The following is a 110,721-nucleotide window of genomic DNA, read 5'->3' as shown; positions in this document are numbered from 1 at the left end:
AAGCGATGCTTCTCGACTGGCTCGGCGTCCACTGATGTCCGGTGCGGCGGCGCCGGCCGCGCTGCGCGAACTCTTCGTCGAGATGAACGACCTCAAGCGCGTCCGCTCCGCGGGCCGCGAGGGGTCGATCGCGGAGCGGTTGTTCGCACAGGGGTGGGGCCTTCTCACGGGTGGGGCCTCGCCCGACGATGTCGCCCTCGACATCGCCGCGACGACGCTCGCCGCGACTCGGCTCTGCGACCTCGACGCCGCCTTCCTGTCGGCGGCGGGTCTCTCCGATGCCGCGGCCTCCGCGGTGTTGGTCGCGGGCTTCGACGCCGTGACCGGCGACCTCGATCCCGACCTGCGGGATCGGCTGCGCGGCCGGCTCGCGCCGCGCCCGCCGGGCCGGCCTGGGCCTTTGCCGTCCTTCGTGGCGGCCTTGGCCCGCCAGCCGCGGGCGGGCGTGACCTGCCCCGGCCGCGCCCGGATCCTGCTGGAACCGCCGGAGAACCACGCCGAGCATTGCCTGATCGTGGCCGTCTACGGCGTCTGCCTCAGCCCGTTCTACCGGGCCGATCCTGGTACCGTGTTCCTCGCCGCGATGGCGCACCACTTCCACAACGCCGCGATGCCGGATGCCGGCTTCACCGGCGAGGTGCTGCTCGGCGACCATCTCGGCCCGATCATGGCCGTGACCACCGGTTGGGCGATGTCCGAGCTCGACGGGCCCCTGCGGGGGCATGTCGAGCGGGCGCGCGCGGTCCTGCCGGACGACGCCACCGCGGAGGGCCGTGCCTTCCATGCGGCCGACTGCGTCGACCGGGTGCTCCAGATCGCCCAGCATCTGCGGGGTGCCTCGACCACGATGGCGGCGGTGCTCGATGAGTGGGAGCTCGTCCATGCCGGGCCGGTGAAGGGGTTCCACGATCGTGTCCTGCGCGACATGCGCATCCCATAGGACCGATCTCGCGTTGTCCGTCAGACCCGGTCGCCCATCTGACGGGGCGGTCTCGAGAGCCCATGATCCCGTTCGAACTCCGATCGCCGCAGACCGGCAACCCCCTGAAGTCCGATGCGCCGCACGCCTTGCGCGACGCCGGCACCGGCGCGCGCTGGCCCGTCATCGACGGCATCCCGTACCTGCGGGTCGGCCGCGAGGCGCTGGTCGAGCGTGTCCTGGCCCATCTCGACGCGGGCGAGTCCGACGAAGCCCTAGCCGCCCTGCTGGTCGATCAGGACGATTGGTGGAACGGCCCTCCAGCCGACCCGGCCGGGATCATCCGGCTGATCAAGGGCCGGCGCGACGCGACCCTCCGGGACGCGGTCGACTGGCTCGGCTGGGGCCGGGTCGGCGACTATTTCTTGCATCGCTGGACCGACCCGACCTTCCTGGCCGGCCTGACGCTGCTCGAAGCCCATTGGAACGAGCCGCGCTGCGTCTTCGAATTCGCCTGCGGCATCGGCCATTACCTGCGGGAACTCGAGCGCCGCGGCTGCAAGACCGCCGGCGCCGACGTGGTCTTCGCCAAGCTCTGGGTCGCACGCCACTGGGTCGTGGGGCCGAAGGCGCAACTCGTCTGCTTCGACGCCGGCTCGCCGCACTGGCCGATTCCCGGCGCGCCGGTCGATCTCGTGGCCTGCAACGACGCCTTCTACTTCCTCGACGATAAGGCGGCCTTGCTCGAGAACCTGCGGCTGAATGCCGGGGACGACGGCTGGCTCGCGCTCAGTCACATCCACAACAGCGACTGCCCGGGCTTCTCCGCCGGCCGGGCCGTCACCGCCGAAGAGATCGCCGAGCTGTTCCCGGACGCCCTCGTGTACGACGATGCCGAGTTGACCCGCGCCCTGGTCGAGGCCCGGGCGCCGGTTCCCCAGGAGCCCGCGGCATTGCGGAGCTGCGAGGCGTTCTCGGTGGTGGCCGGCTCCGGTATGCGTCCGGCTCCGCGCGCGGTGGTGGACGGTCTGACGCTGCCGAAGGCCGGCACCGTCGTGTGGCTCAACCCGCTATATCGGCCGGACGGGGACGGCTACGCGATCCGCTGGCCCTCCGAGCGCTACGAGGCGGAATACGCCCCCCGCGCCACCTACCCGATGCGATCGCCGGGCCCCGCGCAGATCACCTTCGACGGCCGCATCGACGGGCCCGAGACGCAGCGCGTCCGCGCCCGCGAATTCGTCGATCTGCCGGAGCGCTGGTGATGGACGCGGTTGGCTGGGGCATCGTCGGCTACGGCTGGGTCGCCCGCGACTACATGGCCCCGGGCATCCGAGCCGCCGGGCACCGACTCGTGGCCGTGTGCGATCCCGATCCGCTGAGTCGTGCAGCGGCCGAGCGCGCGGGTGCCCGCTCCCATTCCGATCTGGCTGGCCTCCTGGCCGAGCCTGAGGTCGAGGCGGTCTACGTGGCGACACCGAACCACCTGCATCGCGGTGCCGTCGAGGCACTGGCCGCCGCCGGCAAGGCGATTCTGTGCGAGAAGCCCATGGCGGCGACGCTCGACGACGCGGACGCCATCGTGCGGGCTGTCGGGGACCGAAAAATCTTTTACGGGACGGCGTTCGACCAGCGGCACCATCCGGCCCACCGGGCGATTCGTGCTCAGGTCGAGGCCGGGCGACTCGGCACCGTCACGACGGTGCGGATCGTCTACGCCTGCTGGCTCGGGCGCGACTGGTCGGAGGCCGGCCAGCCGAACTGGCGGATCGACGCCGCCCAGGCCGGCGGCGGCGCCCTCATGGACCTCGCGCCCCACGGGCTTGACCTCGTGGATTTCCTGCTCGGCGAGCCGATCGCGGATCTCGCGGCCCTGACCCAGACCCGCGCCCAGGACTATTCGGTCGATGACGGCGCCCTGCTGATCGGCCGCACCGCCGGCGGCGCGCTGGCGAGCCTGCACGTGGCCTACAATTGCCCCGACGCGCTCCCGCGCCGGCGCCTGGAGATCGTCGGCACCAAGGGCATGCTCGTCGCCGAGAACACGATGGGCCAGACGGCAGGCGGCACGCTGCTGTTCATCGACGGCGTGACCGGGCGTTCCGAACCGCAGGCCTTCGATGCCGACACCTCGCCCTTCGCCGAACAGGTCCGCGCCTTCGGCTCGGCGCTGCGCCGGCCCGAGGAGCGGACTGCATGGTCGGCTCCGCGCGATCTCCACACGATGCGGCTCGTCGCCCGCGCCTATGGGCAGGGGTAGGCGCGCACCTTGAGAATGAGCAACCGCTGAGCCGAAGCCCGGATGTCCCACCCGGCCCCTTATCCTTCGAGGCCGCCTCGCGCCACGTCGGGATGAGGGGAGGGGGCACGCGGTACGAGGCGATCCGAGACGACCAGACGGGAACACGACTTGACCAACCCAGACGCCATCCACGACCAGGACGACCGCGCCCGCCACGACCGGATCAAGGCGCCGCGGCCCTACCGTTTCGGGGCCAAGAGGCCGATCGAGGGGCTGCCCGCGGCCCTGCCCGACCCGGTCAAGGCCTATCTGGACGTCCTGCCTGAGGGCCGCGTGGTCGGCTTCCCCCTGGCGCCGCTGGATCGCACCGGCGTCCCGGTCTGGTTCGTCGCCCTGTTCCTTGACGACCCGTTCTTCGTCGGCGCGATGCCGTCCGGCATCGGCTACGGCGCCACCGACGAGGAAGCGCTGATCGGGGCCGTCGCCGAGATTGCCGAGAACCTGATGCCGTCGCTGGCGGTGCTGCCGCGGGCCAAGGAGCGGGCGAGCTACACCGACCTCGCCCGCGTCTACGGCGCCGCCTCGGTGGCCGACCCGCTGACCCTCTGCCTGCCCGCGGGCTCCCCGGTCGGCCGCGACACGGTGCTCGAATGGACGCCGACGGTCCGGCACGCCACCGGCGAGATCGTGCTGATGCCGCTCGATGTGGCCGCCACCGATTATTTCGAGCTGTCCGAGGGCTACAAGCCTTTCACCAATCTGATCACCAACGGCCTCGGCGCCGGACCCGACGTGCCCTTCGCGCTGGGTCACGGCGTCCTGGAGCTGCTCCAGCGCGACGGCAACGGCCTGTTGTTCCGGGCGCTCGACCAGGGCGTGATGCTCGACCTCGACGGGATCGGGCCGGAGAACGCCGCGATGCTGGCCCGCCTCAAGGAGCTGGGCATCCGGGCGCTGCCGAAATTCGCCACGGACCAGTTCGGCCTCACCAACCTCTACGTCGTCGGCTACGACGAGGATCCGGCCCGCACCCCGGCGCCGATCGCGCTCTCGGCCTGCGGCGAGGCCTGCGATCCGGACCGGGAGCGGGCGCTGCGCAAGGCCCTGCTGGAGTTCCAAGCGGCGCGGGTGCGCAAGACCTTCGGGCATGGCCCCCTCGACATGGCCGCCACCGTGACCCCGCCCGGCTACGTCGATGCGTTCATCCAGAAGGCGCTGCCGAGCCTCGATCTCGAGGAGAGCCGCGCCCTTCAGGCGATGCTCGAATGGATCGAGATGCCGGCCGCCGGCCTCCGGGACGTGCTGTCCGACACCGTCTACAGCCAGCGGGGCACCAAGCGGTTCGCGGATCTGCCTTCCACCCCGGCCCCGGACGGCCATGCCCGGGGCAAGATCGCCTGCGACCGGCTGCTGGAGGCGGGGTTCGACGTGCTCTACGTCGATTGCTCGCCGCTCGGCGGCAGCGTCGGCGTGGTCAAGGCGATCGTGCCGGGGCTCGAAGTCGAGACCATGAGCTACTACCGCATCGGCGAGCGCAACACGCGCAAGCTGATCGAGCGCGACCACCCGCTGATCCGGTTCGGCACCGAGAGCGAGACCCTGCGCCCGGTGCGCCTGACCCCGGAGGCGTTGGAGCGGTTCGGCGGCCAGCCGCTGTTCGATACCGCCCTCGCCGAGCAGATCGTCGGCCGGCACTATCCGCTTTACCGCGAACCGGAATCGCACCACGCGCCGTTCCGGCTCGCCCAGAAGACCGGGAGAGCGGCGTGACCCTGCGCTTCGCCTACAACACCAACGGCGCCGCCAACCATCGCCTCGACGACGCGCTGCACCTGATTAAGGCCGCGGGCTACGACGGCGTGGCCCTGACGCTGGACATCCACCACCTCGATCCGTTCGCCGAGACCTGGGCCGCGGAGGCCGGCCGGGTCGCGAGCCTGCTGGAACGGCTGGAGCTGGCCTGCGTCATCGAGACCGGCGCCCGCTTTCTGCTCGACCCCAATGCCAAGCACGAGCCGACCCTGGTGACCGCCGACGCCGCCGGGCGCGCCCGGCGGGTCGGCTTCCTCAAGCGCGCGGTGGAGATCGGTGCGATCCTGTCCGCCGAGGCGGTCTCGTTCTGGGCGGGCGTGCCCAAGCCCGGCGTGGAGCACGGCGAAGCCCGGCGCTGGCTGGCGGAGGGGCTGCACGAGGTCGCGGCCTTCGCCACCGAGGCCGGGATCGTGCCGTGCCTGGAGCCCGAGCCCGGCATGTTGATCGAGACGCTGGACGATTACGCGGCCCTCGACGTCCCCGGGCTTAAGCTCGCCCTGGACACCGGCCACTGCCTCGTCACCGGCGAGCGCGAGCCGGCAGCGGCCGTCCGCGAGTTCGCCGACCGCACCGGCACCGTGGCGATCGAGGACATGAAGCGCGGCAGCCATATCCACCTGCCCTTCGGCGAGGGCGATATGGACGTGCCCAGCGTGCTGGAGGCGCTGGAGGCGGTCGGCTTCGGCAAGCTGGTCTGCGTCGAGCTCTCTCGGGAGAGCCACCGGGCCGACGTGATGATCCCGCAAGCGCTGGACTACCTCCGCGCCTGCCGGCGGCTTGGCCCGGTCCTCGCCAGCGAACAAGAGACCCGCCGGCAATGGCCGTGACCGGACGAGCGCACCTCTCCTCCCCTATGCGGGGAGGAGCTGGAGGCGGGGGTCGCGCAGGATGGAGCGCCACGGTGCCGACTGCGCCACTCCCACCCCTACCCCTCCCCGCACGGGGAAGGGGACCCTCGCCCTTCGGTGTCGCCCGATGAAAATCCTCTTCCTCAGCCGCCGCTACTTCCCGGCGATTTCGGGCATGAGCGTCTACGCGCAGAACCTGCTGCGCGAGCTGGTCGGCGCCGGCCACGACGTGACGATGATCTCGCAATACCGGGGCGATGCCTTCGGGACCCGCGTCTATGGCGGCGGCCCGCCGCCACCCGTGCCGGGGGTGCGGGTGATCGGCCTGGAGCAGCTCGGCGAGCAGCAGGCGGGCGATTTCGAGCGCGACATCGCCACCATGGTCGAGGCGATCGAGCGGGAGCATGCGCGTACGCCCTTCGATGTGCTGCACGCGCAGTACGGCTATCCCACCGGCTGGGCGGTCCTGCTCGCCGCCCGAAAGCTCGGGGTGCCGAGCGTGGTCTCGATCCAGGGCGGCGACGGCCACTGGGTCGGCTCCTGCTGCGAGACCCACCGGGTGGCGATGTGCGAGGTCCTGGCCCACGCCAACGCCCTGCTGATCGGCGGCGCGTCCTTCGTGGACGAGGTCTGCGAGCGCCTCGGCTCCGATCCGGCCCGGTTCACGATCGTGCCCGGCGCGGTCGACACCGACCGCTTCGCGCAAGGGACACCCGACGGCCTGCCGGCGCCGCATGCCGGTCCGATCCGGCTGTTCTACCACGGCCGGGTCGACCGCCGGAAAGGCGTGCTCGACTTCATCAACGCCCTGGCGATCCTGCGCGCGCAGGGCACGCCGTTCGCCGCCACGATCTCGGGTATCGGGCCGGACGTGGATCCCGCCCAGGCGCTGGCCACGGACCTCGCCTTCGCGCCGCGGGACATCGCCTTCACCGGCTATGCCGAGTACGGCCACGTGCCGGACCTCTACCGCCGGGCCGACGTGTTCGTCTCGCCGACCTACGCCGAGGGGTTCTCCAACACGATCCTGGAGGCGATGGCGGCGGGGCTCGCGGTGGTCTCCTGCCACGCGGTCGGGGTCTCGGACTGCCTGCGCGACGGCGAGAACGGCCTGATGGTCGATCCGGGCGACGTTCAGGCGCTCGCCGCCGCACTGACCCGGGTCGTCACCGACGCCGAGCTGCGCCGCGGCCTGGCCACGGCCGGCCTCGAGGAATGCCGCCGGGTCTATTCCTGGAGCGCCGTCGGCCGGCAGATCATGGAGGTGTACGGACGCGTTCAGCATGAGCGCCCGGCCACGGATTTCTCCATCGACCTGCCCGACGATCCCACCTGCCGCTTCCGCGCCGAGCCGCACCTCCTCTGACGCAGGAAGCCCCGCCGCGTGCCGATAGCCCTCGCCCTCTCGCCCCATCTCGACGATGCGGCCTTCTCCTGCGGCGGACTGCTCGCGAGCCTCGGCCGAGAGGGCTGGCACGTGGTGATGGCGACGCTGTTCACCGGCAGCGTCGCCGACCCGACGGGGTTCGCGCTGGCCTGCCAGCTCGACAAGGGCCTGTCGGCCGCCGTCGACTACATGGCCCTGCGCCGGGCCGAGGACATCCAGGCCGCGGCCGCGCTCGGGATCGCGCCGCCCCGGCACCTGCCGTTCCGCGAGGCGCCGCACCGGGGCTACGGCTCCGCGCCGGAACTGTTTTCCCAGACGCGCGGGGATGACGCCATCACGGCCGACCTGGCGCCGGCCCTGGCGGCTCTGATCGCCGCGGAGCGGCCCGATCTCGTCCTCGCCCCGCAGGCCATCGGCGGCCATGTCGACCACGTCCAGGCCGTCCGTGCCCTGCGCGGCCTCGACGGGCTGCCCCCGATCCTGTGGTGGCGCGACTTCCCCTACACGGTCCGCGAGGCCGCACCCCGGGAGCCCCTGGCCGCGCTGTTCGCCGGGTTGCCAGCGCACCGGATGACGCTCGATCCAGAGGCCCAGGCGCGCAAGCGCGCCGCCTGCGCGGCCTATGGCAGCCAGATCGGGTTCCAATTCGGCGGACCGGCCGGCCTCGACGCGCGGCTCGCCCGGGAGGAGGGGATCGAGCGCTTCCGCCTCACCGGCCGCCTCGCCGCGCCGATCCCCGGTCTCGATGCCGCCTGAGCCGCAGGCGCCGAAATCCCTCGCCGACCCGGCTGCGCTCGCGGCCCGCCGGGCCCTGATCGACGCGCCCCACATCGCCCCGATCCGCGCGCTGGCCGACCGGATCGTCGCCGAGCGGGGCGCGCCGGTCCCGGTGCCCGATCCGCTGGATGGCGGCGTCGCGGCCAGGATGTTGCTGCTCCTGGAAACGCCGGGGCCGGCCGTGCTGCGCACCGGCTTCGTCACCCGCGACAGCGCGAACGGCACCGCCGCCAACCTGTTCCGCTTCCTGCGGGAGGCCGGCATCGCGCGGGCGGACACCCTGATCTGGAACGCGGTGCCCTGGCTGATCCACGAGGCGGGCGCCCTCAACCGGGTTCCGCGCCGGGCGGAGGTCGCGGCGGCCGCGCCCTATCTGGCGCCGCTGTTGGACCTGCTGCCCGGGCTCGCCGTGGCGGTGCTGGCCGGGCGCACCGCCGGCGGGACGGCGCCGGCGATCGCGGCCCTGCGTCCGGGCCTGCCGCTGATCGCGGTCCCCCACCCGAGCCCGACCTATGTCTGCACCGCCCCGGAGGTGCCCGCGCGGATCCGGCGGGGCCTCTCCGAGGCCGCGGCGATCCTGTGCCGCGCCGCGCGGTGAGGATCGGATCCTCATCGGATCCCGGCCTTCCCTGGCCTTGGGCGCCGGTTCGGCCTACATGGCGAGGCAACGGGCCGCGGTCCGGGATCATCCGGTACGGGCGCAGGCCTTCGGCCGGGCCGCGCAGCCGGAAGGGCGGACGCCGAACGGCATGAACTTTCAGGGACAGCACCGGGGACCGGCAGAGCCGGTCGAGCCGGTCAAGCACGACGCTGTCGCGGACAAGCCGCGCAAGAGCTGGAGCAGCCGGTATGCCTGGATCGGCACGGCCGCCAGCATCGTGCTGTTCGCGGTCTCGCTGGGCGTGCTGTGGAAGCTCGTCCAGAGCGTGAGCTGGGCGGAGGTGCGGGCGGCGGTGACGGCGGCGACCGGCGAGCAGCTCGGCCTCGCCTTCCTGTTCGTCGGGATCAGCTACCTGTTCCTGACGGGCTACGACGCGCTGGCCCTGCGCCAGCTCCGAATCAAGGTGCCGTACCGGATCACCGCGCTCGCCTCTTTCACCAGCTACGCGGTGAGCTTCACCCTCGGCTTCCCGCTGCTGACCGCCGGCACGATCCGCTACTGGATCTACGCCCGGCAGGGCCTGTCCACAGCCAAGATCGCCGCGCTCACGGTCATCGCGGGCTTCACCTTCTGGCTCGGCATGGGCGTGGTGCTGGGCCTGAGCCTGATCATCGAGGCCGGGCAGCTCGCCGGGCTCGCCTTCACGTCGATTCGGATCAACCAGGGCGTCGGCCTCGTGGCCCTGGGCCTGGTACTGGGCTACCTAGCCTGGGTCTCGGCCAAGAAGCGCAGCATCACGGTCAAGCAGTGGCGGCTGGAACTGCCGGGCGCCTCGGTCTCGATCGGCCAGATGATCGTCGGGATCGGCGACGTCTGCGCGGCGGCGGCGGTGCTCTACGTGCTGCTGCCGCAGGGGATGACGCTGGGCTTCACCACGTTCCTGGCGATCTACGTGCTGGCCGCGATGCTGGGCATCGCCTCCAATGCCCCCGGGGGCATCGGGGTGTTCGAGGCCACCATTCTGCTCGCCCTGTCGAGCCTGCCGCGCAACGAGGTGTTGACCTCGCTGCTGCTGTTCCGGGGCTGCTACTACGTCGTGCCGTTCGTCGTCGCCCTGGCGATGCTCGGCCTCTACGAGATCGTGAAGCGGGCCGGCGGCGCGCGCGATCCGGGGCCGCCGGAAGGCACGGCCGGCCCGTCCGGCCGCCCCTGGCCCGACGACACCGAGTCCCGGTAATTCCACCGGACCGCCGTCGACCATGACCGACCGCCCGCGCAGTTCCCAGGCCTGGACGGGCGCCGCAATCGCGGCCGGCCTGTTCGCCGTCGCCCTGGCGCTGTCTGGCCGGCTCGACCTTCCGCTGATCCTGGCCGGCCTCGGCTCGGTCTGCCTGGGCGGCTGGCTCGGGGGGCGCGGCCCGGAAGCCCCGGTGCCGCGGCCGGCGGCGACGGCCCAGCGCCACGCGATCGCCGAGGCGCTGCTGGCCCACGTGCCCGATCCGGTCATCCTGGTGGACCGCCGCACCCTGGTGGTGGAGGCCAACCCGGCGGCCCGGGCGCTGCTGCCGGCCCTGCTCCAGGCCCGGCCCCTGTCCTTCGCGCTGCGCAGCCCGGAGGTCCTCGACGGGGTCGAGGCGGTGCTGAGTTCTGGCATGCCCCGCCGGGTCCCCCTGTCGACCCGGGTGCCCCTGGAGCGGACCTTCGAGGTCCAGATCGGCGCCCTGCCGATGCCCGATGGGTCGGGGGTCAGCGCGGTTCTGTTCCTGCGCGATCTCACCTCGGCCCGGCGCCTCGAGGCGATGCGGGTCGATTTCGTGGCCAATGCCAGCCACGAGCTGCGCACGCCGCTCGCCACCCTGATCGGCTTCATCGAGACCCTGCAGGGCCCGGCCCGCGAGGACACGCAGGCCCGCGAACGATTCCTCGAGATCATGCGCGTCCAGGCGCTGCGCATGACCCGGCTGATCGACGACCTGCTGTCGCTGTCAAGGATCGAGCTGCGCGAGCACGTGGCCCCTACCACCGTGGTCGATCTCGGGGCGCTGGCCCGGCAGATGGTCGACGCGCAGGGGCCGCCCGCCGAGGCGCGGGGCGCCACGGTGCGGTTCGCGGACGGCGACGGCCCCTATCCCGTGCCCGGTGATGCCGACGAGCTGGCCCGGGTGATCGAGAACCTGATCGAGAACGCCGTGAAGTACGGCGGCGGCCATGTCGGCGTCGCCCTGAGCCGCGAGGATGATACCCGGCTCGGCCGGCGGATCGTGCTGTCCGTGACGGATGACGGCCCGGGGATCCCGCCCGAGCACATCCCGCGCCTGACCGAGCGCTTCTACCGGGTCGACGTCGCCTCCAGCCGCGCCCGGGGCGGGACGGGGCTCGGCCTCGCCATCGTGAAGCACAGCCTCAACCGCCACCGCGGTCGCCTCGCCATCGACAGCACGGTCGGCCGGGGGACGGTCGTGCGCGTCAGCCTGCCGGAATACGGCGGCGACGCGGAGGTGGCCCGCGTCGCCGATCAGGCCGGGCCGGCATAGGGGCCGATCCCGAGCCCGGCCTCGACCCGCGGGATCCAGGCGCGGATGGCCGGGTAGGCGGCCAAGTCGAAGCCGCCCTCGTGGGCCATGCGGGTGTAGGCGACCAGCGCCACGTCGGCGAGCGTCAGCGCATCGCCGGCCATGAAGGCCGCGCGTTCGAGCGTCGCCTGCATCAGCCGAAGCGCGTCAGTGCCGCGTTCCGCGAGCTTCGGATCGAGCGCGTCCGGTGCGCGCTTCAGGTAATGAAGCTGATACCGGCGGACCGCGATGTAGGGCTCGTGGCTGTACTGCTCCCAGAACATCCATTGCAGCATGCGGGCGCGGTCGCGGGCCGCCTCGGGCACGAGCGCCGAGCCTTCCGCGAGGTAGACGATGATCGCGTTGGATTCCGATAGGGTCTCGCCATCGGGAAACACGACGAGCGGGACACGGCCGGCGGGGTTCAGCGCCAGGAACGCCGGATCGCGTGTGCCGCCACCCGGGACGTCGATGGTGCGCCAGATCGACGGGATGCCGAGACGATCGGCCACCCATTTGACCTTGAGGCAGTTGCCGGAACCCGGATCCCCGTAGAGCGTCAGCGGTTCGGTCATCGGAGGCCTCGCAGGGCTGGGTCAAATCGTTCGCAGAGCGCCGCGGGATGCGGGCAACGGCTTGGACCCGAGCGCATCTCCCTCTCCCGCCGGTCGCAAACCGATGGCCGCACAGTGTCGGCCCGATCCCGATTCGGCAATGCGATCCAGGAGGCCCTTGACCTTCCCATGATGGGAAGCCCCATCTGAGGCGGCATGGATGCTTCGATCGGAACCGCCCCCGTGCCCGAACACGTCTCCCTGAGCTTCCCCGTCGATGGGATGTCCTGCGCGTCCTGCGTCGGGCGGGTCGAGCGCGCCCTGAAGGCGTTGCCCGGTGCCCGCGACGTGGCGGTCAATCTCGCCACCAACCGCGCCAGCCTCGTCCTCGGCGGCCGCGCGGTTCCGGCCGACGCCGCGGCCGCGCTGGCGGATGCCGGCTACCCGATCCCGGAGACCGAGAGCCGGATCGCCGTCGCGGGGATGTCCTGCGCGTCCTGCGTCGGACGGGTCGAGCGCGCGCTCGCCGCCCTGCCGGGGGTGAGCGGCGCCAGCGTCAACCTGGTCACCGGCCAGGCCGCGATCCGCCATCCGGAGGGCGTGGTCTCCGTCGGCGACCTCGTCGCGGCCGTGGCCACGGCGGGCTACGAAGCCCGGCCCCTCGACGACGGGCCGCGAACCGATCCCGCGACCCGGCAGCAGGCCGAGGGCCGCGCGCTCCGCCGCGCCCTCACCGTGGCGGGGCTGCTGTCCGCCCCCGTGGTCGTCCTCGACATGGGCGGCCACATGGGCGGCCACGTCCTGCCCGGCTTCCATGCCAGCCAGGCCACAGCCCTGGTCCAGGCCGCCCTGGCGACCCTGGTGCTCGCCTGGCCCGGCCGCCGCTTCTTCCTGCGGGGCGTGCCGGGCCTGCTGCGCGGCCATCCCGACATGAACGCCCTGGTCGCCCTCGGGGCGGGGGCCGCCTACCTCTACTCCCTGGTCTCGGCCCTGACCCCAGGCCTGCTGCCCGCGGGCGCGGCGCATCTCTACTTCGAGGCCAGCGTGCTGATCGTCACGCTGATCCTGCTCGGGCGGACGCTGGAGGCCGGCGCCCGGGGCCGGACCGGTCAGGCGATCACGCGGCTGATGGATCTGGCGCCCAAGACCGCCCGGGTGATCCGCGACGGGTCGGAGGTCGAGGTGCCGCTCGGGGAACTCCGCATCGGCGCCGTGGTCCGCGTCAGACCCGGCGAGCGGGTCGCGGCCGACGGCGTGGTTGTGTCCGGCACGAGCCACGTCGACGAGAGCATGGTGACGGGGGAGCCCTTGCCCGTGCGGAAGGGGCCGGGGGACCGGATGGTCGGCGGAACCCTGAACGGGCGCGGCAGCCTCGACCTCCGGGTCGACGCGGTCGGCGGCGCCACCGTGCTGGCGCAGATCGCCGCCATGGTGGAGCGGGCCCAGGGCGGCAAGCTGCCGATCCAGGCGCTGGTCGATCGCGTCACCGGGCGCTTCGTGCCGGCGGTGATCGGGATCGCGCTCGCGACGTTCCTGGGCTGGCTGATCCTGGCCCCGGCCCCCGCCCTCGGGCCGGCCCTGGTCAACGCCGTCGCAGTGCTGATCATCGCCTGCCCCTGCGCCATGGGGCTGGCCACGCCCACCGCCATCATGGTCGGGACCGGGCGGGCGGCGGGCCGGGGCATCCTGTTCCGCGACGGCGCGGCGCTGCAACGGCTGCGCGACGTGCGCGTCGTCGCCCTGGACAAGACCGGCACCCTCACCGAGGGCCGGCCGCGGGTCACCGATCTTCTCGTGACCTCGGGTTTCGCGGAGGACGAGGCACTGGCCCTCGCGGCCGGCCTGGAGAGCCGGTCCGAGCATCCTCTGGCCGGCGCCGTGGTGGCGGCCGCCCGCGCCCGGGGCCTGGACGACAGGCTCGAGCCCAAGCGCTTCGAGGCGGTGGAGGGGTTCGGCGTGTCCGGACAGGTCGCGGGCCGAAGCGTGGCTCTCGGCGCGCCGCGCTACCTCGACCGGCTCGGCATCGCCCTGGACCCGGACCTCGCCGCCCGCGCCGGACAGCTGGCCGAGGACGGCAAGAGCCCGATACACCTCGCCCTCGACGGTCGCCATGCTGGGCTGCTGGCCGTGGCCGACCCGGTGAAGCCGGGCGCCCGCGAGGCCGTGGCGGCGCTGACGGCGCAGGGGCTCGTCGTGGCGATGGTGACGGGCGACGACCCGCGCACAGCCGCCGGGGTCGCCAAAAGCCTCGGCATCGACGAGGTGGCCGCTGGGATCCTGCCCGGGGGCAAGGTCGAAACGGTCGAGAGATTGCGGGCGGCGCATGGGCCCGTAGCCTTCGTCGGCGACGGCATCAACGACGCCCCGGCGCTGGCCGAGGCCGATGTCGGCCTCGCCATCGGCACCGGTACCGACATCGCCGTCGAGAGCGCCGACGTGGTGCTGATGTCGGGGGAGCCGCAGGCGCTGGTGGAGGCGCTCGCCCTGTCCCGGGCGGTGATGGCCAATATCCGCCAGAACCTGTTCTGGGCCTTCGCCTACAACGCGGCCCTGATCCCCGTGGCCGCGGGCCTGCTGGTGCCGTTCGGCGGCCCGGCCTTGTCGCCGGTCCTGGCCGCGGGCGCGATGGCGTTCTCGAGCGTCTTCGTCCTCGGCAACGCCCTGCGGCTGCGCCGGGCCGGGGGCCGGGCCGCGCCCGCCGCCGAAGCATCCGCGCCGGTGCCGAGGCCGGCATGAGCGCGGGACCCATCACCATCGGCGAGGCGGCGCGGCGCACCGGCGTCTCGGCCAAGATGATCCGGTGGTACGAGGCGACGGGCCTGCTGCCGCCCGCGACCCGCTCCGAGGCGGGCTACCGCCACTACGACGACGCGGACCTGCACACCCTGCGGTTCGTCCGCCGCTCCCGCGACCTCGGCTTCAGCGTCGAGGCCATCGCGGACCTGCTGGCGCTCTGGCGCGACCGCGCCCGGCCGAGCGCCGGCGTGAAGGCGATCGCCGAGGAGCAGATCGCCGACCTGCGCCGCCGGATCGGCGAGCTGGAGGGCATGGCCCGGACTCTGGAGCGCCTCGCCGAGAGCTGCTGCGGCGACGCGCGGCCCGATTGCCCGATCCTCGATGACCTCGCCACGGAGGATGGGCCGCGCTTAACTCGAACATCGAGTCGCGGTCTGGGTCAGCGGAGACCTGTGCGGAGGGTGTGAGAATGACGGGTATAATACCGGAGGTGGACGCTCGGCGTAAGCTTGTCGCCAACGAGCAGGCGAAGCTGACGGCGACTTATATCAATGGCTTGTCCATCGCTGTCTTCGCTGTTGGCGGCCTCTCGCCCTTCATCACGGCCCTTGGTATCGTCACGGAGCAACATGGCTTCCTTGTCGGCGCTCTCATTCTGCTCGGCGTTTGCTCGTTGTCGAGTAGTACCCCACATCTGGTGGCACGATCCCGTCTCGGGAGTCTGGACCCATGACGACATTTCAGTTCGCAAGTTTCCTCGCTGTTCCGCTTGCGGGGCTTGCCCTTGGATTTGGCATGTTGTGGCTGACTGGCAAGGCGCATTAAGCCGTCGAACAACGTCCAAAATCATCGATCCAAGGCGGTTCGGAGTTTCGCGCGACAAGCGCGGCCGTTGACGCCGCGTCTGGCCCCGGCTTTGCTGGAACGGCCGAGTCTCTCGCCGAGACCTCAAGGCCACGAAAGTCCCGGACCCATGCCCGCCCTCGAACGGATCCGCGCCTTCGCCGACACGATGACCGCGTGGCGGCACGATCTCCACGCCCACCCGGAGCTGCTCTACGACGTGGAGCGGACGGCGGGGTTCGTGGCGGACCAGCTCCGGGCCTTCGGCTGCGACACGGTGGAGACCGGCATCGGCCGGACCGGCGTGGTCGGGGTGATCCGCGGCAACGGCCGGAGCTCGAACCGCGCCATCGGGCTGCGCGCCGACATGGACGCCCTTCCGATCCAGGAGGTCCGGGACCTGCCCTACCGCTCCACGGTGCCGGGCACGATGCACGCCTGCGGCCATGACGGGCACACCACGATGCTGCTCGGGGCGGCCAAGTACCTCTCCGAGACCCGGGACTTCGACGGCGCCGCGGTGCTGATCTTCCAGCCGGCCGAGGAGGGCGGCGGCGGCGGCGAGGCGATGGTCGAGGACGGCCTGATGGAGCGGTTCGGGATCGAATCGGTCTACGGGATGCACAACATCCCCGGCATGTCGGTCGGCACCTTCGCGATCCGGCCGGGGCCGATCATGGCGTCCACCGACCGCTTCACCCTGACCATCGAGGGGCGGGGCGGCCACGCGGCGCTGCCGCAGAACGCCGTCGACAGCGTGCTGGTGGCGAGCCACGTGATCATCGCCCTGCAGAGCATCGTCGCGCGCAACCTCGATCCGCTCGAATCCGCCGTGGTCTCGGTCTGCGCGCTCGAGGCCGGCGAGGCGTTCAACGTGCTGCCGCAGAGCGTGACCATGCGGGGCACCCTGCGCACGCTGTCCCAGGCGGTGCGCAGCCAGGTCAAGGCACGGATCGAAACCCTGGTGACCGAGGTCTCCGGGGCCTTCGGCGCCACCGGCGTGGTCGAATACGGGTCGAGCTACCCGGTCACCGAGAACCACCCAGCCGAAACGGAGTTCATGGCCGGCGTGGCCGAGGCGCTGGTCGGCGTGGAGAATGTCGACCGGACCGTCGCGCCGATGATGACGGCGGAGGACTTCTCCTACATGCTCGGCCGCCGCCCCGGCGCCTACATGTTCATCGGTAACGGCGACAGTGCCTCGCTCCACCACCCGCACTACGATTTCAACGATTCCGCGACCCCGTACGGGGCGTCGCTGTGGGCGCGCCTGATCGAGACGGCGCTGCCCCGGACGGTTTGACCGGCGGCGTGACGGACGGTGCGGGCCCGGCGGGCCCGGACCCTATCCCGCTCCCGACCCTGCGGCAGGCCGTCCCGGTCTGGATGCGGGTGGCGGCCCTGTCGTTCGGCGGCCCCGCCGGGCAGATCGCCGTGATGCACCGCATCCTGGTGGACGAGCGGCGCTGGATCTCCGAGCGGCGCTTCCTGCACGGGCTCGGCTTCTGCACGCTCCTGCCCGGCCCGGAGGCGCAGCAACTCGCGACCTATATCGGCTGGCTGATGCACGGCCCCGCCGGCGGCCTCGTCGCGGGCGGGCTGTTCGTGCTGCCGGGACTGCTCGCCCTGATGGGCCTGAGCTGGCTCTACGTCCTGTACGGCGCGGTCGACCTCGTCGCCGGACTGTTCTTCGGGCTCAAGGCGGCGGTGCTCGCCATCGTGCTGCACGCGCTCTGGCGCCTCGGCGGCCGGGCTTTGCGCGGACGGGCGGATCGGCTCATCGCGGCGGCCGCCTTCGTGGCGATCTTCGTCCTGGCGGTGCCGTTCCCTCTGGTCGTGGTCGCGGCGGGCGCCCTCGGCCTCGTGCTGGGACGCAGGCCCGCGCCGGCCTCCGCCGAAACCGAGGCGGGCGATGAGGGCGGGTTCCTGATCGGCCAGGCGATGTTGTCGCGCGAGCGTGCGGGGCCGGAGGAATCCCTGCGCGTCGCCGCCCTGTGGCTGGCGATCTGGCTCCTGCCGGTGGCCGCCCTGCTGCTCCTGCCCGGGCCGCCCCCGGTCTTCGGGCAGGTGGCCGTATTCTTTGCCAAGATGGCGGTCGTGACCTTCGGGGGGGCCTACGCGGCGCTCGCCTACGTCGCCCAGCAGGCGGTGGAGCATTACGGCTGGCTGCGGCCCGGTGAGATGCTCGACGGGCTGGGGCTCGCCGAGACCACCCCGGGGCCGCTGATCATGGTGCTTCAGTTCGTCGGCTTCCTGGCCGGCTATCGGGCGCCCGGCACCCTGCCGCCGCTGCTGGCGGGAACGCTGGCCGGGCTGCTGACGACCTGGGTCACCTTCGCGCCATGCTTCCTCTGGATCTTCGCCGGGGCGCCGCTGATCGGGCGCCTGCGCGGCAGCCGCCTGCTGGCCGGCGCCCTGTCGGCGATCACCGCCGCGGTGGCGGGCGTGATCCTCAACCTCGCCGTCTGGTTCGGGCTGCGGACGCTGTTTTCCGAGGTCCGGTCGGTGCCGCTCGGGCCGCTGCGCCTCGACCTGCCCGTGCCCGCCAGCCTCGATCCCGCCGCCCTGGTGCTGACGCTGACGGCAATCCTGGCGGTCTTCCGGTTCGGCCTCGGGGCGCTGCCGACCCTGGCGCTGTGTGCCGGGGCCGGGATGCTGCTGCGGTTGGCGGGCCTGGCCTGACCGGCGCAGTCAGGCCCCGTAGCGGGCCTTGAGCAGCGCGTAGGTCAGCCGGGCGGTCTGGACCTCGCCGCCCTCCGGCCGCCCCGGCTTGGTCGCGGGGTTCCAGCCGTAAAGGTCGAAATGGCCGTGCGCCTTGGTCTTCGGGGCGAAGCGGCGCAGGAACAAGGCCGCGGTGATCGCCCCGGCGAACGGGCCGCCCGAGACGTTGTTGAGGTCGGCGACCTTGGAGTCGAGCAGGCTCGCGTAGGGGGCGTGGAGCGGCATCCGCCAGATCGGGTCGATCGCGCGCCGCCCCGCCTCCGAGACGTAGGCCGCCAGGGCCTCGTCCTCGGTGAAGAACGCCGGCAGATCCGGCCCGAGCGCCACCCGGGCGGCGCCCGTCAGGGTCGAGAAGTCGAGGATCAGCGCGGGCTCCTCGGCGTCGGCAAGGGCCAGCGCGTCGGCCAGGATCAGCCGCCCCTCCGCGTCGGTGTTGCCGATCTCGACGCTCAAGCCCGCCCGGCTGGGCAGCACGTCGCTGGGGCGGAAGGCGTTGCCCGAGACCGCGTTCTCCACCGCCGGGATCAGCACGCGCAGGCGGACCCGCAGACCCCCGCCCATGATCATGTCGGCGGCCGCCAGCGCCACCGCGGCACCGCCCATGTCCTTCTTCATCAGCAGCATCGCGGCGGAGGGTTTTATGTCGAGCCCGCCGGTGTCGAAGGCGACGCCCTTGCCGATCAGGGTCACCCGCGGCGCGTCCGCCGGCCCCCAGGTCAGGTCGATCAGGCGTGGCGCCCGGGGCGAGGCGACCCCGACGGCGTGGATCAGGGGGAATTCCCGCGCGAGCGCCTCGCCTTGCGTCACGTCGATCGACGCCCCGTGGCGCTCGGCCAGCGACCGGGCGGCGGCCTCGATCTCGGCGGGTCCGAGATCGTTGGCGGGGGTGTTGATCAGGTCGCGGCCCATCGCCACCGCGGCGGCGACCCGCGCGACCTCGGCCCCGTCGATCCCGGCCGGCGCCGCCAGCCGCGCCTTCGTCCCCCCGGCAGTCCGGTACCGGCCGAAGCGGTAGCTGCCCATCAGCCAGGCCAACGCGGCCTCGGCCGGGTCGGGGGCGTTCTCCAGGCGAAACGTCCCGTCCGGAAGCAGGGCGGGCAGCTTGCCGGCGATCAGCCGGTCATAGGTGGCCGCCTCCGGATCGCCGAGGCCGAACAGCACCCGCGCGAGACCGCCGTCCGGGCCCGGCAGCAGCGCCAGGCTCCCGGCCTTCGGCTTGAAGCCGAGCGCCCGCGCGAAGCTGCGCTGCGTTGGGTCCAGCGCCGCCTCGGCCTCGGTCCAGGACGCCGTCGTCACCAGGGTGACCGGAACGGACGGCGTGTCGGCGGACGGCGTGTCGGCGGGCAGCAGGGCGGCGTGCGTCGCGGGGATGTCGGCCTGTGTCATGTGCCTCTCGTGCGGCGGTCGGGCCGGCAGCGGCTTAACCGGTGGTTAGGGTTAACGCTCTATCACCGGCCGGCCGGGAGGGTGAAGCGTGGGTCGGAGCCCGCCCGGCCAGTGCCGGCGGAGCGCACCATGATGACGGCCCCGATCCGGGTCACCACGACCCTGGCTTCCACCCGCGGCCTCGCCGCCGCGGCCATCGTGGCGCTGGGCCTCGCCGGCTGCAACACCCGTTCCCCCGAGACCACCGGCTCGATCGGCGATGTCACCGGTCGGTCGGTCGCGCCGCGCCAGGAGGTCGCCTCACGCCAGGATCTCGACGGGCTGGCCGAACGCTTCAACGCCAATCCGGGCGACGGACGCGCGGCCCTTGCATATGCCCGCGCCCTCCGGTCGAACGACCAGGCGGCCCAGGCCTCCGCGGTGCTACAGCAGGCGGCCCTGCGCAACCCGCGCGACACCTTCATCCTCGGCGCCTACGGCAAGTCGCTGGTGGAGGCCGGTCGCTACCGCGAGGCGATCGACGTCCTCGCCAACGCCCATTCCCCGGCCTCGCCCGACTGGCGCATCCTGTCGGCGCAGGGCTCGGCCTCCGCGCAACTCGGTGAGCAGGCCCGGGCCCAGAGCTTCTACGAGGCCGCGCTCAAGATCCGGCCGAACGAGCCGTCGCTGCTGTCGAATCTCGGCCTGTCCTACGCGCTGTCGCGCAACCTCGACCAGGCCGAGCAGACCCTGCGGCTCGCCGCCGACCAACCCGGAGCCGACGCCCGCGTCCGCGCGAACCTCGCCCTCGTGCTCGGCCTGAAAGGCCGATTCGCCGACGCCGAGACCGTCCTGCGCCGGGACATGGGGCCCGATGAGGCCGCCTCCAACGTGGCGTCCCTGCGCAAGCTCGCCGCTCAGCCGAATCGGTTCAAGGCGTTGTCGGGGGCTCCGACGCCGGAGCGGGGGTGACGGCTATCCCGCGACGGTGACCGTCCGGATCTGCCGCGCGCCTTCCGGATCCCGCTGCGGGCTATGATGTTTCCGGTTCGCCGACGCATGAGGGTATAGGCCGGGCCCAGGCAGGTTTTCCCCTCCCACAGAAGGGGAGGGGAGGTCCGTGCGGCCGCCGTCCGCTTTCCGGCACGATGCGCGCCTTCCCCCGGGATGCTGCGGCATGGAACCCGCTCCGGCGCCCGACAGGGTAGCGCGGCTGTCATCGCAACCCGGTAGCGGCCAGATTCGAAAAGTTCTATATCGGGATCTGGCTGCGCCGCGCGGCTCCACGGGCGTCCAAATCGCCCCCGCGCATCGTCCTGCCCGGGCACTCCCGGGGCGGCGCGCGCCCGTCGGGCGCTACACAGGCCGAACACAGACTTCGTAGCGCAGGTTTTGCCTGCGCGTGTTCGACAACCCGCAGCGAGGATTGAACCAGCCGTGCCATCACTCGACAGCTACAAGGCCCGCCAGACGCTCGAAGCCGGCGGCAAGACCTACACCTACTACTCGATCCCCGAGGCCGAGAAGAACGGCCTCGCCTCCGCCACCGCGCTGCCATTCTCCATGAAGGTGCTGCTGGAGAACCTGCTGCGCTTCGAGGATGACCGCTCCGTCCGCAAGGCCGACATCGCCGCGACGGTCGGCTGGCTCGCCGAGAAGGGCAAGGCCGAGGTCGAGATCGCCTTTCGGCCCGCCCGGGTGCTGATGCAGGACTTCACCGGCGTCCCGGCCGTGGTCGATCTGGCGGCCATGCGCGACGCCATGGTGGCGCTCGGCGGCGACCCGCAAAAGATCAACCCGCTGGTGCCGGTGGATCTGGTCATCGACCACTCGGTGATCGTCGACGAGTTCGGCACCCCCAAGGCGCTGGCCGACAATGTCGCGCTGGAATACTCGCGTAACGGCGAGCGCTACACCTTCCTGAAGTGGGGCCAATCGGCCTTCGACAACTTCTCCGTGGTCCCCCCGGGCACCGGCATCTGCCACCAGGTGAACCTGGAATACCTGGCCCAGACCGTCTGGACGAAGTCCGAGGACGGGGCCGAGATCGCCTATCCCGATTCGCTGGTCGGCACCGATTCGCACACCACCATGGTCAACGGCATGGCGGTGCTGGGCTGGGGCGTCGGCGGCATCGAGGCCGAAGCGGCCATGCTCGGCCAGCCGCTCTCGATGCTGATCCCCGAGGTCGTGGGCTTCAAGCTGTCGGGCAAGCTGCCCGAGGGCACCACCGCCACCGACCTGGTGCTCACCGTCACCCAGATGCTGCGCAAGAAGGGCGTGGTCGGCAAGTTCGTGGAGTTCTACGGCCCCGGCCTCGACGACATGGCGGTCGCCGACCGGGCCACGATCTCCAACATGGCCCCCGAATACGGCGCCACCTGCGGCTTCTTCCCGATCGACCAGCGCACCATCGACTTCCTGAAAGTCACCGGCCGCGCCGACGACCGGATCGCCCTGGTGGAGGCCTACGCCAAGGCGCAGGGCATGTGGCGTGACGCGAACACGCCCGACCCGGTCTTCACCGATTCGCTGCAGCTCGACATGGGCGAGGTCCGGCCTTCGCTGGCCGGCCCGAAGCGCCCGCAGGACCGGGTGCTGCTCGACGCCGCCAAGCCGGGCTTCGCGGCCTCGATGGAGACCGAGTTCAAGAAGGCCGCCGACCTCGCCAGCCGCTACGCGGTCGAGGGCACGAACTTCGACATCGGGCACGGCGACGTGGTGATCGCGGCGATCACCAGCTGCACCAACACGTCGAACCCCTCCGTGATGATCGGCGCGGGCCTGCTCGCCCGCAACGCCGTCGCCAAGGGCCTGCGCTCCAAGCCGTGGGTGAAGACCTCGCTCGCCCCCGGCTCGCAGGTCGTCGGCGAGTATCTCGAGAAGTCCGGCCTACAGGAGCCCCTCGACGCGCTGGGCTTCAACCTCGTCGGCTTCGGCTGCACCACCTGCATCGGCAATTCCGGGCCGCTGCCGGAGGCGATCTCCAAGGCGATCAACGACAACGACATCGTGGCCGCCGCGGTGCTCTCGGGCAACCGCAACTTCGAGGGCCGGGTGAACCCCGACGTGCGGGCGAACTACCTCGCCTCACCGCCGCTCGTCGTTGCCTACGCGCTCGCCGGCTCGATGCAGATCGACATCACCACCGAGCCGTTGGGCCACGGCTCCGACGGCAAGCCGGTCTACCTGCGGGACATCTGGCCGTCGTCCGCGGAGGTGCAGCAGTTCATCGAGGAGAACATCACCTCGGAGCTGTTCAAGCGCCGCTACGCCGACGTGTTCGGTGGCGACCAGAACTGGAAGGACGTCGAGGTCACCGAGGCCGAGACCTTCGCGTGGAACCCCGGCTCCACCTACGTGCAGAACCCCCCTTACTTCGTCGGCATGGAGAAGACGCCCAAGCCCGTGGAGGACATCGAGGACGCCCGCATCCTCGGGCTCTTCCTCGACTCGATCACCACCGACCACATCTCGCCCGCGGGCAACATCCGGGCGGCCTCGCCGGCCGGCGAGTACCTGCAGGCCCACCAGGTCCGGGTGCAGGACTTCAACCAGTACGGCACAAGGCGCGGCAACCACGAGGTGATGATGCGGGGCACCTTCGCCAACATCCGCATCAAGAACCAGATGGTCCGGGATCCGTCCGGCACCGTGGTCGAGGGTGGCTGGACGCTGTTCCAGCCGTCCGGCGAGAAGATGTTCATCTACGACGCGGCGCAGAGATACGCCGAGAGCGGCACGCCGCTCGTCGTCTTCGCCGGCAAGGAGTACGGCACCGGCTCGTCGCGCGATTGGGCGGCCAAGGGCACGAAGCTGCTCGGCATCCGCGCCGTGGTGGCCGAGAGCTTCGAGCGCATCCACCGCTCGAACCTCGTCGGCATGGGCATCGTCCCGCTGGTGTTCCAGGGCGAGACCTCCTGGGCGTCGCTCGGCCTGAAGGGCGACGAGACCGTCACCATCAAGGGCCTGTCGGGCGAGCTGAAGCCGCGCCAGACCCTGGTCGCGGCGATCACCGCGGCCGACGGATCGAAGATGGAGGTGCCGCTCACCTGCCGGATCGATACGCTCGACGAGCTGGAATACTTCCGCAACGGCGGCATCCTGCCCTACGTGCTGCGCTCGCTCGCGGCCTGATCCACGACGGGCGGCGTCCGCGCCGCCCACCCGGTCTTTCAGAGGCGGCGCCCCCAGGGCGCCGCCTTCTTTTTGGCTCGGACGAGGACGTTTCGTTTGCGCACAACCTTGTTCAGCGCGGCCAGCGCCCCATAACCCGGCTCCTGAAGCCAGGATGGGACCCCCGATGAAGCATCTCAGCAAGACCCTCGCCGCCGCAGCCGGACTGACGGCGCTCCTATCGAGCGCGGTCTTCGCCGCCCAGGTCGAGCGCGTCCGCGGCACCATCGACAAGGCCGAGGGCACCACCCTCACGATCAAGACCGAGGACGGCAAGTCCGAGACCGTGGATGTCGGCGGCGCGAAGTTCGCCTGGGTGGTCCCGTCGAGCCTCGATGCGATCAAGGACGGCGTCTTCATCGGCACCGCCACCAAGGGCGAGAACCCGATGACCGCACTCGAAGTCGTGCTGTTCCCCGAGTCGATGCGCGGCACCGGCGAGGGCCATTACGGCTGGGACACGATCACCGACCAGACCGGCGGCGCCGGCTCGAAGGTGAAGAGCGCCATGACCAACGGCACCGTGAAAGCCGAGACCGCCAACGCCCCCAAGGTGAAGAGCGCGATGACCAACGGCACCGTGAAGGCCGACAAGGCGGCGTCGGGCGGTGAGCGCACCCTGACGGTGAGCTACGGCAAGGACGGGTCCAAGGAGATCGTGGTGCCGGCCTCGGCCCCGATCGTCGCCTTCGAGCCGGCCGACAAGGCGATCCTGGCCCCCGGCTCCAAGGTCTTCGCCGTGGTCGCCAAGGACGGCGCCAAGGCCGAGGGCAAGCTCGTGGCGGTCGGCAAGGACGGCCTGACCCCGCCGATGTAAGGTTTGGGAGTCTCGCGCGCCGCGGTCGGCACGGCTGGCTGCGGCGCGCGGGTTGTTCATCGACGCGGGCGTTCTCTTGGTTCCCGGGGGCATGGCCGGCCGCGCGGAGGGTTCTGTGGCAACGCTCGCTGTCGCGGGACACCGGCGGCGATCGCACACATCGTCGGCACGAAGCGGCGTTGCGCACCAGCGAGAGATTTGTCGCCCACGCGCTGAGGCTGGCGACAGCTCAGAACCGCGCTGGATTTGTCGACAACAGACGAAGAATAATATTATTAGGGTGTGGGACCGTTTTTCATAGAAAAATGTGTGACAACGGATTGGTGAGATCTACAAAATCTCTACTATGACGCCCGTATCTCCGCCGTCGTCCAGGCTATTTTGGCCGTTGATGTTTTCGCGATGATACGAGATATCCTGGATCGAGTTTCCAAGATGCGGGATCGGCACGATGAAATTGTTGCGTGACGCAAAAATTCTCGTGAAATTTGCAATTCCGCTCGTCATCGTGGCTTTGGCCGCCGGAGGATTGATCGTCTACGCGCGTGCGAGCCTGATCGCCCAATCGGCCCAGACCCGGCAGATCGTCGATGTCCAGGCCAACCGCCTCGCGATGATCCTCGGCCTCCAGATCGATTTCGGTGAGATCGCCGTCCAGGCGCGCAACCTCGTCCTCGAAACGCGCGAGTCGCAGATGGCGGGGTACCAGACCCTCATCAAGCAGAACACGGCGCACGCGTTCAGCTTGCTCGATGCCCTGATGCAGATGGCCGACACGCCCGCGCGGCGCTCGGCCGGGGAGACATTGCGGCAGATCCTGACGGCGTTCGGCGCCGTGGTCGATCGGGTTGCCGCGAGCGCGGAGCGCGGGGAGGCCGAAGCCGCCAGCGCCATCCTGCTGGCCGAGGGCAATCCGCTCCGGGCCAAGCTGGTGGAGATGATACAGGCTCGGGTCGATGTCCTGAAGGGCGACCTTCAACGGGAGCGGGACGAGTCCGAGGGGGTGGCCTCCCGGGCGACCCTTCTCCTGGTCGCGGCGGCAACAATCGGCCTTGCCGTCGCCATCGGGGCGGGCGTCGCCGTGGTCGTTCTCGGCGTGACGGCCCCGCTCAAACGGCTGGTCCAGACCCTCGAGCGCATGGGGCGCGGAGAGGCCGACAGCGAGATCCTCGAGGCCGCCCGCGGCGACGAGATCGGTGCCGTCGGGCGCGCCGTGGAAGGGATCAAGCGCTTGGTCGCCGCGGAGGCTGCCGAGCAGGCCGAGATCCGGCGTCGCGCCGATCAGGCGGCCTCGTCCGAGCGCAGGCGTGCCCGTGCCGAGCTGGCCGACAGCTTCGAGCAGACCATGGTCGGCATCGTCGACACCGTCTCGACATCGGCGAGCGCGCTGCAGAAAGCCGCCCAGGACATGACCGACACCGCCAGCCTGGCGGCGATGCAGGCCGCCACCGTCGCCTCGGCGGCCGAGGAGGCGGCCGGGAACGTCCAGACGGTCGCGGCCGCCGCGGAACAGCTCGGAACCTCGGTGCAGGAGATCGGACGTCAGGTCACGGGCTCGGCTGGGCTCACCCGGATCGCGGCCCAGGAGGCCGGGGAGACCACCAAGCTGGTTCAGGCCCTGAGCCAGACCTCGGCGAAGATCGGCGAGATGGTCGGGCTGATCGCCGACATCGCCAACCGGACCAACCTGCTAGCGCTCAACGCCACCATCGAGGCGGCGCGCGCCGGCGAGGCGGGGCGGGGCTTCGCCGTGGTGGCGACGGAGGTCAAGGCGCTCGCCGGCCAGACCGCCCGGGTCACGGACGAGATCACCGGCCAGGTCGGCGCGATCCGGGCCGTGACCGAGAATGCCGTGGCGGCCATCGGTGGGATCACCAGCCGCATCGGCGAGATCGACGGCGTCACCGCCAGCATCGCGGCCGCGGTCGAGCAGCAGGGTGCCGCGACCCAGGAGATCGTCCGCAACGTCTCCGAGGCCGCGCTGGGGACCGGTGCGGTCACGAGCAACATCGTCGGCGTCGCGGATGCGTCCGAGCGGACCGGGGCGGCCGCGACCCAGGTCCTGGGGGCGGCCGCCACGCTCTCGGACCAGTCCGGGCGCCTGAACGCCGAGGTGTCCCGCTTCCTCGCTGGAATCCGGGCCGCCTGAGGCGGACCCGGTGTCTGGCAGCCGTCAGCCCGCGAGGGCGACGGTGTAGTCGGCTTCGGTCTTCGCGCGGATCTCGTCCTCGGTGACGCCGTCGGCGAGCTCGATCAGTTTCATGCCGCCGTCGCCCTTCTTGTCGATCTCGAACACCCCGAGATCGGTGATCACGAGGTCGACCACCTGGGTTCCGGTGAGCGGCAGGTCGCAGGCCTTGAGCAGCTTTGCGCTTTCGGTGCCGTCCTTGTTCTTGGCGACGTGCTCCATCACCACGATGACGCGCTTCACCCCGGCGACGAGGTCCATCGCGCCGCCCATCCCCTTCACCATCTTGCCGGGGATCATCCAGTTGGCGAGGTCGCCGTTGCCGGCCACCTGCATGGCGCCGAGGATCGACAGGTTGATGTGCCCGCCCCGGATCATCCCGAAGGAATCCGCCGACGAGAAGTAGCTCGTGGTCGGCAGCGCCGTGATCGTCTGCTTGCCGGCGTTGATCAGGTCCGGGTCTTCCTCGCCCTCGTACGGGAAGGGGCCCATGCCGAGCATGCCGTTCTCGGATTGCAGCTGCACCGACATGCCGTCGGGGATGTAGTTCGACACCAGCGTGGGGATGCCGATGCCGAGGTTCACGTAGAAGCCGTCTTCCAGTTCCTTGGCGGCGCGCGCCGCCATCTGCTCGCGGGTCCAGGCCATCGTTCTATTCCCTTTCCCTCGACTAGTGGGTGCCGCCGCCGGCGGCGGCCGCCGGCGTGCTGTCGCCGCGCTTGCGCGTGGTGCGCTGCTCGATCCGCTTCTCGCGCGCGCCGACCTCGATGATCCGCTTCACGAAGATGCCGGGGGTGTGGATCGTGTCCGGGTCGATGGTGCCCGGCTGCACGAGGTGCTCCACCTGCGCCACCGTCATCGTGGCCGCCGTGGCCATCATCGGGTTGAAGTTGCGGGCGGTCATCCGGTAGCGGAGGTTGCCCTCGGTATCGCCGGTATGGGCGTGCACGATGGCGAGGTCCGCGAACAGCCCGCGCTCCATCACGTAGTGCTCGCCGTCGAACTCCCGCACCTCCTTGCCCTCGGCGACCTTGGTGCCGACGCCGGTCTTGGTGAAGAAGGCCGGAATGCCGGCGCCGCCCGCGCGGATGCGCTCGGCCAGGGTCCCCTGCGGGTTGAACTCGATCTCCAACTCGCCTCCGAGATACTGCCGGGCGAACTCCTTGTTCTCGCCGACATAGGACGAGATCATCTTGCGCACCTGCCGGGTGTCCAGGAGCTTGCCCAGGCCGACCCCGTCGATGCCGGCATTGTTCGACACGATGGTCAGGCCCTTGACGCCCGAGGCGCGCACCGCCTCGATCAGCTCGTCGGGGATGCCGCAGAGGCCGAACCCGCCGCACATGACCATCATGTCGTCGCGCAGCAGGCCGGCCAAGGCCGCGGTGGGATCCGTGTAGACCTTCTTCATCGAACCGTCCTTTTCTCGTCCGGTCTGGCCCGGTCGAAATCTTGGGAACTACGTTTCCTCGGCCCGCTGTCCCCGATTCCGCGGCCGAAATCCAGTGCCGGTGCACACGGCCCGCATGGTGTCCGGGGCGATCCGTAACCCGCGAGCCTGGGGAGAGCGGGGTCGCCGGGCAGGGCCCCCGCAGACAAGGCGTCCCGAGCGCGCTATGAGGTTAACGCAACGAGCAGACCCTACCGGGCCGCGACGGCTTGAGGGGGCTGGCGCCGCACCTGGCCCCTGGCCGCGCCTGCGGCTCGCCCATCCGGAGCATGATGTCGCCGCGCCGCCCCATCTTCGTTGCCGCCCTTGGATGCCTGGTCCTCGCAGGGCTCGGCCTGCAGGACTGGTCGGTCGACGGCGGCCGGGCGATGACCTTCGCGGGTTCCGCACTCGATGAGTACGGCCTCGCGCTGACCGCCGAGGGGCCCGCGCACCTCACGCTCCTCCCGATTCCCCGCCTCAGCCTCGAGCGTGTCCGCCTCGCTGCCGGATCCGCCGGGTCGACGCTTGCGGAGGGCGGCCGCCTGACGATCGAGCTCGATCCGATCGGCCTGCTCGCCGGCCGCGCCGCCCTTGGCGGGTTGCGGCTCGACGCGGCGCGCCTGTCGCCGGATGCCGCCGCCTGGCGCGAGCCACTGGCGCGGCTGGCCGGACGGATGCGGGCGGGCGCGACCCAGCACCCGCGCCGGATCGCCCTCAACGGCGCCCGGGTCGGCGACGGCACGGACGCCCGGGACATCGACATCGATCTCGCCTGGCCGTTTTGGAGCGCGACCGCCGAGGCCCATGCCAGCATGACCTGGCGGGGCGTGCCGACACGGATCGCCCTGGCCCACATGCTGCCGGCCTATATCGCGCAGGGCCTGCGCACGCCGTTCACGGCGACGGTGACTTGGCCGGATGGCAGCCTGGCGGCCGAGGGGACGGCAGGACCGCCATCCGACGGCGGCGGCCTGCCGGTCCTGGCCGGGCGCGCCCGGTTCGAGAGCCGTGCGCTCCCCAGGACCCTGTCCTGGCTCGGGCGCGACGCACCGCTCGCCGCCCTCGCCGGCACCTTCTCGCTCGACGGACGGTTCGAGACCGGGGTCAGGTCGGTGTCGTGGCCGAGCCTGCGAGTGGGGCTCGGCGACGACGTCCTGGATGGGGCCGGCGCCGTGACTCTCGGGGCGGAGCCCGAGCCGCGCCTCTCGGTCCAGGCCACCCTGGCGGCCGAGACGCTCAACCTGTCGCCGCTTCTCGCCGACCTGATCCGGCTGTTCCAGGCCGAGCCGGCCTCCCTGGCGCTGGGACCACTGACCGGTGGCGATCTCGACCTGCGCCTCTCCGCGGCCGAGGGCCGCGTCGGGCCGGTCCTGGCACAGGACCTCGCCGCCAGCATCCTGGTGCGGGACGCGGCCGTGGAGGTCGCGGTGAACCGGGCGCGCGTGCAGGACGGCATGCTCAAGGGGCGCGTGACCCTGGCGAGCGCCGCGGATCCGGCCGAGACCGACGTGCGGATGCAGGGTAGCCTCGACCGGGTCGATATCGGTTCCCTGCTGGGCGAGATCGGCGCGGGACGCTGGCTGAGCGGCCCGCTGCAGGGCCAGTTCAGCCTGGAGGGTAGCGCCCGCGACAGCGGCTCCCTGCTCGCCAGCCTCGGCGGCCGCGCGACCCTCTCGGTCGATGGCGGTGCGATCACGGGGCTCGACCTGGCGGAGCTCGTCCACCGCAACGGTGCGGTGCCCACCGGGGCGCTGGCGCGCCGGAACGGCCGGACCGCCTTCGAGCGTGCCGCGATCACCCTGCGCTTCTCCGACGGGATCGGCGAGTTCGCCGAATCCGGCCTGCGGGGCCCGAGCGTCGGGGCGAGCCTGCAGGGTCAGGTGTCGCTGCCGGGCCGGCGGATCGCGGCCCGGGGCGACTTGGCGCTGCGACCGCTGGCCGACCTCCCGGGCCGCGGGCTGCTGTTCGAGGTGACGGGTCCGTTGGATGCCCCCACGGCGCAGATCGTGTCTCAAGGCGAGGCGATGCTGCCCGATCCCTTCAAGGTGCCGGCCGCCCTCGGGCTGAGCGGTGCCGCCCGCGCCTACGCACCCTGACCCCGATCCCCGCGCCTGCCGCCCGACCCTGAGCTCCGGCCCCGAACCCCTCCGTGACCCCCATGCGCCGCCAGCTTATCGAGGATCCCGTCACCCGAGCCGGGCCGCTGTCGCGGCAGCTCGCGGTGTTCTCAATCCTCGCCACCGGTCTTGCCCTGATCCTGGTGCGGGACCCGCGCGCTGACACCGACGCGGCGCTGGTGGCGCTCGCGGCCGGGCTGTGCGTCGCCCTGGCCGCGGCGGTGGCGGCCGTCTTCGCGTTCGTGCATGTCTGGCGCGAGGGCGCGCGCGGCCTGGGCGCCGCGCTGGCCGGCCTGGTGCTGGCGATCCTCCTGCTGGGCTACCCGGCCTATCTGGGCGTGCGCGGCCTGCGCCTGCCGGTCCTGTCGGACATCACCACCGATATCGACAACCCGCCGGCCTTCTCGCGCTCGCGCGCCGCCTTCGCGGCCCGGGGTGGGCGCTATCCGGCCGATCCCGGCCCGGCAATCCGCGAGCGCCAGCGCGCCGCCTACCCGCAGATCGCCCCGCTGACCCTCGACATCGGCGCCGACGAGGCGTTCGAGTTGGCCCGCAAGGCGGCCCTCAACCGGCATTGGCAGATCGTCGAGGCGATCCGTCCCGGGGGACGCACCGGCAACGGGCGGATCGAGGCCGTGGCCCGGGGCCTCATCCTGAACCTGCCCGACGACGTGACTGTGCGGATCCGCCCCCGGGCCGACGGCGCCCGGATCGACGTGCGCTCGGCCTCTCGGCTCGGCGGGCGCGACTTCGGCACCAACGCCGACCGGATCCGCGCCTATCTCGACGACGTCGCCAACCTCGCGCTTGCGGTGAAGTAGGGTCAGGCGGGCACGTAGGCCGCATCGAGCCGCGGCCGCCCGTCGCAGGCGACCAGCCCGCGCCCGACCAGATCCTCGAGATGGGCGAACACCGACAGGGCGGCCGCGCCCCGCAGCCGCGGATCGAGCCCCTGGTAGATCGCCGCCACCACCTCCGGGATGCGCGTGTCCCCGGCGACCAGCCGGGCCCGGATCGCCGCCTCCCGCTGGCGACGGTGGCCGATCAGGCAGCGGACGAGCCGCGCGGGCTCGCGGACCGGGCCGCCATGGCCGGGCCAGTAGATCGTCTCGCCGCGCCCGCGCAGCTTCTCCAGAGAGGCCATGTAGGCCCGCATCTCCCCGTCCGGGGGGGCGACGATCGTGGTGTTCCAGGCCATGACGTGGTCGCCCGAGAACAGGGCTTCCGCCTCGGGCAGCGCGAAGGCGAGGTGGTTCATCGTGTGGCCGGGGGTCTCCACGGCCACGAGGGTCCAGCCGGGACCGGATACGGCGTCGCCCTCCGCCAGGATGCGCGCCGGCGCGTGCGCCGCGTCCGAGCTGGCATCGAGCATCGGCGCCTCGCCCTCCGCCAGGGCGCGGGCGGGCCGGTGCGGGCCGCAGCCGACGATCGGCGCCGCGGTCCGGGCGGCCAGCAGGCGGGCGCCCGGCGAATGATCGCGATGGGTGTGGGTCACCACGATCGCCTCGACGCGCTCGGGGCCGAGGTCGTCCAGGAGCGCCGTGATGTGGCTGGGATCGTCAGGGCCGGGATCGATCACCGCCACGCGATCCTGGCCCACCACGTAGGTGCAGGTGCCGGTTGCCGTGAAGGGGCCGCCGTTCGGGGCGATCCGCCGCCGGATCAGCGGGGCTACGCGCTCCATGCGCCCGCTTTCGGGCAGGGACCGCTCGACACGCGGCCCGCTCTCGTCTTCGACCGTCATCGCCACCCCGTCCCGTGCCGGCGGTGGTTCTACGGCTGCGCGCGATCGCCGCGCAATCGGGCGCAGCGGCCAGGGGGCTTTCCCTGAGGACAACGGTCCCGGAGGGAGCCGTACCTCAGGGCATGCGGGACGTCAGCCCGCGCGGTGCGAACGCCCGGACCGGACGCGAACGGGGACCGGTACGGGGGCCGGCGCCACGCCGAGGCCGAGGGCGGCCGCGCGCGCCGCGTCGGCGGCCCCATCGACAATCTCGGTGACACGCGCCGCCAGGGCGGCGAGCTTGGATCGAACGGCTCTCTTTGCAGCTTGCAGCATCTCGGATCCCGGTTCGGACCTAGTGACCTAACAGCGAACGCGACCGTCTGACTCCCGTTCCGTCACCCAATCGTCGCGGGGCGGTTCGCCAGCGAGACGAAACCGGTGGGCTTTGTCAAGTGCGCGGAACCAGAACCAAACCTTGGCGTTTTGGAGTCCAGAACGACGCGGCCGCCCGCGCCGGACCTTTCAAAGGATACGCACAATGCTCGGTTGGGCCGTAACTTTCCTCGTCGTGGCTCTGGTCGCCGCTCTGCTCGGTTTCGGTGGTATTGCCGGCACCGCGATGGAAGCTGCCAAGCTTGTGTTCTTCGTGGCGATCGTCCTGTTCGCGATCTCGGCCGTTGTCGGCCTGATGCGTGGCCGTTCCCCGACGCTTTAAAGCCATCGTAGAGGCCGGCGCTGGCGCCGGGCTGACGATAGACTTGGGAAGAGCCGCCGTCCCAAACGGCGGCTTTTTCATCGCGGCGACATCAGGATCCACAGGGTCCACCGGTGCCGCCCGAGCCTTCCAAGCTCAAGCCTTCCGTCGCTGAAGACTTCCACCGCTCAGGTTTTCTCGCGCTCACCGCCGTCCAGCTTGGCGATGAGTTCGGCAAACCGGTCGGGCACGGGTTGCAGGGCGACGGTATCGTACATCGCGCGCAACTGAGCGGCGATGCGGTTGCGGGTCTGGTCGCTCAGGCCGCTCCCGTCGGAGCGCGCACCAGCGGATGTCGCGATGCCCCGGGAAGCCCCGGATTGGCGCGCTTCGGACGGTGCCGTGGGTTCTGCGGCGGTGCCAGTATATGGATCGCCCGCACTGGAGGCTGCATCCTTACCCTGATCCGCCATCCACACGCCCCTTATTGCCGAAGTCCGCTGGGCCGCATTGTACTGCGGCTCGACATACGCCATGGCTGCGGCTGCAACGCCCGCCCGCCGGATCGGTTCCGCTGGGGGCGGAACGGAGTGCGGGCCGCCGCGTTGGGCGGTAGGCTGCGCAGGATACAAGCCGGCCCCGGCACGGCCTCGGTCGCGGACCGAGGCATCGCGGCCGGGCAACACGGCGAGGCACAGGGGATCGAATGTCGACATCGCAACTCGTGGTACAGCACCTGCCGTACCTGCGCCGCTACGCTCGGGCGCTCACGGGGAGCCAAGTGGCGGGCGACGCCTATGTCGCGGCCACCCTGGAAACCCTCGTCAACGAGCCGGATACGCTCGGCCGCAGCACCAACATCAAGGCCGACCTGTTCCGGGTGTTCACCCGGATCTGGAACTCCCTGTCGGTGAACGGACGCAGCGAGCAGGTCCAGCACGACCTCCCCGCCGAAGTCCGCCTCGGCCAGATCACGCCGCTGCCGCGCCAGGCCTTCCTGCTCTCCTGCCTCGAAGGCTTCTCGGAAGAGGACGCCGCGATCATCCTGGCCGTGGACGTCTCCGAGGTCCGCGACCTGGTGGACGAAGCCGGCCGCGAGCTCGCCGCCGACATGGCCACCGAGATCCTCATCATCGAGGACGAGCCGCTGATCGCCATGGACCTCGAGGCCTTGGTGGAAGGCCTCGGCCACAACGTCATCGGTGTCGCCCGCACCCGCACCGAGGCGATCAAGATCGCCAGCGACGGCAAGCGTCCCGGCCTGATCCTGGCCGACATCCAGCTCGCCGACGGCTCCTCGGGCCTCGACGCGGTGAACGACCTGCTGAAGACCTTCGAAGTGCCGGTGATCTTCATCACCGCCTATCCGGAGCGCTTCCTCACGGGTGAGCGGCCCGAGCCGGCCTTCCTCATCGCCAAGCCGTTCCAGCCGGCGAACGTCTCCGCGGTGATCAGCCAGGCGCTGTTCTTCCAGCAGACGGCGCGCCGCCGGGAAGCCAAATCGGCGTGACCACGAAAGTCGGTTCTCTGCAGTAACCGGGGGCGGTCCGCCGTCTCCGGGCTCGGCCCGCAGGACTGTCCCGAACAAGCCCCGGCGAAAGCCGGGGTTTTTGTTTGCGGTGTCCCTCGCGATGCCTCTGACCTGCGGCGCGCAAAAAAACGGGCTGGAGATGGCTCCAGCCCGTCTAAGAGGTTCCGGCCGATGCACAAGGGGAATGCGGGGAGGACCAGGTGGCCGGGTGTCGTGAGAACGAGCGCCGGGCCGGGAGGTTCCGGACAATGCGCTTTTTAAGCGAGCGTGACTTTTTCCGCACAGGGGACGGTTGTGGATGACGCCGGTGCGCCGTCGCACCAACGGCTTGAACGCGAACGAATACTCAGTGCCCACAGGGACGGGATAGTTGTGGAACCTGCAATTGCACGCCGCGTTGTGGAAACATCCTGTCAAGCTCTCATGATGAGGTCGGGGCGATGCTGCGGTCGGGTTTCATTCTGGGCGTGAGTGCTCCCGCGGCTCTTCTCACCGTGCTGATTCAGCCGGTGGTGCGTGAGACCGCCGACCGCTGGACGCCGCCGGTGCTGACCGCGGCGGCCGCCGTGCAGGCGCCGCTTCCCGGCATGCGCCCGGCCTCGCTGGCTCTCAGCCCGACTCGGGTCGCCGGGGTACAGCGCGTCGACAGCCGTTCGGGCCCGGTCGCCGAGGAGGGGCAGGAAATCGGCATCCGGCCGCTCCTGAAGCAGCCGCAGCAGCCGCGCCGTCTGGTCCGCGAGGGGTGCGAGACCGCGCTCAGCTCCCTGGTCGGACCCGAGGCCCGCCGCATGATTCCGGGCCGCTGCATTTCCTGATAGCCCGGCTGGTTCTCTTCCAGACACCAAAAAGCCCCGTCCGTCCGGCGGGGCTTTCTGGTGTCGGGGCCGTAGTGTGAGCTCCCGCGATGACGAGAGCCGGTCGGTCGCAAAAAGACGGCGCCGGTCCAGGGGACGCGGCGCCGTTACGCGACTCGTTCGGTCCGGTGCGTCACTCGGCGCGGCCGGTCCCCGTGGACTGCCCACCCTTGCGACCGGCCGTCGAGGCCAGTTCGCGGTCCTGCGAGAAGGAGCGCTTCTCGGCCGGCACGCTGCGTCCGCCCTTGCTGGCGATCTCGCGCTGCCGCGACAGGTCCATCGAGGCAAAGCCCCGCTTCGAGGTTGAATTTCCGGATGCCATCAGTTCCTCCTCAGGCTTCGCTTCACCCCGCAACAACCTTCAGCAATAACCAAGGTTCCTGTCATGAGACGTGGCCAAGTTTGGCAAAGCTAAGCTTGGCGGCAACCGCGGGCTGAGTGCGGCGTTGGTCCCCGGTTGATCTGCGCGTTTCTCCGCAGGCGCCCGCTGCCGACCGGCCCAAGGCCGGCCTACTCTCGCGCGGCCGCGCCCGGTTCCCACGCCGCAGGCTTTCGAGGAGAGGTTTCCGCCAGTGACGAACCGCAACATGGTCAAGGACGCGGCCGGATCCGAGCCGGCCGTGAAGCCGAATACGCCGCCGCTCCCGCCGATGCCGGCCCCCGAGGATTCGCCGACGCCGACCACCCGCGAGGAGCCGATCGATTCGCCGCACCTCAACGCCAGCCTGAAGCGTGAGGCGCCGGCACCGGGCGAGCAGGGGCTTTCGACGAAGCGCTGAGGCGCCGCCCGTCAGCCGGGCCCCGCCCGCGTCCTGCGAGACAGGCCGAACACCAGCAGGCCGATCCCCAGGATCGTGGCGAGGCCGGCCACGGTCAGGATGCGCTGGACCAGCGGCGTGTAGAGGCCGCGTGCGGCATCGTAGCCGTAGCACAGCAGCGTCAGACGGTCGGCCAGGCTGCCGACCTGCCCCTCTCCGGCTTCCGTCAGCGCGAGCCGGAGGTCCCGGCCGGTCAGCGCCAGGGGCGAGAGAACCCGCGCCACCCGGCCGTCGCCGGTCAGCAGCATCGCGGCGGCGGGATGGGCGAAGCTGTCGGTCCCGGGATCGTAGACGGCCGTGTAACCCAGTGCTCCGGTCAGCCGGACGAGGGCGGCATCGGTAACGAGCAAGGGCGTGACGCCGGCCCCACGCGGTCCGAGCGTCTCGTCCAGCATGCGACGCGCGGCCGCGGCGTCGTCGCGGGGATCGATCCCGACGAGCACCCAGGCGTACTGGTCCGTGGGGAGGCCGGTCGCCGCCAACGCATCTGCAGCCATCGACACCATCGGGTCGCAGACGTTCCCGCAGGTGTAATCCACCGGCAGCAGGAGGGTGGCGCGCCCGCCCAGCGCCTCTCCCAGCGTTGTGGTGCGCCCGGTCCGCGCGTCCGTCACCGGCACGGAGAGCGGCGCCTGGGCGCCGGGCGCAGGGGCAGCCGCCACCCGGGCGAGGTCCGCCTGAACCAGGCGCGCCTGGGCGGTCCCGGGATTCGCCAGGCCAGCGCATGCAATCGTCAGTAGGCTGACGATCAGGTACTGAACCGTGCGGATTGCGTCGGGCCTGGGACTGGACAAGGGCTTGATGAACCGCATGGATATGTCGTCGGCCGGTCCGGCCCTCTCAGTACCACCCATGCCCGCGAGGGCGTGACACCCGTCGCGGAGCCAGTGCATGACCCTCGACACCGAGGTTTCCTCCCTGCGGCAGGTGCCGCTGTTCCGCGAGGTGGAGCCGGCGCGCCTGAAGCTTCTGGCCTTCACCAGCGAGCGCGTGCATTTCGAGCCGGGCCAACGCTTCTTCGCTCGGGGCGACGTGGCCGATGCCGCCTACGTGATCCTCATGGGCAGCGCCGAGGTGAGCATCGACGGGCCGGCCGGCCCGGTCCGGCTGGCGCTGCTCGGGCAGGACGCCCTGGTCGGCGAGATGGGCATCCTGGCCGACCAGCCCCGCTCCGCCACGGTGACGGCGGAGACGGCGGTGACGGCGTTGCGGATCGACCGCGGCGTGTTCCTGGAGCTGCTGGCGCAGTTTCCCCAGATCAGCATCGCGCTGATGCGGGTGCTGGCGCTGCGGCTGGAGCAGACCAACCAGGCGCTCGCTGAGAGTCGGGGCTGACCTCACGCGGTCGGATAGGTGATGAATTCCAGGAGCGAGCCGTCCGGGTCGCGGAAGTAGACGCTGAGGCCGAGGCCTGCCGCGCCGTGACGCTCGACCGGGCCCAGCTCCACCGGCACGCCGGCCGCCTCGAGATGCGCCATCGCGGCCTCGATCGTGCCCGACCAGCGGAAGCACAGATCGCTGTTCCCCGGGAGCACGGGTTGCGCCGCCACCGGCTCCGCCTTCACGCCCGGCCCGTGGCAATTGAGCTGCACGCCGCCGAACCGGTAGGCGAAGCCGCTCCCGCGCTCGATCACCTCGGCGCCGACCACGTCGCGGTAGAAGGCGTTGGACCGCGACCAGTCGGTGACGTGGATCACGCAATGGTCGAGGTGGATGGCGGGGCGCAGAAGGTCCCCGGGGACGACCGCCGCGTCGGTCGCAAGCGTCTCGGTCTCGGCCATGTCGTGCCTCCGCGGATGCCGGATCTCAGGGGCGCCGTCGTCGCCCAGGAACCGGCAGCGACCGTTCGAAGGCCGTACCGGTCCGCGATCTTCCGCGCCGAATTAGGGCGCAACCATGGCCGTGGCAGTGGGCGCTCGCGCGTCCGTGCGGCGCAAAAGCTACATCGTCGCAGACGGGGAGACGGTAGGCATAGCGCCCTGGACCGTATCCCGCATGTCAGGACCCATGATCGCATCCCACCTGTCGGCCTGGAGCCGAATTCGCCGGCTCCTGCTCTCGCGAATTCTGCTCGCCGTGGTGGCGATCGCGCCGCTGGCCGCCTGCCAGACCCGCCCGTCCCAGCTCGCACAGGACGATGAATCGGCCTGGTACATCGGGACGAAGGCCGACAAGCCGTTCGACATCCCGCTGGTCGACACCGCCCGCCTCGATCCGAAGTACCGCCGCCAGCAGGTGAGCTACAACGGTCCGGAGAAGCCCGGCACGATCCTGGTCGACATCGACCAGCGCCAGCTCCTCCTGGTCCAGGCCGACGGCACCGCGATGCAGTACGGCGTCGGCGTCGGCAAGGCCGGCTTCTCCTGGAAGGGTGAGGCGCGCGTCGGCCGCAAGGGCGTCTGGCCGGATTGGAGCCCGACCGTCACGATGGTCTCGCTCAACCCCGACCTGCCCCGCACCCGCAAGGGCGGCGTCGACAACCCGCTGGGCGCCCGGGCTCTGTACCTCTACCAGGGCAACCGCGACATCTTGTTCCGGATCCACGGAACCAACGAGCCCTGGAGCATCGGCGAGCAGATGTCGTCGGGCTGCGTCCGGATGCTCAACGAGGACATCGCCGACCTCTACGAGCGCGTCCCGGTCGGCACCCGGGTCCTGGTCAAGCGGAGCGGCAAGTACCGGACTTGACGTCCGGTTCGCCGGATTCCGGTCCCATACCGTCGCGGATGTCGGTGGATCGCCGGCTCGATGCCCGTCCCTGCGCGTGAAATGTGGAAGCTGAGGGGCAACGCTTTCGCAATCTCTTCGCGTAACGGTCGGTCGAGCGCGCTCCGCGGGACGCCCGGGTCTTCCCAAAGCGCATGGCTGAGCCGGCAAAAGCGCCACAATGGCCGGCGATTCCGGGCGCTTCGAGAAACCCTTGCCGGTCGTTCGTGGACAGCTTTCCAATGACAAGATCGATGCTCGCCCTCTTGCTCCTCTGTTCCCCCGCCGCCGCGGCCGGAACGATCAGCGGACCGGCGACGGTGATCGACGGCGACACGATCGAGGTGCACGGCACCCGCATCAACCTCTACGGGATCGACGCGCCGGAGACGGCGCAGAGCTGCCAGACCGTCACCGGCCGGGAATACCGCTGCGGTCGCGACGCCGCCCTGGCGCTGACCGCCCATATCGGCAGCGGCGTCGTCACCTGTGAGCGCCGCGACGGTACGCCCGTCAGCGGCATTGCGGGCGTCTGCCGCGCGCATGGCGAGGACCTCTCGGCCTGGATGGTCGCCCAGGGCCATGCCTTGGCCAGCCGCCAGGTCACGGTGGCCTACACCCCGCAGGAGGGCCACGCCTGGGCGACGCGGCGCGGCCTCTGGGCCGGGACCTTCGAGAAGCCTGCCGATTGGCGCCAGGACCGGCGTCGCATGGAAGCCTCGGCCGGTGCGAGCGCGGCTGATTAGGGCATCGTCCCGAACGGCGCCCGCACGCCTTCGAGACACGGCGACGCCCTAGACGCGATCACGCCGTCTTGTCGTGGCCCTCGGTGAATTCCCGCCAGAGCAGGACCAGCGCCGCCATGACGGCCGGGCCGACGAACAGGCCGAGCAGCCCGAAAGTCTCGACGCCACCCAGGATCCCGAGCAGCACCCACAGGAACGGCAGCTTCGTGGTGCCCCCGATCAGCGCCGGCCGAACGAAGTGGTCGGCCGCGAACGTGACCACGAATCCGGCCACGGCCACGACGACCGCGGCCTTCATCGAACCCGCCGCCACCAAGAGGAGCGCCGCGATCGCGATGGCGAGCGCCGCGCCGAACGGGATCATGGCGGCCACCGCCGTGAAGGCCCCGAGCAGCACCGGATGCGGTACCCCGGCGAAGTAGTAGACCACCCCGAGGATGAAGCCCTCGCCGAGTCCGACCAGAACGAGGCCGTCGACGGTCCCGTGCACCGAAGCCACCATCTGCCGGGCGACGCGCTCGCCCCGGGGGCCGAACAGCCGGTCGCAGGCGGAGCGGGCCTGCTCGGTGATCGTGCGCCAGTCGCGGAATAGGAAGAACAAGGCGACCAGGCTGAAACCGAACAGCACGATCCGGTGCACCACCTCGCGTCCGAAGTTCCGTGAGGCGCCGACCACCGAGTGGTTGTCGAACCGGTGCAGCAGGTCGGATCCCGCCTGGGCGTGCCCGAGATTGTCGTTCCACCACGCGGTCGCCTGTGCGGCGCCGTAGGGCAGGTGCTGCAGGAATTCGGGGGCCGGGATGCCGCTCGCCTCGGCGTTGCGCACGAACTCGGCGACGTCGTGGGCCTCGCGTGCCGCCTGAACCCCCAGGATCGCCAGGGGCGCGAGGAACACCAGGGCCACCGCGGTGGTCATCAGGGTCGGCAGCAGCAGATTGTGCCGGCCCGGTGGGAAGCGGCGCTCCAGGCGGGCGTAGAGCGGCCACAGCGCAATCGCCAGCACCACCGCCCAGGCCAGCGCCGGCAGGAACCCGTGCAGGATCCAGAGCCCGAGCGCCGAGAGCGCCAGCACCAGCACGACCCGGGCCGCGCCCTGGGAGCGCGCCCGCTCCGGAGGCGGTGGGGGGCCGGGATGCGCCGGAGCCGTGACGGGCTGAACCGTGGGTAACATCCGTCTCGTCTCCTGACGCCGCGCAACCGATGCCGCGCACATAGACCGAATTCGTCGCGGCGCAGGGGGCGTCCGCGCACACGATCCGGTGCACGACCCCGAACCAGCGCTGCAACGCACCGGGAACCGCCGCGGTTGCCGCCCCTGACCCCCTCGTGTAGAGGTCGCGGCCGTCCGACGGGCCCGTAGCGGGCCCCGTACGCGTATTGGTGGCCGCGCGGGGCGTGAGCGCCGGGTCGCCCGGCGTCGAGGGGGGGCTCCCCGCCCGACCGATCCGGAAACCGAACAGCCCGCGAGAAGACATGTCCGACGAGCCCGCCCACGGCAGCGCCACCTTCCAGCGCGTGGCCGACATCATAGCCGAGACCGCCGACATCCCCCGGGACAGGATCACCCCGGAGAGCCACGCCATCGACGACCTCGGCATCGACAGCCTGGCGTTCCTCGACATCGCCTTCGCGGTGGACAAGGCTTTCGGGATCAAGCTGCCGCTCGAGCGCTGGACCCAGGAAGTCAACGAGGGCAAGGTCCCGGCCGAGCAGTATTTCGTCCTCAAGAACCTGTGCGCGCGCATCGACGGCCTGGTGGCCGAGAAGGCCGCCAAGGTCTGACGCGCCAGAGCCCGACGCCCCATGCGCCTCGAATATTTCGAGATGATCGATTCCGTGCGGCACCTCGATCGGGCCGCCGGCCGGATCGAGGCGCTGGCTCGGGTTCCGATGGAAAGCCCTGTCTTCGAGGGACATTTCCCCGGCCATCCGCTGGTCCCCGGGGTGCTGCTGACCGAGACCATGGCGCAGGCCTCCGGCTACCTCGTGCTCGCCCATCTTGATTTCACCCGGATGCCGTTCCTCACCGGCGTGGACAAGGCCCGGTTCCGGTCCTTCGTCGGGCCTGGCGCGGACCTGATCGTGACCGCGACGCTGGAGCATGACGGCTCGGGCTACGCCGTGACGAAGGCGGCGATCAGCCATGCCGGGACGGCGCTATGCGACGCCGAACTGCGCTTCCGCACCATGCCGTTCCCGGATGGGCTCGACGTGCCGATGCGCGCGCGGGCCCAGGCAATCGGCCTGTTCGCGGACCCGGCGCAGCCATGAGCCGTCCGGTCGTCGTCACCGGCCTCGGCCTCGTCTCCTGCGCGGGCGAAGGGATCGACGCGCATCTCGCGGCCCTCGATGCCGGCGCGGCGCCCCGGACCGACACCGAGACGTTCGCCCCCTATTGCGTACATCCGGCACCGCCGATCTCCTGGGACCAGCAGATCCCAAAGCGCAGCGACCAGCGGCAGATGGAGGCGTGGCAGCGTCTGGGTGTCTACGCCGCCGGCCTCGCCCTGGATTCCGCGGGCGTGAAGGACGATGCCGCCCTCAAGCAGGCGCTCCATCTCGTCGTCGCGGCGGGCGGGGGCGAGCGCGACTACGCCGTCGATGGCGCGATCCTGACGGGTCTGCGCGATGCCGCCGATCCGGGCGCCTATCTCAATGAGCGGCTGCAGAACGACCTGCGGCCGACGCTATTCCTCGCCCAGCTCTCGAACCTGCTCGCCGGCAACATCGCCATCGTGCACGGGGTCACGGGGGCCTCGCGCACCTTCATGGGGGAGGAGGCGGCCGGCGTGGATGCGCTGCGGATCGCGCAGGCGCGAATCGCTTCGGGGCAGATCGACGCGATCCTGGTCGGCGGCTCCTACAGCGCGGAACGGCCGGACGTGCTCGTGGTCCACGAGATGGGCGGCTACCTCGCCCGTGCACCGTACCGTCCGGTTTTCGAGCGGGCTGCGTCGGCGTCCGGCTTCATCCTGGGGAGCTGCGCAGCCTTCCTGATGCTGGAATCGGAAGCACACGCGGCTGCTCGCGGGGCTCGGGCGCTCGCCCGGCTGGACCGTGTCGCGAGCGACCGCACGCGGCGCGTCCCCGGCAGCGTCGCCGCCAGCCTCGAAGCGCTCTGGCTGCAGGCCGGCCTCTCGGCCCCGGACCGCGTCCTGTCCGGAGCCTCGGGCGTCACCGTGATCACCGAGGAGGAGCGGGACGCGCTCACGCGGCTCGCGCCGGGTGCCGACGTCCGGGCGCTCGGCGACGTGATCGGGCACGGCCTCGAGGTCGTCGCCCCGCTCGGGGCGGCTCTCGCGGCAGGTCTCGTCGCGGCAGGGTCGGCCCGCGAGGTGGCGGTAACGACGGTGGGCCATCGCCGTGGCGAAGGGGTGCTGCGCCTGCAGACGGCCTGATCAGCCTGCGGAAACGGTCCGAAGTGCCTGGACGCCGGGCCACGCGGCCCTTCGACAGCGGCCGCCATCTGCCTGGAGGCGTGCATCTTCCAGCCGTCTCTCGGTTCACTGCCGGTCGAAACGAAGCCGGCCTCGTCGATCCTGATCCGCGCGGAAATAGTTCGGCGGACTTGCCAATGCGCGGGTGAGGGTCTATCTCAGCCGCATCGGCACGTGTCCGGATATCTTGGACCGTTACGCCTTCGCAGGGCGGTTCTGACTTTCCTATCGCTATCGGTCGATACCGGCATTTGCTTTTACGAGCGGATGCCATTTCTCACTACGCCTGCGAAGATCGAGGAATTCCATGAGCACCGGAACCGTCAAGTGGTTCAACGAGACCAAGGGCTACGGCTTCATCCAGCCGGATGACGGCGGCAAGGACGTGTTCGTTCACGTCTCGGCTGTCGAGCGCGCCGGCCTGCGTGGCCTGAACGAGGGCCAGAAGGTCTCTTACGAGCTGGAAACCGACCGCCGCAGCGGCAAGGAGTCGGCCGGCCAGCTTCAGACGGTCTGATCGCCGCTAGACGGCCCGTGTTGAAGCCGCTCCCGAGGGAGCGGCTTCTTCGTATCTGCATTCGATCCCGGGGTGACGGCGGCCCGCCGCGCCCAACTCAGGAGTGTCTGTGAGCTTTCCGAACAAGCAAGGCGTCGTCGATCGACTGGAGGCCGCTGCCAAGGCGCGGTCCGAGATGCTGGCCCGGTTCCGGGCTCGCCCGACTGCCGATGATCCGGCCGTCCTCGCCCGCCAGTCCGCGCGCCGCGCCGTGGTTGATGCCCGCGAGGCCCGCGCGTCCGAGCGCGCCGCCCAGCGCGAGGCAGACCTCGCGCGTGCCGCCGCCCAGGCCGAGGCCGAGCGTCAGGCCGAGGCCGAGCGCAAGGCTGCCGAGCAGCTCGCCGCCCAGGAGCGTGCCAAGGCCCTCCAGGCCGAGCAGAAGCTCCAGCGCGATGCACGCTACCTTGCACGCAAGGCCAAGGCGGCCAAGAAGCGGTAAGGTCTCAACGCCGAAGCGGCTGCCGATCCGGCACGCGGGCGCGTGAGCATCAAGACATTGGGGACCGGTCCGATCGCGATGCGGTCGGCCGCCCTCGAGCGCCCCGTTCGAGACCCCGCCTCAGGAGCTTGGCATGACCCACAAATTCAAGATCGGCCAGCGCGTCTGCCGGGTGCAGCTCGGGCTACCGGGCGACAAGGGCGGCGGCGAGGTGTTCGAGATCCTTCGTCTCATGCCCGAGGATCAGACCGGCGAGCGTTCCTACCGGATCCGTACGGAAGCCGGCGAGCGTGCGATTCGCGAGAGCGAGCTGGTGGCTGTCTCGCGTCTCTGATCGGCTCGTCGTTCAAAGCTTGCGATACATCACCAGTGCGTCGACCAAGCCGAGACCCGGATGCCGGAATGCGTCCGGAAGTCGGCCGACAATGTCGAACCCGAGGCTCTGCCACAGTGCAACGGCCCGCAGGTTCGTCGAAATCACGAAGTTGAATTGCATCGCCGCGAAACCGCGCTCGCGCGCCCGATCGAGGGCGTGCAGGCCCATCGCCCTGCCGATGCCGAGACCGGCTGCAGCCGGGTCGGTCATGAAGCCGCAATTGGCGACATGGGCCCCGCCGCCCGCCTGATTGGCGCGCAGGTAATAGGTGCCGCGCACCGCCCCGTCCCGTTCGGCGACGAAAGTTTCGCGATCCGCGCCGGTCCAATAGGCGACGGCCTCGACCTCGCCGAGCCGATGATCGAGCGCGTAGGTCTCACCCGCCCGTACCGTCGGCACGATGATCCGGGCGATCGCCCCGTGGTCCGAGGCGCGCGCCGGTCTGATCTCCGGGCTCAACCGAACTGCTCGCGCAGGATGCGCTCGTCGAGGCTGTGCCCGGGATCGTGCAGCAGCACGAGCTCTGTGGCGCGGTCCAGCGAGGTCTCTACCGTGCAGACCCGCCGGAACTCGGTGTGGTCGGCGACTGCGGCCACCGGGCGGTGTGGGGCGTCGAGAACGTCGATCCGGATCTTCGCGTAATCCGGCAGCAGGGCGCCGCGCCAGCGCCGGGGGCGGAACGCCGAGATCGGGGTCAGCGCCAGGAGCTTGGCGTCGAGCGGCAGGATCGGGCCGCCGACCGAGAGATTGTAGGCGGTCGAGCCGGCCGCGGTTGCGACCAGCACGCCGTCGGCGATCAGCAGGTCCAGCCGCACATGCCCGTCCACGGCGATCTTCAGCTTGGCCGTCTGGTGCGTCTGGCGCAGCAGATAGACTTCGTTGATCGCCCGGGCCCGGTGGCTGCGGCCCTCCGTGTCGGTCACGTCCATCACCAGCGGGTGGATCACGCTGCGCTGGGCGGCTTCCAGGTGCTCCAGGAGATCGTCATCCCGGAACTCGTTCATCAGGAAGCCGACCGTGCCGCGGTTCATCCCGTAGATCGGTTTCGGCCGATCCATGAAACGGTGCAGCACCTGCAGCATGAGCCCGTCGCCGCCGAGCGCGACCACGACATCCGCCTCCTCGGGAGAGACGTGATCGTAGCGCCGCATCAGGGCGGCGGCGGCCTCGCGGGCATACCCGGTGGGGCTCGCGACGAAAGCGATCTTCTTGGATGTCGGCATGGCGTCAGGCGATGCCGGGCAGGCGCGTCGAGGTCGCGTCGGGGGTCACGTCACGGCTCCAGTCTGATGAGCGAACCGCCCGGTTGACGTCGGTGCCCCGCATGCGTCTGACTCCTCGGGCACATGCGCGATCCTGGAGGCATAGCATGGAGCGTCCGCTCCTCGTCTACACCACCTTTCCCGACGCCGCCTCAGCGCTGAATATCGGCGAGGCCCTGGTCCGCGAGCGCCTCATCGCCTGCATCAACGTCCTGCCCGGGATGTTGTCGGTCTACAGCTGGAAGGGCGCGGTGGAACGGGGTGAAGAGGTCGCGGCGATCCTCGAGAGCCGTGAGGGCCTGGCCGATGTCCTGTCGGCCGCCCTGAAGGCGCGTCATCCCTACGAGACGCCGATCATCCTGCATTGGCCGATCGCGGGCGCCGATGCCGACACCGCCGCCTGGATCCTGTCCGAGACCGGAGCCGAAGGCACAGAGTAAGCTGGGCCGCCGCACCCGCACCAGGTCTCACGGCGAAGTATCCAGACATTCGCTGAATGCTGGTGCTCGGTGTCTGCAATATTTGTGCAATAAGAATTGACTTCCTAATCGTTCAATGCTGCATTCGAAGGGAGGCGTGCCGCGTATGCGCCTCCACGACTTGCGGTGATTCGCGATGAGGGGATTGTTTGCAATCCTAGCGATCGGCGTCGGCCTGCCGGACGCGCATGCCCTGGAGGCCGACGAGGTGGTCGGAACCTGGCGGCTCGTCACCGCCACGCGCAAGATCGTCGAGACCGGAGAAGTCGTGGACGCCTATGGCGGCCCGAAGCCGAATGGCTGGATCACCTACGGCCGCGATGGACGGATGATGGTGGTCTGCGCCTTCGAAGGGCGCAACAGGCCCGCCGCCAACGAGGCAATGTCCGATGCGGATCGGGTCCACCTGCACAGGACGTTCTTCGCCTATGCGGGGACGTACCGTTTCGAGGCCGACCGCGTCACCCATAGCATTGATACGTCGTGGAACGAGGCCTGGACGGGGACCTCGCAGGTTCGGCAGGTCGAGCAACGGGGGCGGCAACTCGTCTACACAACCACGCCGTTCAAGTTCAACGTCGACGGGAGGCTGAGCATCATCACGCTGGTTTGGGAGAAAGTTCCCTGATTTCCTGTTCGCAGCAGTCTTGGGAGGACATCATGCCCCGCAATTACGTTCTGCCGGTCCTGGTTTTCGCTGCCGCCGCGATCCTGCCCGGCTTGTGCCTGGCGGAAGCGTTGGAGGCCGATGCCCAGAGCGCGGCGACCAAGTGGGACGAGGCCTACAACCGCGACGACATGGAGACGCTGGGCAAGCTCTACGCGCCCGACGCCCTCGTGGTGACGAAGGGCGCGACCCAGACCCGCGACGGCATCCAGAAATTCTTCTCCGGCCTGAAGGCGAAGGGCTGGGACGACCACAAGACGACGGTGAAGAACGCGGTCGCGAAGGACAACCTGCTCATCGTTTCGGGACGCTGGGAGATGACCGGTCCGGTGGAAGGCGGCTCCAAGAAGAAGTTCGAGGGTAACTGGGTGAACGTCCTCGAACGGCAAAAGGATGGTTGGCGGACGGTGCTGCACACCTGGAACTGAGCGGCGCCTCAACCACCCTGGTCGGCCAAACCGAGGCGCGGCACCACGGCGTTCCGGTCTCGACACGCCAGCCAGCCAGCCGGAGCGCGATCGGCCGGTCCGGCGCCTCGTTGCGGTGATTGGCGATGATCGCGCCGGCCTCCAGGTTCAGGTTCGCGCCCAGGATACTGTCGCCGACGACGTTGAACTGTGCGGCGGCCGCCCCGGCGAACAGGAAGGCGGATTTCAGCTCCGCGCCTGGGCCGACGATGCTCTCCGCTTCCAGCCAGCAGCCCGCGCGCAGATCGGCGTCGGCCGCCACGAGGCAGCCCGGCCCGACGATGCCATGCGCCGATGACAGGGTTGCGGCTCAGGATCTGAATTCGACGTTCCACGAAAAAATCAAGATGTATCACGAATCACTTGAGGATAAACTTCATATTCAAGCTGATATCTTGGGATTGAATTGGACGGTCTGCATATAGTACCGGCCCTTTGATTTGGTCTCTCCGATGGCCGCGACTATAGGGCGCGTGGCGTCGTCTTCGGCGCCGCGAACTCGGGACGTCGAGACCATGAAGGCATTCAAGACCGCCGGCCGCATCGCGATGGTGCTGCTGGCTTCCGGTGCGGGTGGGACGGCCGTGCTGGCGGCTGGCGGCAAGCCGAGCGAGCCGCTGATGACCATCGAGGCGGCCCCGTCGGGCCCGGCCGGGCTGACGGCGGCCAATCCGCCGGCGCTCCGCTACGGCACCCTCTACGCCGACGCCAAGGGCCAGAGCCACGTCCAGTATTGCGACCTCAAGAACTTCATCTTCAAGAGCTACGCGCCGCCCGCCGCGCCTCAGTATGTCGGCTTCCCGCCGGGCGAGGTTGCGTCGGTCAAGTACGCGATCCTGCCGGTCGGCTACGTCGGCACCTGGCACACCGCCCCCGGCCCGCAATGGGTGATCACCCTGTCGGGGCGCTGGTCGGTGGAGGCGACGGACGGGTCCGTGCTGGAGCAGGGGCCCGGTGAGGTGGAGTTCAACGCCGATACCGGATCCACCCCCCAGGGACCGGAGGGTCATGTCGGGCACCTGACCCGGCAGGTCGGCGACGTGCCGAACGTCCAGCTGATCGTGTCGCTGAAGCCTCGGAAGGGGAAGCGCTCGGTCGAGCCGTGCCAGCCAACCGCGCGGTGATCGTCGGGCTGACCTGACCGCCGACGGATGCGATCCGGCGGACACGCGCCGCCGGATCGTCAAAGCCATTCAGGCGCCGCTGACCGGGTAGGTGCGGCCCTTCCAGGTGGCGGCGCCGGCCCGGCCGCCCCGCAGCAGCACGTTCCACTGGATCGCCAGCGCTACCAGCACGGCCGCCGGGTGCAGCGGGATCGTCGCCACCGGTGCCCGCACCGCCAGGGTGATCGCCGCCCGGGTTCCAAGCGACAGCGCACAGGCCGCGGCGGCCGCCGTCAGGGCCAGCGGCGGGATCAGCTCGAGCAGCCCGGCCAGCACCAAGAGCGGCGGCAGGATCTGGCCGCAGCCCAGGAGCAGGGTCCAGACCGGCAGGGCCCGGGGCGTGGCCATGCCCTCATGCGCGTTCTTAGAGAACCCGGCCCAGGCCTCCCCGAAGCCCCGATACATCCGACAGGTCGCGAGACCGGCGCCGGCCACGAGGTCGGTGCGGTAGCCGGCCGCGCGCAGGAGCCGGGGCAGGCGCACGCCGTCATGCAGGAAACCGCGGATCGCGCCGTGGCCGCCGATCGCCGCATAGGCCGCGCGCTCGAACAGGATGAGCTGCCCGCAGGCCGCGCCCAGGGCTGGATCCGGGCGGCGGCGCATCAGCGGCACTGGCAGGAAGCCGATGAGCAGGAAGTCGATCATCGGCACGGTGAGCATCTCGCCGAGCGTCTCTGTGCGCTGCCGGGGAACGCCGCTGACCAGTGCCGCGCCGGCACGTCGTGCCTGGGCGACGAGCGACGCGGCGGCCTCGGGCTCCAGGCGGACATCCGCGTCGATGAACAGGAGGTGGCGGCCGTCGGCGAGCCCGGCGATATGGGCGCAGGCGTGGTTCTTGCCGGTCCAGCCCTCGGGCAGCGGCGGCACCGGGACGACGCGCAGGCGCGCATCGCCGAGGCCGCGCACGATCTCGGCGGTCCCGTCCGTGGAATGGTCGTCGCCGACGATCACCTCGACGGGCACGGCAATGCTGGCGAGGGCGGCCCGCACAGTCCCGGCGATGTTGCCGGCCTCGTTGCGTGCCGGGATCAGGATCGAGACCAGGTCGCGGTCGGCCACCGGGGCGGGCCGGCGCAGGGCGAACAGGTTCACCGCCGTCAGGACCGCCGGTAGGGCAGCCGTGAACAGGCAGACGACGGCCAGCGCCGTGAGGATCGGGTCGATCATCGCCCGGGCTCCCCGTCGCGGGCCCGGTGGGCCGGATCGAAGCGGCGCCCGGCGAGCCGCGCGGCGAGGCGCCGCCAGAGATCGTAGACGCCGCCGACGCCCTTGCGGCCCGCGACCAGGGCCCGGAAGCGTTCCGGCTCGCGGCTGATCACGTCGCTGCTGAGCCGGTCGAGGGTCGCGGTCAGGTCGGCTTCCAGGCGGGCGAGCCGGTCCGTCCGCGACAGGGCCGCCAACTCCGCGCCCGAGATCCCCGGCCCGAAGGCCGCGAAGGCCTCTGCCCCGCGCTCATCCCAGAAGGCGTATTCGAGGGCGAGCGGCACGAACAGCGCGTTAGGGGCCATCTCGGCCAGCCGGGCCACCCCCGGGCGCAGGCCCAGGGGCCGGACGCGGGTGTCGACGAAGCGCCCTTGCGCGGTGATCCAGAGGGCCGTGCCGGATCGCGTCAGGATCGCCCGCGCGGCGGCCAGGAACTGTGCGGCGCCCCGGGGACTGTCGAGGTCGACCCCGAAGGCCCCGATCCGCTCGAACACCCGGTAGCGCGCCAGCATGGCGGCGTCGAACGGCGCCCGGTTCTCGCGACCCGGGTACAGCCGGCCGGACAAGACGATGATCACCGCCGCATCCCACCACGCAGGGTGGTTGGAATAGATCACCAGCGGGCCAGGATGGTCCTGGTCCGGTGGCAGGCTCCAGTGCGGCAGGCGTAGCGCGTCGAAGTGTCGGTGCAGGTAGCGCTCGAACCACGCCTCCATGAAGCGGCGGATCGGGGGCGAGACCGGGCGCAGGGGCGCGGGCAGCGTACGGCGCCGCTGTTTCCCTCCCCCCTCTGCGGGGGAGGGTGGCCCGCGAAGCGGGTCGGGAGAGGGGAGCGAGGCTTCTGGAAAAGTCGCGACAATCGCCTCATCCCGTACCGTCGCGCTGCCCCTCTCCCGGCCCACGCTGACGCGAGGGCCACCCTCCCCCGCAGAGGGGGGAGGGGAGGGTAGAGTGGACCTCACGCCGAGGCGCGCAGCGTTCCGCGCGCGTCCTGGTCATGCGCGTCGGCTGCGATCCAGCCCGACATCATCACCATCGGCATGCCGGGGCCGGGATGGGCGGCGCCGCCGGCGAGGTAGAGGCCGCGCACCTGCCGCGAGCGGTTGCCGGGCTTAAACGCCCCCATTACCCGGCCGTGCGAGGCCAAGCCGTAGATCGCGCCGTTAAGCACCCGGTAGCGCTCGTGGATGTCCTGCGGGGTCAGGTGGCGCTCGACGACGATGCGCTCCTCCAGGTCGGGCATTCCGGCGGTGCGCTTGAGCTTGTCCAGGATGGTCCGCCGGTAGTTCTGGAACAGGGGGCCGTCCGGACGCCAATCGTGGTGCGGGCGCAGGTAGGGCGTGTGCACCAGGACGTAGAGGGCCTCGCCGCCTTCCGGCGCGACGCTCGGGTCGGTGGAGGAGGGGGCTGCGAGGTAGGCGGTCGGGTCCGGGGCCGGCTCGCCCTTGTTGTAGATGTAGTCGAACTCCTCCTCGGGGTCGCGGGAGAAGACGAAGTCGTGGTGGTTCAGGTGCTCGTAGCGCTTGTTCAGGCCGAGATAGAGCACCACGCCCGAGCAGGCCGGCTCGGGGTTCTTCTTCTCGTAGGCCCTGCCGGCGGCGCCACCCACCAGCTCGCGGTAGGTGCGGACCGAATCCATGTTCGAGATCACGGCGTCGAAGGGCGTGACACCCTCCTGGGTGCGAATGCCGCGGACAGCACCGTTGGCGGTCTCGATCCCGGTGACCTCAGTGTCGGTCTTGCAGGTGGCCCCGAGCTCCTGCGCGAGCTTGGCCAGGCCCTCGGCCACCGCGCGGGTGCCGCCCATCGGGTACCAGACCCCGTCCGCCGTCTGCATGTGGGCGATGGCGCAGAGCACCGCGGGGGCGCCGTAGGGCGAGGAGCCGACGTATTGCACGAAGTGGTCGAGCATCTGCGCGAGGCGCGCATCCTTGACCTTGCCGCGGATCGTCGAGGCGACCGAGGCGTGCATCCGCAGGGACAGCACGTCGCGCAGGGTGCCGGGGTTCATGTTGGCCCGAATGTTGATCGTGTCGAACAGATCCTCGACCGGCTTCCAGAAGAAGAATTTTTCGGACACGCCGTGGAGATGTTCGGAAATGGAAAGAAACTTCTTGTAGCCGTCGCCGCTGCCCGGGGCGAAGCGATCCATGTCGCCGGCCATCCGCTCGATATCCTGCATCAGATCGATGCGGGAGCCGTCGTCGAAGAAGCAGCGCCATTGCGGGTCGAGGCGGCGCAGGTCCATGTAGTCGTGGACCGAGCGGCCGGCCTCGGTGAAGATCCGTTCCAGCACCCGCGGCACCGTCAGGATGGTCGGGCCCATGTCGAAGCGGAAGCCGCCTTCGTGCAGCACCGCCGCCTTGCCACCGAGCCAGCCGTTCTTGTCGTAGACCGTGACGCGGTGGCCGCGCGCCGCAGCCACGCACGCGGCCGCGAGTCCGCCGAGCCCGCTGCCGATCACGGCGACCGTCGAATCCTGACTCATCCTGATAGGTTGCTCCCCGGGCCCGTCAGAGCGCTGCCCGCATTGCGAAGCTAGACGCGAGACCTCGTGGGTCAACGCGCCACCCGGTCGCGGTACTGGCCGGTCAGGCCTTGTTTGTGGACAGCTGGGCCAGGAAGTTACCGATCTCGCGACGGCGCAGGGGTGCGTCGAGCACCTCCGGGCCGAGGCCGTGGCGCCAGGCGAGGCGCCGCGCGGCCTCGAGATCCTCGCCCTGAAGGCCCGCGATTTCGTCGGCATAGGCCGCCACCGCGCCCGGATCCGCGGCGAAGCCGGCCTCGACGATCGCGGTATCGCAGAGGCGCAGCATCGCGGCGACCTCCTCGAGGTCGAGTTCGGGGTGGTACTGCGTGCCCCAGAACCAGCCGGCCCCGTGCCGGATCTCGATGGCCTGGACGCCCAGCACCCGGTTGCCGGCCAGAACCCGCGCACCCGGGGGCGGCTCCAGCACCGCGTCCGAGTGGATCGCGGGAGCGTCCCAGACCGCCGGTCGGCCGGCCAGCAGCGGGTGGGTCCGGCCTTCCTGGGTCGGGGTGATCGCCCGGGCGAAGCCGTATTCCGGCCCACGCGGATTCTCGGCCGCGTGCCCGCCGGCCACGGTCGCGGCGACCTGCACGCCCCAGCAGGATCCGAACACCGCGAGCCCCGCCTCCAGGGCAGCCCGCATCAGATCGAGCTGGCGAGTCACCGCCGGCGTGCCCTCAGAGACCTTCAGGGTCGAGCCGGTGAAGATCAGCCCGTCGAAGTCCGACAGGTCCTGCGGCAGGTCCGCGTCAGCATCGGCCGGGTTGAGAAATCGACACGCCGTCTCGGGGGCGAAGTCGTGAACCACCACGGCGTAGGACTCGGCCGAGGTCCGGCCCGTCGCCGCGACATGCCGCTCGCGGGCGGCCCGATCGTTGCCGTCGGCGATGAGCAGGCGGAGCATGGCGTTCTCACTTTGTACGGATGCGGACCCTGCCCGAACGGCCACGCCCTGTCCGGGGACGGCTGGTCGCAGGCGCCGCGCGGATCGTCGCGGCGCGGTGGTCCGATCAGACGGTCCGCCGTGCCACCAGGCCGAGCGCAAGCCCTAACCCGCACAAGGTCAGCGCCAGCAGCACCGAGAAGGCCGGGGCGGCGGAGCCGAAGCCCTCGCCCAGCGCGTTCTGATAGGCCTCGATCGCCCAGGCGTTCGGGGTGAGCCAGCCGGCCTGTTGCAGCCACGGCGGCATCAGGAAGCGCGGCACCATCGAGCCGCCGACGGCGGAGAGCAGCAGTACCCCGAAGGTCGAGGCGAGGTGGGCCTGCTGGCGGGACGCGGCCAGCGCGCAGGCGGCGAGCGCCAGGCCCGCGGCCATGGCCGAGACCAGCAGGCAGGCGGTGAGGAAGGCCGTCCAGTGTGGGCCGATCTCGACGCCGTAGAGCAGCCCGGCGGCCAGGAAGATCAGCCCGGCCTGGACCATGCCCTGCAGCGTCAGAAATCCGAACTTGCCGAGCACCACCACCGGCAGGCCACCGGGTCCGGCCATCAGGCGCTCCGCGATACCGGTTTCCCGCTCCTCGACCAGCGAGAGCGCCCCCTGCATGGCGGCAAACAGCAGGAACACCGCGGTGATCGCGCCGGCGTAATAGCTGACCCGGGCATTGGCGGTGCCGGCGGCGGTGCTCCGGCGCTCGACCAGCGAGGCGAAGCTGAACGGCTCCTTCCTGGCGCGCTGCTCGGCGAAAGCCTCGTCGAGGAAGCGTCGCTCGTCCGGGCCGATCTTTCCGGTGCGCTCCACGTCGGCGACGATGCGCGAGAGCACGACGTCGGGCAGCGCCTCGTTCAGCACGCGCTGCAGCTGGCCCAGCGCGATGGGGGTGGCGAGCGCCTTTGCGGGGTTCTCGACCAGCACCACGGGCTGGTCCGCGGGGCCGGGCGGGGCATCCGCCGGGGCGGCGATCAGGTCGCCGCGGAGCACCAGGGCCACGTCGACCGCGCCGGAACGCACCGCCCGGGTCACCTCCGCCAGATCGGTTGCGGGCAGGCGGGTGACCCGCAGGGACGGGTCGGCCACCAGGGCGTCGGCGAGGCGCTGCGTGGCTGCCGTCCGGGCGATGTCGGCGAGCCCGAGATGGATGCGGATCCGGTCACCGGTCGCCCCGGAGAAGATCGCCGCGAAGATCGAGAAGATCACGGTGGGCAGCACGAAGGCCATCACCAGCGCGGCGCGGTCGCGCAGGAGGCTCAACGCCATCACCCGGAACGCGGCGCCGATCATCCGGCGGCCCCCGCCCGGCGCGGCTCGGAGGCCGCGCGGCCCGCGACGTCCCGGGGCCGGATCGCATCGAGATACAGCGCCTCCAGCCGCGGGGCGCGGACCCGCACCTCGGCCACAGGAACCCCCTGCGCGCGTAGCGCCCCGAGCAGGGCGGCGCCGTCGAGGCCGGAGCGCTCGACCGAGCGCCAGACCAGGCCGTCCGGCTCGGCGGGCACGAACCCGCCGCGGCGCAGCACGGTCTCCGCGACCGCGTCCGCCGGCAGGGCAAGGCTCAGCTCCCGTTCCGGCGCGCCGACCCGCAGCTGCGCCAGCAGGTCGGCGAGGCGCCCGGCGCGCACGATCCGCCCCTGCGCCAGGAACGCGACCCGGGAGGCGAGGCGCTCGGCCTCGGCGAAATCGTGGGTGGCGATCAGGATCGCGGTGCCGGCGGCCTTCAGCCGGTCCAGAACCGCGTGGATCGCCGCCCGGGCGGCGAGGTCGACGCCGCTCGTCGGCTCATCGAGCAGCACGAGGCTGGGCCGATTCATCAGGCTCGCCGCGATGTTGACCCGGCGCCGGTAGCCGCCGGACAGCACCCCGACCGGGCGATGCGCGACGTCGGCGATGTCCGCCATCTCAAGGGCCGCCGCGACGGCCCCGCGCCGGTCGCGGCGGGGCACGCCCGCGAGCTGGCCGAAGACGCCGAGGTTCTCGGCGACCGTGAGGCGCGGGTAGAGGGCGATCTCCTGGGGAACCCAGCCGATGCTCCGGCGGGCGCTGCCCGCCCGGAACGGATCCGCGCCGGCCACCCGTACGGTCCCGGCGCTGGGCGCGAGGCGGCCCGCCACGAGACGCATCAGAGAGGACTTGCCGGCGCCGTTCGGCCCCAGCAGCGCCAGGGTCTCGGCCGCGTCGAGGTCGAGATCGACCTGTTCCAGCACCCGCCGCCCGCGCAGGTCGAGGCCGACTCCCGTGATCCTTACGAGGTTGCCGTCCACCCCGTCACCGCCGCGGCAGGGCGCGGGCGAGCCGGACCCTTATGGCGGCGCCGGGCTCCTGGAGTGCGAAAGCCGCATCGGAGAAGTCCGGCCGCCCCCGGCGCGCGACGGCGCCGGAGAAGCCGTAGGGCTCGAGCGGGAGGCCGAGCCCGGTCCGGTCGAGCCGGCCGTCGCCGTTGCCGTCCTGGAAAGCCGCCACCGCGTAGGTGCCCGGAGCCAAGTCCCGGAAGGCGAACAGCGCCCGGCCCCCGGCGACCGACGCTTCGTCGCCCCGGGTACAGAACGGTTCGGACAAGCCACCTTGGCACAGGGCCACCCGGACCGGGCCGCCGCCGGGCTCGATGCCGTCGACCTCCACCTGCAGGGTCGCGGCCATCGCAGCCGAGCCGGACAGCAGAGCGAGGGCGCAGAGACCCGCCGTCAGCGTCACCCGGCCCGGCGCGCCGATCACGAGGCCTCGCCGGAGGTCGCCAGCGGCGCCGTGTCGGGGATGCCGGCCTGGGCGGCAGCGCGGGCCCCGGCCAACTCCTCGATCAGCAGACGCGCGGTGATGCGGGCGCCCTCGTAGATCACCGGCAGGCCGGAGCCTGGGTGGGTGCCGCCGCCGACGATGTAGAGCCCCGGCCCGAAGCGGTTGTGCGGCCGGAAATACAGCATCTGCATCAGGTCGTGGGCGAGGTTGAAGGTGGCGCCCTCGTGGACTGCGAAATCCTCTTCCCACTGGGTCGGGTCGATCACCCGCTCGTAGCGGATGCGGGATTCGATGTCTTCGAGACCCAGCCGCTTCAGGCGCTCCAGGATCAGGGCACGGTAGCTCTCCCGGGTCGCCGCCCAGTCGATCCCGGCCTTGAGGTTCGGCACCGGCACCAGGACGTAGAGGGCGGTGTGCCCCGCCGGCGCCATGCCGCCGTCGGTGTAGCCGGCATGCTGGACGTAGAGGGAGGGCTGCATCGGCAGCGTCCCCTCGGTGATCTCCCGGATGTTGCGCTCATAGCCGTCGGCCAGGAGGATCGTGTGGTGCCCCAGACTGTCCGGCACTTTCCCCTCGATGCCGAGATACAGCATGAAGGTTGAGCAGGAGAGCCGGGCCTTGTGGATCTTGGCGTCCCGCCAGCGCGGGCGGTGCCGCTCCGGGACGAGGGCACGCACCACCTTGGCGAAGTCGCCGTTGATCAGCACCGCGTCGGCGTTGAAGGTCTCGCCGTCCACCACCACGCCGCTGGCGCGCTTGCCGTCGAACACCACCCGCTCGACGTTGGCATTAAGCCGGAGGTCCACGCCCATGCGTCCGGCAAGGCCGGCCATCGCCTCGGAGACCGCACCGCAGCCGCCGACCGGGTGGTAGACCCCGTGCTCGTATTCGAGGAACGACAAGATCGTGAACAGGCTCGGGCAGCGGAACGGCGACATGCCGAGGTATTTGGTCTGGAACGAGAAGGCGAGGCGCACCCGCGGATCTGCGAAATAACGCTTCAGGTCGCGATCGACGCTGCGGCCGGGATGCAGGTGCGGCAGGGCGGCCAGCATCGCCGGGCTCACCATGCTGCGCAGGGTATGGAAGGCCTGCTGGAGGATCGGCTTGAAATATTCGAGCTTCGTCCGGTTCTCGCTGAAGAAGGTTTTGACGTTCTTCGCATCGTCGGGCGCCAGGCGGGCGATCTCCGTCTCCATCCGGGCGATGTCGCCGGTGGCGCGGATCGTACCCGTGATCCCGTCCTCACCCTCGAACACGAGATGATACTGCGGATCGAGTCGCTCGAGCTTGACGTGGTCCTCGAGCCGCTCGCCGCAACTCGTGAAGATGTCCGCGAGAATCTGAGGATAGAGGAAGAAGGTCGGCCCGATATCGAACTTGTAGCCGCCCGGTGCGGTTACGGTCTTCGTGCGGCCGCCGACCTGCGCGTCCTTCTCGAACAACGTCACGTGGATCCCGGCACGTGCCAGGAGCAGGGCCGAGGCCAAGCCGCCGGGACCGGCGCCGACCACGGCCACGCGGCGTCCGGTCAGCGCTCGCAAACCATCCCCAGACTGAAGCAACGCCGACGACTCCCCTCGCAACCCCCGAACCTCATCGGCCAAGCTAGCCTCGCAACGCCCCACGGCAATTGCAGCCCTTTGTCGCGCGTTCGGAGCCGGACGCAAAGGGACGGCGCTAACCGGTTGTGACGAGCCGTCCTTGGCCGCGGGCGATCGCCTGGAGGGCGAGGCCCGCCGCGGTGGCGACGTTGAGCGAATCGAAGCCCGGGGCCATCGGGATCCGCACCGGGCGGGCCCGTCCGAGCGTGGCCACGTCGAGGCCCGGTCCCTCGGTCCCGAGGATCAGCAGAACGCGCGTGGGTGCGGGGATGGCGTCGAGCGATTCGGTCGCCCCCGGGCTGAGCGCCAGGGCTTCGAGGTCGAGGGCCTGGGCGAGCGCCAGCCAGTCCTGCCCGGGGGCGAGCCGCGCGAAGGGCTGGATCAGCGCAGCGCCGGCCGAGACCCGGATGCTCTTGCGGTAGAGCGGATCGCAGCTGGCGGCATCGAGCAGCACCGCGTCGGCCCCGAAGGCAGCGGCATTCCGGAAGGCGGCGCCGACATTGTCGTGGTTGGTGAGGCCCGCGAGCCCGAGCACCAGCGCCGGGGCGGGGGCCGGCGGCACGAGGTCGGCGGGGGCGGGCTCCGAGTCGCGCAGGCCCACCGCCAGCACGCCGCGATGGATCGGGAAGCCGGTCACCGTGCTCATCACCGCCTTGGCGGCGAGATAGACCGGCGGCCTGTCCGAGCAGGCGGCCACGTCCGGGGCGAGGCCCGGCCAGCGCTCCGGGGCGAGCAGGATCGATTCCGCCCGGAAGCGGGTCCGCGGGCCGAGCAGCAGCCGCAGGGTGACCTCGCCCTCGGCGATGAAGCGCCGGGAGCGGCCTACGAGGTCGCGCTCCCGCATCTTCGTGTAGGGTTCGAGGCGCGGGTCGTCCGGGTCCGCGATGGTCTCCGCGGCGACCGTCTCCCCGGCCCCGCCCATGTCAGCTCTGCTTGCGCTCGGCGCGGACGGCCAGCGGGTCTGCCTCGGCCTTGGTCGGCACCTTCACCAGCGCCTCGCCGTCGAGCACGGTCTCCCCGGCCACCGAGCAGCGGCAGGCGAGGCGGGCCCGGCGACGCTCCGGCATCAGCTCGGCGACCGTGACGGTGACGTCGACGATGTCGCCGATGCGCACCGGCGCCCGGAAGTTGAGGGTCTGCGAGATGTAGACCGCCCCCGGCCCCGGCAGGCGGGTTCCGAGCACCGCCGAGATCAACCCGGCTGTGTACAGGCCGTGAGCGATGCGGGTGCCGAACGGCGTGCGGGCGGCGAAGTGCTCGGACAGGTGGATCGGGTTGCGGTCGCCGGTGATCTCGGCGAATCCGACGACGTCGGAGGACGCGATGGTCTTCGAGAGGGTTTCCGACAACCCGACCTCGAGATCCTCGAAATAGAGCACGCGCAATTCGGGCAGCATGGCTCGGCAGACCTCCGGTTCCGGCCGGTCGCAACTCTGGCGCGGCCGGCTCAACAAGACCGCGTCGCACGATCGCGCCGCCGAATCCACCCGGACGACGGCGCAGGATCCTTGAACTTTCTTGAGGCGCGGCCAGGGTTTTCTCAACAGCGGCTCGACAGGCGCCCCGCACTCGGCGATGACGCGCCCCGTGACCGCTGAACCCGCCGCCCGTCCCGAGCCGCCCGCCCTGCGCCCGGTCGTCGCCCGCGTGGCGGCGCTCAACCTCGGCTATTTCGGCATCGAGATCGCGGTGGCGCTCGCCATCGGATCCGTGGCGCTCATCGCCGACAGCCTCGATTTCCTCGAAGACGCGGCGATCAACCTGCTGATCTTCGCCGGTCTGTCCTGGAGCGCGCGCAACCGTGCGCGCCTCGGCACCGCCATGGCGTTCATCCTGCTCGTGCCGGCCCTGGCGACCGCCTACGCCGCCTATGAAAAGTTTGCCGACTTCGTTCCTCCGGCGGCCCTGCCGCTGACGCTGACCGGCCTCGGCGCGCTCGCGGTGAACCTCACCTGCGCGCTGATGCTCGCCCGGCACCGGTCCGGCTCGGGCAGCCTGACCCGCGCGGCGTATCTCTCGGCCCGCAACGACGCCTACGCCAACCTGGCGATCATCGCGGCCGGGCTGGTCACCGCCCTCCATCCGAGCCCCTGGCCGGACCTCGTTGCGGCGGCCGGCATCGCGGTCCTCAACGCCGATTCCGCCGCCGACATCTTCCGGGCCGCCGCGGCCGAGCGTCGGGCCGCTGCGAAATAGGCACCCTCATGCGCATCTTCCCCATCTCCGATCTCCATCTGGAGCGGCGGCGGCTCGACCTGATCGCGCTGCCAAAGGAGCCGTTCGACCTGCTCGCCTGCCCGGGGGACCTCTACGAGGGGCATCCCGAGCGGGGGCTGGCGGCTCTGATCCACCTGGCGCAGGGCAAACCGATCGTCCTGGTGCCGGGCAACCACGAGCGTTACGCGCCGACCGGCGACCCGCGCACCGCGCCGGAGCTCCTGGCCGCTCTGGAGGCCGAGGTCGCCCGGGTGAACGCCCTCGGCGCGCGCATCCACCTGCTTCAGGGCGCCGAGGCTTGCGTGATCGACGGCGTGCGCTTCCTTGGCACGACCCTGTGGAGCGACTGGCGCCTCGCCGGCCGCTGGCTCGCCGCGGACGCACCCGGGCGCCCGGATGATCCGCTCGCCTTCGCGACCGCGCGCATGACCGATCCGGTAACGGGCTCCCGCGAATATCTCGGATCGATCCGCAGGGCCGATGGCGCAGCCTGGCAGCCCTCCGACGCCATGGCGGCGCACACGCAGGAGCGGGCCGCCCTGCACGCCGCGCTCGCCCGGCCGCACGATGGCCCGACCGTGGTGGTCACCCATCACCCGGCGAGTCCCCTGGCGGCGGACCGGTACCGGGACCAGCCCGGCGTACCGTGGTGGGTGCCGGCCTTCTACGCCAGCACCGCACTCGACGATCTCCCCGATGCCGCCCGGCCGGAGGCGTGGATCTCCGGCCATTTCCACGCGGGGCATGACATGCGGATCGGCCGCTGCCGCTGGGTTTCCAATCCGGTCGAAGGGCAAAGCTACCGGGCGGATTTCTCCGTGACGGTGGGGACGGCGGACTAGCGTGACCGCGACAGCGGAAAACGGTCGCGGCTCACTTAGTCCCGGCCCCATGGCCGCGCATGTTGAGTGCGTGTCGTTCCGCACGGCTTGGCCGTAGAGCCGGGATGCCGGCGGTTCGACGGATCGTCCTACCCTGATCAGCCCCGCGTACCGGGGCTCTAAATCGGGGTTCTGATGACCGGATTGAGCCTGGGATTACGCGGGATCGCGTCGGCTGCACTTGCTATCTACAGCGTGGGGGCGGCGGCACCCGCACGCGCTGCTTCCGCGGCCCAGCCGGGGCAGACGATCGGCCTGCCCGTGGGCGCGCAGCTCCCCGTGGGCCTGTACTTCGTGAACCTGTCGAGCTTCGGCTCGCGGAGCGCGCGGCCGGGCGATACCGCGACGAACGTCAACCTGCCGACCTTCGCGTGGGCGACGCCGTGGGAGATCGCGGGCGGGCGCCTGCAGTTCTTCGTCACCCAGCCGGTGGTGGCCGCCACCCTCCAGGGTGCGCCCTATCAGAGCGGCATCGGCCAGCCGCTGCTGGCGGCCCAGCTCGCCTGGGATCTCGGCCACGATGTCGGCGTCAGCTACTTCTTCGGCGGCTACCTGCCGATCGAGACGCGCTTCCTGACCCAATCCGCGTCGCTGACCCACCGATTCGCGATCAGCTACACCGGCCAGGAGTGGAACCTGACCGCGAACCTGCTCCACGGCATCTTCCTCGAGACGCGCTCGCCTTTCGGCGCCCTCTACCCGGACTACCTGAACCTCGACCTGACGGCGGCGAAGAGGTTCGGCAAGTGGCAGGTCGGTGCCGTCGCGTTCGGATCGAGCGACCTTCCGACCGGCGTGTCCAGCTACCGGCCGCAGGGGCAGATCGCTGTGGGCGGCCTGGTCGGGTACAATTTCGGGCCGGTGAACCTGTGCCTACCTCACCCGCGACGTGGCCCAGCGCAACTATCGCGGCCGCGAGACCCGCGGCTGGCTGCGGGTGATCGTACCGCTCTACCAGCAGGATGCGAGCGAGGTCGAACCGAACCGCACCCTTGTGACCCGCCGGCAGGCCGAGTAGCCGCGGCGAGGCTCAACCGTGCGTGGGCGAGGCCAGAGCGCGGCTGCCGGACGGGCTGAGTTCCCGCGTCAAGCGTGCGCGAAGGCCGGCCTGCTTGGCGCGCACCATGTCTGGGAGGAGGAACAGGTCGACGACGACACAGATGAATCCGATCAGGATGCAGTTGAGGACGCTCTGAAGGATCGCAGAGCCTGTGCGCCCGAGATAAAACCGGTGCGCGGAGAAGACGCCCAAGAAAAACCAGAGCAGGTAGGCCAGGACGACGCTCGGCCCTTCGTTGGTCACGCGCTGCTCGATCAGGATCTTGTCTTGCGTGGTCGATTCCATTTGCCCCGAGCCCCCCGTTGTTGCGGTTAAGCCTGGGGCAGCCGTTTGCCGAAAGCAGGATTGGGCCGGCGGGTTGATCCGCCGGCCCGGCCGTCGTCAGCCGTGCACCAGCACGTTGCGGAACTGCCAGGGATCGCTGGTGTCGATGTCCTCCGGGAACAGGCCCGGGCGGTCGGTGAGCGGGGTCCAGTCGGTGTAGACGCCCACGACCGGGCCGAGATACGGGGTCTGGACCTCCAGGCAGCGGCGGAAATCCATCTCGTCCGCCTCGACGATGCCGGCCTCCGGGTTCTCCAGGGCCCAAACCATGCCGGCGAGCACCGCCGAGGTCACCTGCAGGCCGGTGGCGTTCTGGTAGGGGGCGATCCGCCGGGTCTCCTCGATGGAGAGCTGCGAGCCGTACCAGTAGGCGTTCTTGGCGTGGCCGTAGACGAGCACACCCAGCTCGTCGATGCCGTCGACGATCTCGGTCTCGTCGAGGATGTGCTGCTCCTCCTGCACCTTGGCGGCCTTGCCGAACATCTCGTGGAGCGAGAGCACGGCGTCGTCGGCCGGGTGATAGGCGTAGTGGCAGGTCGGGCGGAACACCGGCTTATCGCCCTCGCGCACCGTGTAGTAGTCGGCGATCGAGATCGCCTCGTTGTGGGTCACCAGGAAGCCGAACTGCGAGCCGGCGGTGGGTACCCAGCTCCGCACCCGCGTGTCGGCGCCCGGCTGCAGCAGGTAGATCGCGCAGCGCGAGCCCTTCTCCTGCTCGCGCGCATTGGCCGGCATCCAGGTCTCGTGCGTGCCCCAGCCGAGCTCGGCCGGCTGGTTGCCCTCCGAGACGAAGCCCTCGACCGACCAGGTGTTGACGAACACGCCCCGGGGCTTCGGGTTCTTGGCGCGCTGGGTGTCGCGCTCGGCGATGTGCACGCCCTTCACGCCCAGGGTCTTCATCAGGGCGGCCCAGTCGGCGCGGGACTTGGGCTCGGGCGTGGTGACGCCGGTATCCTTGGCGATGTTCAGGAGCGCCTGCTTGACGAACCACGAGACCATCCCGGGATTGGCGCCGCAGCAGGAGACCGCCGTGGTGCCGCCCGGCTTCTGGGTGCGGGCGTCGAGGATGTCCTGGCGCAGGGCGTAGTTGGTGCGGTCGCCCTGGCTGCGGTCCTTGTCGAAGTAGAAGCCCGGCCAGGGCTCAGCCACCGTGTCGATGTAGAGGGCGCCGAGCTCGCGGCACAGCTCCATGATGGCCCGCGACGAGGTGTCGACCGACAGGTTCACGCAGAAGCCCTGGCCGCCGCCCTCGGTCAGCAGAGGAGTGAGCACGTCGCGCAGGTTCTCCCGCGTCAGCGCCACCTTCTCGAAGCGCAGGCCGTGCGTCTCGGCGAGCGCCCGGTGGGTGTCGACCGGGTCGATCACGGTGAAGCGGGCGCGGTCGTATTCGAAGTGCCGCTCGATGAGGGGCAGGGTGCCCCGGCCGATCGAGCCGAAGCCGATCATCACGATGGGGCCGCTGATGCGGCCATGGATCGGGTGACGGGACGGCTGGTCGGTCATGCGGAAGGTCCTTGTCTGGCGGACGCCTGAGGTCCGCTCTTCGGCTCGCGAGCGGGTTATGGCGCGCGTGTGACAGTGGGGCGACAGGCACACGCCGCGCGGCCTGCATCGGCGCGTTCGTCGAATCGTGTCGTCGAGAAGGCCGCTCAATGGCCGTTCACCCGCTGGCGGTCAACCGCGCTGCACCATCGAGGGTTAAGGCGCCCTTGATCGAGCTGGGGCAACATCATGTTCGCAGTGCATGTGTCCTGCGCGCAATGGCCCGTGGCAGGTGTCGATCGCATGGCTCATATTGCGATGCAGCAAAGGCCTCCCGACAAGATCAATAGATCGAGGCCGAGGAAACGTCCGAGATCCTGATCTTCGGAGTCGTCATGCTCGCCATCATCGCCACACGCATCCCCGGCCCGGTCGCCGAGACCGCCGACCGCGATCCCGGCATCCTCACCCTCGTCTTCTCCCTGGCCCGCGTCGTCCGCCACGGGGCCGAGGCCGCCTTCGCGCGCCGCTGCGCCCTCGCCGAGGCCGCGGGCGGACCGAACCCGCTCTGAGGACGTGGCGACAGCACGGACCTGCGTCGCCGGGTGATTGCCTCGCCCCGATTGGGACGTTAGGCGGCTTTGCCGTCAATGGCCCTGGGGGATCGTGATTCCATGTCGACGTATCGAGCGGTCGTTCGCTTCAGTCTGACCGCGACGCTGCTGCTTGCCGTGCCGTTCGCGTCGCCGCGTGCCCAGGATGCCGAGCCCGAGGCACCCGCCGCTGCCAACGCGCCGGCCAAGGCCAAGCCTAAACCCAAGCCGAAACCGCCCGCCTCCAAGCCGGCCGCCAAGCCGGCTGCCGCGCCAGCGCCTGCCGCAGCGCACGCGGCCTGGCCCACCGGTGCCAGCACCGTCAGCGAGAGCTACGGCGACTGGACGATGACCTGCACGCGCCCGAGCGAGAAGGTCACCTGCATCGTCGCGCAATCCCAGGGTGATTCGCAGACCGGCCGACGCAAGTTCGGCCTGGAACTGCAATCTCCGAACGACGGCCGCTCGGAAGGCATCGTGCTGATGCCCTTCGGCCTGTCGATCGAGGCCGGTGTGAGTTTCAAGCTCGACGAGCAGGCCCTCGGCAAGGGCGCGCCCTACAGCATGTGCGTGAGCGACGGCTGTCTCGTGCCGATCAGCTTCCCCACCCTGGCGCTCGACGGCATGCGCAACGCCAAGACGTTGCTCGTGACCGGCCAGAAATCGAGCGGGAGCGAGCCCGCCACCATCACGGTGCCCCTCCAAGGCTTCCCGCAGGCCCTCGACCGCGCCGTGGCCCTCAGTGGCTGACATCGGGCGGATCGGATCTCGCCAATCCCCGGCTTACGGTTAAGCCAGCGTTAGCCGCCGTGCCGCAGGGTGGGTCCCAGTGTGGCGCCCGGCGCCGCGGCCCCGGTCGGGTCGCGCTCCGGGATCGGATCGGCGGGGCGATGGGCTCGGGGGGCAATCGATCCGGGATCTGCGGATATCTCGGCACGCGGCTGCTGCGCGTGTCGCTGCCCGTGCTCGCGCTCCTGGCGGCGATCGACCCGGCGCTCGCCGCGCGGCTGATCGCAGCCAAGGGCAGCGAGGCCGGTAGCGGACCCGGCGGCTACGGCCGGATCGTGCTCACCTTCGATAGGCCGGTCACCGTCAAGGCGAAGCTCGCCGGCGGCATCCTGCTGCTCGGCTACGGCGAGCGGGTAACCCCCGGTCCCGAGCGTATCGCCGAAGAGATGCCGGCCTTCGTGTCGATGGTCCGGCGCGACCCCGACGGGTCGGGCCTGCGGGTCGCCCTGCAGCGGCCGTACCAGGCCAACGTCCAGCTGGCCGGCGAGCGCGTCTTCGTCGACCTCCTGCCGGAGGGCTGGTCGGGCCTGCCGCCGCCGCTGCCCCCCGAGGTTGTGGCCGAGCTCGCCCGCCGGGCCCGCGTGGCCGAGGAAGCCCTGAAGGCGCGCATGCTCCCGCCGGCGCGCAAGGCCCTCGCGCTGGAACTCGCCCGGCTGCCGACCCTGACGCGCCTGTCGCTGCGCCTGCCCGACGAGGCGGTGGCGACCGTGAGCGCCGAGGGGCCGACGACGCGCCTGCGCGTCGCCGGTTCCTGGACGATCGATTCGAACGAGGCCCGGGGCCGTCCGCGGCCGGGTATCGCCAAGCTCGCCACCGAGTCGGACGAGAGTTCGGCCAGCATCCTGCTGACCCCCGCCGAGGGCTACACCGTCACGACGGAGCGGGAGGATGGGGCCTACACGATCGATGTCGTGAGCCGCACGCCACTCAAGGCCCCGGAATCGAAGGCGGCCGAGGTGCCGGGGCCGGCCGATGCGGGCGCCGCCAAACCTGTCGTGCCGGTCCCTCAGCCCACCCGAAAGGCCGAGGCTCCGGCCACCCCGGACGCCGCCCCCGAGGCGCCTCCGACCCGCAAGGCTGGTTCCGGCCTGGTCTTCCCGTTCACGACCTTGCCGCCCGCCGCCCTGTTCGAGCGTGGCGGCGTCGCCACGCTGGTGTTCGAGACCGCCGAGCCCGTCACCGCCCCGGCGGGCAACCAGGGCCTCGCACCGGTCGGAGCGCCGACCCGGACCGGACCGGTCACGGTCCTGCGCTTCCGGGTGCCGCCGGGCCGGCTGGTCGATCTGGCCGCGGTCACGACCGGAACCGGATCGGCCTGGGAGCTGTCGGCCGGCGACACGCTGAGCCCAAGCGACACGCTCGATCCGGTCCGGAAGCCGGATCCGTCCGGCCGGATCACCGTGTCCCTGGCGCTGCCCCGGCCCGGATCGGCCACCTGGCTCGACCTCGACGGCGAGCGCATCGCGGTGGTCGCCTCGGCGGCGCAGCGCGCGATCGGCAATCCGAAGAGCCGGCGCTTCGTGGATTTCGAGATCCTGCCGAGCCGGCACGGGCTCGCGGTGCTGGCGAGCGCCGACGACCTCGCGGTGCGGCCCCAGCTCGACGGGGTCACGATCGGCCGGGAAGGCGGCCTTGCTGCCTCCACGGCCGCGCGCAAGCCCGATCCCGCCCTGGCCGAGGCCGGCACCCTCGCGGTTGCGCGCGAGCCCTGGGAGCAGGCGCGGATCGGGAACGTACGCGAGACCCTCCGGACGCTGGCCGGCACCGCCGCGATGGTGCCCCCGGCTGAGCGCGGGCCGGCACGCCTCGCGCTCGCCCGCGCCAACATCGCCAACGGGTTCGATCTCGAAGGCCTCGCAGCCCTGGAGGCGGCGGCAGCCGAGGATCCGCTGCTCGCCACCCAGCGCGACGTCGCGATCCTGCGCGGTTTGGCCCTCGTGCGCAGCGGCCGCAACGCCGAGGCCCTGAAGGCCCTGTCGGGGCCGCGACTCGCGAGCGACCCGGAGGCCGCCCTGTGGCGCGCGATGGCGTCGGCCGGTCTCGGCGACTGGAAGGCGGCCGAGACCGGCTTCCCCAACGCATTGCCGGTCGCCGATGGCTACCCCACGGACCTCGCCCAGCAGATCCGGGCCCAGGCCGCGGAGGCGGCGATCGAGAACGGCGACGCCGAGACCGCCGCCGCCCGGGCGGAGGACGCGGCCCACCTGCCGCGCTGGATCCGCGACCGGCTCGCCCTGGTCCGAGCCCGCGTCTCGGAGGCGACCGGCCAGGCCGACGCGGCGCTCGATGCGTATGCCCGCTTGGAGCAAGTCGGCCAGCGGCCGGTGGCGGCCGAGGCGCAACTGCGCGGCACCCTGCTCGCCCGGGCCGCCGGCAAGATCGAGCCGGATGCCGCGATCGAGCGGCTGGAACGGCTGGCGCTGACCTGGCATGGCGGCCCCACCGAGACCGGCATTGCGGTCGGATTGGCGCGGCTCTACCTCGACGCCGGTCGCTGGCGCGACGCGTTCGCGGCCCTGCGCCGGGCGAACGCTATCGCGCCGAACGACACGGCCACGCAGGCGCTTTCCCGCGAGGTGCGCACCGCCTACGAGAACCTCTATCTCACCGACAAGGGTGACCGGCTCACCGGGATCGAGGCCGTGGCGCTCTACTTCGATTTCCGCGAGCTGGCCCCGATCGGGCGGCGCGGGGACGAGGTGGTGCGCCGGCTGGCCGACCGCCTGGTCGGGCTCGACCTCCTGGATTCGGCCGCCGACCTGCTCCAGTACCAGATCGACAACCGGCTCACCGGTCCCGCCCGCTCCGCGGTGGCGGCCCGGCTCGCCACGATCCGGCTGATGGACGACAAGCCGATGCGGGCGCTGCAAGCTCTCGACGCGACCAACCTGCCCGAGCTGCCCGGCGAGTTGAAGCGCGCCCGCGCCCTGGTCCGCGCCCGCGCCCTCTCGGACCTGACCCGCACCGATTTGGCCCTGGAAACGATCGAGGATGAGAGCGGCCCCGATATCGAGCGGCTGCGGGCCGACATCTACTGGGGCGCCCGCCGCTGGCGCGAGGCCGGCGAATCGCATGAATCGCTGCTCGGCGACGCCTGGCGCGCCGGCCGGCCCCTCGACGTGCAGGCCCGGGCCGACGCGGTGCGGGCCGCCATCGCGTACGACCTCGCCGGTGAGGCGATCGGTCTCGAGCGGCTGAAGGCGAAGTTCTCCGAGGCGATGGCCGAGAGCCCCGACGCGCGCACCTTCGCGCTGCTCACGGGCGCCAACCCGACGAAGACCCCGGAATTCCGCGCCATTGCGGCCCGCGCCACCAAGGCCGACACCCTGTCGGCCTTCCTGGCCGAGTACCGCAAGCGCTATCCCGAGACCGCTCTCCCCGAACGCGGCGCGGCCGCGGGCGAGCGCCAGACCAGCGCAGAAGCCCGCGGCGCGCCCCCGGGCTGAGAGCCGGATGACGCTGGTGATCGCGCTGGTGATCGATCCGGACCGGTTCCTCGAAACCGGATCCGGCCGCCTCTGAACGCCGGAGCGGAACGCCGAGGCTTGGCGACAGACCCATGCGGCGCTCGAGCAGGCGCTGGCGGGCGGCGGCGTCCGGCGTGTCGTGGTCGTCTGCGGCTTGCAGGGCGCGGGCAAGTCGACCTGGATCGCCGCGCAGGCCGACGATGTCGGTCCCGTCTATCTCGACGCGGCTCTCCCGGGCGTTCGGCACCGGGCGCCGATCATCGCCGTCGCGCGCCGTCACGGCGTCCCCGTGGAGGCCGTCTTGATCCGCGTTCCGCTCGACGTCGCGCTCGAACGGAACCGGCAGCGGCGCGCCGACGCGATCGTCCCCGAGGCGAGCATCCGCACGGTCGCCAGCCTGTTCGAGCCGCCGACCGTGGAGGAGGGGTTCTCGCGGGTGCGGATCGTCGAGGCCTGATCCGGGCGCCTATTGCGTCAGGCGTGCGACCTGAAGCGCTTTGTCGAACATCGCGTTGAGCGAGGTCGTGATGTCGTCTGGGCTGTTGGCCGTGTAGAAATATCCCGGTGACGCACAGCTTTGCACGGTCGCCGCCAGCGTCGGGTTCAATCCGTTGACCTTCTTGTTCTCTGCGGCGATGCCGCCGCCGTAATCCGTGAAGGCGATGCTGTTGTAGGGGATGTACAGGATCGAGACCGTCGCACCGGCCGATTTGAGCGCGTTGCAGAGTGACGGATCGATCTGCGCGGGAGACGAGCCGTCGAAGTCGCCGGCGGCGTAGCCCGGGAATTTCGAGGGGCTACCCGGGTAGTAGTATTTGCCGTTCTTGTTGATGGAATAGTGCTGACCGTTCTGCATGCCGTCGGTGACCAGGAACACGAACGGTTTGCGGGCACCGCTGCTGGAGCCGTCCCCGAATCCGCCTGCATTGGTGATGGCGGCCTTCATTTGCGGCAGGACGACCTCGAAATGCGTTCCGCCGGCCCCCGTGCCGGTGCTCGGGTCCCCCCCCGTGGACAGCTGCGTCGTGCCGGTATCCAGAAGCTTGGTCAGGGCGAGCGGGTAGGGGTTCGTGTTGGCACAGTCTGCGACGGTGTTCAGGGTGGCGATGGAGCTGTTGATATCGGCGAGCGTACCCATCTGGTTGATGAACGGGTACAGGCCGACGCGGTACTGGCTCGTCACCGACGGGTTGGCGGCCCGCTGGATCAACGAGCAGACCGCCGTGTTCAGTGCGTCCGAGCGCAGCTGTATCTTGCCGGCGGCAAGGGTCCAGCCGTTGTAGGTTTGGTAATGGCAGGCAAACTGGCAACCCTGCTTGTAGTCCGAACTCATGTCGTTGTTCTGGCTCGCCAGCTTGCTCATGCCGGCGGTGGTCGCCGGCAGGCCCATCGAGCCCGACACGTCCAGCAGCAGGTAGAAATCGAGGTAGCTCGCGAGGTCGGCCGAGGCCGTGACCGTGTTGGAGAAGTTCGTGGTCGGGGTCCGGAAGATCTGCCCGAAATTGTTCTTCACCGTGGCGCTGTAGACGACCGTCGACACGAGCGTCTGGCTCTTGCGCGTGAGTTGCGGCGTCTGAAGCTGCACCTGCGCGAACGGCACGGTGCCGGCGTTGACCGTGAAGGCTTTCGACGCCTGCGCGATGCCGGCCGCGATGGCGTTGGCGGTGACGTTCGCCTGGCCCGGGTTGGCCGCGATGTAGGCCTTCGCGGTCGCCACCGCGGCGATGGCGGCCGCATCCGCGGCGGCGTCGAGCTTGGACTTGTCGGTGATCGCGACGCCGTAATCGATCCCGTAGCCGAGCAGGCCGACCATCGGCAGCAGGCTCAGGGCGAACAGGATCGTCACGTTGCCGGAGCGTGCGCCCGAGAGACCCGTCGCCTGGGCGACGCGGCGCTGCACGCGGTTCAGAAGCCCGGGCATTTGGTGGCGATCCCATCGTTGCCCGCCGGGTCGAAATTGACCAGCGTGGCGTAGCGCGGCTGCACGTACATCGAGCGGGCGATCCGCACGGCGGGGATGAACCGCGCGCCGAAGGACGGCTTGAAGTTGAAGACGACGTCGATCGCCACGATCGATCCCGGCCCGAAGACCGAGCGGGGGAGCGTGGTGCGGTTCGGCGGGGCCGTGTCGGCGGCCGGAAGCTGCGGGACCGTGCAGGGCCTGTAGTTGCCCCCGCTGGTCCCCGAGCTCGTCCAGGCGACGGCGGCCGTGTAGCAGGCGCTCAGGTCGCCGCCGGTGCAGTTTGCCGCCGTCTGGGTGAACGCGACGGCGGCGTAGGTGATGGCGATGTCCTGCCACCATTGCAGACCCTGCCGCGGCGCGTCCGTCATCAGGTACGGGAACAGGACCAGGGCGGAATCGAAGCTGAAATGCAGGTCGGTGGCGTTGACGGTCGCCACCGTCGAGCCCGCGGGCGGCATCGCCTGGGACATCATCTGGCTGATCGACTGGGCGACCAGCCCGACCTTGCGGCTGGCGTTGATATACGTGATCAGCTGGGTCCCGCCGAGCATCAGGATCAGCAGCACCGGCAGGATCAGGGCGAACTCCATCGCGGAGACCGCCCGCCTGTCGCGCAGGAAGCCCTTCGCCGATGGCGGCTCGACCTGAGCCGGTCGCGATCCCGCGACGCGGGCCATCCGGTTCGTCGGCGAGCGCCCGCGCATCAGAACAGCTCGTTGCGGAACGCCGCCGTCGACACCGCCAGGTAGGCCGGGGCGCCATTGAACACCGCGCCGCCGCCCAGCATCTTCGCGAAGGCGGAGGGCAGGAACGTGATCGGATAGATCACCAGGAGGTACTGGTACTGTCCGCGCGTGCCGAGACTGTACTGGCCGGACCCGGGGGTCAGCGCCGGGATCGCCAGGCCGCTGACATCGGATCTCACGTAGCTGTAGTAGCCGCTCGACCCGCTTCCGGGCGGCACCAGGTACAGGTTCACCACGAGGTTGGCGCATGTCATCGAGGCCGGCAGGTTCCGGCACAGGGCGGTCTTGAAGCCGGCCTGATCGAGGGCGCTCGTCTGGGCGGCCCCTGTCAGGATCTGCCGTGCGGCGCGAGTCGTGGCATAGTCTAGCGATTGATTGATAAATAGGATCGTGGCTACGGTCATGATAAACAGAAGAGTCAGGATGAACAGCATCGCCACCAGGGCGAATTCGACCGCTGCGGCCCCTCTCTGATCACAAACATAGCGGCGCACGAGAAGCATGCGCTCTGTTAGCAAGAGATTGCTAAACCCGAGTTAAAACAGCCTTCGAGACTCTATACGTCTGCCTGGATGAATCTTGCGAGGTATCCGGCCTGACTGCAACGACCTAGCGCCGCGACGTCATTGTCCTGATCCACCTGCGTGCACTGAACCGGTGTCCACTTCGGCGGCGTGCGCTCTATCCGCCGTAGCTCTGGACCAGCGATCCGGCCACCAGGGTCCAGCCGTCGACCAGCACGAAGAAGATCAGCTTGAACGGCAGCGCGACGGTGGCGGGCGGCACCATCATCATGCCCACCGCCATCAGCACCGAGGCGACCACGAGGTCGATGATCAGGAACGGGATGAACAGCAGGAAGCCGATCTCGAAGGCGCGGCGCAGCTCCGAGATCATGAAGGCCGGGGTCACGATCTCGAGGCCGACATCCTCTGGCCCCTTCGGCACCGGCACCTTGGCGAGGTCGAGGAACAGCTTCAGGTCCTTCTCGCGGACGTTCTTCAGCATGAACGTCTTGAACGGCGCCGAGGCGCGCTCGAAGGCCTGAGCCTGCGTGATCCGCCCGGCGACCAGCGGCTCGATCCCGGCGCTGTAGGCCACGCGGCCGGTGGGCGCCATCACGAAGGCGGTGAGGAACAGCGCCAGGCTGACGATCACCGCGGTGGGCGGCGCGGTCTGGGTGCCGAGCGCCGAGCGCAGGATCGACAGCACCACGACGATCCGGGTGAACGCGGTCGCCATCACCAGCACGGACGGCGCCACCGCCAGGATCGTGATCAGCGCGACGAGCTGGAGCGCCCGCTCGGTGGTGCCGCCGGCGCCGAGATCGACGCTGAGGCTCTGGGACAGGGCCGGTCCGGCGGCCAGCACGGCCCCGGCCAGCATGGCGAGGCCCAGCAGCGTGCGGCGGTTACGGGCCGGGCGGCCCTGAGTGTCGCGATGCGGCGTGTCGGTCATCGGGGTCACGGGCGGTCGCAGGTGGGCGTCGCCGGCCGGACCCCCGTGCGCCGCGCCTCGAGGTTCTGCCAGACCAGGAGGGCCGGCAGGCCGAGCACGACATCGGGAACGCGGCGGGCGAGCGAGAGGGCGATCGCCGTCCCGGCATCGATGCCGAACAGGCCGCAGACCAGCACGAGGCCGCCCTCCTGCACGCCGAGGCCGCTCGGCACCAGGAAGGCCGCCGCCTTGATCGCCTGGCTCAGCGCCTCGATCACCAGGATCTCCGACAGGGTGACCTGATCGACGCCGATGCAGGTCAGCACGACCGCGACCTCGGCGGCACCGAGCAGCCAGGCGAGCGCGTGAAGCGCGAACGACTGCACGAGGCGGCCGCGCCGTCCCGCCGCCCAGACCGTGTCGAGCGCCCCCTGGATCCGCGGGGCGGGTTCCGGACGCGCCTCCGTCTCGCGCACGAAGCGCCGGCCCAGGGCTGCGATACGGTCCTCGACCACGCGCACGATCCCGGTCCGCTGGAGCGCGAAGAACGCCCCGACCGCCAGTCCCGCCACCGCGAGGGTGCGCAGCGTCCAGTTCGCGAGCTCGGCGGCGGCCGGCCCCTCGACCTGGCTCAGCAGCCCGGCGCCGAGGCCTGCGAACAGCGCCAGCGTGCCCACCTGGAACAGCATGTCGGCCAGCACGGAGGCCGCAGCCAGCGAGCCGGCCACCCCCCAGAAGGTCAGGAGCCGCGCCCCGAGGACGTCGCCGCCGACCGAGGCCACCGGCAGCAGCACGTTGATGCCCTCGCGCACGAAGCGCAGGATCAGGCAGGCCGAAGCCGGGGCGGGCGACAGGCCATCAAGGATGCGGGCCCAGGCGAAGCCGCAGATCAGGACCACGAGCGCGCGGACCAGCGTGACGCCGGCAAAGCCGACGAACCCGATTCGCCCGAACGCCGCCGCGACCGCGGACAGATCGTTGGTTGCCACCAACCAGACCGCGAGGCCCAGGCCGATCAGCGTGCCGATCAGCGGCAGCCGGCGCAGCACGGCCAAGCCGACGTGACGCGCCGGGGCGGCGCGGTCGCCGCTCACGGCCGGACCGTGGGGGATGTGCGCCGAGTGGCGGGCAAGGGCGAGGGCTCCAGGTTGTGCCGGCCGGGAACTGGGCGGCGATTCGGCAGGTGGCACCGCCGCTAGGGACGTATTGGGGCCGAATTCGGGGGGCGCGGCTGCGGTAGCACGGGGCGCAGTACCGCGGCGAGGGCCTCCTCGGGCTTGGAATCGGGATCGAGCAGCACGACGCGTCCGGCCGCCAGGCTCGCCCCCGTAGCCACCGCCACCGCCCGCTTCGGGCAGGGTCCGAGGCAGCCGGACTCGACGATGCAGAGCTTGGTCCGGTCGGCGAGCAGCCCGTCCTTGGCGGCCTGCTTGGCCGCGCCCTTCAGCAGCGCCCGCACCGCGCGCGGACGCAGGCCCTGGCGCTTGGCGCATTTGGCGCACACCACCACGACCTCGGTCAGCTTGGTCTTGGCGAGCTGGGTCTTGGCGACCTGCGTCTTGGCGAGCTGCGTCTCGGCGATCTGATTTTTGGCAAGCTTGGTCTTGTCGGCCTTCGCCGCGGCCGGGCGGCCGGGAGAGACGCTGGGGTCTGTCATCATCGGGAGACTGTACGGTGCGATACCGGGCCCGGCTACCTTGCCCGTCGCCGCGGTGCGGCCCGCCGGGGCGGGGTGGGGGGCGGGTGCCTTAAAAAGGGCCGAAAAGAACGGGATTCCGGAGCCGCGCACGGGCCGCCCTCCGGCCGGTTTCGCGGTGGCGGATCCGGCGCAGACCCAGGAACAGTGAGCGGATGAGCTTCGACGACGTCAAGGACGACACGCGCGAAGGCGAACTCGTGACGTTCGCGCCATCGACGATGACCGAGCTGCGCCACGGTGCCGAGACGATCCGTCCGGTGCCGGAGAAGCGTGGCGCCCGGGCTCTGATGGAAGCGGCACGCGAGCGCCTCGACTGGACCCGGCTGCCCGGCCTGAGCCGGCGCCGGGAGGACACGTCGAGCTATGGCGCGCGGGTGATCCGCCGGGTCGGCCTGTTCGTGCTGCTGCCGACCCTGGTGGTCGGCCTGTACCTGTTCGGCTTCGCCTCCAACCAGTACGTCGCCGAGGCCCAGTTCGCGGTGCGCGGCAACGTCGAGCCGATGGAGAACATCTCGCTCGGCCAGTACACGAACCTGATTCAGAAGCACAACAGCCAGGACAGCTTCATCGTCCGCGACTACATCGAAAGCCAGACGCTGGTCGAGGCTCTGGAAAAAAGCATCGGCATCTCGAAGATGTTCTCCCGCCAAGAGGCGGATTTCTGGGCCCGGTTCGACCCGAAGGATCCGGTCGAGGACCTCACCAAATACTGGCGCAAGCACGTCGAGGCGCATATCGACTCGATCTCGGGCGTGATTCGCCTGTCGGTGCGGGCCTTCACCCCCCAGGACGCCCTGACCATCGCCAACGAGGTGGTGACCCGGGCCGAGGCGCTGATCAACGACATCTCGAAGCGCGCCCAGGCCGACATGGTCAAGCAGGCCCAGGCGGATGCGACGGTGGCGCAGGAGCGCCTGCGCAAGGCGCATCTCGGGCTCCAGAGCTTCCGCAACCAGTGGGGCGTGATCGATCCGATCAAGACCGCCGAGGGGACGCTGACCACGCTCACGATCCTGCGCAAGGAGAAGCTCAAGCTCGAGACCGACCTGCAGGTCCTGCGCGGCTCGAACCTCGATGAGCGCTCGCGCTCGATCCAGACGCTGGCCTCCAACATCGCGGCGATCGAGCAGCAGATGAAGACGCTGCAGGACGAGCTGACCAATGCCGGTGCGGCCGCGGGCGGCGGCACCAACCTGACCGAGGCGCTGCTGCAGTACGAGGGCCTTCTGGTCGAGCGGACCATCGCCGAGAAGCTCGAGGAATCGGCGAACGTGCTGCTCGACCGGGCCCGCATCTCGGCCAGCAAGCAGCACATCTTCCTGGCGACCTTCGTGCCGCCGGTCCTGCCGACCGACAGCCTCTACCCCGAGCGGGGCCACAGTCTGATCGTGGCGTTCTTCTGCTTCTTCGTGCTCTGGAGCTCGTCCTCGCTCCTGATCGCTGGCATCCGCGATCAGCGGATGTGAGCCGACGCCGCGGGGTCTGGATCCCGCGGCGCGCGGTCTGTAGAGGGAGACGGCCCGGCCTCCCGGGCCTCCCCTGATCGATGAGCGAAGTCTAACGGTCCATGTCGGATTTCTCCGATCTCGTCGCGAAGGCGATCCAGCCCTCGATGAACCGGGCGGAGCGCGAGGCGGTCTACACGGTGGTGCGCCAGGCCGTGCTCCGCCTGCAGGAGCGCGAGGCGCTGCCCCCGGACGATCCGCGCGTCGCGCTGCAGCGCCACCTCGTCGAGGAGACGATCCGCGACGTGGAGGGCGACGTCGCCCGCTACGAATCCCTGCGCAAACTCGACGCGGCCTTCGCGGCCCAGACCGAGGCGCACAAGACGTCCCGCGGCGGACGCTGACGCGGTTCAGGGCGACGCGGGCGGCGTGATGTCGAACAGCGCGTGGAAATCGCGCCAGCCGGCGGGCGTGACATCGAGCGCCCGCGAGCCCGCCTGCCGCCGCACCCAGCCCCGTTGCAGACTGTGCGCGCAGAGGGCTGCGCCGAGCCGACCGGCGAGATGCGGACGGCGTTCGCTCCAGTCCAGGCACGGACGGCACAGGAGATTCGCTGGCCCGCCGGCCGCGACATCGAGTCCGAGGGCTGACAGACGATGCAGGCCCTCCGGCGTGACCACCGCTCCGTCGTCGGCGATCTCGACCCAGCTTCGCATCACCAGCGCATCGGCGAGCCGGACGCCGAGCCAGCCAGCCATATGATCGTAGCAGGTTCGTGCGAGCCTCAGACGTGGATCCCGCGGTCCCGTCCGGGGCCGAACTGACGCGGCGTCGGAGGCGAGCCGCATGAGGCTTTCCAGCAACTGGGCAACCTCGGGGCTGGCGAGGCGGTGATACCGATGCCGCCCCTGCTTCGACATGGTCACGAGGGACGCCGCCGCCAACTGAGCGAGATGGCCGCTCGCCGTCTGCGGCGTGATCCCGGCGGCCTGCGCGAGTTCGGAGGCCGTCGATGCGCGACCGTCCATCAGGGCTTGCAGCATGGCCACGCGCGCCGGATCGCCCACCAGGGCGCCGACCTGCGCAACCGAGACAGTCGTCACCATCGCTCCACCTCGCACGCCGATCGTAGCGCGTTTCGGACAGCGACAGTTCGGTGTCCACCGAAGCAATCGGGCGGGTTCCTCCGGCATAGGCTTGGCTCGAGCCGGCGATCCCGATGGACGCCGAGGCCGAGCGCGGGGGCACCGGATCGGGCGGCGCTTCCCCGCGTCCAATCCATGTGCCCGTGCAGAGTTTCGAGCATGAACGCCGCATCGCAGTTCTATGGCTGGCGCGTCGTAGCGGCCGCCTTCATCGTCGCGGTGTTCGGCTGGGGCGTCGGATTCTATGGGCCGCCGGTCTATCTGGAAGTGGTCCGTCAGGCTCATGGTTGGCCGATCACCCTGATCTCCGGGGCCGTCACCCTGCATTTCCTGGTGGGCGTCGGCATCATCGCCAATCTGCCCGCGCTGCATCGACGTTTCGGCGTGCCCGCCATCACCTTTGCAGGCGCCGTGTTGCTGGCCCTCGGTGTCTTGGGATGGTCCTGGTCCGAAAGCCCCTGGCAGCTCTATGGCGCCGCGCTGCTGAGCGGCGCGGGCTGGCCGGCGCTCGGTGCCGCCGCCATCAATGCGATGATCGCCCCGTGGTTCGTCACGCAACGTCCGGCTGCGTTGAGCATGGCCTATAACGGCGCCAGCATCGGCGGGGTCGTGTTCTCTCCGCTCTGGGTTGCGCTGATCGGCTGGGTCGGCTTTCCGGCGGCAGCCTTGATCGTCGGCGCCGTCATGGTCGGCACCGTCGGGCTGCTCGCCTTGATCGTGTTCCCTCAGACCCCGGCTGCCAGCGGCCAAGGTCCCGATGGTGATGCGGGCACGGTCGAACGCACGGCGATCGACGACACGGCCTTGCACCTCACAGGACGTCTGACGCGCGACCGGGCCTTCCTGACGTTGAGTCTCGGCATGGCCTTGGCGCTGTTCGCGCAGATCGGCCTGATCGCCCAGTTCGTCTCCGTACTCGTGCCGGCCCTGGGCACCCAAGGGGCGGGCCTGGCGGCCGGGCTCTCCACCGCCGCGGCCATCGCTGGGCGGATGCTCGTCGGCTGGTGCATGCCGGCCGGTGCGGATCGCCGCGCCGTCGCCGCGCTCAACCTGCTGATCCAGGCGCTGGGCTGCGGTGTGCTGATCCTGTCCGGCAGCACCGACGTCGCCCTGCTCCTCGGCGGGATCGTCCTCGTCGGGTTCGGCATCGGCAACGCGACCTCGCTGCCGCCGCTCATCGCGCAGGTCGAGTTCGCACGGGCCGATGCGCCGCGGGTGGTCGCGCTGATCGTGGCGGTCTCGCAGGCCGCCTATGCCTTCGCCCCGGCCCTGTTCGGCTTGCTGAGGCAGCTCGGATCGGACAACGCGATCTTCTGGGTCGCCGCCGCCATCCAGCTCGCGGCAAGCGGTGCCTATCTTGGAGGTCGCCGCGCGTGCAAGCTGCGACCGGGCGCAATCCGGCCGCTTCCAAGCGCGTGATACGGCCGTCCGTCCGAGAGGAGGCTCAGCCGTAAGCCGCGCTCGCCCGGGCGGCGCCGGGCTCGGCCACGTCGAGGCCGGCCGAGACGTACTCGTTGAGTTTGTTGCGCAGGGTCCGGATCGAGATGCCGAGGATCTTGGCCGCATGGGTGCGGTTGCCGAGGCAATGGTCGAGGGTGTCGAGGATCAGGTCGCACTCGACCTGTGCCACGGTCCGGCCGACCAGGCCGCGGGTGGCGGCTTCCGCGGCCTGCACGGCGCGGCCGGCCGGGCCCGCCGTGGCGATCGCCTCGCCGTCCGGCGACAGGATCGCGTCGGGGCCGATCTCGGGCCCGGAGGCCAGAAGCACCGCCCGGTGCAGGGTGTTCTCGAGTTCGCGCACGTTCCCGCGCCAGGGGTTCTTCACCACCAGCGCCCGCGCCTCGGCGCTGAGGGCGCGGGCCGGGACGCCGTTCACCTCGGCGTATTTCCGGGCGAAGTGGGCGGCGAGTTCGAGGATGTCGGCCGGCCGGTCGCGCAGGGCGGGCAGCTTCAGCGAGACGACGTTGAGGCGGTAGAACAGGTCCTCGCGGAACGTCCCCTTGCGGACCTCCTCCATCAGGTTGCGGTTCGAGGTCGCCAGCACGCGGATGTCGACCCGCACCGGGGCGGTGCCGCCGACCCGGTCGATCACCCGCTCCTGCAGGGCCCGCAGCAGCTTCGACTGCAGGCGCACGTCCATCTCGGAGATCTCGTCGAGCAGCAGGGTGCCGCCGTTGGCCTCCTCGAACCGGCCGATCCGTCGGGCGACCGCCCCGGTGAACGCCCCCTTCTCGTGGCCGAACAGCTCGGATTCGAGCAGCGCCTCGGGGATCGCCGCGCAATTGACCGAGACGAACGGCTTGCCGGCCCGGTGCGACTTCAGGTGGACGTGGCGGGCCAGCACCTCCTTGCCGGTGCCGCTCTCGCCGGTGATCAGCACGGAAGCCTCGGAGGGGGCGACCTGCTCGGCGAGCTTGACCACCCGCTCCATCGCCGGATCGCGCCACACGAAGGCCGCGCGGTCGGAGGCGACCGCCTCCAGCACCGCGGCGATCAGCTCGGGATCGGGCGGCAGCGGGATGTATTCCTTGGCGCCGGCCCGGATCGCCGCGACGGCGGTCTGCGCGTCGGCCGAGACCCCGCAGGCCACGACCGGGGTGCGGATCCGCTCGGCCTCCAGGGCGTCGACGAGGTCGCGCACCGCCAGCGACACGTCGATCATGATCAGGTCGGCGCCCTTGGCGCGCAGGACGTTGAGGCCCTGCGGGATCGCGTCCGCCTGCGTGACGGAGGCGCCGCGCCGCATCGCGATCTTGGAGGCGGTGATCAGCTCGCCGTTGAGCCGCCCGATCATCAGGAGCCGCATGGTTCGTCCCTCTCAAACATCGTGGCGCGGAGCGCGGGCCGCCTCGGCAAGGCGACGGTCTCCGCCGCAGATCAAAAAACTATTCGCCCTTGACGATCTCGGTCATCGTCACGCCGAGCCGGTCCTCGACGAGGACGACCTCGCCGCGGGCGACGAGTCGGTTGTTGACGAACACGTCGATCGCCTCGCCGACCTTCCGGTCGAGTTCGAGCACGGCGCCGGGGGCGAGCCGGAGCAGGTCGCCGATCGGCATGCGGGAGGAGCCGAGCACCGCCGAGACCATCACGGGCACGTCGAACAGCTGCTCCAGGTCGGCGGCCGTCTTCGGGGTCGTGGGCGTGTCGCGGATCGAGCCCGCGGCGTAGTCGGGGTCGTTCTCGCCGAGCTGGGGCAGGCTGAAATCGTCGGACATCCGGGCTCCTTACGGGGTCGGTGGCAGGCCGAGGGCGTCGGCGACGGCGGCCTCGATGCGAGCGCGCTCGCGCACGATGCCGCCGTCGGCCCATTCGATGCGGGCGTCGCCCGCGTGCATGTCGGGATCGCCCAGCACCACGAGGCGGCCCTCGTAGCCGCGTTCGCGGGCGAGCCGCTTCACCAGGGTTTCCGCTTCCTCGACCAGGCCGTCATGCACGCGCACCACCAGGTGGGGCACGCCGCGCAGGTGCTGGAGCGCCGCCCGGGCGGCCTCGCCGATGCTGGCGAGCGGGGCGGCGTCGAGCGCCTCGCCGGCGACCTTCCGGGCGATCAGCACCGCGACCTCGACCGCCTGCGCCTCGCGCTCGGCCTCGTGCGCGTCGGCCCGGACCAGGAGGGCGGTGGCGGCCTCGGCCAGGTGGTTCAGCGCGGCGGCGAGCCGGCCCTGGATCTGGGACTCGGCCTGGACCAAGCCCTCCTGGATGCCGCGGGCATGCGCCTCCGCCTCCGCGTGGGCGGCCGCCTCGGCGGCGCGCTGGGCCGCCGCGCTCGGGCGCGGGCTGCGGAAGTCGGTCTCGAACAGGAACGGCTTCGCGATCTGGGGCGAGGAGGCGTTCAATAGACCAGCTCCTCCTCGGCGCTGTTCTTGGCGATCATGATCTCGCCCTTCTCGGCCAGATCCTTGGCGACCTCGGTCATCTTCGTTTGCGCCTCATCGACCTCCTTGAGGCGGACCGGGCCGAGCGAAGCCATCTCGTCCGTCAGGTTCTTGGCGGCCCGGGTCGACATCTGCCTCATGAAGAAGGCCCGGGTCGGCTCGTTGGCGCCCTTGAGCGCCAGGCACAGGGTCGCGCCGTCGATCCTCTGCATCAGGGTCTGGACGCTGCCCGGATCGAGCTTCAGCAGATCCTCGAAGGTGAACATCAGCTCGCGGATGCGCTTGGCCGAGCCGCGATTGGCCTGGTCCAGGGCGGCCAGGAACCGGCCCTCGGTCTGGCGGTCGAAGGCGTTGAACACGTCCGCCATCATCTCGTGGGCGTCGCGGCGCTGGGTCTGCGCGATGGTCGAGACGAACTCGACCCGCAGGGTCTCCTCGATGTGGCGCAGGGCCTCCTTCTGCACCGTCTCCATGCGGAGCATCCGGTTCAGGACGTCGATGGCGAAGTCCTCCGGCAGGATGGTGAGCACCTTGGCGGCGTAGTCCGCCCGCACCCGCGACAGCACCACCGCCACGGTCTGCGGGTACTCGTTGCGCAGGAACGAAGCCAGGATCTCCGGGTCGACCTGGGCGATCGAGGCCCAGACGCGCTTGCCCGAGGCGCCTTTGATCTCGGCCATGATCAGCGAGACCTGATCGGACGGGAAGATCTTCAGCAGCAGCGCCTCGGTGCGCTCGAAGTTCGACGAGATGCCGCCGCTGTTGCTGAGCTTCGTCACGAACTCGATGATCAGCTTCTCGACGGTGGCGACCTCCAGCGTGCCGAGCTGGACCATCGCGTGGCTGACCTTCTTGACCTCCTCCTCCTCCAGCATCTGCCAGATCTGGGCACCTTCGGCCTCGCCGAGCATCAGCAGCAGCGCGGCCGCGCGCTGCGGGCCGGGCATCGTCGCGAAGGCGTCGCCGCCCTCGGCCGTCAGGGAATTCGCCAGACCTGCCGCCATCGTTCGTCCCCGATCCTCGACGCGCTACTCTTCTTGGATCCAGGTGCGCAGCACCTCGACGGTCTCGGCCGGGCTGGCCCGGACCATGTCGACGACCCGCTGCACCGTGTCGGCCTGGATCTGGCCGTTGATCTTCGCGAACTCCATCAGCCGGGCGGTCGGGTTGTCCCGCTCGATCAGCGTGACCGCGGCGCCCGCGCCGGCCGCCGCCGCGGCGTCGCCGAGGCCGCTGGGCCCCGCGAGCGCCGGGGCGGCGCCCGGGACCGGCGCCAGCACCTGCCGGACCAGCGGCCGCACCACCGTGAGGAGGACGATCAGCGTCAGGAGCGCCAGCACGGAGAGTTCGGCCATGCGCAGCACGTCCTCCTTGGTCGGCGCCAGCAGCGACTGGATCAGGGTCGGCTCGCTGAATTGCGGCAGGCTCGGCGCCTCGGCGAAGCGCAGGTTCACCACCTCGATCTGGTCGCCGCGCGCCTTGTCGAAGCCGACCGCGCTGCGCACCAGGGCGGTGATCCGCTCGATCTCGGCCGGCGGGCGCGGCGTGTAGGTCTGCTTGCCGTCGGGGGTGGTGGCGTAGATCCCGTCGACCACCACGGCGACCGACAGGCGCTTGACCCGGCCGCCCTCGGCGATCTCGGTCTTGGTGACCTTCGAGATCTCGTAGTTGGTGGTCTCTTCGTTCTTGTTGGTCGCGTCCTTCGGGGCGGGTGGCTTGTCGCCGCCGTTGGCGCCGGGCAGCTCGTTGCCCACCGTGACCTGCCCGTCGGCGTTGCCGGTGACGGCCGATTCGGTCCGCGTCTGGGCCGAGCGCACGACCCGGCTCTCCGGGTCGAAGGTCTCGGACCGGCTCTCGATCCGGTTGAGGTCCAGCTCGGCGTTGACCTGGACCCGGGCCCGGCCGGGGCCGACGATGCCGGCGACGACATCCTCGATCTGGCCGCGCAGGCGCCGCTCCAGACCGAGCTGCCGGTCCTCGAAGCCGCTGGCGGCGTTGGCGTCGGCGTCCTTGGCGCCGTCGGCCAGGAGCCGGCCGCGCTCGTCGACGATCGAGACCCGCTCGGGCTTCAGGCCCTCCACGGCGGAGGCTGCGAGGTGGCGGATCGCCCGCACCTGCCCGGCATCGAGTTCGCCCATCAGCTTCAGGACGATGGCCGCGCTCGGGTTCTCTCGGTCGCGCTCGAACAGGCGCCGCTCGGGCAGGACCAGGTGAACGCGGGCCGCCTGGACCCGGCCGATCGCCCGGATCGAGCGGGCGAGCTCGCCTTCGAGCGCCCGCAGGTGGTTCACGTTCTGGACGAAGTTGGTGGACGAGAACGCGTCGCCCTTGTCGAAGATCTCGTAGCCGACGCCGCCCTGGACCGGCAGGCCCTTGCCGGCGAGGTCCATGCGCAGGCGGGCGAGGTCGCCCCGCGGCGCCATGATGGTCTGGCCGGTGTCGCCCTTCGACTCGTAGCGGATGCCGCGGCTGTCGAGCTCGCGAATCACCGCGGCGGAATCCTGCATCGACAGGTCCGAGAACAGCACGCCCATATCGGGGCGCGAGACCCGCAGGATGATGAAGGCGAAGAAGCCGATGAGGGTCAGCGTCACGGCCGCCATGGCGGCGATCCGGGCCGGTCCAAGCTTCGAGACGAGATCGAGAACCGGCTTCACGGGATGGGTCGCTGCACTCTAACGCTGGCGGAACCCGACGGCCCGCCCGGCAGAAATTGCCCAGCCCGTGGTTAGCGAGGCGTTAATGCCGGGGCCCTCGGGGGCGCAAAGTTGGGTCCTGGAACGAAACGAAGCCGCATCCGGGGTGCGGAGGCGGCTTCGGAGGGGCGTTCTCACGGACCGGGCCCGGGGGCGCGGTCCGTGTTCCGGCCGCTTTCAGTGCCGGTAATGCTGGATCCGGGTCGTCCGCAGCCCGGCGAGGCCGTGCTGGTCGATCGAGAACTGCCAGCTCAGAAATTCCTCGGTGGTCAAGGTGTAGCGCTTGCACGCCTCCTCGAGACTGAGGAGGCCACCGCGCACGGCGGCGACGACCTCTGCCTTGCGCCGGATCACCCATCGACGGGTGCTCGGCGGCGGAAGATCCGCGATGGTCAGAGGACTGCCGTCGGGCCCGATCACGTATTTGACTCTCGGGCGGCTGGGTTCGGTCATGATACGCTCTACACTCGACTGACCTGTCGAGCGTTGAAGGTACTTGCGCTCGCTTAAGAGATGTTGAAGCGGATCACTCGGATATGATTCGTTAGGTGCCACTTGTGGACAACCCTATGCTTTGGACGCTGCTCAGCGGCACTTTCTGAGAGCCGATCATCAGGACCGGCGCCGCTCCGCTGAGGTCGACCGAGTCCACGGTGCCGTTGAGCTGGGTGTCCACGGCGACATTCGCCCCGGTGGCGTCGGAGGCCGAGACCTTGATCGTGTAGGTCCCGTCCGGGGCGGTCAGGCCCGCCGACGTCTTGCCGTTCCAGCCATAGGTCTGGCTGCCCGCGGTGAGCGACGTGCTCTGCGAGGCCACGACGTTGTTCTTCGAATCCAGGATCGTGACCACCGCCTTCGAGGCCGCCCGGGCGGGCGTCAGGGTCCAGGACGCGGCGCCGTTGGAGAGCTGGGAGCTGCTGCCGTCCGCCGTGATGCTCTTGCCGATATAGCTCGTCGCCGACGCGGAGCTCGCCGATTTCGAAGCGGTCAGGATGCTGTCGAGGCGATCATTGGATTTGAGCTGCTGCTCGACGCCGGCGAACTGCACCAGCTGCTGCGTGAACTGGTTTGTGTCCATTGGATCGAGCGGGTTCTGGTTCTTGAGCTGCGTGGTGAGCAGCGTCAGGAACTGCGTGAAGTTGCTGGCGATCTCGCTGCCGTTGCCGCTCGCGCCGCTGCTCGACGCTGTGGATGACGTGTTGGTAACGTTGGATATCCCGGATGTCATGCGGCTCGCTCCCGTGGCGCGTCGGGGCGAAACGCCGGGACGCATGATGGTTCGATGTCGAATCGCGAGGCGGCTTGATCGCGCATCGCGTCAGATTCGGATGTCGAGGCCGCCGTAGCCGCGCAGCCAGCGCGTCGGCGCAACCTCCTGGGGGGCGTCGGCGCGTTCCTGTCCCCAGGCGGCCGGGCCGCCCCTTGGGGCGTCGCCCTGGTCGCCGTTGGCGCCGCCCTGGGCGTTGCCGTCGCTGTGCAGCGACAGGCTGAGGCCGCCCCCCGAGGGATCGAGCCCGGTCTGGGACAGGGCCTGCTGCAACTGGCCCGCATCGCGCTGGAGCATGGCCAGCGTCTCCGGCCGCTCCACCACCAGGTGGGTCATGACCGTGCCCCGCGCCTTGTCGATCTCGAGCTTGACGTCGATCCGCCCCAGCTCGGCCGGGTCGAGCCGGATCTGGAACTCGCTCGACCCGGCGAGGGAGCGAAGCCCGATGGTCATCGGCACCTGCCCGAGCGGTACCGCCGGATCCGGCGGGGCTTGCACTTGGCTCGGGGCCGGCGCAGCGGCCTGCGTCGTCGCGTTCGACGATCCGGCCGCCTGGGGTGCAAGGAGGGATGCGTCCGGATTGCCATGGGCGGGGGCCGGGGCCTGCATGCCGGTAGCTTGACCGGTAGCTTGGCCGGCATCCGCCAGGGCGGTCAAAAAGTCCTGGCCGGCGGCCGCGCTCGAGGCCGCCTCCTTGCCCGCAGGATCGGCCGTGCCGGCTTTGACCGCTTCGACCGGGCTGGCGCCCTGAGCCGAGAGCTTCCCCAACGAAAGAGGGCCGGCCTTGGGCCCGGAGACCGCGAGGTCGGGCTTTGCTCCAGCCGCGCCCGCGGCCTGCGTCGGCGCCGTCCCCGAACCGGCGAGCCCGGTACCGCCCGAGCCGACGGCTCCGACGTCCTTGGCCGCGCCGTCCGCCGCTGCGCCGCCGGCCACGAGCGGGGCCCCCTTCATTAAACCGGCCAGGAGAGCCGTCAGCGTTCCCGGCATGGCCGGGCTCGCCGATGGAGGCGCGGTCTGGGCCGACACGTCGCTCGGCGCCGGTTCGATCTGCGCCGTCTCGGTCGCGGCCGGATCGCCGGCTTTCGGGTCGGTCCCGGCTGTGGTGGCATCCGTCGCGCCGGGGGCCGGCTCTCGCGTCACTGCGTCGGAGGCTTGCTGCGCCCTCGGATCCGTGACCCGGCCGGCCCCGGCGGAGGCGGGATCCGACGGTTTCGCCGGCGCCTGTGTCGCGGGGCGGGTCGTCGCGGGCCGCGTATCAGCAGCTGCCGTCCTCTGAGGCTGCGCAGGTCGCTCGGGCGGCTTGGGAAGATTGGCGGGGCGGGCATCCGGTCGGGCGGCGGCGCGGGCCTTCGCGGTCTCGGCGGCATCCCGGACGCGTTCCGCGGCCGTGCGGGCCGCATCGGCCTGGCTGCGCTGGCTCTCGTCGCGGGTGCGAGCCGCCGCAGCGGCGTCCCGGGCCCGGGACGCGCTCAGAGCCGCGCCGAACCGATCCTGTGACGAGTCGCCGGCCCGGGCGGCGACGCCGGCCGCATCCCAGCCCGATCGCGGCGTGGCCGAAGAACGGGCGGACGGAATCCACCCGGTGACATCCAACCGATCCGTTGCACCGCTCGCCATGCTGGGCTCCCCTCGACGACGATCGAGCAAGGGCCAGGCCATCGGGGCGCTCGATTAAGTATCGGAATAATAACGACTTTTATGTTCTGGTCCTGAGCGCGGGATTTTGCCCGGGTCCGAAGCTGCCGCGCGCCCGGCAGCATTTGCCGGGTGGAGGTCACGCGGGCGCTGGGTATGGGCAGCGCGGAGAGACATCCGCGACTCCCGCCCGTCATAGCGGGCGTGGACGACCCCCATCGTCACCGCGGCGGCGTGACATGCCCCCGCTCCCCGAGCGGGCTACACGGGTTGGCCGATTCACTTCCTGAGGATCGAGGCTCCATACCAGAGAACCTGCGTGGTCGTTCCGCGGCGCCGCATGCCAGCCCGAAAGCCAGAAATGCTGTTGGTGCAAGAGCTTGACAGGTCGGCGGCTCTGGATTCCTGGCTCCGCTGCGCGGCCCCGGGATGACGGCGCGTGGCGGCATCGATCGAGCCGCCGCTCGGAGACCAAGACGGGGGAGGGACGGCCTACCCGATGCCCGGATCGGATGTCCTTCGAACCGCCGCTCCGCGGAAAGGCCGCCCGCACGGCCGCCGGCCGAGCGATCCACGCCCGGCACCGAGCGCGCGCAGATCATCGCGACCCATTCCCGAAAACCCCACCCTGGAAAGCCGATCGGAGTCCCGCTATAGACAGGCCGTGCAGCCGAGACGCCTTCCAGCCGGCGGCGGCGGACCCCTGCGATGAACGCCCTCGACCTTCCCAAGCCAGCCCACGAGACGCGCGTCGTCGTCGCCATGTCGGGCGGCGTCGATTCCTCCGTGGTTGCGGGGCTGCTGAAGCGGCAGGGCTTCGACGTGGTCGGGGTCACGCTCCAGCTCTACGATCATGGCGCCGCGACCCATCGCAAGGGCGCGTGCTGCGCAGGCCAGGACATCAACGACGCCCGCGCGGCCGCCGAGCATCTCGGTATCCCGCATTACGTCCTCGACTACGAGGACCGGTTCCGCGACGCGGTGATCGAGAAGTTCGCCGAGAGCTACCTCGCGGGCGAGACCCCGATCCCGTGCGTCGAGTGCAATCGCACCGTGAAGTTCCGCGATCTGCTCGGGCTGGCCCGGGACCTGAACGCCGACGCCCTGGCCACCGGGCATTACGTGGCGAGCCGGGCCCTGCCGGGGGGCGGCCGGGCGCTGCACCGCGCCCTCGATCCGGCCCGGGACCAGAGCTATTTCCTCTACGCGACCACGGCCGAGCAGCTGGATTTCCTGCGCTTTCCCTTGGGCGAGATGTCCAAGGCCGAGACCCGGGCGCTGGCCAAAGACCTCGGCCTGTCGCTGGCGGAGAAGCCCGACAGCCAGGACATCTGCTTCGTGCCGCAGGGCCGCTACAGCGACGTGATCGCCCGGCTGCGCCCGGATGCGGCTCGGCCCGGCGAAATCGTCGATCTCGGCGGCCTCGTGCTCGGGCAGCACGAGGGCATCGTCCATTATACGGTCGGCCAGCGCCGGGGCCTCGGCCTGTCCGGCTCCGAGCCGCTCTACGTCGTGCGCCTGGAGCCGGACACCGCCCGGGTCGTGGTCGGCCCGCGCACCGCCCTGGCGACGACGCGCATCCGCCTCTCGGACCTGAACTGGCTGGGTGAGGGCCCGGCCGGCTCGGTTCACGACCTGCCGGTGGCGGTGCGCGTCCGCTCGACCCGGCCGCCGCGGCCGGCGACGCTCACCATCGCGCCGGACGGAACCGCCGAGGTGGTGCTGGCCGAGCCCGAGGACGGCGTCTCGCCGGGCCAGGCCTGTGCGCTCTACGGCGACGACGGCCCCCGGGCCCGTGTTCTGGGCGGCGGCACCATCCGCCGGGTCGATGCGTTGTCGGCCCGGCCCCGAGAAGCCGCCTGATCTCAATCTCTGGATAATCCGAACGATGCTGAGCGAGCCGCAGATGGCCGGGCCGAGCACGGCCCTGATGCGCAAGGCCTATGCCCGCTGGGCCCCTGTCTACGACGTGGTCTACGACAAGCTCACCGAGCCCGCGGCCCGCGCGGCCGTGGAGGCCGCGGCCGAGCACGGGCCGCGCATCCTGGAGGCCGGCGTCGGCACCGGGCTGGCGCTCGGCTACTACCCGAAGGCGAGCTTCGTCTGCGGGGTCGACCTCTCCGAGGACATGCTCAAGCGCGCCCGCGCCAAGGTGAAGCGCCGCAACCTGGCCCACGTGAAGGGCCTGCAGGTGATGGATGTCTGCCACCTCGGCTACGCCGATGCGAGCTTCGACGCGGTCGTGGCGCAGTTCCTGATCACCCTGGTCCCCGACCCCGAGGCCGCGATGTCGGAGTTCCTGCGGGTGGTCCGGCCCGGTGGCGGCATCGTGCTGGCCAACCACTTCGGCCAGAGCGACGGCCCGCTCGCCCGGGTCGAGGAGGTCGTGGCGCCGCTCTGCACCAAGATCGGCTGGTCGTCGGACTTCAAGGCGACCCGGATCGAGGCCTGGGCCCGGCGCAACGGCGTCGAGGTTCTGGGGCTGAAGCCGACCTTCCCGGGCGGGTTCTTCAAGATCCTGCGGATGCGCAAGCCCGGGTGAGCGACGTCGGGCTCGCGTCCGTCCCGGAGGGACGCTGGAAGCGGCTGCGACGGTGGCTGCCGCTGGCCCTGCTCCTGAGCATCTCGGCTGTCGTGCTGGTCTCGGGCGTCGCGCAACTCCTGAGCCTCGACCGGCTGCTCGCCTCGCGGGCGTGGCTGCATGCCTTCGTCGAGGCCGGGTACGTGCGCGCCGTCGTGGCGGCCTACCTGGTCTACGTCGCCTCCGTGGTGGTCTCGGTGCCGGCCACGCTGTTCCTGACCATGATCTGCGGCTTCCTGTTCGGGATCGTCCCGGGGGCGCTCACGGCGGTCTGCGCGGCCACCACCGGGGCGGCGATCGTGTTCGCCATCGGCAAGGGACCCGGGGCCGATCTGCTGCGCCGGATGGGCGGGACGCGGCTCGCGGCATTCACGGACGCGTTCCGGCGGGACGCCTTCGGGTACATCGCGGTGATGCGCCTGCTGCCGCTGTTCCCGTTCTGGATGACGAACCTCGCGCCCGCCGCCTGCGGGGTGAAGATGCGGGTCTTCGTGCTGGCGACCTTTTTGGGCCTGCTGCCCGGCGCCCTGGTCTACGCCACAACCGGCGCCGGGATCGAGGACGTGGTCGCAGCCCACGAGGCCGCCAAGGCCGCCTGCCTCGCCGCGGCGACCGCCGGTTGCGACGAGGCTCTGACCTTGAGGGCCCTGGTCACGCCCAAGATGGTGGCCGGGCTGGCGATGCTCGCCGTGTTCGCGCTCGGCAGCGTCCTGTTGAGCCGCCGGTTCCGGCGCGCCTGAGCCCGGTGCGTCCGGCGTGGCATTCGGGTCTTGGGGCGCCAATCATCAAATGGATGCCGGTTCGGACCAAGAGCGCGCGTAACATCGAGGATGGGAACGGCTCTCGCGTGACTGAGTATCCGGTTAAAAATTTCTGTCCGCGCGCAAATTTATTCTTCACTCTGTGTGGCGCGGGGGTCTAATCGTGTGGCCTGGGCGTTCCGCGTTACGGCAGCCCCGTTCCGCCCCAGGACGGTCGCCGGAGATTGGCATTTTGGATTCTCATCTGGTCCAAGTTATTGATTGGGTGAGCTTTTTTGGGTCCTGGGCTGTGGGGCATCGGCGTTGCTGGCGTGGCGATCACCCGATCGCCGGCGGTGTTTTCGTGTTCCGGAGCTTACCGTATGGGCCGTCGCGCACGCGCGCGACAGAGGCGCTGAGACGGTGGACTTCTTTCGAGGTGCTCTAAGGTACATGCAACCTCGACCCTATCGTGCTCGTATAGTGCCCGCGGGAATGCCCCCTGTATTCCCGACTTTGAAACGACGGCGTTACCCCATGTCCCGCGCGAAGGCCGTAAACGGCTTGAGCTCTCGCAAATGCCAGCCCACCCCCATCCGCCCGCGATGCCCGGTCGGAGCGTGATGGGCGTGGCCGTCGAATCCGACCCGGTCACGATGCCGGCGGCGGCCGCCGCTTCACGCGAGGTGCCCGAGCGGCGTCCGGCGCGCCTCGGCCTGTCCGGGCGGCTGTTCCTCGTCACCGTCGCGTTCGTGGTGGTGGCCGAAGTGCTGACCTACGTGCCGGCGGTGGCCAACTACCGGATCGAGTGGATGTCCGACCGGGTCGCGGCCGCGCAGGTCGCCGCCCTGGTCCTCGACGGCCGGACCGGCGAGCCGGTCTCGGAGGCGCTGGAGAGCCGGCTGCTCGCGGGGGTGAACGCCCGGGCGATCGCGGTCCGCGGCGGCGGCGCCCAGCGTCTGCTCGCCATCGAGCCGGTGCCCGAGACGGTGGCCGACACGGTCGACCTGCGCGACGTCACGGCCCTGTCGACCATCCGGGGGGCGTGGCGGACCCTGGTCGCGCCGGTCCGCGAGCCGATCCGGGTGATCGGGGAGGGGGGCATCGGCTTCGACCGGGTCGAGGTCCTGCTCGACGAGGCGCCGCTGCGCGCCGCGATGATCGACTACGCGCTGCGCCTGCTGGTCTCGTCGCTGATCATCGCGGCGTCGGCGGCCGGGCTGGTCTTCGTGGTGCTGCAGGTGCTGATCGTCCGCCCGGTGCGGCGGCTCGCCACCAACATCACGGCCTTCGCGGAGAACCCGGAGGATGCCGGCCGGATCATCGCGCCGTCCCGCCGCCGCGACGAGATCGGCCAGGCCGAACGCGCCCTCGGCCGGATGCAGCGCATCCTGGCCGACCAGCTCCGCCAGAAGCGGCGGCTGGCCGAGCTGGGGTTGGCGGTCAGTAAGGTCAGCCACGAGCTGCGCAACCTGCTCACCGGGGCCCAGCTCCTCGGCGACCGGCTGGAGGACACCGCCGACCCGATGGTCCAGCGGGTGGCGCCGCGCCTGGTCGGGGCCATCGCCCGGGCCATCCGGTTCTGCGAGGCGAGCCTGGCCTATGGGCGCGTCTCCGAGCGTGCGCCGACGCTCAGTTCGACGCCGCTGGCGCCGCTCTTCGCCGAATTGCCGGACCTCGCCGCGCTCGCCGCGCGGAGCGTGCGCGTCCTCGTGGACGCCGGCGAATGCCGCGTGCAGGCCGACCCGGAGCAGCTCGCCCGGGCCCTGGCCAACCTGGTCCGCAACGCCGTGCAGGCGCTGGACGGGGCCGCGGTGCCGGAGGCCGAGGTGCGGGTCACCGCCTGCCGCGACGCGCCGGGCCGGGTGACCATCCTGGTGGAAGACAACGGCCCCGGCCTGCCGGCGCGGGCCCGGGAAAACCTGTTCTCGCCGTTCCAGGGCTCGACCCGCTCGGGCGGCACCGGGCTCGGCCTGCCGATCGCCGCCGAGCTGATCGGCATCAACGGTGGCAGCCTGACCCTGGATCCGGAGGAGGGCGGCGCCCGCTTCCGGATCGTGCTGCCCGAGGGCTGACGCGCTACTCGGCTGCGGCCAGGATCGGCTCCGCCACGCGGATACCGAGATCCTGCAGCAGCGCGGCGTCGGAATCCGCCTCGTTGTTGGCGGTGGTCAGCAGGCGCTCACCGTAGAAGATCGAGTTGGCCCCCGCGAGGAAGCAGAGGGCCTGCGCCTCGCGGCTCAGCGCCTTGCGTCCGGCGCTGAGGCGCACCCGGGCCTTCGGCATCACGATGCGGGCGGTGGCGCACATCCGCACCATGTCGAACGGATCGACGGGCGCGGCCTTGTCGCCGAGCGGGGTGCCGGGGACGGGGGCCAGCGCGTTGATCGGCACGCTCTCCGGATGCGGCGCGTGGTTGGCCAGCACGTGCAGCATCGCGACCCGGTCGCCGACGCCCTCGCCGAGGCCGATGATGCCGCCGCAGCAGACGCCGATGCCGGCCTCGCGGACCCGCTCCAGCGTATCCAGGCGGTCCCCGTAGGTCCGGGTCGAAACAATCTTGTCGTAGTAGTCCGGCCCGGTATCGAGGTTGTGGTTGTAGGCGGTGAGCCCCGCCTCGGCCAGGCGCTCCGCCTGGCTGGCGGTCAGCATGCCGAGGGTGACGCAGGCCTCCATCCCGAGGCCGCGCACACCCCGCACCATGTCCAGCACCGAGTCGAACTCCGCGCCGTCCCGCGGGCTGCGCCAGGCTGCACCCATGCAGAAGCGGGTCGCACCGTTGGCCTTGGCGGTCGCGGCTTCGGCCAATACCGTATCCACCGGCATCAGGCGCTGGCGCGGCAGGCCGGTGCCCTTGTGATGCGCCGATTGCGAGCAGTAGCCGCAATCCTCCGGGCAGGCGCCGGTCTTGATCGAGAGCAGGCTCGCGCGTTGGACGTCGCTCGGGTCGTTGTGCGCCCGATGCACGGCGGCGGCCCGATACACGAGGTCGAGCAACGGCAGGTCGTGGATCGCGCGGATCTCCGCGACGCTCCAGTCGTGGCGGAAATCGGAGGCGTGCGGGTCGGCAGCTTGGCTCATGATGTCTTCTTGAGGGGGATCGGTGGCCAAAATCAAGCGCCCTTCGGGCCGCCGTCATCCGGTGCGGAGGCGGCGGCGGCGCTTCAGTGCGTCGGCTCGCCGGCCGAGACCTTGGCGGTCCAGTCGTCGAAGGCGATGACCTTCTGGCGCTGCTCGCCCAGGCGCTCGATGCGCAGGACCATCTCGTCGCCGGCCTTCAGGTAGCGCGGCGGCTTCATGCCGAGGCCGACGCCGGGCGGGGTCCCGGTGGTGATCACGTCGCCGGGCTCGAGCAGCATGAAGTGCGACGCGTAGGCGACGAGCTGGGGCACGTCGAAGATCATGGTCGCGGTCGAGCCCGTCTGGCGGCGCTCGCCGTTGACGTCGAGGCTCATGGCGAGGTTCTTGAGGTCGGGGATCTCGTCCAGCGTCACCAGCCAGGGGCCGAGCGGCCCGAAGGTCGGCGCGCTCTTGCCCTTGGTCCAGGTCGGGCCGCGCTCCAGCTGCCATTCGCGCTCGGAGACGTCGTTGCAGATGCAGGCCCCCGCCACGTAGCTCAGCGCCTCGTTGGCGTGGACGTAGCTCGCCCGGCGGCCGATCACCACGGCGAGCTCAACCTCCCAGTCGGTCTTGGCCGAACCCTTGGGGATGATCACCGTGTCGTTCGGCCCGCACAGGCTGGACGGCGCCTTGTTGAAGATGATCGGCTCCGAGGGGATCGGAGAGCCGGTCTCGGCCGCGTGGTCGGCGAAGTTGAGGCCGATGGCGACGACGTTGCGGGTGCCGCCGACGCAGGGGCCGAGCCGCGTGTCCGCCGACAGCTTCGGCAGGGTCTCGGGATCGAGGGCCCGCAGCCGCTCCAGGGATTCCGGCGCCAAGGCCGGGCCGGCGATGTCGCGGACGATGCTGGACAGATCGCGCAGGCCGCCCTGCGCATCCACGAGGCCGGGCTTCTCATCGCCGCTCGGGCCGTGCCGGAAGAGCTTCATCGCCGCGACTCCTCATCCTTCCCTGGAACCGGTCTACGCCGGGCGCCGGGACCATGGCCGCGCAGCACCGCCGGTGCAAGCGCGTCGGCGGCGGCGGCGCGCAATTTCGGGGTGTCGCAACTTGGCAACATCGTGGCAAAAAAGTGCACATTCCGATGCAAGCTGATATATTATGCATCTCTATATCAGGCCGGCGAAAAACAGTCTGTCGAGCAAGATAAGCAGGTTTGATTGCCTAACCGGGCGATAAAACCCCACCGTGAATCTGTCGATCGTCGACGCCTCCGGCATCGGCCAGGCTCGCGATCACCGTTGCGGTCGAGCGGGGGAAACCTGCACCATACCGGCAACGGCGCCGGACCGGGACACGGTCGAATCAGGGCGCCCGAACAAGCCATCCGGTTCGGGGGGAGCAGATGAACGGGACAATGCGCGCATGGGTGCTCGCGGCCTCGGTGGCGGCGATCGGCACCGGCGAGGCGCGGGCCGGAGCCTTCGGCATCCGCGAGCAGAGCACCCAGGCCCAGGGGCTGTCCTTCGCGGGTGCGGCCGCCGGCTCCGGCGGCGTCTCGTCGATGTTCTGGAATCCCGCGGTCATCACGATGAACCCGGGTTTCGTCTCCGAGCAGAACCTGACCTATATCGGCCTCTCCTCCGAGATCCGGACGGCGCCCGGGACCAATCCGGGCTTCGCGCGCCTGGGCGATTCCGGTGATATCGGACAGGGCGCCGTGGTGCCCGCGGGGGCGACCTCCTACCAGATCAACGACCGCCTGTGGCTCGGCCTCTCGACGGGTGCGCCCTTCGGCCTCGTGACCAAGCCCCGGCAGGTCTGGGCCGGCGAAGTCTACGGGCGCTCGTCCCGGATCTTCTCGCTGGCGTTCAATCCGGTGATCGGGTTCAAGGTCAACGAGTGGCTGTCGCTCGCCGCCGGACCGAACATCGAGTATTTCCGATTGACCCTGCGGCAGGCCCTGCCGGTCCCCGGCATCGCGCCGACCGTGTATCCCAGCGCGTTCCTCAAGGGTGAATCCTGGGGCGTCGGCTTCACGGCGGGCGCCACCCTGACGCCGCGCGACGGCACCGTGATCGGCATCGGCTACCGCTCGTCCGTGCATCACGACATCGACGGCTCGATCGGCGTGCCGCTGGTGGCGCTGGCGCCGACGGCCGGGCAGGTGCGTGCGAAGCTCAACACCCCGGACAAGCTCAGCGTCGGCCTGGTCCAGGCGATCTCGCCGGTCGCCCGGGTCGATCTCGGCTTCGAGTGGGATCAGTGGTCGCGGCTCGGCACGGTCGGCATCGTCTCGAACCGTCTCGGCCTGCCGGTCAGCAACCTGCCGCTGAACTACAAGGACGGCTACACCTACTCGATCGGTGCCGAGTACGACGCCGCGCCGAACCTCACCGTGCGGACCGGCTTCGCCTACGAATCCTCGCCGATCGACTTCCGCAACCGCTCGGTGCGGCTGCCCGACGGCGATCGCTACATCGCCTCGGTGGGCGCCAGCTACCGCTGGAACGAGCGCCTGACCCTGAACCTTGCCTACTCGCACTTCTTCCTCGACCGGTCGCGCATCCTCGCGGGGGTCGGGCGCGACTACAATGTCGGCAACATCGCCTTCGCGGGCGTGGTCGATTCGAGCGCCGACATCGTCTCGGTCGGCTTCCGCTACATGTTCGGCGCCCCGGCGCCGGCCGCCCCGGCGCCGCTGATCCGGAAGTACTGAGGAGAGGTGCTCTCCCTCTCGAAGGACGGCTCTCGATCCGCCCGCGTCTCCCTCCCCGCTGAGGGGGAGGGAGACGTGGTGTCTCCGGTCTCTTCCGCCGGCCCCGACGCGTGGGTCAGCGGCACATCCGACGAAGCCCGCCCATCGCTCCGTAAGCCGAGGCCGGCGCGGTCCCCTCAGGCGCGCATCCGGACATACGTTCCCGGAGCCGGGCCGAGCGACGGCAGCGCGTCGCCGCCGGGCTTGCGGGCCGGGACCCGCTCGGGGGCCTGGGCCTCGATCCACTGGAACCAGTAGGGCCACCACGAGCCCTTTGTCTCCACCGCCGCCGCGACCCAGTCCTTGAGTTCGCCCTTCACCGGCCCGCCGGTCCAGTAGCCGTATTTCGGCTTGTAGGGCGGGTTGACGACTCCGGCGATGTGGCCCGATCCCGCCAGCACGTAATCGACCTTGCCGCCGAAGGTCTTCGAGCCCTCGAACACCGAGATCGCCGGGGCGATGTGGTCCTCCCGGGTGGCGAGATTGAAGATCGGCACCTGCACCTTCTTCAGGTCCAACCGGACGTTGCCGAGGACCATCTTGCCCTGGGCCAGGCTGTTCTCGAGATAGCAATTGCGCAGGTAGAACGAGTGGTTGGCCGCCGGCATCCGGGTGGCGTCGGAGTTCCAGTACAGCAGGTCGAACGCCGAAGGCGGCTTGCCCTTGATGTAGTTGTTGACGACGTAGGACCAGATCATGTCGTCCGGCCGCAGCATGTTAAAGGCGTTGGCCATGCGGCTGCCCTCCAGGTAGCCCCGCTCGGCCATGCGGGCCTCGACCTGGCGGATCTGCTCCTCGTCGGCGAACACCTTGAGGTCGCCCGCATGGGTGAAGTCTACCTGCGTGGTCAGCAGGGTCGCGCTCTTGATGCGGCGGTTGCCCGTGGCGGCCTGCATGGCGAGCGTCACCGAGAGCAGGGTGCCGCCGACGCAGTAGCCGGCCGCATGGACCTCGCTCTCGCCCGTGGCGACCCCGATCGCGTCGATCGCCGCCTCGATGCCCTCACGCATGTAGGACTCGAAGTCCTTGTCGGCGTGGCGCGCGTCCGGGTTCACCCAGGAGATGCAGAACACCGTCAGCCCCTGGTCGACCATCCACTTCAGGAAGCTCTTCTGGGGGTTGAGGTCGAGGATGTAGAACTTGTTGATCCAGGGCGGCACCATCAGGAACGGGCGCTTGAGCACCGTCTCGGTGGCGGGCGCGTACTGGATCAGCTCGATCAGGTCGTTGCGGAACACCACCTCGCCCGGGGTCACCGCGACGTTGCGGCCGACCTCGAACCCGCTCGGATCGGTCTGGCGCACCCGCAATTGCCCGCCGCCGGCGGCCAGATCCTCCTCGTACATCTTGAGGCCGCGCACCAGGTTGGCGCCGCTCTCGTGCAGGGTGTGGCGGATCAGCTCCGGATTGGTCGGCAGGAAGTTCGACGGCGACAGCATGCTGGTGAGCTGGCGCAGGTAGAACTGCGCCTTGTGGCGGGTGCGCTCGTCAACGCCCTCGGCCTCGTCGACGAGGCCCTCGGCCCAGCGGGTGGCGATCAGGTAGCCCTGCTTGAGGAAGTCGAAATACGGGTTGGTCGACCACTCGGCGTCGCTGAAGCGGCCATCCTTCGGCTCGGGCACCGCCACCGGATCGGCCTGCTGGCCCTGGAGGCGCAGGTAGGTCGTCCCCCACAGCGTCAGGAAGGCCTGGGACAGCTTGGTCTGGGCCTCGGCGCTGCGGCTCGGGTCCGAGAGCCACGCCTCGGCGATCTGGCCGAGCGTCTTGACCGCCTCGTTGATCTCCCCGGAGGTGTCGTTCGCCTGGGCCTCGGGCGCGAGCATGCGGGCGGCGCTGCGCCCCAGCGCCTCCACGAACTGGCCGGCATTGCGCGACAGGGCCTCGATATCCGGCATCGGCGGCGTGATGCCGTCCGGCATGGCGCCGTTGGCCATGCCGGTCCGGGCGGCAGCTTGGTCCGGCGCCTGCGTCCGCGGGCTCGTCACGCGTGCCTCCCCTGTGTGGTGTTTCGGCTCGACTGACCGTGAGCCTCGTTTCCGACAAATTAAGGAGCGAGCGAGAGGTTGCACCAGCCCGTTTGCGCGTGTCGCGAAACATCCGCGCGATCTTCTCATGACCCATGTGCTCATGCACCGCGCCTTTTTGAACCCCACCGGCCGGCGGCCCGGCGGCCCGGGACCGGCTCGGGGCCTCGCCCTGGCGGTTCTGGCCCTCCTGGCGCCACCGCTGGGCGCCTGCTCGGGGGATGCGGTACGCACGCTCGCCACCGATGCGGGCTACGGGCCCCGGGTCGTGGCCGCGCCGGATTTCGTGACCGAGACCCGCGGCCAGGAGACGCCCGCCTTCATGCCGGTGGGCGTCGACGCGCCCAAGCGCCCGATCCGGGCCAAGTCGTCCGAGGGCCAGAAGGCGCTGGAGGCCGAACTCGAAGGCGCCCGCGGCCGCAACGAGAGCCGCGGGCGCGCCGCCGCAAGCGCGGGCCGGGGGGCCGCAGCCGCGATCAAGCCGGTGCCCGCAGCAGAGCAATAAAGCCGCCGATCCGGCTCGAGTTTTTCTGAGTCGGCGGCGACGTGCATCTCTGCTAGAGCGAATCCTTCGCGCGACCGACACCAACGAGAGACGCCAGATTCGGGACGCGCCGATGGATACGCCCATGACCGACTTCCACCGCATCAAGCGCCTGCCGCCCTACGTCTTCGAGCAGGTCAACCGGATCAAGGCGACCGCCCGCGCCCAGGGCGCCGACATCATCGATCTCGGCATGGGCAACCCGGACCTCGATGCGCCGAAACACGTCATCGCCAAGCTGTGCGAGACGGCGGGCCGGCCGCGGACCGACCGCTACTCCGCCTCCAAGGGCATCGCCGGCCTGCGCCGCGCCCAGGCGGGCTACTACCAGCGCCGCTTCGGCGTGAGCCTCAACCCCGACACCCAGGTGGTGGCGACGCTGGGCTCGAAGGAAGGCTTCGCCAACATGGCCCAGGCGATCACCGCGCCGGGCGACGTGGTGCTGGTGCCGAACCCGAGCTACCCGATCCACGCCTTCGGCTTCCTGATGGCCGGCGGCGTGATCCGCTCAGTCCCGGCCGAGCCGACCCCGGCCATGTTCCCGGCGCTCGAGCGGGCCATGCGGCACTCGATCCCGAAGCCCGTGGCCCTGGTGATCTGCTACCCGTCGAACCCGACCGCCTACGTGGCCGACCTCGATTTCTACCGGGACCTCGTCGCCTTCGCCAAGCAGCACGAGCTGATCCTGCTCTCGGACCTCGCCTACGCGGAGGTCTATTTCGACGGCAAGCCGCCGCCCTCGGTCCTGCAGGTCCCGGGCGCGATCGATTGCACCGTGGAGTTCACCTCGCTGTCGAAGACCTACTCCATGGCCGGCTGGCGCATGGGCTTCGCGGTGGGCAACGAGCGCCTGCTGGCGGCGCTGTCCCGGGTGAAGTCCTATCTCGATTACGGCGCCTTCACGCCGATCCAGGTCGCCGCCACCGCGGCCCTCAACGGCCCGGATGACTGCATCGACGAGATGCGGGCGACCTACAAGAAGCGCCGCGACGCGCTGGTCGAATCCTTCGGCAAGGCCGGCTGGGCGATCCCGGCGCCCGCGGCCTCGATGTTCGCCTGGGTCCCGATCCCGGAGCGCTATCGGGAGATGGGCAGCCTCGAATTCTCGAAGCTGCTGCTCGAGAAGTCCGACGTCGCCGTGGCGCCGGGCATCGGCTTCGGCGAGTTCGGCGACGAGTATGTCCGCATCGCCCTGGTCGAGAACGAGCAGCGCATCCGGCAGGCCGCGCGCAACATCCGCCGGTTCTTCGACGGCGGCGACAAGACCCTCCACAACGTCGTGCCGATGGCCCAGGCCGTCTGAGATCGGGCCGGCCCCGATTGTTGCCGCCGGGCGACAGGCTCCGTCAAAGGGCGCGTCGTCCCGCGCCGGCGCTTGTCAGGGCGGATCGCGATGCGCAGGGTTCGGCACGGGGGTCCTCCCGCGTCCCGAGAGTTGCATGCGCCGCCTGAACCTCATCGCCGCCCTGCTGCTCGCCGCCGCGGCCTCGGCCTGTGCGCCGAACCCGATCATCGCGCGGGACCCGGTGCCGGCCCCGGGCCCGACGGATGTCTACGCCTGCGATTCCAAGCCGTTGCCGGTCAACGCCTTCATGTCGGATTGCCGGCCGGTGCCGGCGAGCCCGCAGGTGGTGCTGCGCGCCCGCGGCTGAGCCGGCGTTCCGGTAACCGGTCCGCCCGCGAGCGCCGGACAGGCCGCCCGCGATAAGCTAGAGTGTAGGCCTGACGCCGGCCCGGCCGGTCCCGTGACGGAGCATTGCGTGAGCACCAAGACCCTGATCGCCGCCGGATTGCTCGGCCTCGTCGCCCAGGGCGCGGCCGCCGAGCCGGCCTTCCCGCCGGGGATCCCGCAGCCGCGCGCCTATGTCTTCACCGCCCCAAACGGCCCGACGGTCCTGCAGACCGAGGGTTGCTGCCAGGTGCTGGTGCCGCCGGGCCGTCCCGACCTCGCCGTCCCGCCGATCCCGGTGGCCCAGGTGATGAACGGCGGCGGCTTCGGCTATACCGGGTTCGACTATTACAACGACCAGATCACCGAGAGCCGGTTCGGTGCGCACAAGCGCCCCAAGGAATACGTGATCGCCCCGTCCTACCTCGTGCCGCCGCGCTACTGAGCCGGACAGGCGCCGAGCCCGGGCCTCAATCCTTGTGCGGATCGTGGCCCCAGTTCATCAGCGACATCCGCCAGGGGGAGTCGGGATCCTTGCGGGCGTCGCCGCGCTGCTTCAGATGGCGGTGGACGTAGCCCACGACCTTGCGCATGGCGGCATAATCGTCGTCGGTGAGATCCGCCTTCTTCTTGTCCTTGATCGCCAGGATGCGCCGGCCCATCGCGTGGCCGGTGGATTCGTCGCCGCCCGCCTCCTTCTGGCCGACCGCCTGGCTCGCCGCGCCGTCGAGGTGCTTGCGCAGCGCCGCCGGCGTCATGTTGACGGCGTCGTCGAAGTCGCTCCACGTCTGCGCGTGATCGTCGTCCGCCATCCTGGCCGCCTCCGCGTTCCTGCCTGATCCGTCCCCGACAACGCGCCGCCCGCTTGCCGGCTCGCGCACCACCCTGCGGTCGGGCGCCGCACACTGACCGCGCGGGCCGCCGGCCCGCCGTTTACAGGGCGGCTCCCGGGCGGTATCACCCCGGCCCGACCCATCACCCTCATTCCCGAAAAACCAAATGCGCGCCGAGATCGAGCAAGCCTCGGATGCCGCCAAGCAGTCTATAGGGCTGCTGAGGAGGCATCTTTGACTGGGATACTGTCGATAAACGTCTCGCGGAGCTGAACGCAGCCTCCGAGAACCCCGACCTGTGGAACGATGCCGACGCCGCGCAAAAGGTGATGCGCGAGCGCCAGCAGCTCGACGAGGCGGTCTCCTCCATCCGCAAGCTCGAGCGCGATCTCGAGGACGGCGCGACGCTGATCGAACTCGGCGAGATGGAGGGCGACGAATCCTCGATCCGCGAGGGCGAGGCCGCGATCCTCGCCGTCGAGAAGGAGGCCGCCAGCCGCCAGGTCGAGACCCTCCTGTCCGGCGAGGCCGACGGCTTCGACACCTATCTCGAAGTCCATGCCGGTGCCGGTGGCACCGAGAGCCAGGACTGGGCGAACATGCTCCAGCGCATGTACGGCCGCTGGGCCGAGCGCCGGAAATACAAGGTCGAGATCGTCGAGTGGTCGGACGGCGAAGAGGCCGGGATCAAGGGCGCGACGCTCCTGATCAAGGGCCACAACGCTTATGGCTGGCTCAAGACCGAGTCCGGGGTGCACCGGCTGGTGCGGATCTCGCCCTACGATTCCAGCGCCCGGCGCCACACGAGCTTCGCCAGCGTCTGGGTCTATCCGGTCATCGACGACCGGATCGAGATCGAGATCAAGGAATCGGACTGCAGGATCGACACCTACCGCTCGTCCGGCGCCGGCGGCCAGCACGTCAACACCACCGATTCCGCGGTGCGCATCACCCACAATCCGACCGGGATCGTGGTGGCGTGTCAGCAGGAGCGCTCCCAGCACAAGAACCGCGCCACGGCGTGGAACATGCTGCGCGCCCGGCTCTACGAGGCCGAGCTGAAGAAGCGTGAGGAGAAGGCCAGCGCCGAGGCCGCAGCCAAGACCGATATCGGCTGGGGCCACCAGATCCGGTCCTACGTGCTCCAGCCCTATCAGCTGGTGAAGGACCTGCGCACCGGCACCCAGTCCACCGATCCGGACGCGGTGCTCGACGGCTCCCTCGATCCGTTCATGGAGGCCTCGCTGGCGCAGCGGGTCTATGGCGGTTCCGAAGAGGTCGAGGACATCGACTGATTCTGTGCGGGCGATGCACCTTCCGACCGGGAGGCGCCAGGATGGTCGCTCATCGGCTCACCCGAGCCGCGACGTGGTCCCTCTCCCGCCCGGGAGAGGGGACCCGCGTTGCGTCCGCGCACCCCTGATCCGGCAGCCTCGAACGCGGGGCCGCCGGCCCCTCAATACCCCAAAGCCGCCCCGTCCTTGCGCGGGTCCGAGCCCGCCACCAGCGTGCCGGCCGCGCGGTCGATCCAGATGATCTGGCCGCCGCCCAGCGGCAGAGGCGCCCGGATCGCCGGATGGCCGCGCGCGATCAGTCCGGCCATCGCGGCGTCCGAGATGCCGGTCTCGAGTTCCAGGCTGTCGCCATACGCGAAGCTGCGCGGGGCATCGAGCGCGGCCTGCACGTCGAGGCCCCGGTCGAGGATGCCCGACAGCAGCTCGACATGGCCCATGGCCTGGTAATGGCCACCCATCACGCCGAACGGCGCGACCGCCTGTCCGTCCTTCATCAGCATGCCCGGGATGATCGTGTGCATTGGCCGCTTGCCCGGCCCGATGCTGTTCGGGTGCCCGGCTTCCGTGCGGAACGACAGGCCGCGGTTGTGCAGCAGCACGCCGCTCTCCGGCGCCAGGATGCCCGAGCCGAAGCCCTGGAACACCGAGTTGATCAGCGACAGCGCGTTGCCGTCCCGATCGACCACGCAGAGATAGACGGTGTCCTTGTGGGCCCGCTCCTCGGCGATCTCCCGGGCGATCTCGGGATAGATCTCCGGCACCCGCGCCCGGCCCATGTCGATCGCCCCGTGGGCGGCGGCCTTCCAGGCATCCGACAGCAGGTGCTCCACCGGCACCCGGGCGAGGGCGGCGTCGCCGAACAGCACGTCCCGGTGATGGTAGGCCTGCTTGCAAGTCTCTGCGAACAGGTGGAGCCGGTCCAGGTCTGACAGGGCGCCGACGTCGTGATGCGACAGCACGTTCAGCATCATCAGCGCCGCGAGGCCCTGGCCGGCGGGCGGGCACTCGTAGACGTCGTAGCCGCGGTAGCGGGTCGAGACCGGCGTGACCACGTCCGGCCGCGACGTGGCGAAATCATCCCGGGTGTGCAGGCCGCCGAGGGCGTTGAGCCGGCGGACCATGTCGTCGGCCACCGGTCCTTCATAGAAGCCGCGCGGGCCCTCGTCGGCGATGCGGCGGAGCGTGGCGGCGAGTTTCGGCAGCCGGAAGACGCTGCCGATCGCCGGGGCCTTGCCGCCGATCAGGTAGGTCTCGGCGGCGTGGGGGTCGCCGGCCACCCGGGGCACGCCGCGCAACCAGTCCCAGCCGACGCGCTGTTGGATCACGAACCCGTCCTCGGCGTAGCGGATCGCCGGCTGCAGCAATTCACCCAGCGGGCGCGTGCCGTGCTGGCGCACCAGCATGTCCCAGGCTCCGATCGCCCCCGGTACCGTGACCGCGTGCGGCGAGGCCGGCGTGATCGCGGCGCCGTGCTCGGCGTACCAGTCGGGCGTGGCGGCGGCCGGCGCCCGGCCGGATCCGTCAAGCGCGATCGGCTTGGAGGCGCCGGCCGGAGCATAGAGGGCGAAGCAATCGCCGCCGATGCCGGTCATCAGCGGATCGACCACGCACTGCACCGCCACCGCAGCGATCCCGGCATCGACGGCGTTGCCGCCCGCGCGCAGGATCTCGATGGCGGCCAGGGTCGAGGCGGGATGCGAGGTCGCGACGGCGGCGTTGGCGGCGTAGACCGGGGAGCGCCCGGGTGCGGAGAAATCTCTCACGGGAAATCCTGTCCTGTGCGATCGAGCCGCTGGTCGTCCGCCCCCGCCGGAGAAGGGGCGCCGCCACCGCTCATGCCGAACCGCCGGCGAGGCCCTCTCGGCGCCGGCGTGAAACGGTATCATGTATTCAAGTGATCCGCAGCGCTACGGCCGCCGGTGCTGAACCCCGGTTCCTTGTCACGCCGTCTCGATGATCGAGACCTTGCCGTCGCGCTCGACGATGCCGACCGCGACCGTGTCGAACTCGTCCAGGCCTTGCTGGCGGGCGACGGTGCGGATGTCGGCCTGCCGCACACGCGGCGCCTCCCGATACCCATCCAGGGCGAGATTCTCCGCGCGCAACCGCGGTGTCCCGCCCAAGGCCGGAGGGGCCGCGGGCCGGGGCACTCGCCGTGCCGCGGGATCGGCGCTACCTTCGGTCTTACAACCGCGAAGGATATCCGATGAAGCGCCTGCTCGCCGCCCCGCTCGTCTCCAGCCTTGCCGCCCTTCCCGCCGCGTTCGCGCTGCTGCCGCAGGCGGCTCTGGCCCATCCCGGCCACGGGGCTGCGCTCGGCGCCGGGGCCGGCTTCCTGCATCCGCTGCTCGGCGCCGACCACGTGCTGGCGATGGTCGCGGTCGGGCTGCTGGCGGCCCTGCGCGGCGGCCGGGCGCTCTGGGCACTGCCTCTCTCCTTCCTGGGGCTGATGAGCGTGGGGGCGGGCCTGGGGATGGCCGGCGTCGCGCTGCCCTATGCCGAGACCGGGATCGCACTCTCCATCGTGGTGTTCGGCGTGGCCGCGATCGTCGGCCTGCGGGCGCCGGTTGCGCTGCTCGCCAGCCTCGTCGGCGTTTTCGCGGTGTTCCACGGCTACGCCCACGGCGCCGAGATGCCGGAGACCGCCTCGGGCCTGGCCTTCGGGTTCGGCTTCCTGGCCGCGACCGCGCTCCTGCACGGGGCCGGGATCGGGCTTGGAATCACCGCGTCGCGGCTTGGCGCCACCCGGGCCGCGCCGGCCCTCGGCGCCGCCGTCGCGGCGGCGGGCCTCGCGCTGCTGGCGCTGCCGGCCTGAGCGCTACCGTCCCGGTTACACCCGTCCGCAGGGGCTTGATGTCACGGGCGCGAGGGGCTGACACGGTTGCGCCGAGTCCCAGGTCATGCGCGCCGCCACCGTTCCGGCGGCGATAGGACTCCCGCCACCATGTCAAAACTCCCGACCCTCGCCCTCGTGAGCCTCCTGGCGCTCGCCACCTCCGCACACGCCGCCGCGCCGCCCGAGCGCCTGCGCGGCACGATCGAGGCCGTCGAGGGCGGCGGCTTCACCCTCAAGACCCTGGACGGGAAGAGCCAGCGGGTGACCCTGGCGCCGGACGCCAAGGTCTCCTGGGTCGTCCCGGCCCAGCTCGATCAGATCAAGGACGGCGTCTTCATCGGAACCGCCACCAAGGGCGAGCCGCCGATCGCCCTGGAGGTCGTGCTGTTCCCGGAATCGATGCGCGGCACCGGTGAGGGCCATTACGACTGGGATATGCTTCCCGATCATACCGGCAGCGCCGCGGTGAAGAGCACCATGACCAACGGCACCGTGAAGTCCGCCGTACCCGCGACCGCGCCGGACGCCCCCCGGGTCAAGAGCGCGATGACGAACGGTACCGTGAAGGCGAGCGGGGGCGGCGCGGAGCGCACCCTCACGGTCGATTACGGCAAGGGCCAGTCGCTCCAGATCCTGGTTCCGCCGCAGGCCCCGGTGGTCACCTTCGAGGCTGCGGATTCCGGTGCGATCACCGCCGGCGCCAAGGCGTTCGTGGTGGCTGCGCGGGGCGAGGACGGCAAAGTCACGGCGCGGCGCGTCGCCGTCGGCAAGAACGGCCTGACGCCGCCGATGTGAAGTGCGGTCGGGCGCAAAGCCCGGCGCGCCGTCTCGACATCCTGCGATGACGCCGCCGCAGCCGCCGGCGTCACCCCCACGTTCGGACCGCCCCGGCCCTTCCCGGTGCTCGGGCGGTCCCGTCCATGCCCGGTTCGACAGCACTCCTGCCACTCCGGAAAGCATATCGGTACATCCGGCAAGCTGTTGCCGGCTAACGCGTTCTGATATTGTTGCCGGGCGGCAACATCGCACAGGAACCAATTTATCCGAGCCGAATTCTGATTGCTCGCCGAAACCCGTTCGCACATGGTGATCGTGCACGGGGGCATCGCCAAGCGAGAGCCCGCAGGAGCCTGCCACCCAAGACGCAGGCCAAACCTACAAGACGAGCGGCAAGATCCGGAAAACCGGGCATGTCCGCATCATCGGGTCTCGAAGCTTTGGAGATGTCTATGAAGCTCTTGAAGAGCTCACTGCTCGGTTCTGCAGCCGCCTTCGCGGCCATCGGAGCCGCACACGCCGCCGACCTTCCGGTCAAGAAGGCGGTCCCGATCGAGTACGTCCGCGTCTGCTCGGCCTACGGCGCCGGCTTCTTCTACATTCCCGGCACCGACACCTGCCTGCGTCTCTCCGGCCGCGCCCGGTTCGAGGGCGGGTACATGACCAGCTACTCGCGTCAGTTCGGTAACGGCGGCGACACCTCGGGCTACCAGGGTCGCATGCGCATCAACCTCGATGCCCGCACCCAGACCGCTTACGGCACCCTGCGCGCCTTCGTGCGTTTCGATGCCGGCGCCCGCACCGGCTATTCCGGCGTCGGCACCTCCGGCACCCAGCAGCGTATCGGCCAGGCCTATCCCGGCCTCGGCATCGACAGCTTCGGCCGCGACCAGCAGTTCGCCAACGTCGACAAGGCGTTCATCCAGTTCGCCGGCCTGACCGCCGGTCGTGCGTCTTCGTTCTTCGACTTCTACGCTCACGATTTCGAGCTCGCCGGCGCCACTGCGGGTTCGGACATCGCGTCCACCAACCTGCTCGCCTACACCGCCACCCTCGGCAACGGCCTGTCAGCCACGATCTCGGCCGAAGACCCGGTCTTCCGCCGCAGCCCGATCTACTCGCCGTCCAACAACCCCGGCGGCGTCACCGTCAACGCGTCGATCGCGAACTTCGCGCAGACCAATTCGCCGGCTCCGGTGTTCATCGGTTACACCGGTGCCACCCCCACCCGCTTCAGCCAGGTCGATGTGATCCAGCGTTCGCGGATGCCGGACGTCGTCGGCGCCCTGCGCCTCGACCAGGCCTGGGGTTCAGCCCAGGTCTCCGCGGCAGTTCACGAGTTGAACGTCGGCAACGTCCAGAACGGCGCTGGTACCGGCACCGGCTCGAACGTCAGCATCCCGCACGCCAACAACTCGTATGGCTACGCGGTGCAGGGCGGTCTGAAGATCAACACCCCGTTCATCGCTCCGGGTGATGCGCTCTACCTGCAGGGTGCCTACGGCAGTGGCTCCCAGCTCTACACCGGATACTCCTCGTTCAGCGGTTCCTACTCGCAGAACGCCGCGACCATCCAGGGCCAGAAGTTCAACCAGTTCTTCAACGACGCGAGCGTCAACCCGTTCACGGGGCAGCTCGAGCAGTCGCAGAGCTTCACGGTTGTCGCTTCGTACCTGCACTACTGGTCGCCGGAGTGGCGCTCGGCCGTCTTCGGCTCGTACGGTGAGATGGACTTCACCCAGCGTGCTCGTTCTGCTCAGGGTGCAGCGTTCTCGGTCATCAACCCGAACGGAACGAACAGCTTCGGCGCCAACGCGGTTGGTGTGCCCGGCACAAGATTCTATCAGCTCAGCGAAGCCCTGCGCGACACCTACCAGTTCGTCGCCGGTGCGAGCTTGATCTGGTCGCCGGTGAAGGACCTCGATATCGGTGTCGAGGGCTACTACACCCAAATCGGTGTCAAGAACGGACGCGTGATCGACAAGGACAAGGATCCGACCGCTTACTCCCGCGTCGGTGCGATCAATGCCGGTGGCGCAGTTGCTACCACCACGGCGGACTCGGTGTCCTCCTTCCGCTTCCGCGTCCAGCGCGACTTCTAAGCCGCATCGTCGGCGCGGGGACACACCCCCCGCGCCGGTTCCACGGATCTCAAGGCCCAGCCCTCCGGCTGGGCCTTTTTCGTTGTCGGCGGGCTCGATGACGCCGGACGCCGCGCCTGCTCCGCTTCCGGACGTCGCCGCGGCAGGGCCGCCGCCGAACGGTTCCCGGCGGCGCCGCCAGACACGGGCTCCGGACCGAGCCCGCGAAGCCCGCATCCGGCACGGATCCCGGCCCGACCGCGTCTCCAGCCCGCGCCGCTGACCGGCTCTGGGTTCCGGTGCCCGGGGCGCACCGCTCGAACGCCCCGCTCTCCCCATGCCCACCGCGTCCCGACGCGCCGCCGTGGCTGTCGTCCGGCAGCGCACGAATCGATTCGCGAATCCGGTCGAATCACGGACGGAATCGGCGCGACGGATCTTCACGGACCGGCCGTGGCGATCGTTACCGACGCACGGCGTTGTGCCCAAAGCGGCCGGCGACCCGGCCGCTCGAGACAAAGCGCCGCCGCGTCCGCAAGGGATGAGCCTGGGCCCGGATGTATCCGCGGATTCAGGCGCGCGCAGATAAAAATTTTGGCCGCGGTGATGTCTCTCGAGAGACGTTTGCAATAAATATCCGCGCTAGAATTTCCGCTTATAAAATCATTGCACTCAGTAATACTTCAAAACAATTTTGTGACGTTGCGACGTTACAACAACGCAAATCAATTCCACAGATCGAATGATATCGATGTTGCTTGGATAAGCTGCGACAGATCATAAGAAACGGCATAGAGAAATCTCGGACGCGAGATCTCTCTAAATAATCTGCACTTAAGATTGCAGAATTCAACAACATCGATCGCTGCGAGGGTCGGATAAACCGGACTCGTTGGTGTTATCGGGTCTCGAAGCTTTGGAGATATCTATGAAGCTCTTGAAGAGCTCGCTGCTCGGCTCGGCCGCCGCCTTCGCGGCGATCGGAGCCGCCCAGGCCGCCGACCTTCCGATCAAGAAGGCGGCGCCGATCGAGTACGTCCGCGTCTGCTCCGCCTTCGGGGCCGGCTTCTTCTACATCCCGGGCACCGACACCTGCCTGCGCATCTCGGGCCGCGCCCGGTTCGAGGGCGGCTACATGGCCAGCTACTCGCGCCAGGGCTCCAACGGCGACACCTCGGGCTACCAGGGCCGGATGCGCATCAACATGGATGCCCGCACCCAGACCGCCTACGGTACGCTCCGCGCCTTCGTGCGCCTCGATGCCGGCAGCCGCACCGGCTATTCCGGCATCGGCCAGTCCGGCACCCAGCAGCGCATCGGCCAGGCCTACGCCTCAACGGGCGTCGATCAGGTGGGTCGCGATCAGCAATACATGAACGTCGACAAGGCGTTCATCCAGTTCGCCGGCCTGACCGCCGGTCGCGCGTCCTCGTTCTTCGACTTCTACGCGCACGACTTCGAGATCACCGGCAGCACGCTCGGCTCGGACAACGCCTCGACCAACCTGCTCGCCTACACGGCGGTGCTGGGCAACGGCGTGTCGGCGACCCTGTCGGTGGAAGACCCGGTCTTCCGCCGCACGCCGATCTTCGCGCCCTACGCGTCCACCGTCAGCCCCGTGTTCGTCGGCTACACCCGGGGCGCTCCGACCGTGCTGAGCACGATCGACACCGTCCAGCGCGAGCGTCTGCCCGACTTCGTCGGTGCCCTGCGCCTCGACCAGGCCTGGGGCTCGGCTCAGATCTCGGCCGCCACCCATGAGCTGAACGTCGGCAACATCACGACGCCTTCCGTCGCTGGCGCGAACGTCAACATCGCGCACACCAACAGCGTCCAGGCCTGGGCGGTGCAGGGCGGCTTGAAGGTGAACACCCCGTTCGTCGCGCCGGGCGACGCTCTGTACCTCCAGGGCGCCTACAGCGACGTCGCGCAGCTCTACACGGGCTATTCCGCGTATAGCGGGTCCTACGCGCAGAACCCGGCGACGATCCAGGGCCAGAAGTTCAACCAGTTCTTCTCGGACGCGACGATCAATCCGTTCACCGGCCAGCTGCAGACCTCGCAGAGCTTCACCGCAGTGGCGTCGTACCTGCACTATTGGTCGCCGGAATGGCGTTCGGCCCTGTTCGGCTCCTACGGTGAGCAGAGCTTCTCCCGCGCCGCCCGTCTCGCGCAGGGGGCCGCCTATGGCCTCGCGGGCTCGAGCCTCATCTCCGGCCCCAACGCCGTCGGCGTGCCGGGCACCCGGTTCTATCAGCTCAGCCAGGCGCTTCGCGACAACTACCAGTTCGTCGCCGGTGCGAGCCTGATCTGGTCGCCGGTGAAGGACCTCGATATCGGCGTCGAGGGCTACTACACGCAGATCGGACTGAAGAGCGGCCGGGTGATCGACCAGGACAAGAGCCCGACCGCCTACAACAACGTCGCCGGCATCAACAACGGCACCTTCGTGCCGCGTACCGCGACGCAGGACTCGATCTCGCAGGTCCGCTTCCGCGTCCAGCGCGACTTCTGATCGCCAGAGCGGTGCCGGGGCTTCGGTCCCGGCGCCCGTCCTCGTGCATCTCGACTTCGAAGGCCCGGCTCCGCGCCGGGTCCTTTTTGTACCGGACGCCCCGCGCCGACCGGTCGCGCCAGATCCGGCAGGCCCGGCATCGCGCCGTCATTGGCGCCGGCACGATGTCCGAAAGGTCCGGTCGCACTGCGCCTGCCGCGTCGGCCTTGGCCGAGGCCTCCACCAGCGGCGTGACGCCCGGGGGCATCGACACGCTGTCTTTATTCGCGCGCTGGGCTCGCACGAATCTGTTTGTAAAAGCAATAACGTAATAAAAGCAAAAATAGAAATACCGAATTACTGACTTATAGTCAGGATATGTGATCGTTTAGATTTTAAAAACAAGACCGAACCATTGGGGCTGGCGATGCGGATATTGACATCTCTTCTGCTGGGCTCGCCCTCCGTGCTCGCGCTAGCCGGGGGAGCCAACGCGGTCGACCGTCCGGTCGGGACGGCGGCGCCGATCGCGTATGTCCGGGTCTGCTCGGCCTACGGCGCCGGCTTCTTCTTCATCCCGGGTGCCGACACCTGCCTGCGCATCTCCGGCCGCGCCCGGTTCGAGGGCGGCTACATCACCAGCTATACCCGGCAGGCCGGCTCCAACGGCGGCGACACGTCGGGCTATCGCGGGCTGCTGCGCTTCAACCTCGATGCCCGCACCCAGACCGCCTACGGCACCCTGCGCGCCTTCGTGCGCCTCGAGGCCGGCAGCCGGACCGGTGCGGCCGGCGTGGGCCGATCCGGCACCCAGGAGCGCATCGGCTCGGCCTACGTCGCCACCGGCGTCGATCAGGCCGGGCGCGTCCAGCAGGTCGTGAACGTCGACAAGGCGTTCATCCAGTTCGCCGGGCTCACGGTCGGTCGCGCCTCCTCGTTCTTCGACTTCTATGCCCATGATTTCGAGCTGTCGGGCAGTGCCGCCGGCTCGGATGTCGCCTCGACCAACCTGCTCGCCTACACGGCGACCCTCGGCAACGGCCTGTCGGCGACCCTGTCGGTGGAAGACCCGGTCTTCCGCCGCACGCCGATCTTCGCGCCCTCGGGGGGCGCCACTCCGGTCAGCCCGGTCTTCGTCGGCTATACACGCGGCGCCCCGTCGAGCTTCGCCGCCATCGACAGCATCCAGCGCGAGCGGCTGCCGGATTTCGTCGGCGTCCTGCGCCTCGACCAAGCCTGGGGCTCCGCGCAGCTCTCGGCCGCCACCCATGAGCTGAACGTCGGCAACGTCG

Annotated in this window: 108 protein-coding genes and 1 pseudogene (2 of these 109 cut by a window edge); 64 read left to right on the top strand and 45 right to left on the bottom strand. The window is 70.4% G+C overall.

Going from position 1 to position 110,721, the window contains the following annotated elements; genetic code table 11:
- From AC0IY0_RS03560 to AC0IY0_RS03510, 11 genes are all read left to right on the top strand, one after another.
- On the top strand, nt 1-35 hold the 3' end of the coding sequence (locus AC0IY0_RS03560) for an inositol-3-phosphate synthase (RefSeq protein ID WP_147906406.1). The gene continues 1,156 nt to the left of window position 1, outside the view; only the last 35 of its 1,191 coding nucleotides appear in the window; the start codon falls outside the window, past its left edge; its stop codon occupies nt 33-35.
- Complete coding sequence (locus AC0IY0_RS03555) at nt 35-940, top strand: HD domain-containing protein (RefSeq protein WP_471763095.1); 906 nt, start codon at nt 35-37, stop codon at nt 938-940. The genes AC0IY0_RS03560 and AC0IY0_RS03555 overlap by 1 nt, the downstream gene beginning before the upstream one ends.
- A 62-nt stretch (nt 941-1,002) precedes the next feature.
- Nucleotides 1,003-2,184, top strand: a complete 1,182-nt coding sequence (locus AC0IY0_RS03550; RefSeq protein WP_471763094.1) for a class I SAM-dependent methyltransferase — start codon at nt 1,003-1,005, stop codon at nt 2,182-2,184.
- Complete coding sequence (locus AC0IY0_RS03545; protein ID WP_419829142.1) at nt 2,184-3,179, top strand: Gfo/Idh/MocA family protein; 996 nt, start codon at nt 2,184-2,186, stop codon at nt 3,177-3,179. The genes AC0IY0_RS03550 and AC0IY0_RS03545 overlap by 1 nt, the downstream gene beginning before the upstream one ends.
- Nucleotides 3,180-3,329: 150 nt before the next feature.
- Complete coding sequence (locus AC0IY0_RS03540; protein ID WP_471763093.1) at nt 3,330-4,931, top strand: YcaO-like family protein; 1,602 nt, start codon at nt 3,330-3,332, stop codon at nt 4,929-4,931.
- The gene (locus tag AC0IY0_RS03535) at nt 4,928-5,800 is read left to right on the top strand and encodes a sugar phosphate isomerase/epimerase family protein (RefSeq protein WP_471763092.1); all 873 of its coding nucleotides are present in this window, start codon (nt 4,928-4,930) and stop codon (nt 5,798-5,800) included. Before AC0IY0_RS03540 ends, AC0IY0_RS03535 begins: the two co-directional genes overlap by 4 nt.
- Nucleotides 5,801-5,948: 148 nt before the next feature.
- Nucleotides 5,949-7,187 (top strand): glycosyltransferase family 4 protein, encoded by a 1,239-nt coding sequence (locus AC0IY0_RS03530; protein ID WP_147906411.1) that lies wholly within the window; start codon nt 5,949-5,951, stop codon nt 7,185-7,187.
- 18 nt (nt 7,188-7,205) lie between these two features.
- On the top strand, nt 7,206-7,964 hold the full coding sequence (locus AC0IY0_RS03525) for a PIG-L deacetylase family protein (protein ID WP_471763091.1): 759 nt from the start codon (nt 7,206-7,208) through the stop codon (nt 7,962-7,964).
- Nucleotides 7,954-8,583, top strand: coding sequence for a uracil-DNA glycosylase (locus tag AC0IY0_RS03520; RefSeq protein WP_471763090.1), 630 nt, complete (start codon nt 7,954-7,956; stop codon nt 8,581-8,583). The genes AC0IY0_RS03525 and AC0IY0_RS03520 overlap by 11 nt, the downstream gene beginning before the upstream one ends.
- Nucleotides 8,584-8,734: 151 nt before the next feature.
- Nucleotides 8,735-9,823, top strand: coding sequence for a lysylphosphatidylglycerol synthase domain-containing protein (locus AC0IY0_RS03515; RefSeq protein WP_147906425.1), 1,089 nt, complete (start codon nt 8,735-8,737; stop codon nt 9,821-9,823).
- A 22-nt stretch (nt 9,824-9,845) separates the two neighbouring features.
- The gene (locus tag AC0IY0_RS03510; protein ID WP_147938996.1) at nt 9,846-11,120 is read left to right on the top strand and encodes an ATP-binding protein; all 1,275 of its coding nucleotides are present in this window, start codon (nt 9,846-9,848) and stop codon (nt 11,118-11,120) included.
- On the opposite strand, the gene AC0IY0_RS03505 is transcribed toward AC0IY0_RS03510, so the two are convergent.
- Complete coding sequence (locus AC0IY0_RS03505; RefSeq protein WP_147907550.1) at nt 11,102-11,713, bottom strand: glutathione S-transferase family protein; 612 nt, start codon at nt 11,711-11,713, stop codon at nt 11,102-11,104. The genes AC0IY0_RS03510 and AC0IY0_RS03505 overlap by 19 nt on opposite strands.
- Nucleotides 11,714-11,908: 195 nt before the next feature.
- Between AC0IY0_RS03505 and AC0IY0_RS03500 the strand changes: the two genes are divergently transcribed.
- From AC0IY0_RS03500 to chrA, 4 genes are all read left to right on the top strand, one after another.
- On the top strand, nt 11,909-14,428 hold the full coding sequence (locus AC0IY0_RS03500) for a heavy metal translocating P-type ATPase (RefSeq protein ID WP_471763089.1): 2,520 nt from the start codon (nt 11,909-11,911) through the stop codon (nt 14,426-14,428).
- The gene (cueR, locus tag AC0IY0_RS03495) at nt 14,425-14,895 is read left to right on the top strand and encodes a Cu(I)-responsive transcriptional regulator (protein ID WP_471763088.1); all 471 of its coding nucleotides are present in this window, start codon (nt 14,425-14,427) and stop codon (nt 14,893-14,895) included. The genes AC0IY0_RS03500 and cueR overlap by 4 nt, the downstream gene beginning before the upstream one ends.
- Before the next feature lie 506 nt (nt 14,896-15,401).
- Complete coding sequence (locus AC0IY0_RS03490) at nt 15,402-16,574, top strand: M20 aminoacylase family protein (RefSeq protein ID WP_471763087.1); 1,173 nt, start codon at nt 15,402-15,404, stop codon at nt 16,572-16,574.
- The gene (chrA, locus tag AC0IY0_RS03485; protein WP_471763086.1) at nt 16,532-17,953 is read left to right on the top strand and encodes a chromate efflux transporter; all 1,422 of its coding nucleotides are present in this window, start codon (nt 16,532-16,534) and stop codon (nt 17,951-17,953) included. The genes AC0IY0_RS03490 and chrA overlap by 43 nt, the downstream gene beginning before the upstream one ends.
- Nucleotides 17,954-17,962: 9 nt before the next feature.
- On the opposite strand, the gene AC0IY0_RS03480 is transcribed toward chrA, so the two are convergent.
- The gene (locus tag AC0IY0_RS03480) at nt 17,963-19,378 is read right to left on the bottom strand and encodes a leucyl aminopeptidase family protein (RefSeq protein ID WP_471763085.1); all 1,416 of its coding nucleotides are present in this window, start codon (nt 19,376-19,378) and stop codon (nt 17,963-17,965) included.
- Nucleotides 19,379-19,507: 129 nt separating this feature from the next.
- On the opposite strand from AC0IY0_RS03480, the gene AC0IY0_RS03475 reads away from it, so the two are divergent.
- The 4 genes from AC0IY0_RS03475 to AC0IY0_RS03460 all read left to right on the top strand — a co-directional run bounded on the left by AC0IY0_RS03475 (nt 19,508) and on the right by AC0IY0_RS03460 (nt 26,499).
- Nucleotides 19,508-20,329 carry a CDC27 family protein gene (locus tag AC0IY0_RS03475; RefSeq protein ID WP_147907544.1) on the top strand — a complete coding sequence of 274 codons (822 nt, stop codon included), beginning with the start codon at nt 19,508-19,510 and terminating at the stop codon, nt 20,327-20,329.
- A gap of 465 nt (nt 20,330-20,794) precedes the next feature.
- Nucleotides 20,795-23,494: an aconitate hydratase AcnA gene (gene acnA / locus AC0IY0_RS03470; protein WP_419829150.1), complete on the top strand. Its 2,700-nt coding sequence runs from the start codon at nt 20,795-20,797 to the stop codon at nt 23,492-23,494.
- A 166-nt stretch (nt 23,495-23,660) separates the two neighbouring features.
- Nucleotides 23,661-24,350, top strand: a complete 690-nt coding sequence (locus AC0IY0_RS03465) for a metal ABC transporter permease (RefSeq protein ID WP_471763084.1) — start codon at nt 23,661-23,663, stop codon at nt 24,348-24,350.
- A 451-nt stretch (nt 24,351-24,801) separates the two neighbouring features.
- Nucleotides 24,802-26,499 (top strand): methyl-accepting chemotaxis protein, encoded by a 1,698-nt coding sequence (locus AC0IY0_RS03460; protein ID WP_471763083.1) that lies wholly within the window; start codon nt 24,802-24,804, stop codon nt 26,497-26,499.
- 24 nt (nt 26,500-26,523) lie between these two features.
- On the opposite strand, the gene AC0IY0_RS03455 is transcribed toward AC0IY0_RS03460, so the two are convergent.
- Both AC0IY0_RS03455 and AC0IY0_RS03450 read right to left on the bottom strand, forming a co-directional pair.
- On the bottom strand, nt 26,524-27,186 hold the full coding sequence (locus AC0IY0_RS03455; RefSeq protein WP_147907540.1) for a CoA transferase subunit B: 663 nt from the start codon (nt 27,184-27,186) through the stop codon (nt 26,524-26,526).
- A gap of 22 nt (nt 27,187-27,208) precedes the next feature.
- Nucleotides 27,209-27,949: a CoA transferase subunit A gene (locus AC0IY0_RS03450; protein WP_147907539.1), complete on the bottom strand. Its 741-nt coding sequence runs from the start codon at nt 27,947-27,949 to the stop codon at nt 27,209-27,211.
- Between the two features lie 308 nt (nt 27,950-28,257).
- Between AC0IY0_RS03450 and AC0IY0_RS03445 the strand changes: the two genes are divergently transcribed.
- Together AC0IY0_RS03445 and AC0IY0_RS03440 are read left to right on the top strand one after the other, a co-directional pair.
- A complete protein-coding gene (locus tag AC0IY0_RS03445) occupies nt 28,258-30,066 on the top strand; it encodes an AsmA family protein (protein ID WP_471763082.1) in 1,809 nt (602 codons plus the stop codon).
- Nucleotides 30,067-30,128: 62 nt separating this feature from the next.
- Nucleotides 30,129-30,908, top strand: coding sequence for a DUF1499 domain-containing protein (locus AC0IY0_RS03440; RefSeq protein WP_147907537.1), 780 nt, complete (start codon nt 30,129-30,131; stop codon nt 30,906-30,908).
- Between the two features lie 2 nt (nt 30,909-30,910).
- Here AC0IY0_RS03440 and AC0IY0_RS03435 read toward each other — a convergent pair whose 3' ends face one another.
- Nucleotides 30,911-31,831 carry an MBL fold metallo-hydrolase gene (locus AC0IY0_RS03435; protein ID WP_471763081.1) on the bottom strand — a complete coding sequence of 307 codons (921 nt, stop codon included), beginning with the start codon at nt 31,829-31,831 and terminating at the stop codon, nt 30,911-30,913.
- A 520-nt stretch (nt 31,832-32,351) separates the two neighbouring features.
- Here AC0IY0_RS03435 and AC0IY0_RS03430 point away from each other — a divergent pair.
- Nucleotides 32,352-32,528, top strand: coding sequence for a DUF1328 domain-containing protein (locus AC0IY0_RS03430; protein WP_007568853.1), 177 nt, complete (start codon nt 32,352-32,354; stop codon nt 32,526-32,528).
- Between the two features lie 167 nt (nt 32,529-32,695).
- On the opposite strand, the gene AC0IY0_RS03425 is transcribed toward AC0IY0_RS03430, so the two are convergent.
- Nucleotides 32,696-33,043, bottom strand: a complete 348-nt coding sequence (locus AC0IY0_RS03425) for a NepR family anti-sigma factor (RefSeq protein WP_471763080.1) — start codon at nt 33,041-33,043, stop codon at nt 32,696-32,698.
- 170 nt (nt 33,044-33,213) lie between these two features.
- Between AC0IY0_RS03425 and AC0IY0_RS03420 the strand changes: the two genes are divergently transcribed.
- Together AC0IY0_RS03420 and AC0IY0_RS03415 are read left to right on the top strand one after the other, a co-directional pair.
- Complete coding sequence (locus tag AC0IY0_RS03420; protein WP_147907535.1) at nt 33,214-34,017, top strand: response regulator; 804 nt, start codon at nt 33,214-33,216, stop codon at nt 34,015-34,017.
- Nucleotides 34,018-34,478: 461 nt separating this feature from the next.
- Nucleotides 34,479-34,853, top strand: a complete 375-nt coding sequence (locus AC0IY0_RS03415; RefSeq protein WP_147940623.1) for a hypothetical protein — start codon at nt 34,479-34,481, stop codon at nt 34,851-34,853.
- Between the two features lie 172 nt (nt 34,854-35,025).
- Here the strand turns inward: AC0IY0_RS03415 and AC0IY0_RS03410 are convergent, their stop codons facing one another.
- Nucleotides 35,026-35,214, bottom strand: a complete 189-nt coding sequence (locus AC0IY0_RS03410) for a con-10 family general stress protein (protein ID WP_147907533.1) — start codon at nt 35,212-35,214, stop codon at nt 35,026-35,028.
- Nucleotides 35,215-35,464: 250 nt separating this feature from the next.
- Between AC0IY0_RS03410 and AC0IY0_RS03405 the strand changes: the two genes are divergently transcribed.
- Nucleotides 35,465-35,671 carry a hypothetical protein gene (locus tag AC0IY0_RS03405; protein WP_147907532.1) on the top strand — a complete coding sequence of 69 codons (207 nt, stop codon included), beginning with the start codon at nt 35,465-35,467 and terminating at the stop codon, nt 35,669-35,671.
- An 11-nt stretch (nt 35,672-35,682) separates the two neighbouring features.
- Here AC0IY0_RS03405 and AC0IY0_RS03400 read toward each other — a convergent pair whose 3' ends face one another.
- A complete protein-coding gene (locus AC0IY0_RS03400; protein WP_471763079.1) occupies nt 35,683-36,522 on the bottom strand; it encodes a thioredoxin domain-containing protein in 840 nt (279 codons plus the stop codon).
- Nucleotides 36,523-36,601: 79 nt separating this feature from the next.
- Between AC0IY0_RS03400 and AC0IY0_RS03395 the strand changes: the two genes are divergently transcribed.
- Nucleotides 36,602-37,045 carry a cyclic nucleotide-binding domain-containing protein gene (locus tag AC0IY0_RS03395; RefSeq protein ID WP_147855109.1) on the top strand — a complete coding sequence of 148 codons (444 nt, stop codon included), beginning with the start codon at nt 36,602-36,604 and terminating at the stop codon, nt 37,043-37,045.
- A gap of 2 nt (nt 37,046-37,047) precedes the next feature.
- On the opposite strand, the gene AC0IY0_RS03390 is transcribed toward AC0IY0_RS03395, so the two are convergent.
- Nucleotides 37,048-37,491: a VOC family protein gene (locus tag AC0IY0_RS03390; RefSeq protein ID WP_147907531.1), complete on the bottom strand. Its 444-nt coding sequence runs from the start codon at nt 37,489-37,491 to the stop codon at nt 37,048-37,050.
- A 214-nt stretch (nt 37,492-37,705) separates the two neighbouring features.
- Between AC0IY0_RS03390 and AC0IY0_RS03385 the strand changes: the two genes are divergently transcribed.
- Together AC0IY0_RS03385 and AC0IY0_RS03380 are read left to right on the top strand one after the other, a co-directional pair.
- On the top strand, nt 37,706-38,398 hold the full coding sequence (locus tag AC0IY0_RS03385; RefSeq protein ID WP_461230716.1) for a L,D-transpeptidase: 693 nt from the start codon (nt 37,706-37,708) through the stop codon (nt 38,396-38,398).
- A 272-nt stretch (nt 38,399-38,670) separates the two neighbouring features.
- Nucleotides 38,671-39,162 (top strand): thermonuclease family protein, encoded by a 492-nt coding sequence (locus AC0IY0_RS03380; protein ID WP_246692175.1) that lies wholly within the window; start codon nt 38,671-38,673, stop codon nt 39,160-39,162.
- Nucleotides 39,163-39,220: 58 nt separating this feature from the next.
- Here the strand turns inward: AC0IY0_RS03380 and AC0IY0_RS03375 are convergent, their stop codons facing one another.
- The gene (locus AC0IY0_RS03375; RefSeq protein ID WP_147898653.1) at nt 39,221-40,333 is read right to left on the bottom strand and encodes an AI-2E family transporter; all 1,113 of its coding nucleotides are present in this window, start codon (nt 40,331-40,333) and stop codon (nt 39,221-39,223) included.
- A 302-nt stretch (nt 40,334-40,635) separates the two neighbouring features.
- Between AC0IY0_RS03375 and AC0IY0_RS03370 the strand changes: the two genes are divergently transcribed.
- The 6 genes from AC0IY0_RS03370 (at nt 40,636) to AC0IY0_RS03345 (ending at nt 43,928) form a co-directional block, all read left to right on the top strand.
- A complete protein-coding gene (locus tag AC0IY0_RS03370; RefSeq protein ID WP_147856187.1) occupies nt 40,636-40,944 on the top strand; it encodes an acyl carrier protein in 309 nt (102 codons plus the stop codon).
- Nucleotides 40,945-40,965: 21 nt separating this feature from the next.
- Nucleotides 40,966-41,433 carry a 3-hydroxyacyl-ACP dehydratase FabZ family protein gene (locus AC0IY0_RS03365; protein WP_147907528.1) on the top strand — a complete coding sequence of 156 codons (468 nt, stop codon included), beginning with the start codon at nt 40,966-40,968 and terminating at the stop codon, nt 41,431-41,433.
- A complete protein-coding gene (locus tag AC0IY0_RS03360; protein WP_471763078.1) occupies nt 41,430-42,560 on the top strand; it encodes a beta-ketoacyl-ACP synthase in 1,131 nt (376 codons plus the stop codon). Before AC0IY0_RS03365 ends, AC0IY0_RS03360 begins: the two co-directional genes overlap by 4 nt.
- 346 nt (nt 42,561-42,906) lie before the next feature.
- Nucleotides 42,907-43,116 carry a cold-shock protein gene (locus tag AC0IY0_RS03355; protein WP_007568877.1) on the top strand — a complete coding sequence of 70 codons (210 nt, stop codon included), beginning with the start codon at nt 42,907-42,909 and terminating at the stop codon, nt 43,114-43,116.
- Between the two features lie 109 nt (nt 43,117-43,225).
- On the top strand, nt 43,226-43,594 hold the full coding sequence (locus tag AC0IY0_RS03350; RefSeq protein WP_147898657.1) for a DUF6481 family protein: 369 nt from the start codon (nt 43,226-43,228) through the stop codon (nt 43,592-43,594).
- Nucleotides 43,595-43,727: 133 nt separating this feature from the next.
- A complete protein-coding gene (locus AC0IY0_RS03345) occupies nt 43,728-43,928 on the top strand; it encodes a hypothetical protein (protein WP_147907526.1) in 201 nt (66 codons plus the stop codon).
- Nucleotides 43,929-43,940: 12 nt separating this feature from the next.
- Here the strand turns inward: AC0IY0_RS03345 and AC0IY0_RS03340 are convergent, their stop codons facing one another.
- Nucleotides 43,941-44,429: a GNAT family N-acetyltransferase gene (locus AC0IY0_RS03340; RefSeq protein WP_419829156.1), complete on the bottom strand. Its 489-nt coding sequence runs from the start codon at nt 44,427-44,429 to the stop codon at nt 43,941-43,943.
- The gene (locus AC0IY0_RS03335) at nt 44,426-45,193 is read right to left on the bottom strand and encodes an NAD kinase (RefSeq protein WP_147907524.1); all 768 of its coding nucleotides are present in this window, start codon (nt 45,191-45,193) and stop codon (nt 44,426-44,428) included. The genes AC0IY0_RS03340 and AC0IY0_RS03335 overlap by 4 nt, the downstream gene beginning before the upstream one ends.
- Nucleotides 45,194-45,339: 146 nt before the next feature.
- Between AC0IY0_RS03335 and cutA the strand changes: the two genes are divergently transcribed.
- From cutA to AC0IY0_RS03310, 5 genes are all read left to right on the top strand, one after another.
- A complete protein-coding gene (gene cutA / locus AC0IY0_RS03330; RefSeq protein ID WP_471763077.1) occupies nt 45,340-45,672 on the top strand; it encodes a divalent-cation tolerance protein CutA in 333 nt (110 codons plus the stop codon).
- Nucleotides 45,673-45,847: 175 nt separating this feature from the next.
- Nucleotides 45,848-46,339 (top strand): lipocalin-like domain-containing protein, encoded by a 492-nt coding sequence (locus AC0IY0_RS03325; protein WP_147907522.1) that lies wholly within the window; start codon nt 45,848-45,850, stop codon nt 46,337-46,339.
- A gap of 32 nt (nt 46,340-46,371) precedes the next feature.
- Complete coding sequence (locus AC0IY0_RS03320) at nt 46,372-46,806, top strand: YybH family protein (RefSeq protein WP_147940617.1); 435 nt, start codon at nt 46,372-46,374, stop codon at nt 46,804-46,806.
- 115 nt (nt 46,807-46,921) lie between these two features.
- Nucleotides 46,922-47,143 (top strand): hypothetical protein, encoded by a 222-nt coding sequence (locus AC0IY0_RS03315; RefSeq protein ID WP_187278530.1) that lies wholly within the window; start codon nt 46,922-46,924, stop codon nt 47,141-47,143.
- 217 nt (nt 47,144-47,360) lie between these two features.
- Complete coding sequence (locus tag AC0IY0_RS03310) at nt 47,361-47,969, top strand: cupin domain-containing protein (protein ID WP_419829159.1); 609 nt, start codon at nt 47,361-47,363, stop codon at nt 47,967-47,969.
- A 69-nt stretch (nt 47,970-48,038) separates the two neighbouring features.
- Here the strand turns inward: AC0IY0_RS03310 and AC0IY0_RS03305 are convergent, their stop codons facing one another.
- The 10 genes from AC0IY0_RS03305 to croR all read right to left on the bottom strand — a co-directional run bounded on the left by AC0IY0_RS03305 (nt 48,039) and on the right by croR (nt 58,410).
- Nucleotides 48,039-49,175, bottom strand: coding sequence for a glycosyltransferase (locus AC0IY0_RS03305; RefSeq protein WP_471763076.1), 1,137 nt, complete (start codon nt 49,173-49,175; stop codon nt 48,039-48,041).
- Nucleotides 49,172-49,927: a lysophospholipid acyltransferase family protein gene (locus tag AC0IY0_RS03300; RefSeq protein ID WP_471763075.1), complete on the bottom strand. Its 756-nt coding sequence runs from the start codon at nt 49,925-49,927 to the stop codon at nt 49,172-49,174. Before AC0IY0_RS03300 ends, AC0IY0_RS03305 begins: the two co-directional genes overlap by 4 nt.
- A 242-nt stretch (nt 49,928-50,169) precedes the next feature.
- Nucleotides 50,170-51,699, bottom strand: coding sequence for a phytoene desaturase family protein (locus tag AC0IY0_RS03295; protein WP_471763074.1), 1,530 nt, complete (start codon nt 51,697-51,699; stop codon nt 50,170-50,172).
- A gap of 103 nt (nt 51,700-51,802) precedes the next feature.
- Entirely contained in the window at nt 51,803-52,645 is an 843-nt protein-coding gene (locus AC0IY0_RS03290; RefSeq protein ID WP_471763073.1) for a type 1 glutamine amidotransferase, read from the bottom strand.
- A gap of 106 nt (nt 52,646-52,751) precedes the next feature.
- Complete coding sequence (locus tag AC0IY0_RS03285) at nt 52,752-53,960, bottom strand: ABC transporter permease (RefSeq protein ID WP_471763072.1); 1,209 nt, start codon at nt 53,958-53,960, stop codon at nt 52,752-52,754.
- Entirely contained in the window at nt 53,957-54,937 is a 981-nt protein-coding gene (locus AC0IY0_RS03280; RefSeq protein ID WP_471763071.1) for an ABC transporter ATP-binding protein, read from the bottom strand. The genes AC0IY0_RS03285 and AC0IY0_RS03280 overlap by 4 nt, the downstream gene beginning before the upstream one ends.
- A 4-nt stretch (nt 54,938-54,941) precedes the next feature.
- Nucleotides 54,942-55,313 (bottom strand): DUF2141 domain-containing protein, encoded by a 372-nt coding sequence (locus tag AC0IY0_RS03275; protein ID WP_147907555.1) that lies wholly within the window; start codon nt 55,311-55,313, stop codon nt 54,942-54,944.
- Between the two features lie 71 nt (nt 55,314-55,384).
- Entirely contained in the window at nt 55,385-56,974 is a 1,590-nt protein-coding gene (crtI, locus tag AC0IY0_RS03270) for a phytoene desaturase family protein (protein WP_147940610.1), read from the bottom strand.
- Between the two features lie 115 nt (nt 56,975-57,089).
- Complete coding sequence (locus AC0IY0_RS03265) at nt 57,090-57,935, bottom strand: TrmH family RNA methyltransferase (protein WP_419829166.1); 846 nt, start codon at nt 57,933-57,935, stop codon at nt 57,090-57,092.
- A 1-nt stretch (nt 57,936) separates the two neighbouring features.
- Nucleotides 57,937-58,410, bottom strand: coding sequence for a 3-hydroxybutyryl-CoA dehydratase (croR, locus tag AC0IY0_RS03260; protein ID WP_147857469.1), 474 nt, complete (start codon nt 58,408-58,410; stop codon nt 57,937-57,939).
- A gap of 178 nt (nt 58,411-58,588) precedes the next feature.
- Between croR and AC0IY0_RS03255 the strand changes: the two genes are divergently transcribed.
- The 3 genes and pseudogenes from AC0IY0_RS03255 to AC0IY0_RS03245 all read left to right on the top strand — a co-directional run bounded on the left by AC0IY0_RS03255 (nt 58,589) and on the right by AC0IY0_RS03245 (nt 61,129).
- Nucleotides 58,589-59,209 (top strand): cation efflux transmembrane domain-containing protein, encoded by a 621-nt coding sequence (locus AC0IY0_RS03255; RefSeq protein ID WP_147907510.1) that lies wholly within the window; start codon nt 58,589-58,591, stop codon nt 59,207-59,209.
- Between the two features lie 8 nt (nt 59,210-59,217).
- Complete coding sequence (locus AC0IY0_RS03250; RefSeq protein ID WP_471763070.1) at nt 59,218-60,072, top strand: metallophosphoesterase; 855 nt, start codon at nt 59,218-59,220, stop codon at nt 60,070-60,072.
- A 174-nt stretch (nt 60,073-60,246) separates the two neighbouring features.
- Nucleotides 60,247-61,129 (top strand): annotated as a pseudogene (locus AC0IY0_RS03245) (transporter).
- Between the two features lie 12 nt (nt 61,130-61,141).
- On the opposite strand, the gene AC0IY0_RS03240 reads toward AC0IY0_RS03245, so the two are convergent.
- Both AC0IY0_RS03240 and AC0IY0_RS03235 read right to left on the bottom strand, forming a co-directional pair.
- The gene (locus AC0IY0_RS03240) at nt 61,142-61,456 is read right to left on the bottom strand and encodes a TM2 domain-containing protein (protein WP_471763069.1); all 315 of its coding nucleotides are present in this window, start codon (nt 61,454-61,456) and stop codon (nt 61,142-61,144) included.
- Nucleotides 61,457-61,552: 96 nt separating this feature from the next.
- Complete coding sequence (locus AC0IY0_RS03235; RefSeq protein WP_471763068.1) at nt 61,553-62,998, bottom strand: homospermidine synthase; 1,446 nt, start codon at nt 62,996-62,998, stop codon at nt 61,553-61,555.
- Nucleotides 62,999-63,372: 374 nt separating this feature from the next.
- Between AC0IY0_RS03235 and AC0IY0_RS03230 the strand changes: the two genes are divergently transcribed.
- The 4 genes from AC0IY0_RS03230 to AC0IY0_RS03215 all read left to right on the top strand — a co-directional run bounded on the left by AC0IY0_RS03230 (nt 63,373) and on the right by AC0IY0_RS03215 (nt 68,283).
- Complete coding sequence (locus tag AC0IY0_RS03230) at nt 63,373-63,549, top strand: hypothetical protein (RefSeq protein ID WP_187193533.1); 177 nt, start codon at nt 63,373-63,375, stop codon at nt 63,547-63,549.
- Between the two features lie 102 nt (nt 63,550-63,651).
- Nucleotides 63,652-64,320 carry an invasion associated locus B family protein gene (locus AC0IY0_RS03225; protein ID WP_147907505.1) on the top strand — a complete coding sequence of 223 codons (669 nt, stop codon included), beginning with the start codon at nt 63,652-63,654 and terminating at the stop codon, nt 64,318-64,320.
- Between the two features lie 140 nt (nt 64,321-64,460).
- Complete coding sequence (locus AC0IY0_RS03220; protein WP_471763067.1) at nt 64,461-67,805, top strand: hypothetical protein; 3,345 nt, start codon at nt 64,461-64,463, stop codon at nt 67,803-67,805.
- 160 nt (nt 67,806-67,965) lie between these two features.
- Nucleotides 67,966-68,283, top strand: a complete 318-nt coding sequence (locus AC0IY0_RS03215) for an AAA family ATPase (protein ID WP_246692178.1) — start codon at nt 67,966-67,968, stop codon at nt 68,281-68,283.
- 9 nt (nt 68,284-68,292) lie between these two features.
- Here the strand turns inward: AC0IY0_RS03215 and AC0IY0_RS03210 are convergent, their stop codons facing one another.
- The 6 genes from AC0IY0_RS03210 to AC0IY0_RS03185 all read right to left on the bottom strand — a co-directional run bounded on the left by AC0IY0_RS03210 (nt 68,293) and on the right by AC0IY0_RS03185 (nt 73,632).
- Nucleotides 68,293-69,747 carry a TadE/TadG family type IV pilus assembly protein gene (locus AC0IY0_RS03210; protein ID WP_471763066.1) on the bottom strand — a complete coding sequence of 485 codons (1,455 nt, stop codon included), beginning with the start codon at nt 69,745-69,747 and terminating at the stop codon, nt 68,293-68,295.
- Nucleotides 69,732-70,493, bottom strand: a complete 762-nt coding sequence (locus AC0IY0_RS03205) for a TadE/TadG family type IV pilus assembly protein (protein ID WP_471763065.1) — start codon at nt 70,491-70,493, stop codon at nt 69,732-69,734. The genes AC0IY0_RS03210 and AC0IY0_RS03205 overlap by 16 nt, the downstream gene beginning before the upstream one ends.
- A complete protein-coding gene (locus AC0IY0_RS03200) occupies nt 70,493-71,038 on the bottom strand; it encodes a TadE/TadG family type IV pilus assembly protein (RefSeq protein ID WP_147907502.1) in 546 nt (181 codons plus the stop codon). The genes AC0IY0_RS03205 and AC0IY0_RS03200 overlap by 1 nt, the downstream gene beginning before the upstream one ends.
- 178 nt (nt 71,039-71,216) lie before the next feature.
- Entirely contained in the window at nt 71,217-71,993 is a 777-nt protein-coding gene (gene fliP / locus AC0IY0_RS03195; protein ID WP_419829175.1) for a flagellar type III secretion system pore protein FliP, read from the bottom strand.
- A 5-nt stretch (nt 71,994-71,998) separates the two neighbouring features.
- The gene (locus AC0IY0_RS03190; RefSeq protein ID WP_471763064.1) at nt 71,999-73,066 is read right to left on the bottom strand and encodes a flippase-like domain-containing protein; all 1,068 of its coding nucleotides are present in this window, start codon (nt 73,064-73,066) and stop codon (nt 71,999-72,001) included.
- A 101-nt stretch (nt 73,067-73,167) separates the two neighbouring features.
- Nucleotides 73,168-73,632 (bottom strand): hypothetical protein, encoded by a 465-nt coding sequence (locus AC0IY0_RS03185; protein ID WP_471763063.1) that lies wholly within the window; start codon nt 73,630-73,632, stop codon nt 73,168-73,170.
- Between the two features lie 191 nt (nt 73,633-73,823).
- On the opposite strand from AC0IY0_RS03185, the gene AC0IY0_RS03180 reads away from it, so the two are divergent.
- The gene (locus AC0IY0_RS03180; protein WP_147907500.1) at nt 73,824-75,137 is read left to right on the top strand and encodes a KpsE/RkpR family capsule polysaccharide export protein; all 1,314 of its coding nucleotides are present in this window, start codon (nt 73,824-73,826) and stop codon (nt 75,135-75,137) included.
- Between the two features lie 101 nt (nt 75,138-75,238).
- The gene (locus AC0IY0_RS03175) at nt 75,239-75,520 is read left to right on the top strand and encodes a hypothetical protein (protein ID WP_147907499.1); all 282 of its coding nucleotides are present in this window, start codon (nt 75,239-75,241) and stop codon (nt 75,518-75,520) included.
- 6 nt (nt 75,521-75,526) lie between these two features.
- Here AC0IY0_RS03175 and AC0IY0_RS03170 read toward each other — a convergent pair whose 3' ends face one another.
- Nucleotides 75,527-76,222 (bottom strand): ArsR/SmtB family transcription factor, encoded by a 696-nt coding sequence (locus AC0IY0_RS03170; RefSeq protein ID WP_471763062.1) that lies wholly within the window; start codon nt 76,220-76,222, stop codon nt 75,527-75,529.
- 174 nt (nt 76,223-76,396) lie between these two features.
- On the opposite strand from AC0IY0_RS03170, the gene AC0IY0_RS03165 reads away from it, so the two are divergent.
- Nucleotides 76,397-77,680 carry an MFS transporter gene (locus tag AC0IY0_RS03165; protein ID WP_471763220.1) on the top strand — a complete coding sequence of 428 codons (1,284 nt, stop codon included), beginning with the start codon at nt 76,397-76,399 and terminating at the stop codon, nt 77,678-77,680.
- A gap of 25 nt (nt 77,681-77,705) precedes the next feature.
- On the opposite strand, the gene flbD is transcribed toward AC0IY0_RS03165, so the two are convergent.
- The 8 genes from flbD to AC0IY0_RS03125 form a co-directional block, all read right to left on the bottom strand.
- Nucleotides 77,706-79,067, bottom strand: coding sequence for a sigma-54-dependent transcriptional regulator FlbD (gene flbD / locus AC0IY0_RS03160; protein WP_147907496.1), 1,362 nt, complete (start codon nt 79,065-79,067; stop codon nt 77,706-77,708).
- A gap of 79 nt (nt 79,068-79,146) precedes the next feature.
- Nucleotides 79,147-79,479, bottom strand: coding sequence for a flagellar motor switch protein FliN (gene fliN, locus AC0IY0_RS03155; RefSeq protein WP_147856538.1), 333 nt, complete (start codon nt 79,477-79,479; stop codon nt 79,147-79,149).
- Between the two features lie 9 nt (nt 79,480-79,488).
- Nucleotides 79,489-80,100: a FliH/SctL family protein gene (locus AC0IY0_RS03150; protein WP_187278557.1), complete on the bottom strand. Its 612-nt coding sequence runs from the start codon at nt 80,098-80,100 to the stop codon at nt 79,489-79,491.
- On the bottom strand, nt 80,097-81,143 hold the full coding sequence (locus AC0IY0_RS03145; RefSeq protein WP_147907494.1) for a flagellar motor switch protein FliG: 1,047 nt from the start codon (nt 81,141-81,143) through the stop codon (nt 80,097-80,099). Before AC0IY0_RS03145 ends, AC0IY0_RS03150 begins: the two co-directional genes overlap by 4 nt.
- A 24-nt stretch (nt 81,144-81,167) precedes the next feature.
- Nucleotides 81,168-82,796, bottom strand: coding sequence for a flagellar basal-body MS-ring/collar protein FliF (gene fliF / locus AC0IY0_RS03140; RefSeq protein ID WP_147957909.1), 1,629 nt, complete (start codon nt 82,794-82,796; stop codon nt 81,168-81,170).
- 216 nt (nt 82,797-83,012) lie between these two features.
- Nucleotides 83,013-83,288: a CtrA inhibitor SciP gene (gene sciP, locus AC0IY0_RS03135; RefSeq protein ID WP_007569077.1), complete on the bottom strand. Its 276-nt coding sequence runs from the start codon at nt 83,286-83,288 to the stop codon at nt 83,013-83,015.
- 91 nt (nt 83,289-83,379) lie between these two features.
- Nucleotides 83,380-84,063, bottom strand: a complete 684-nt coding sequence (locus AC0IY0_RS03130; RefSeq protein ID WP_147909831.1) for a flagellar hook assembly protein FlgD — start codon at nt 84,061-84,063, stop codon at nt 83,380-83,382.
- Nucleotides 84,064-84,153: 90 nt separating this feature from the next.
- On the bottom strand, nt 84,154-85,719 hold the full coding sequence (locus tag AC0IY0_RS03125; protein WP_471763061.1) for a flagellar hook-length control protein FliK: 1,566 nt from the start codon (nt 85,717-85,719) through the stop codon (nt 84,154-84,156).
- A gap of 726 nt (nt 85,720-86,445) precedes the next feature.
- On the opposite strand from AC0IY0_RS03125, the gene mnmA reads away from it, so the two are divergent.
- From mnmA to AC0IY0_RS03105, 4 genes are all read left to right on the top strand, one after another.
- Entirely contained in the window at nt 86,446-87,600 is a 1,155-nt protein-coding gene (mnmA, locus tag AC0IY0_RS03120) for a tRNA 2-thiouridine(34) synthase MnmA (protein WP_147909833.1), read from the top strand.
- A gap of 25 nt (nt 87,601-87,625) precedes the next feature.
- A complete protein-coding gene (locus AC0IY0_RS03115) occupies nt 87,626-88,279 on the top strand; it encodes a class I SAM-dependent methyltransferase (RefSeq protein ID WP_092036629.1) in 654 nt (217 codons plus the stop codon).
- On the top strand, nt 88,276-89,058 hold the full coding sequence (locus AC0IY0_RS03110; RefSeq protein WP_147909834.1) for a TVP38/TMEM64 family protein: 783 nt from the start codon (nt 88,276-88,278) through the stop codon (nt 89,056-89,058). Before AC0IY0_RS03115 ends, AC0IY0_RS03110 begins: the two co-directional genes overlap by 4 nt.
- Nucleotides 89,059-89,663: 605 nt before the next feature.
- Complete coding sequence (locus AC0IY0_RS03105; protein WP_471763219.1) at nt 89,664-91,133, top strand: sensor histidine kinase; 1,470 nt, start codon at nt 89,664-89,666, stop codon at nt 91,131-91,133.
- Nucleotides 91,134-91,137: 4 nt separating this feature from the next.
- Here the strand turns inward: AC0IY0_RS03105 and bioB are convergent, their stop codons facing one another.
- Nucleotides 91,138-92,139 (bottom strand): biotin synthase BioB, encoded by a 1,002-nt coding sequence (bioB, locus tag AC0IY0_RS03100; RefSeq protein WP_419829183.1) that lies wholly within the window; start codon nt 92,137-92,139, stop codon nt 91,138-91,140.
- A gap of 83 nt (nt 92,140-92,222) precedes the next feature.
- Nucleotides 92,223-93,107, bottom strand: a complete 885-nt coding sequence (locus tag AC0IY0_RS03095) for a fumarylacetoacetate hydrolase family protein (protein WP_147938927.1) — start codon at nt 93,105-93,107, stop codon at nt 92,223-92,225.
- Nucleotides 93,108-93,535: 428 nt separating this feature from the next.
- On the opposite strand from AC0IY0_RS03095, the gene AC0IY0_RS03090 reads away from it, so the two are divergent.
- Complete coding sequence (locus AC0IY0_RS03090; RefSeq protein ID WP_419829184.1) at nt 93,536-94,837, top strand: OmpP1/FadL family transporter; 1,302 nt, start codon at nt 93,536-93,538, stop codon at nt 94,835-94,837.
- Between the two features lie 176 nt (nt 94,838-95,013).
- Here AC0IY0_RS03090 and AC0IY0_RS03085 read toward each other — a convergent pair whose 3' ends face one another.
- Nucleotides 95,014-96,810, bottom strand: a complete 1,797-nt coding sequence (locus tag AC0IY0_RS03085) for a PHA/PHB synthase family protein (RefSeq protein WP_147938935.1) — start codon at nt 96,808-96,810, stop codon at nt 95,014-95,016.
- A gap of 178 nt (nt 96,811-96,988) precedes the next feature.
- Here AC0IY0_RS03085 and AC0IY0_RS03080 point away from each other — a divergent pair, with 178 nt between their 5' ends.
- From AC0IY0_RS03080 to AC0IY0_RS03065, 4 genes are all read left to right on the top strand, one after another.
- Entirely contained in the window at nt 96,989-97,405 is a 417-nt protein-coding gene (locus tag AC0IY0_RS03080) for a hypothetical protein (RefSeq protein ID WP_471763060.1), read from the top strand.
- Between the two features lie 124 nt (nt 97,406-97,529).
- The gene (locus AC0IY0_RS03075; protein WP_471763059.1) at nt 97,530-98,747 is read left to right on the top strand and encodes an LL-diaminopimelate aminotransferase; all 1,218 of its coding nucleotides are present in this window, start codon (nt 97,530-97,532) and stop codon (nt 98,745-98,747) included.
- A gap of 136 nt (nt 98,748-98,883) precedes the next feature.
- Nucleotides 98,884-99,096 (top strand): hypothetical protein, encoded by a 213-nt coding sequence (locus AC0IY0_RS03070; protein ID WP_007567016.1) that lies wholly within the window; start codon nt 98,884-98,886, stop codon nt 99,094-99,096.
- 108 nt (nt 99,097-99,204) lie between these two features.
- Nucleotides 99,205-99,558, top strand: a complete 354-nt coding sequence (locus AC0IY0_RS03065) for a hypothetical protein (protein ID WP_147909840.1) — start codon at nt 99,205-99,207, stop codon at nt 99,556-99,558.
- Between the two features lie 25 nt (nt 99,559-99,583).
- On the opposite strand, the gene AC0IY0_RS03060 is transcribed toward AC0IY0_RS03065, so the two are convergent.
- Nucleotides 99,584-99,925, bottom strand: a complete 342-nt coding sequence (locus AC0IY0_RS03060) for a DUF3140 domain-containing protein (RefSeq protein ID WP_471763058.1) — start codon at nt 99,923-99,925, stop codon at nt 99,584-99,586.
- 187 nt (nt 99,926-100,112) lie between these two features.
- Here AC0IY0_RS03060 and prfB point away from each other — a divergent pair.
- Nucleotides 100,113-101,241 (top strand): peptide chain release factor 2 gene (gene prfB / locus AC0IY0_RS03055; RefSeq protein ID WP_147855599.1). Its coding sequence is split into 2 segments (ribosomal slippage): nt 100,113-100,181 and nt 100,183-101,241, totalling 1,128 coding nucleotides; the frame shifts between segments, so codons are not numbered across the junction.
- Between the two features lie 161 nt (nt 101,242-101,402).
- On the opposite strand, the gene AC0IY0_RS03050 is transcribed toward prfB, so the two are convergent.
- Both AC0IY0_RS03050 and AC0IY0_RS03045 read right to left on the bottom strand, forming a co-directional pair.
- On the bottom strand, nt 101,403-103,004 hold the full coding sequence (locus AC0IY0_RS03050) for a gamma-glutamyltransferase family protein (protein ID WP_471763057.1): 1,602 nt from the start codon (nt 103,002-103,004) through the stop codon (nt 101,403-101,405).
- 177 nt (nt 103,005-103,181) lie between these two features.
- The gene (locus AC0IY0_RS03045) at nt 103,182-103,346 is read right to left on the bottom strand and encodes a hypothetical protein (protein ID WP_471763056.1); all 165 of its coding nucleotides are present in this window, start codon (nt 103,344-103,346) and stop codon (nt 103,182-103,184) included.
- Nucleotides 103,347-103,447: 101 nt separating this feature from the next.
- Here AC0IY0_RS03045 and AC0IY0_RS03040 point away from each other — a divergent pair, with 101 nt between their 5' ends.
- The 5 genes from AC0IY0_RS03040 to AC0IY0_RS03020 form a co-directional block, all read left to right on the top strand.
- Nucleotides 103,448-104,056: a HupE/UreJ family protein gene (locus tag AC0IY0_RS03040; protein WP_471763055.1), complete on the top strand. Its 609-nt coding sequence runs from the start codon at nt 103,448-103,450 to the stop codon at nt 104,054-104,056.
- Between the two features lie 129 nt (nt 104,057-104,185).
- Complete coding sequence (locus tag AC0IY0_RS03035; protein ID WP_471763054.1) at nt 104,186-104,872, top strand: metal ABC transporter permease; 687 nt, start codon at nt 104,186-104,188, stop codon at nt 104,870-104,872.
- A 434-nt stretch (nt 104,873-105,306) separates the two neighbouring features.
- On the top strand, nt 105,307-106,956 hold the full coding sequence (locus AC0IY0_RS03030; protein ID WP_147938921.1) for a porin: 1,650 nt from the start codon (nt 105,307-105,309) through the stop codon (nt 106,954-106,956).
- Between the two features lie 907 nt (nt 106,957-107,863).
- The gene (locus tag AC0IY0_RS03025) at nt 107,864-109,450 is read left to right on the top strand and encodes a porin (protein ID WP_471763053.1); all 1,587 of its coding nucleotides are present in this window, start codon (nt 107,864-107,866) and stop codon (nt 109,448-109,450) included.
- A gap of 406 nt (nt 109,451-109,856) precedes the next feature.
- Nucleotides 109,857-110,721, top strand: the 5' portion of a protein-coding gene (locus AC0IY0_RS03020) for a porin (RefSeq protein WP_471763052.1). 737 nt of this gene lie beyond the right edge of the window; the window shows 865 of its 1,602 coding nt (coding positions 1-865); the start codon lies at nt 109,857-109,859; its stop codon lies beyond the right edge, outside the window.

The organism is Methylobacterium sp. AC315 (assembly GCF_979253755.1).
This window is presented reverse-complemented; position numbering and strand designations above follow the sequence as displayed.

Bases quoted from the DNA above. Each gene is read 5' to 3' on its own strand.
- AC0IY0_RS03550 (WP_471763094.1), top strand. From the start codon at position 1,003: ATGATCCCGTTCGAACTCCGATCGCCGCAGACCGGCAACCCCCTGAAG.
- AC0IY0_RS03375 (WP_147898653.1), bottom strand. From the start codon at position 40,333: ATGTTACCCACGGTTCAGCCCGTCACGGCTCCGGCGCATCCCGGCCCC.
- AC0IY0_RS03295 (WP_471763074.1), bottom strand. From the start codon at position 51,699: ATGAGTCAGGATTCGACGGTCGCCGTGATCGGCAGCGGGCTCGGCGGA.
- mnmA (WP_147909833.1), top strand. From the start codon at position 86,446: ATGAACGCCCTCGACCTTCCCAAGCCAGCCCACGAGACGCGCGTCGTC.
- AC0IY0_RS03505 (WP_147907550.1), bottom strand. From the start codon at position 11,713: ATGACCGAACCGCTGACGCTCTACGGGGATCCGGGTTCCGGCAACTGC.
- AC0IY0_RS03515 (WP_147906425.1), top strand. From the start codon at position 8,735: ATGAACTTTCAGGGACAGCACCGGGGACCGGCAGAGCCGGTCGAGCCG.
- AC0IY0_RS03555 (WP_471763095.1), top strand. From the start codon at position 35: ATGTCCGGTGCGGCGGCGCCGGCCGCGCTGCGCGAACTCTTCGTCGAG.
- AC0IY0_RS03105 (WP_471763219.1), top strand. From the start codon at position 89,664: ATGCCCGGTCGGAGCGTGATGGGCGTGGCCGTCGAATCCGACCCGGTC.
- AC0IY0_RS03365 (WP_147907528.1), top strand. From the start codon at position 40,966: ATGCGCCTCGAATATTTCGAGATGATCGATTCCGTGCGGCACCTCGAT.
- AC0IY0_RS03425 (WP_471763080.1), bottom strand. From the start codon at position 33,043: ATGGCGTATGTCGAGCCGCAGTACAATGCGGCCCAGCGGACTTCGGCA.
- AC0IY0_RS03325 (WP_147907522.1), top strand. From the start codon at position 45,848: ATGAGGGGATTGTTTGCAATCCTAGCGATCGGCGTCGGCCTGCCGGAC.
- AC0IY0_RS03420 (WP_147907535.1), top strand. From the start codon at position 33,214: ATGTCGACATCGCAACTCGTGGTACAGCACCTGCCGTACCTGCGCCGC.
- AC0IY0_RS03345 (WP_147907526.1), top strand. From the start codon at position 43,728: ATGACCCACAAATTCAAGATCGGCCAGCGCGTCTGCCGGGTGCAGCTC.
- AC0IY0_RS03220 (WP_471763067.1), top strand. From the start codon at position 64,461: ATGGGCTCGGGGGGCAATCGATCCGGGATCTGCGGATATCTCGGCACG.
- AC0IY0_RS03200 (WP_147907502.1), bottom strand. From the start codon at position 71,038: ATGCTTCTCGTGCGCCGCTATGTTTGTGATCAGAGAGGGGCCGCAGCG.
- AC0IY0_RS03070 (WP_007567016.1), top strand. From the start codon at position 98,884: ATGCGCCGCCTGAACCTCATCGCCGCCCTGCTGCTCGCCGCCGCGGCC.
- AC0IY0_RS03125 (WP_471763061.1), bottom strand. From the start codon at position 85,719: ATGGCGAGCGGTGCAACGGATCGGTTGGATGTCACCGGGTGGATTCCG.
- AC0IY0_RS03185 (WP_471763063.1), bottom strand. From the start codon at position 73,632: ATGATGACAGACCCCAGCGTCTCTCCCGGCCGCCCGGCCGCGGCGAAG.
- AC0IY0_RS03285 (WP_471763072.1), bottom strand. From the start codon at position 53,960: ATGATCGGCGCCGCGTTCCGGGTGATGGCGTTGAGCCTCCTGCGCGAC.
- AC0IY0_RS03180 (WP_147907500.1), top strand. From the start codon at position 73,824: ATGAGCTTCGACGACGTCAAGGACGACACGCGCGAAGGCGAACTCGTG.
- AC0IY0_RS03290 (WP_471763073.1), bottom strand. From the start codon at position 52,645: ATGCTCCGCCTGCTCATCGCCGACGGCAACGATCGGGCCGCCCGCGAG.
- fliP (WP_419829175.1), bottom strand. From the start codon at position 71,993: ATGACCGACACGCCGCATCGCGACACTCAGGGCCGCCCGGCCCGTAAC.
- AC0IY0_RS03390 (WP_147907531.1), bottom strand. From the start codon at position 37,491: ATGGCCGAGACCGAGACGCTTGCGACCGACGCGGCGGTCGTCCCCGGG.
- AC0IY0_RS03370 (WP_147856187.1), top strand. From the start codon at position 40,636: ATGTCCGACGAGCCCGCCCACGGCAGCGCCACCTTCCAGCGCGTGGCC.
- AC0IY0_RS03385 (WP_461230716.1), top strand. From the start codon at position 37,706: ATGTCAGGACCCATGATCGCATCCCACCTGTCGGCCTGGAGCCGAATT.
- AC0IY0_RS03115 (WP_092036629.1), top strand. From the start codon at position 87,626: ATGCTGAGCGAGCCGCAGATGGCCGGGCCGAGCACGGCCCTGATGCGC.
- AC0IY0_RS03090 (WP_419829184.1), top strand. From the start codon at position 93,536: ATGCGCGCATGGGTGCTCGCGGCCTCGGTGGCGGCGATCGGCACCGGC.
- AC0IY0_RS03165 (WP_471763220.1), top strand. From the start codon at position 76,397: ATGTGCCCGTGCAGAGTTTCGAGCATGAACGCCGCATCGCAGTTCTAT.
- croR (WP_147857469.1), bottom strand. From the start codon at position 58,410: ATGCTGCCCGAATTGCGCGTGCTCTATTTCGAGGATCTCGAGGTCGGG.
- AC0IY0_RS03175 (WP_147907499.1), top strand. From the start codon at position 75,239: ATGTCGGATTTCTCCGATCTCGTCGCGAAGGCGATCCAGCCCTCGATG.
- AC0IY0_RS03530 (WP_147906411.1), top strand. From the start codon at position 5,949: ATGAAAATCCTCTTCCTCAGCCGCCGCTACTTCCCGGCGATTTCGGGC.
- AC0IY0_RS03450 (WP_147907539.1), bottom strand. From the start codon at position 27,949: ATGAAGAAGGTCTACACGGATCCCACCGCGGCCTTGGCCGGCCTGCTG.
- AC0IY0_RS03400 (WP_471763079.1), bottom strand. From the start codon at position 36,522: ATGCGGTTCATCAAGCCCTTGTCCAGTCCCAGGCCCGACGCAATCCGC.
- AC0IY0_RS03250 (WP_471763070.1), top strand. From the start codon at position 59,218: ATGCGCATCTTCCCCATCTCCGATCTCCATCTGGAGCGGCGGCGGCTC.
- AC0IY0_RS03355 (WP_007568877.1), top strand. From the start codon at position 42,907: ATGAGCACCGGAACCGTCAAGTGGTTCAACGAGACCAAGGGCTACGGC.
- AC0IY0_RS03435 (WP_471763081.1), bottom strand. From the start codon at position 31,831: ATGACGGTCGAAGACGAGAGCGGGCCGCGTGTCGAGCGGTCCCTGCCC.
- AC0IY0_RS03030 (WP_147938921.1), top strand. From the start codon at position 105,307: ATGAAGCTCTTGAAGAGCTCACTGCTCGGTTCTGCAGCCGCCTTCGCG.
- fliN (WP_147856538.1), bottom strand. From the start codon at position 79,479: ATGTCCGACGATTTCAGCCTGCCCCAGCTCGGCGAGAACGACCCCGAC.
- AC0IY0_RS03500 (WP_471763089.1), top strand. From the start codon at position 11,909: ATGGATGCTTCGATCGGAACCGCCCCCGTGCCCGAACACGTCTCCCTG.
- AC0IY0_RS03360 (WP_471763078.1), top strand. From the start codon at position 41,430: ATGAGCCGTCCGGTCGTCGTCACCGGCCTCGGCCTCGTCTCCTGCGCG.
- AC0IY0_RS03240 (WP_471763069.1), bottom strand. From the start codon at position 61,456: ATGGAATCGACCACGCAAGACAAGATCCTGATCGAGCAGCGCGTGACC.
- AC0IY0_RS03210 (WP_471763066.1), bottom strand. From the start codon at position 69,747: ATGCCCGGGCTTCTGAACCGCGTGCAGCGCCGCGTCGCCCAGGCGACG.
- AC0IY0_RS03395 (WP_147855109.1), top strand. From the start codon at position 36,602: ATGACCCTCGACACCGAGGTTTCCTCCCTGCGGCAGGTGCCGCTGTTC.
- AC0IY0_RS03060 (WP_471763058.1), bottom strand. From the start codon at position 99,925: ATGGCGGACGACGATCACGCGCAGACGTGGAGCGACTTCGACGACGCC.
- cutA (WP_471763077.1), top strand. From the start codon at position 45,340: ATGGAGCGTCCGCTCCTCGTCTACACCACCTTTCCCGACGCCGCCTCA.
- AC0IY0_RS03300 (WP_471763075.1), bottom strand. From the start codon at position 49,927: ATGGAGGCGTGGTTCGAGCGCTACCTGCACCGACACTTCGACGCGCTA.
- sciP (WP_007569077.1), bottom strand. From the start codon at position 83,288: ATGACCGAACCCAGCCGCCCGAGAGTCAAATACGTGATCGGGCCCGAC.
- AC0IY0_RS03455 (WP_147907540.1), bottom strand. From the start codon at position 27,186: ATGGCCTGGACCCGCGAGCAGATGGCGGCGCGCGCCGCCAAGGAACTG.
- AC0IY0_RS03145 (WP_147907494.1), bottom strand. From the start codon at position 81,143: ATGGCGGCAGGTCTGGCGAATTCCCTGACGGCCGAGGGCGGCGACGCC.
- AC0IY0_RS03320 (WP_147940617.1), top strand. From the start codon at position 46,372: ATGCCCCGCAATTACGTTCTGCCGGTCCTGGTTTTCGCTGCCGCCGCG.
- AC0IY0_RS03205 (WP_471763065.1), bottom strand. From the start codon at position 70,493: ATGCGCGGGCGCTCGCCGACGAACCGGATGGCCCGCGTCGCGGGATCG.
- AC0IY0_RS03440 (WP_147907537.1), top strand. From the start codon at position 30,129: ATGCGCCGCCAGCTTATCGAGGATCCCGTCACCCGAGCCGGGCCGCTG.
- AC0IY0_RS03460 (WP_471763083.1), top strand. From the start codon at position 24,802: ATGAAATTGTTGCGTGACGCAAAAATTCTCGTGAAATTTGCAATTCCG.
- AC0IY0_RS03130 (WP_147909831.1), bottom strand. From the start codon at position 84,063: ATGACATCCGGGATATCCAACGTTACCAACACGTCATCCACAGCGTCG.
- AC0IY0_RS03080 (WP_471763060.1), top strand. From the start codon at position 96,989: ATGACCCATGTGCTCATGCACCGCGCCTTTTTGAACCCCACCGGCCGG.
- AC0IY0_RS03025 (WP_471763053.1), top strand. From the start codon at position 107,864: ATGAAGCTCTTGAAGAGCTCGCTGCTCGGCTCGGCCGCCGCCTTCGCG.
- AC0IY0_RS03545 (WP_419829142.1), top strand. From the start codon at position 2,184: ATGGACGCGGTTGGCTGGGGCATCGTCGGCTACGGCTGGGTCGCCCGC.
- AC0IY0_RS03430 (WP_007568853.1), top strand. From the start codon at position 32,352: ATGCTCGGTTGGGCCGTAACTTTCCTCGTCGTGGCTCTGGTCGCCGCT.
- AC0IY0_RS03310 (WP_419829159.1), top strand. From the start codon at position 47,361: ATGAAGGCATTCAAGACCGCCGGCCGCATCGCGATGGTGCTGCTGGCT.
- cueR (WP_471763088.1), top strand. From the start codon at position 14,425: ATGAGCGCGGGACCCATCACCATCGGCGAGGCGGCGCGGCGCACCGGC.
- AC0IY0_RS03230 (WP_187193533.1), top strand. From the start codon at position 63,373: ATGCTCGCCATCATCGCCACACGCATCCCCGGCCCGGTCGCCGAGACC.
- AC0IY0_RS03410 (WP_147907533.1), bottom strand. From the start codon at position 35,214: ATGGCATCCGGAAATTCAACCTCGAAGCGGGGCTTTGCCTCGATGGAC.
- AC0IY0_RS03510 (WP_147938996.1), top strand. From the start codon at position 9,846: ATGACCGACCGCCCGCGCAGTTCCCAGGCCTGGACGGGCGCCGCAATC.
- AC0IY0_RS03255 (WP_147907510.1), top strand. From the start codon at position 58,589: ATGACGCGCCCCGTGACCGCTGAACCCGCCGCCCGTCCCGAGCCGCCC.
- AC0IY0_RS03085 (WP_147938935.1), bottom strand. From the start codon at position 96,810: ATGGCCAACGGCGCCATGCCGGACGGCATCACGCCGCCGATGCCGGAT.
- AC0IY0_RS03170 (WP_471763062.1), bottom strand. From the start codon at position 76,222: ATGGTGACGACTGTCTCGGTTGCGCAGGTCGGCGCCCTGGTGGGCGAT.
- AC0IY0_RS03445 (WP_471763082.1), top strand. From the start codon at position 28,258: ATGATGTCGCCGCGCCGCCCCATCTTCGTTGCCGCCCTTGGATGCCTG.
- AC0IY0_RS03465 (WP_471763084.1), top strand. From the start codon at position 23,661: ATGAAGCATCTCAGCAAGACCCTCGCCGCCGCAGCCGGACTGACGGCG.
- AC0IY0_RS03095 (WP_147938927.1), bottom strand. From the start codon at position 93,107: ATGAAGCTCTTCCGGCACGGCCCGAGCGGCGATGAGAAGCCCGGCCTC.
- AC0IY0_RS03225 (WP_147907505.1), top strand. From the start codon at position 63,652: ATGTCGACGTATCGAGCGGTCGTTCGCTTCAGTCTGACCGCGACGCTG.
- AC0IY0_RS03475 (WP_147907544.1), top strand. From the start codon at position 19,508: ATGATGACGGCCCCGATCCGGGTCACCACGACCCTGGCTTCCACCCGC.
- bioB (WP_419829183.1), bottom strand. From the start codon at position 92,139: ATGAGCCAAGCTGCCGACCCGCACGCCTCCGATTTCCGCCACGACTGG.
- AC0IY0_RS03275 (WP_147907555.1), bottom strand. From the start codon at position 55,313: ATGGCCGCGACCCTGCAGGTGGAGGTCGACGGCATCGAGCCCGGCGGC.
- AC0IY0_RS03335 (WP_147907524.1), bottom strand. From the start codon at position 45,193: ATGCCGACATCCAAGAAGATCGCTTTCGTCGCGAGCCCCACCGGGTAT.
- AC0IY0_RS03480 (WP_471763085.1), bottom strand. From the start codon at position 19,378: ATGACACAGGCCGACATCCCCGCGACGCACGCCGCCCTGCTGCCCGCC.
- flbD (WP_147907496.1), bottom strand. From the start codon at position 79,067: ATGCGGCTCCTGATGATCGGGCGGCTCAACGGCGAGCTGATCACCGCC.
- AC0IY0_RS03305 (WP_471763076.1), bottom strand. From the start codon at position 49,175: ATGATCGACCCGATCCTCACGGCGCTGGCCGTCGTCTGCCTGTTCACG.
- AC0IY0_RS03415 (WP_147940623.1), top strand. From the start codon at position 34,479: ATGCTGCGGTCGGGTTTCATTCTGGGCGTGAGTGCTCCCGCGGCTCTT.
- AC0IY0_RS03235 (WP_471763068.1), bottom strand. From the start codon at position 62,998: ATGACCGACCAGCCGTCCCGTCACCCGATCCATGGCCGCATCAGCGGC.
- AC0IY0_RS03265 (WP_419829166.1), bottom strand. From the start codon at position 57,935: ATGGGCGGGGCCGGGGAGACGGTCGCCGCGGAGACCATCGCGGACCCG.
- AC0IY0_RS03035 (WP_471763054.1), top strand. From the start codon at position 104,186: ATGTCAAAACTCCCGACCCTCGCCCTCGTGAGCCTCCTGGCGCTCGCC.
- AC0IY0_RS03380 (WP_246692175.1), top strand. From the start codon at position 38,671: ATGCTCGCCCTCTTGCTCCTCTGTTCCCCCGCCGCCGCGGCCGGAACG.
- AC0IY0_RS03520 (WP_471763090.1), top strand. From the start codon at position 7,954: ATGCCGCCTGAGCCGCAGGCGCCGAAATCCCTCGCCGACCCGGCTGCG.
- AC0IY0_RS03040 (WP_471763055.1), top strand. From the start codon at position 103,448: ATGAAGCGCCTGCTCGCCGCCCCGCTCGTCTCCAGCCTTGCCGCCCTT.
- AC0IY0_RS03075 (WP_471763059.1), top strand. From the start codon at position 97,530: ATGACCGACTTCCACCGCATCAAGCGCCTGCCGCCCTACGTCTTCGAG.
- AC0IY0_RS03490 (WP_471763087.1), top strand. From the start codon at position 15,402: ATGCCCGCCCTCGAACGGATCCGCGCCTTCGCCGACACGATGACCGCG.